This window comes from Seonamhaeicola aphaedonensis (assembly GCF_003386195.1).
GTDB classification, from domain to species: domain Bacteria; phylum Bacteroidota; class Bacteroidia; order Flavobacteriales; family Flavobacteriaceae; genus Seonamhaeicola; species Seonamhaeicola aphaedonensis.
The window spans coordinates 634,386-749,728 of record NZ_QRDX01000001.1 but is presented as its reverse complement, the minus strand read 5'-3'; the positions used below and the strand labels follow the sequence as shown (position 1 = coordinate 749,728).

General features: G+C 34.0%; 102 protein-coding genes and 3 tRNA genes (2 of these 105 cut by a window edge). 58 read left to right on the top strand and 47 right to left on the bottom strand.

What is annotated here, in order from left to right; genetic code table 11:
• From ahcY to DFQ02_RS03255, 3 genes are all read left to right on the top strand, one after another.
• Window positions 1–293 carry the final stretch of an adenosylhomocysteinase gene (ahcY, locus tag DFQ02_RS03265; RefSeq protein ID WP_116039536.1) on the top strand. 1,024 nt of this gene lie to the left of the window's left edge, so only the last 293 of its 1,317 coding nucleotides appear in the window; the start codon falls outside the window, past its left edge; the stop codon is at window positions 291–293.
• A 142-nt stretch (window positions 294–435) separates the two neighbouring features.
• Entirely contained in the window at window positions 436–1,581 is a 1,146-nt protein-coding gene (locus tag DFQ02_RS03260; protein WP_116039535.1) for a methionine aminotransferase, read from the top strand.
• Window positions 1,582–1,583: 2 nt separating this feature from the next.
• Window positions 1,584–2,369 carry an amidohydrolase gene (locus tag DFQ02_RS03255; protein ID WP_116039534.1) on the top strand — a complete coding sequence of 262 codons (786 nt, stop codon included), beginning with the start codon at window positions 1,584–1,586 and terminating at the stop codon, window positions 2,367–2,369.
• On the opposite strand, the gene DFQ02_RS03250 is transcribed toward DFQ02_RS03255, so the two are convergent.
• The gene (locus tag DFQ02_RS03250; protein WP_116039533.1) at window positions 2,350–3,969 is read right to left on the bottom strand and encodes an Ig-like domain-containing protein; all 1,620 of its coding nucleotides are present in this window, start codon (window positions 3,967–3,969) and stop codon (window positions 2,350–2,352) included. The genes DFQ02_RS03255 and DFQ02_RS03250 overlap by 20 nt on opposite strands.
• 54 nt (window positions 3,970–4,023) lie before the next feature.
• Window positions 4,024–4,704: a ComF family protein gene (locus DFQ02_RS03245; RefSeq protein WP_116039532.1), complete on the bottom strand. Its 681-nt coding sequence runs from the start codon at window positions 4,702–4,704 to the stop codon at window positions 4,024–4,026.
• A 106-nt stretch (window positions 4,705–4,810) separates the two neighbouring features.
• Between DFQ02_RS03245 and DFQ02_RS03240 the strand changes: the two genes are divergently transcribed.
• A complete protein-coding gene (locus DFQ02_RS03240) occupies window positions 4,811–6,352 on the top strand; it encodes a glycine--tRNA ligase (RefSeq protein WP_116039531.1) in 1,542 nt (513 codons plus the stop codon).
• A 90-nt stretch (window positions 6,353–6,442) separates the two neighbouring features.
• Here DFQ02_RS03240 and DFQ02_RS03235 read toward each other — a convergent pair.
• From DFQ02_RS03235 to DFQ02_RS03215, 5 genes are all read right to left on the bottom strand, one after another.
• Window positions 6,443–6,516, bottom strand: a tRNA-Ala gene (locus DFQ02_RS03235).
• A gap of 154 nt (window positions 6,517–6,670) precedes the next feature.
• A complete protein-coding gene (locus tag DFQ02_RS03230) occupies window positions 6,671–7,462 on the bottom strand; it encodes a head GIN domain-containing protein (protein ID WP_116039530.1) in 792 nt (263 codons plus the stop codon).
• Between the two features lie 19 nt (window positions 7,463–7,481).
• Window positions 7,482–9,827 (bottom strand): TonB-dependent receptor, encoded by a 2,346-nt coding sequence (locus tag DFQ02_RS03225; protein WP_116039529.1) that lies wholly within the window; start codon window positions 9,825–9,827, stop codon window positions 7,482–7,484.
• A 14-nt stretch (window positions 9,828–9,841) separates the two neighbouring features.
• On the bottom strand, window positions 9,842–10,654 hold the full coding sequence (locus DFQ02_RS03220) for a CPBP family intramembrane glutamic endopeptidase (protein ID WP_116039528.1): 813 nt from the start codon (window positions 10,652–10,654) through the stop codon (window positions 9,842–9,844).
• 166 nt (window positions 10,655–10,820) lie between these two features.
• Entirely contained in the window at window positions 10,821–11,945 is a 1,125-nt protein-coding gene (locus DFQ02_RS03215; protein WP_116039527.1) for a helix-turn-helix domain-containing protein, read from the bottom strand.
• A 413-nt stretch (window positions 11,946–12,358) separates the two neighbouring features.
• Here DFQ02_RS03215 and DFQ02_RS03210 point away from each other — a divergent pair, with 413 nt between their 5' ends.
• The 3 genes from DFQ02_RS03210 (at window position 12,359) to DFQ02_RS03200 (ending at window position 13,800) form a co-directional block, all read left to right on the top strand.
• Window positions 12,359–12,985, top strand: coding sequence for a Crp/Fnr family transcriptional regulator (locus tag DFQ02_RS03210; protein ID WP_116039526.1), 627 nt, complete (start codon window positions 12,359–12,361; stop codon window positions 12,983–12,985).
• Between the two features lie 79 nt (window positions 12,986–13,064).
• Entirely contained in the window at window positions 13,065–13,277 is a 213-nt protein-coding gene (locus DFQ02_RS03205; RefSeq protein WP_116039678.1) for a YgaP family membrane protein, read from the top strand.
• Between the two features lie 148 nt (window positions 13,278–13,425).
• The gene (locus tag DFQ02_RS03200; protein WP_116039525.1) at window positions 13,426–13,800 is read left to right on the top strand and encodes a hypothetical protein; all 375 of its coding nucleotides are present in this window, start codon (window positions 13,426–13,428) and stop codon (window positions 13,798–13,800) included.
• A 13-nt stretch (window positions 13,801–13,813) separates the two neighbouring features.
• Here DFQ02_RS03200 and DFQ02_RS03195 read toward each other — a convergent pair whose 3' ends face one another.
• Complete coding sequence (locus DFQ02_RS03195; RefSeq protein ID WP_116039524.1) at window positions 13,814–14,608, bottom strand: universal stress protein; 795 nt, start codon at window positions 14,606–14,608, stop codon at window positions 13,814–13,816.
• Between the two features lie 73 nt (window positions 14,609–14,681).
• Between DFQ02_RS03195 and DFQ02_RS03190 the strand changes: the two genes are divergently transcribed.
• From DFQ02_RS03190 to DFQ02_RS03180, 4 genes are all read left to right on the top strand, one after another.
• Complete coding sequence (locus tag DFQ02_RS03190) at window positions 14,682–16,016, top strand: MATE family efflux transporter (protein ID WP_116039677.1); 1,335 nt, start codon at window positions 14,682–14,684, stop codon at window positions 16,014–16,016.
• A 36-nt stretch (window positions 16,017–16,052) separates the two neighbouring features.
• Window positions 16,053–16,229, top strand: a complete 177-nt coding sequence (locus tag DFQ02_RS15105) for a hypothetical protein (protein WP_181896338.1) — start codon at window positions 16,053–16,055, stop codon at window positions 16,227–16,229.
• Window positions 16,230–16,336: 107 nt separating this feature from the next.
• Window positions 16,337–16,792: a 6-pyruvoyl trahydropterin synthase family protein gene (locus tag DFQ02_RS03185; protein WP_116039523.1), complete on the top strand. Its 456-nt coding sequence runs from the start codon at window positions 16,337–16,339 to the stop codon at window positions 16,790–16,792.
• 112 nt (window positions 16,793–16,904) lie between these two features.
• Entirely contained in the window at window positions 16,905–17,477 is a 573-nt protein-coding gene (locus DFQ02_RS03180) for a uracil-DNA glycosylase family protein (RefSeq protein WP_116039522.1), read from the top strand.
• A 46-nt stretch (window positions 17,478–17,523) separates the two neighbouring features.
• Here the strand turns inward: DFQ02_RS03180 and DFQ02_RS15035 are convergent, their stop codons facing one another.
• Both DFQ02_RS15035 and DFQ02_RS03175 read right to left on the bottom strand, forming a co-directional pair.
• Window positions 17,524–17,739, bottom strand: coding sequence for a hypothetical protein (locus tag DFQ02_RS15035; RefSeq protein ID WP_147297724.1), 216 nt, complete (start codon window positions 17,737–17,739; stop codon window positions 17,524–17,526).
• Window positions 17,740–17,757: 18 nt separating this feature from the next.
• Window positions 17,758–18,348, bottom strand: a complete 591-nt coding sequence (locus DFQ02_RS03175) for a carboxymuconolactone decarboxylase family protein (RefSeq protein ID WP_116039521.1) — start codon at window positions 18,346–18,348, stop codon at window positions 17,758–17,760.
• 56 nt (window positions 18,349–18,404) lie between these two features.
• On the opposite strand from DFQ02_RS03175, the gene DFQ02_RS03170 reads away from it, so the two are divergent.
• Together DFQ02_RS03170 and recJ are read left to right on the top strand one after the other, a co-directional pair.
• A complete protein-coding gene (locus tag DFQ02_RS03170; RefSeq protein ID WP_116039520.1) occupies window positions 18,405–18,833 on the top strand; it encodes an OsmC family protein in 429 nt (142 codons plus the stop codon).
• 55 nt (window positions 18,834–18,888) lie between these two features.
• On the top strand, window positions 18,889–20,580 hold the full coding sequence (gene recJ, locus DFQ02_RS03165; protein ID WP_116039519.1) for a single-stranded-DNA-specific exonuclease RecJ: 1,692 nt from the start codon (window positions 18,889–18,891) through the stop codon (window positions 20,578–20,580).
• Here the strand turns inward: recJ and DFQ02_RS03160 are convergent.
• From DFQ02_RS03160 to DFQ02_RS03110, 11 genes are all read right to left on the bottom strand, one after another.
• Complete coding sequence (locus tag DFQ02_RS03160) at window positions 20,577–21,329, bottom strand: sulfite exporter TauE/SafE family protein (RefSeq protein ID WP_116039518.1); 753 nt, start codon at window positions 21,327–21,329, stop codon at window positions 20,577–20,579. The genes recJ and DFQ02_RS03160 overlap by 4 nt on opposite strands.
• A gap of 19 nt (window positions 21,330–21,348) precedes the next feature.
• Window positions 21,349–22,104, bottom strand: coding sequence for a UDP-2,3-diacylglucosamine diphosphatase (locus tag DFQ02_RS03155; protein WP_116039517.1), 756 nt, complete (start codon window positions 22,102–22,104; stop codon window positions 21,349–21,351).
• Window positions 22,105–22,277: 173 nt separating this feature from the next.
• Window positions 22,278–23,657 (bottom strand): magnesium transporter, encoded by a 1,380-nt coding sequence (mgtE, locus tag DFQ02_RS03150; RefSeq protein ID WP_181896337.1) that lies wholly within the window; start codon window positions 23,655–23,657, stop codon window positions 22,278–22,280.
• Window positions 23,658–23,675: 18 nt separating this feature from the next.
• On the bottom strand, window positions 23,676–24,470 hold the full coding sequence (gene rsmA, locus DFQ02_RS03145; protein WP_116039516.1) for a 16S rRNA (adenine(1518)-N(6)/adenine(1519)-N(6))-dimethyltransferase RsmA: 795 nt from the start codon (window positions 24,468–24,470) through the stop codon (window positions 23,676–23,678).
• Window positions 24,471–24,486: 16 nt separating this feature from the next.
• The gene (locus DFQ02_RS03140; protein WP_116039515.1) at window positions 24,487–24,918 is read right to left on the bottom strand and encodes a GNAT family N-acetyltransferase; all 432 of its coding nucleotides are present in this window, start codon (window positions 24,916–24,918) and stop codon (window positions 24,487–24,489) included.
• Between the two features lie 2 nt (window positions 24,919–24,920).
• Complete coding sequence (locus tag DFQ02_RS03135; protein WP_116039514.1) at window positions 24,921–25,250, bottom strand: DUF4286 family protein; 330 nt, start codon at window positions 25,248–25,250, stop codon at window positions 24,921–24,923.
• A gap of 36 nt (window positions 25,251–25,286) precedes the next feature.
• The gene (locus DFQ02_RS03130) at window positions 25,287–27,062 is read right to left on the bottom strand and encodes a tetratricopeptide repeat protein (RefSeq protein WP_116039513.1); all 1,776 of its coding nucleotides are present in this window, start codon (window positions 27,060–27,062) and stop codon (window positions 25,287–25,289) included.
• Between the two features lie 209 nt (window positions 27,063–27,271).
• Window positions 27,272–27,394 (bottom strand): hypothetical protein, encoded by a 123-nt coding sequence (locus tag DFQ02_RS15375; RefSeq protein ID WP_262510816.1) that lies wholly within the window; start codon window positions 27,392–27,394, stop codon window positions 27,272–27,274.
• A gap of 173 nt (window positions 27,395–27,567) precedes the next feature.
• Window positions 27,568–28,839 carry a serine--tRNA ligase gene (gene serS, locus DFQ02_RS03120; protein WP_116039511.1) on the bottom strand — a complete coding sequence of 424 codons (1,272 nt, stop codon included), beginning with the start codon at window positions 28,837–28,839 and terminating at the stop codon, window positions 27,568–27,570.
• 43 nt (window positions 28,840–28,882) lie between these two features.
• Entirely contained in the window at window positions 28,883–30,199 is a 1,317-nt protein-coding gene (locus DFQ02_RS03115) for an HTTM domain-containing protein (RefSeq protein ID WP_116039510.1), read from the bottom strand.
• Entirely contained in the window at window positions 30,192–31,127 is a 936-nt protein-coding gene (locus tag DFQ02_RS03110; protein WP_116039509.1) for a bifunctional riboflavin kinase/FAD synthetase, read from the bottom strand. Before DFQ02_RS03110 ends, DFQ02_RS03115 begins: the two co-directional genes overlap by 8 nt.
• A gap of 78 nt (window positions 31,128–31,205) precedes the next feature.
• Between DFQ02_RS03110 and DFQ02_RS03105 the strand changes: the two genes are divergently transcribed.
• Entirely contained in the window at window positions 31,206–34,631 is a 3,426-nt protein-coding gene (locus tag DFQ02_RS03105; RefSeq protein WP_116039508.1) for a zinc-dependent metalloprotease, read from the top strand.
• Window positions 34,632–34,780: 149 nt separating this feature from the next.
• On the opposite strand, the gene DFQ02_RS03100 is transcribed toward DFQ02_RS03105, so the two are convergent.
• Window positions 34,781–35,353, bottom strand: coding sequence for a hypothetical protein (locus DFQ02_RS03100; RefSeq protein ID WP_147297723.1), 573 nt, complete (start codon window positions 35,351–35,353; stop codon window positions 34,781–34,783).
• Window positions 35,354–35,403: 50 nt separating this feature from the next.
• Here DFQ02_RS03100 and DFQ02_RS03095 point away from each other — a divergent pair, with 50 nt between their 5' ends.
• Window positions 35,404–38,172, top strand: coding sequence for a zinc-dependent metalloprotease (locus tag DFQ02_RS03095; protein ID WP_116039506.1), 2,769 nt, complete (start codon window positions 35,404–35,406; stop codon window positions 38,170–38,172).
• Window positions 38,173–38,253: 81 nt separating this feature from the next.
• On the opposite strand, the gene pth is transcribed toward DFQ02_RS03095, so the two are convergent.
• The 3 genes from pth to DFQ02_RS03080 all read right to left on the bottom strand — a co-directional run bounded on the left by pth (window position 38,254) and on the right by DFQ02_RS03080 (window position 40,752).
• Window positions 38,254–38,880, bottom strand: coding sequence for an aminoacyl-tRNA hydrolase (pth, locus tag DFQ02_RS03090; protein ID WP_116039505.1), 627 nt, complete (start codon window positions 38,878–38,880; stop codon window positions 38,254–38,256).
• Window positions 38,881–39,060: 180 nt separating this feature from the next.
• Window positions 39,061–39,684: a 50S ribosomal protein L25/general stress protein Ctc gene (locus DFQ02_RS03085; protein ID WP_116039504.1), complete on the bottom strand. Its 624-nt coding sequence runs from the start codon at window positions 39,682–39,684 to the stop codon at window positions 39,061–39,063.
• Between the two features lie 126 nt (window positions 39,685–39,810).
• Window positions 39,811–40,752 carry a ribose-phosphate pyrophosphokinase gene (locus DFQ02_RS03080; RefSeq protein WP_116039503.1) on the bottom strand — a complete coding sequence of 314 codons (942 nt, stop codon included), beginning with the start codon at window positions 40,750–40,752 and terminating at the stop codon, window positions 39,811–39,813.
• Between the two features lie 143 nt (window positions 40,753–40,895).
• Here DFQ02_RS03080 and DFQ02_RS03075 point away from each other — a divergent pair.
• From DFQ02_RS03075 to DFQ02_RS03000, 16 genes are all read left to right on the top strand, one after another.
• Window positions 40,896–40,977 (top strand) — tRNA-Leu (locus tag DFQ02_RS03075).
• A gap of 435 nt (window positions 40,978–41,412) precedes the next feature.
• Window positions 41,413–46,356, top strand: a complete 4,944-nt coding sequence (locus tag DFQ02_RS03070; RefSeq protein ID WP_116039502.1) for a 2-oxoacid:acceptor oxidoreductase family protein — start codon at window positions 41,413–41,415, stop codon at window positions 46,354–46,356.
• 15 nt (window positions 46,357–46,371) lie between these two features.
• Window positions 46,372–47,730: an electron transport complex subunit RsxC gene (rsxC, locus tag DFQ02_RS03065; RefSeq protein ID WP_116039501.1), complete on the top strand. Its 1,359-nt coding sequence runs from the start codon at window positions 46,372–46,374 to the stop codon at window positions 47,728–47,730.
• Window positions 47,723–48,742: an RnfABCDGE type electron transport complex subunit D gene (locus DFQ02_RS03060; protein ID WP_116039500.1), complete on the top strand. Its 1,020-nt coding sequence runs from the start codon at window positions 47,723–47,725 to the stop codon at window positions 48,740–48,742. Before rsxC ends, DFQ02_RS03060 begins: the two co-directional genes overlap by 8 nt.
• Window positions 48,739–49,419 carry an FMN-binding protein gene (locus DFQ02_RS03055; RefSeq protein ID WP_116039499.1) on the top strand — a complete coding sequence of 227 codons (681 nt, stop codon included), beginning with the start codon at window positions 48,739–48,741 and terminating at the stop codon, window positions 49,417–49,419. Before DFQ02_RS03060 ends, DFQ02_RS03055 begins: the two co-directional genes overlap by 4 nt.
• Window positions 49,420–49,427: 8 nt before the next feature.
• The gene (gene rsxE / locus DFQ02_RS03050) at window positions 49,428–50,060 is read left to right on the top strand and encodes an electron transport complex subunit RsxE (protein ID WP_116039498.1); all 633 of its coding nucleotides are present in this window, start codon (window positions 49,428–49,430) and stop codon (window positions 50,058–50,060) included.
• On the top strand, window positions 50,057–50,638 hold the full coding sequence (locus DFQ02_RS03045; RefSeq protein ID WP_116039497.1) for an electron transport complex protein RnfA: 582 nt from the start codon (window positions 50,057–50,059) through the stop codon (window positions 50,636–50,638). The genes rsxE and DFQ02_RS03045 overlap by 4 nt, the downstream gene beginning before the upstream one ends.
• Before the next feature lie 12 nt (window positions 50,639–50,650).
• A complete protein-coding gene (locus DFQ02_RS03040) occupies window positions 50,651–50,854 on the top strand; it encodes a hypothetical protein (protein WP_116039496.1) in 204 nt (67 codons plus the stop codon).
• Between the two features lie 28 nt (window positions 50,855–50,882).
• Window positions 50,883–51,740, top strand: coding sequence for a ferredoxin reductase domain-containing protein (locus DFQ02_RS03035; RefSeq protein WP_116039495.1), 858 nt, complete (start codon window positions 50,883–50,885; stop codon window positions 51,738–51,740).
• 48 nt (window positions 51,741–51,788) lie between these two features.
• On the top strand, window positions 51,789–52,655 hold the full coding sequence (locus DFQ02_RS03030; protein WP_116039494.1) for an RnfABCDGE type electron transport complex subunit B: 867 nt from the start codon (window positions 51,789–51,791) through the stop codon (window positions 52,653–52,655).
• A 265-nt stretch (window positions 52,656–52,920) separates the two neighbouring features.
• Window positions 52,921–53,160, top strand: coding sequence for a PqqD family protein (locus DFQ02_RS03025; RefSeq protein WP_116039493.1), 240 nt, complete (start codon window positions 52,921–52,923; stop codon window positions 53,158–53,160).
• Window positions 53,161–53,166: 6 nt separating this feature from the next.
• Window positions 53,167–54,210: an ATP-grasp domain-containing protein gene (locus DFQ02_RS03020; RefSeq protein WP_116039492.1), complete on the top strand. Its 1,044-nt coding sequence runs from the start codon at window positions 53,167–53,169 to the stop codon at window positions 54,208–54,210.
• An 11-nt stretch (window positions 54,211–54,221) separates the two neighbouring features.
• Window positions 54,222–55,571, top strand: a complete 1,350-nt coding sequence (locus DFQ02_RS03015; RefSeq protein ID WP_116039491.1) for a type III PLP-dependent enzyme domain-containing protein — start codon at window positions 54,222–54,224, stop codon at window positions 55,569–55,571.
• Complete coding sequence (locus DFQ02_RS03010) at window positions 55,571–57,781, top strand: urea transporter (protein WP_116039490.1); 2,211 nt, start codon at window positions 55,571–55,573, stop codon at window positions 57,779–57,781. Before DFQ02_RS03015 ends, DFQ02_RS03010 begins: the two co-directional genes overlap by 1 nt.
• The gene (locus DFQ02_RS03005) at window positions 57,757–59,037 is read left to right on the top strand and encodes a tetratricopeptide repeat protein (protein WP_147297722.1); all 1,281 of its coding nucleotides are present in this window, start codon (window positions 57,757–57,759) and stop codon (window positions 59,035–59,037) included. Before DFQ02_RS03010 ends, DFQ02_RS03005 begins: the two co-directional genes overlap by 25 nt.
• Window positions 59,025–59,654 carry a tetratricopeptide repeat protein gene (locus DFQ02_RS03000; protein WP_116039488.1) on the top strand — a complete coding sequence of 210 codons (630 nt, stop codon included), beginning with the start codon at window positions 59,025–59,027 and terminating at the stop codon, window positions 59,652–59,654. Before DFQ02_RS03005 ends, DFQ02_RS03000 begins: the two co-directional genes overlap by 13 nt.
• A gap of 683 nt (window positions 59,655–60,337) precedes the next feature.
• Here DFQ02_RS03000 and DFQ02_RS02995 read toward each other — a convergent pair.
• From DFQ02_RS02995 to DFQ02_RS02975, 5 genes are all read right to left on the bottom strand, one after another.
• Window positions 60,338–60,631, bottom strand: a complete 294-nt coding sequence (locus tag DFQ02_RS02995) for a hypothetical protein (protein WP_220340190.1) — start codon at window positions 60,629–60,631, stop codon at window positions 60,338–60,340.
• A 218-nt stretch (window positions 60,632–60,849) separates the two neighbouring features.
• Window positions 60,850–62,451 (bottom strand): hypothetical protein, encoded by a 1,602-nt coding sequence (locus tag DFQ02_RS02990; RefSeq protein WP_116039486.1) that lies wholly within the window; start codon window positions 62,449–62,451, stop codon window positions 60,850–60,852.
• 799 nt (window positions 62,452–63,250) lie between these two features.
• Window positions 63,251–64,639 carry a hypothetical protein gene (locus DFQ02_RS02985; RefSeq protein WP_116039485.1) on the bottom strand — a complete coding sequence of 463 codons (1,389 nt, stop codon included), beginning with the start codon at window positions 64,637–64,639 and terminating at the stop codon, window positions 63,251–63,253.
• A gap of 23 nt (window positions 64,640–64,662) precedes the next feature.
• On the bottom strand, window positions 64,663–65,286 hold the full coding sequence (locus DFQ02_RS02980) for an outer membrane beta-barrel protein (RefSeq protein ID WP_116039484.1): 624 nt from the start codon (window positions 65,284–65,286) through the stop codon (window positions 64,663–64,665).
• A gap of 8 nt (window positions 65,287–65,294) precedes the next feature.
• On the bottom strand, window positions 65,295–65,828 hold the full coding sequence (locus DFQ02_RS02975) for a T9SS type A sorting domain-containing protein (protein ID WP_116039483.1): 534 nt from the start codon (window positions 65,826–65,828) through the stop codon (window positions 65,295–65,297).
• 497 nt (window positions 65,829–66,325) lie between these two features.
• Between DFQ02_RS02975 and DFQ02_RS02970 the strand changes: the two genes are divergently transcribed.
• The 6 genes from DFQ02_RS02970 to xylE all read left to right on the top strand — a co-directional run bounded on the left by DFQ02_RS02970 (window position 66,326) and on the right by xylE (window position 74,787).
• Entirely contained in the window at window positions 66,326–67,987 is a 1,662-nt protein-coding gene (locus DFQ02_RS02970; protein WP_116039482.1) for a tetratricopeptide repeat-containing sensor histidine kinase, read from the top strand.
• A gap of 2 nt (window positions 67,988–67,989) precedes the next feature.
• Entirely contained in the window at window positions 67,990–68,655 is a 666-nt protein-coding gene (locus DFQ02_RS02965) for a response regulator (RefSeq protein ID WP_116039481.1), read from the top strand.
• 306 nt (window positions 68,656–68,961) lie between these two features.
• On the top strand, window positions 68,962–70,173 hold the full coding sequence (locus tag DFQ02_RS02960; protein ID WP_116039480.1) for a glycoside hydrolase family 88 protein: 1,212 nt from the start codon (window positions 68,962–68,964) through the stop codon (window positions 70,171–70,173).
• A gap of 386 nt (window positions 70,174–70,559) precedes the next feature.
• On the top strand, window positions 70,560–72,044 hold the full coding sequence (locus DFQ02_RS02955) for a xylulokinase (protein WP_116039479.1): 1,485 nt from the start codon (window positions 70,560–70,562) through the stop codon (window positions 72,042–72,044).
• Between the two features lie 10 nt (window positions 72,045–72,054).
• On the top strand, window positions 72,055–73,362 hold the full coding sequence (xylA, locus tag DFQ02_RS02950; protein ID WP_116039478.1) for a xylose isomerase: 1,308 nt from the start codon (window positions 72,055–72,057) through the stop codon (window positions 73,360–73,362).
• Between the two features lie 9 nt (window positions 73,363–73,371).
• Complete coding sequence (xylE, locus tag DFQ02_RS02945) at window positions 73,372–74,787, top strand: D-xylose transporter XylE (protein WP_116039477.1); 1,416 nt, start codon at window positions 73,372–73,374, stop codon at window positions 74,785–74,787.
• Between the two features lie 115 nt (window positions 74,788–74,902).
• Here the strand turns inward: xylE and DFQ02_RS02940 are convergent, their stop codons facing one another.
• Entirely contained in the window at window positions 74,903–76,732 is a 1,830-nt protein-coding gene (locus DFQ02_RS02940) for a DUF885 domain-containing protein (protein ID WP_116039476.1), read from the bottom strand.
• 123 nt (window positions 76,733–76,855) lie between these two features.
• Entirely contained in the window at window positions 76,856–77,875 is a 1,020-nt protein-coding gene (locus DFQ02_RS02935) for a LacI family DNA-binding transcriptional regulator (RefSeq protein ID WP_116039475.1), read from the bottom strand.
• 141 nt (window positions 77,876–78,016) lie between these two features.
• Between DFQ02_RS02935 and DFQ02_RS02930 the strand changes: the two genes are divergently transcribed.
• The 6 genes from DFQ02_RS02930 (at window position 78,017) to DFQ02_RS02905 (ending at window position 82,543) form a co-directional block, all read left to right on the top strand.
• Entirely contained in the window at window positions 78,017–78,874 is an 858-nt protein-coding gene (locus DFQ02_RS02930) for a YicC/YloC family endoribonuclease (RefSeq protein WP_116039474.1), read from the top strand.
• A 57-nt stretch (window positions 78,875–78,931) separates the two neighbouring features.
• On the top strand, window positions 78,932–79,519 hold the full coding sequence (gene gmk / locus DFQ02_RS02925; RefSeq protein ID WP_116039473.1) for a guanylate kinase: 588 nt from the start codon (window positions 78,932–78,934) through the stop codon (window positions 79,517–79,519).
• A 2-nt stretch (window positions 79,520–79,521) separates the two neighbouring features.
• Window positions 79,522–80,100 carry a nicotinate (nicotinamide) nucleotide adenylyltransferase gene (nadD, locus tag DFQ02_RS02920; protein ID WP_116039472.1) on the top strand — a complete coding sequence of 193 codons (579 nt, stop codon included), beginning with the start codon at window positions 79,522–79,524 and terminating at the stop codon, window positions 80,098–80,100.
• Window positions 80,101–80,155: 55 nt separating this feature from the next.
• Window positions 80,156–81,061 (top strand): sugar phosphate isomerase/epimerase family protein, encoded by a 906-nt coding sequence (locus DFQ02_RS02915; protein WP_116039471.1) that lies wholly within the window; start codon window positions 80,156–80,158, stop codon window positions 81,059–81,061.
• A gap of 13 nt (window positions 81,062–81,074) precedes the next feature.
• A complete protein-coding gene (locus tag DFQ02_RS02910) occupies window positions 81,075–81,437 on the top strand; it encodes a methylglyoxal synthase (protein WP_116039470.1) in 363 nt (120 codons plus the stop codon).
• Between the two features lie 134 nt (window positions 81,438–81,571).
• On the top strand, window positions 81,572–82,543 hold the full coding sequence (locus DFQ02_RS02905) for an alpha/beta hydrolase family protein (protein ID WP_116039469.1): 972 nt from the start codon (window positions 81,572–81,574) through the stop codon (window positions 82,541–82,543).
• Window positions 82,544–82,785: 242 nt separating this feature from the next.
• Here DFQ02_RS02905 and DFQ02_RS02900 read toward each other — a convergent pair whose 3' ends face one another.
• Window positions 82,786–83,727: a nicotinic acid mononucleotide adenyltransferase gene (locus DFQ02_RS02900; protein ID WP_116039468.1), complete on the bottom strand. Its 942-nt coding sequence runs from the start codon at window positions 83,725–83,727 to the stop codon at window positions 82,786–82,788.
• A 133-nt stretch (window positions 83,728–83,860) separates the two neighbouring features.
• On the opposite strand from DFQ02_RS02900, the gene DFQ02_RS02895 reads away from it, so the two are divergent.
• On the top strand, window positions 83,861–84,862 hold the full coding sequence (locus DFQ02_RS02895; protein WP_116039467.1) for an NAD(P)H-dependent glycerol-3-phosphate dehydrogenase: 1,002 nt from the start codon (window positions 83,861–83,863) through the stop codon (window positions 84,860–84,862).
• 137 nt (window positions 84,863–84,999) lie between these two features.
• On the opposite strand, the gene dxs is transcribed toward DFQ02_RS02895, so the two are convergent.
• Window positions 85,000–86,751, bottom strand: coding sequence for a 1-deoxy-D-xylulose-5-phosphate synthase (dxs, locus tag DFQ02_RS02890; RefSeq protein ID WP_116039466.1), 1,752 nt, complete (start codon window positions 86,749–86,751; stop codon window positions 85,000–85,002).
• 39 nt (window positions 86,752–86,790) lie between these two features.
• Here dxs and DFQ02_RS02885 point away from each other — a divergent pair, with 39 nt between their 5' ends.
• Window positions 86,791–87,240: a nucleoside deaminase gene (locus DFQ02_RS02885; protein WP_116039465.1), complete on the top strand. Its 450-nt coding sequence runs from the start codon at window positions 86,791–86,793 to the stop codon at window positions 87,238–87,240.
• Window positions 87,241–87,322: 82 nt separating this feature from the next.
• On the opposite strand, the gene DFQ02_RS02880 is transcribed toward DFQ02_RS02885, so the two are convergent.
• The 7 genes from DFQ02_RS02880 to DFQ02_RS02850 form a co-directional block, all read right to left on the bottom strand.
• On the bottom strand, window positions 87,323–87,559 hold the full coding sequence (locus DFQ02_RS02880; protein WP_116039464.1) for a hypothetical protein: 237 nt from the start codon (window positions 87,557–87,559) through the stop codon (window positions 87,323–87,325).
• Complete coding sequence (locus tag DFQ02_RS02875; RefSeq protein ID WP_116039463.1) at window positions 87,559–89,343, bottom strand: chloride channel protein; 1,785 nt, start codon at window positions 89,341–89,343, stop codon at window positions 87,559–87,561. The genes DFQ02_RS02880 and DFQ02_RS02875 overlap by 1 nt, the downstream gene beginning before the upstream one ends.
• 44 nt (window positions 89,344–89,387) lie before the next feature.
• A complete protein-coding gene (aspS, locus tag DFQ02_RS02870) occupies window positions 89,388–91,142 on the bottom strand; it encodes an aspartate--tRNA ligase (protein ID WP_116039462.1) in 1,755 nt (584 codons plus the stop codon).
• Between the two features lie 193 nt (window positions 91,143–91,335).
• A complete protein-coding gene (locus DFQ02_RS02865) occupies window positions 91,336–94,833 on the bottom strand; it encodes an efflux RND transporter permease subunit (protein ID WP_116039461.1) in 3,498 nt (1,165 codons plus the stop codon).
• 6 nt (window positions 94,834–94,839) lie between these two features.
• On the bottom strand, window positions 94,840–96,006 hold the full coding sequence (locus DFQ02_RS02860) for an efflux RND transporter periplasmic adaptor subunit (RefSeq protein WP_116039460.1): 1,167 nt from the start codon (window positions 96,004–96,006) through the stop codon (window positions 94,840–94,842).
• Between the two features lie 15 nt (window positions 96,007–96,021).
• Window positions 96,022–97,362: a TolC family protein gene (locus DFQ02_RS02855; RefSeq protein WP_116039459.1), complete on the bottom strand. Its 1,341-nt coding sequence runs from the start codon at window positions 97,360–97,362 to the stop codon at window positions 96,022–96,024.
• 20 nt (window positions 97,363–97,382) lie between these two features.
• Window positions 97,383–97,997, bottom strand: a complete 615-nt coding sequence (locus DFQ02_RS02850; RefSeq protein WP_116039458.1) for a TetR/AcrR family transcriptional regulator — start codon at window positions 97,995–97,997, stop codon at window positions 97,383–97,385.
• 125 nt (window positions 97,998–98,122) lie between these two features.
• On the opposite strand from DFQ02_RS02850, the gene DFQ02_RS02845 reads away from it, so the two are divergent.
• Window positions 98,123–99,097: a polyprenyl synthetase family protein gene (locus DFQ02_RS02845; protein ID WP_116039457.1), complete on the top strand. Its 975-nt coding sequence runs from the start codon at window positions 98,123–98,125 to the stop codon at window positions 99,095–99,097.
• Window positions 99,097–99,444 (top strand): hypothetical protein, encoded by a 348-nt coding sequence (locus DFQ02_RS02840; protein ID WP_116039456.1) that lies wholly within the window; start codon window positions 99,097–99,099, stop codon window positions 99,442–99,444. Before DFQ02_RS02845 ends, DFQ02_RS02840 begins: the two co-directional genes overlap by 1 nt.
• Before the next feature lie 36 nt (window positions 99,445–99,480).
• On the opposite strand, the gene DFQ02_RS02835 is transcribed toward DFQ02_RS02840, so the two are convergent.
• Window positions 99,481–99,978, bottom strand: a complete 498-nt coding sequence (locus DFQ02_RS02835; RefSeq protein WP_116039455.1) for a c-type cytochrome — start codon at window positions 99,976–99,978, stop codon at window positions 99,481–99,483.
• Between the two features lie 101 nt (window positions 99,979–100,079).
• On the opposite strand from DFQ02_RS02835, the gene DFQ02_RS02830 reads away from it, so the two are divergent.
• The 3 genes from DFQ02_RS02830 to odhB all read left to right on the top strand — a co-directional run bounded on the left by DFQ02_RS02830 (window position 100,080) and on the right by odhB (window position 104,766).
• Entirely contained in the window at window positions 100,080–100,511 is a 432-nt protein-coding gene (locus DFQ02_RS02830) for an RrF2 family transcriptional regulator (RefSeq protein ID WP_116039454.1), read from the top strand.
• A 254-nt stretch (window positions 100,512–100,765) separates the two neighbouring features.
• The gene (locus tag DFQ02_RS02825) at window positions 100,766–103,510 is read left to right on the top strand and encodes a 2-oxoglutarate dehydrogenase E1 component (protein ID WP_116039453.1); all 2,745 of its coding nucleotides are present in this window, start codon (window positions 100,766–100,768) and stop codon (window positions 103,508–103,510) included.
• 38 nt (window positions 103,511–103,548) lie between these two features.
• Window positions 103,549–104,766: a 2-oxoglutarate dehydrogenase complex dihydrolipoyllysine-residue succinyltransferase gene (gene odhB / locus DFQ02_RS02820; protein WP_116039452.1), complete on the top strand. Its 1,218-nt coding sequence runs from the start codon at window positions 103,549–103,551 to the stop codon at window positions 104,764–104,766.
• Window positions 104,767–105,236: 470 nt separating this feature from the next.
• Here the strand turns inward: odhB and DFQ02_RS02815 are convergent, their stop codons facing one another.
• On the bottom strand, window positions 105,237–105,677 hold the full coding sequence (locus tag DFQ02_RS02815) for a retropepsin-like aspartic protease family protein (protein WP_116039451.1): 441 nt from the start codon (window positions 105,675–105,677) through the stop codon (window positions 105,237–105,239).
• Between the two features lie 70 nt (window positions 105,678–105,747).
• Here DFQ02_RS02815 and DFQ02_RS02810 point away from each other — a divergent pair, with 70 nt between their 5' ends.
• The 8 genes from DFQ02_RS02810 to DFQ02_RS02775 all read left to right on the top strand — a co-directional run bounded on the left by DFQ02_RS02810 (window position 105,748) and on the right by DFQ02_RS02775 (window position 110,887).
• Window positions 105,748–106,515, top strand: a complete 768-nt coding sequence (locus tag DFQ02_RS02810; RefSeq protein ID WP_116039675.1) for a TatD family hydrolase — start codon at window positions 105,748–105,750, stop codon at window positions 106,513–106,515.
• A gap of 3 nt (window positions 106,516–106,518) precedes the next feature.
• Window positions 106,519–107,550 (top strand): asparaginase, encoded by a 1,032-nt coding sequence (locus DFQ02_RS02805; RefSeq protein ID WP_116039450.1) that lies wholly within the window; start codon window positions 106,519–106,521, stop codon window positions 107,548–107,550.
• Between the two features lie 80 nt (window positions 107,551–107,630).
• Window positions 107,631–107,718 (top strand) — tRNA-Ser (locus DFQ02_RS02800).
• Window positions 107,719–107,791: 73 nt separating this feature from the next.
• Window positions 107,792–108,556: a MotA/TolQ/ExbB proton channel family protein gene (locus DFQ02_RS02795; RefSeq protein WP_116039449.1), complete on the top strand. Its 765-nt coding sequence runs from the start codon at window positions 107,792–107,794 to the stop codon at window positions 108,554–108,556.
• Window positions 108,557–108,578: 22 nt separating this feature from the next.
• Window positions 108,579–109,010 carry a hypothetical protein gene (locus DFQ02_RS02790; RefSeq protein ID WP_116039448.1) on the top strand — a complete coding sequence of 144 codons (432 nt, stop codon included), beginning with the start codon at window positions 108,579–108,581 and terminating at the stop codon, window positions 109,008–109,010.
• 4 nt (window positions 109,011–109,014) lie between these two features.
• The gene (locus tag DFQ02_RS02785; protein WP_116039447.1) at window positions 109,015–109,602 is read left to right on the top strand and encodes an ExbD/TolR family protein; all 588 of its coding nucleotides are present in this window, start codon (window positions 109,015–109,017) and stop codon (window positions 109,600–109,602) included.
• 16 nt (window positions 109,603–109,618) lie between these two features.
• The gene (locus DFQ02_RS02780; RefSeq protein ID WP_116039446.1) at window positions 109,619–110,092 is read left to right on the top strand and encodes an ExbD/TolR family protein; all 474 of its coding nucleotides are present in this window, start codon (window positions 109,619–109,621) and stop codon (window positions 110,090–110,092) included.
• 108 nt (window positions 110,093–110,200) lie between these two features.
• The gene (locus DFQ02_RS02775) at window positions 110,201–110,887 is read left to right on the top strand and encodes a porin family protein (RefSeq protein ID WP_116039445.1); all 687 of its coding nucleotides are present in this window, start codon (window positions 110,201–110,203) and stop codon (window positions 110,885–110,887) included.
• Here DFQ02_RS02775 and DFQ02_RS02770 read toward each other — a convergent pair.
• The 4 genes from DFQ02_RS02770 to DFQ02_RS02755 form a co-directional block, all read right to left on the bottom strand.
• A complete protein-coding gene (locus DFQ02_RS02770; protein ID WP_116039444.1) occupies window positions 110,882–111,487 on the bottom strand; it encodes a hypothetical protein in 606 nt (201 codons plus the stop codon). The two genes, DFQ02_RS02775 and DFQ02_RS02770, sit on opposite strands and share 6 nt — an antisense overlap.
• Window positions 111,487–112,941 carry an RNA polymerase factor sigma-54 gene (gene rpoN, locus DFQ02_RS02765; RefSeq protein WP_116039443.1) on the bottom strand — a complete coding sequence of 485 codons (1,455 nt, stop codon included), beginning with the start codon at window positions 112,939–112,941 and terminating at the stop codon, window positions 111,487–111,489. Before rpoN ends, DFQ02_RS02770 begins: the two co-directional genes overlap by 1 nt.
• Before the next feature lie 74 nt (window positions 112,942–113,015).
• Entirely contained in the window at window positions 113,016–114,449 is a 1,434-nt protein-coding gene (asnS, locus tag DFQ02_RS02760) for an asparagine--tRNA ligase (RefSeq protein WP_116039442.1), read from the bottom strand.
• Window positions 114,450–114,563: 114 nt separating this feature from the next.
• Window positions 114,564–115,343, bottom strand: partial view of an efflux RND transporter permease subunit gene (locus tag DFQ02_RS02755; RefSeq protein WP_116039441.1) — the end only. It continues 1,608 nt past the right edge of the window; only the last 780 of its 2,388 coding nucleotides appear in the window; its start codon lies beyond the right edge, outside the window; it ends in the stop codon at window positions 114,564–114,566.

Sequence of the window (115,343 nt, the reverse complement as noted above, 5' to 3'; positions counted from 1 at the left end):
TTATCATTCTAGCCGAAGGACGTCTGGTAAACTTAGGTTGTGCTACAGGTCACCCTAGTTTTGTAATGAGTAACTCATTTACCAACCAAACGTTAGCGCAAATTGAACTTTGGAATAATTCTGAAGCATACGAAAATAAAGTGTACATGCTGCCAAAGCACTTAGATGAAAAAGTAGCTAAATTGCACTTAGAAAAAATTGGCGTTGAGTTAACAGAACTTAGAGAAGATCAAGCTGAGTATATAGGTGTTACGGTTAAAGGCCCCTTCAAACCAGAACATTACAGATATTAGTTAGACTGTTAGAGTCATAGACTTCTAGATATTTAAAAATCCCAAGTAATTATGCTTGGGTTTTTTTATGGAAGAACCTACCTATTACGAGCAAAATTTATTAAAGGTACTAAGTGTTTCAGATTAATATTATCTTTACTTAATGCAGTACATTTCTAAATTACCAAATGTCGGGACTACCATTTTTACGGTGATGAGTGCTTTAGCTAAAAAGCATAATGCCGTTAATTTATCTCAAGGGTTTCCTGATTTTGAAAGTGATAAAAAGTTAATATATCTTGTAACTAAGGCAATGAATACAGGTTACAATCACTATGCACCTATGCGAGGTCTTTTGGAACTAAAAGAAACGATTGCAAAAAAATTTGACACACTTTATGGAACCACATATCATCCTGAGAAAGAAATCACGATAACGGCAGGAGCTACTCAGGCTATATCCACAATAATTACAACGTTTATAAATAGGCACGATGAAGTTATTATTTTCCAGCCTGCTTATGATAGTTATCAACCCATGGTTGAGCTAAATGGCGGTACTGTAATTCCTGTTCAATTAAAAGTTACAAATAATTTTAAGGTGAATTGGAATGACGTTGGAACCAAGATTAATGATAAGACTAAAATGATTATTATTAATTCACCGCACAACCCTACAGGGTCAGTACTTTCTAAAGAAGATATGCAGAATTTAGAAGCGTTAACAAGAGAAACAAGTATCATTATATTAAGTGATGAGGTTTACGAACATATGATTTTTGATGAGTTGGAACACCAAAGCGCTTGTTTATTTCCAGATTTAAAATCGAGGACATTTGTGGTGGCTTCATTTTGTAAAACATTTCATAATACGGGATGGCGACTTGGCTATTGTTGTGCTCCAAAAGACCTGATGAATGAGTTTGTGAAGGTACATCAGTATAGTGTGTTTGGAATTCATCACCCTACCCAAAAGGGTATTGCAGATTATATGCAAAATCCAGAGCATTATTTAGGGTTATCTGATTTCTATCAGGAAAGGCGGGATTACTTTTTAGACTTAATTAAAGAATCTAGGTTTAAATTTACTCCTGCGAAGGGAACCTATTTTCAATTGCTAGATTATTCTGAAATCACGGATGAACACGACGTAGATTTAGCAAAAATATGGACCATGGAGAAGAAAATAGCTTCCATACCTCTTTCTGTTTTTAATGCTAATGGTTTGGATGACAAAGTTCTCCGTTTTTGCTTTGCTAAAAAAGATGACACCTTAAAACGAGCAGCAGATATTTTAAATGCTATTTAAAAATGCAACAACAGTTAAAAGTAACCTTAATACAATCTGATTTGATTTGGGAGAACCCTAAACAAAATAGAATCAATTTTGAGAAAAGAATTGCCTCAATCTCTGAAAACGTCGACTTGATTGTGCTTCCTGAAATGTTCACAACGGGTTTTACTATGAATGCCGAAAGTGTTGCTGAAACTATGCAAGGAGAGACTATAAAATGGATGAAGCAAATGGCCTTCAATTACGATACGGCTATTGTTGGAAGTATTGTGATTTCAGAAAACCAAAAGTTTTATAACAGACTATTGTTTACATATCCTTCAGGTGAGGTAAATTACTATGATAAAAGGCATACCTTCACTTTAGCTGGTGAAGATATGGTTTATGCTAGCGGAAATGAAAGGGTTATCATAGATTATAAAGGTTGGAAGATTTGCCCCTTGGTTTGTTATGATTTACGATTTCCTGTTTGGGCAAGAAATACCGACAATTATGATGTTTTGCTTTACGTTGCCAACTGGCCGAAACCAAGAGTTTTAGCTTGGGAGGCTCTTTTGAAAGCTCGCGCCATAGAAAACATGAGTTACTGTGTAGGTGTTAACAGAGTTGGTGTAGATGGTTTGAATATAGAATATTCAGGTCACTCAGCTGTTTATAACGTTTTAGGGCAAGAAATGTCTGCAATAAAACAGAACAAGGAGCAAGCTGAAACAGTGATATTACAAAAGCAACATATAAAAAAATACCGCAGTACGTTAAAGTTTTTAGACGACCGTGATGAGTTTACTCTGAAAGAAAGTTGAGCGTTTGAATATGTTCCCAGCTAGCACGTACTTGCTCGTCATTATCAAAAATGAAATGACTAACTTTTTCGGGCTGTACCTTCTTTAAATAACTTCCAGTGTCATACTTTTTATTACCATTAGCGTCATGAATTACTCTAATATCGTATTTGCCAGGGTTTATATCTAGAAAATCAATTTGTTCTGGTTTAGTAGCATATTTTTCATATTTAACATCACCTTTACTGTCTGTTAGCTGTATAATTACTGGATACTTAGCACCAACAAGGGTTAAACGTACAAAACCATAATCGGCTTCTTTTTTGGTTCTCACAGAATACTGAAGCGTGTCTATATTTTTATCTTCATAGAAGTCAGTAAAAGCTTCAGGTTCAATGTTGAAATCATACTTGTTTGCATAACTTTTTTTGAAGTCGAAAACGTAGGTATTATTTATAGTATCAAATTTTGTTTTAAATTCTACATTGACTGAATCTTTATCCATAAGGGAGACCTTTGAGGTGTCTAAAGAAATTATAGGTGTGGAAGCCCTAATTTTAAAAGACTCTTGAAGTCCTACATTTCCTGAATTAGCCGCACTAAAAGTCAATGAATCTCTTTCTTGAGGTCTCATACGAGGCGTATATTCTTTTTCGTAACCAATATTAGATATTTTAAAAACTAAGGAGTCAACCTCTAATTTAGGTTTGTACCAATAGTATAATGTATCCGTTGTTTCATCTTTAATAATTCTATGGGCAAAATCTTCTGGAACCTCAGATAGTACATCAATCTTCATGTTTTTATGGTCTCCTTCATAGCCAAACGTTATTTTTTCACCCGATTCCATTTTGGGTTTAACCGCCTTGAAATCTAATTCTTCACGAAACAATTTTAGGGTATATAGCGAATCTGTAGGAACGGTAATAAAGGTTTCATGAAAAGCTATTTGATCGGTTTTTTGTTGAAATTTATTATCTCCGTTGTTATCTTTCAAAGCCATAAGCATATACTTACCAGCTTTTATGTTTTCAATAGAAAAAGTTGTTAAACTGTCTAGTGTATTGGTGATATATTTTGGGACCTCTTTATAAATTATAGAATCTGTAAAGGTAGAATCTACTTCATATAAAGCCACATTCACAAAGGTTTCGGGTTTTTTGTTATAGGCGTCTATGATATTTCCATTTACAGTTAAAGAGTCTATATAACTTCCAGTAGAAAATACATATCTGTAATATGGATAAGGGTTTCCTTCATTGTTATCTGTAATACTATTCCCAAAATTAAAGGCGTATGTTGTATTTGGTTGCAACGTATCCATGATTTTAATGGTAATCTTCTTACTTGCTCCACTTAAAGGTTTTACCTCAGGTTTGTAATCCATGGGAGGAGAAATAATAAGCTGTTTTTGCAAGTCTTTTATTTTTACAAACTCGTTAAAAGTGATTTCAATTTCTTTAGCATTAAAATTGGTAGTATAATTTTGGGGAGATTCTTTAACAATTACTGGTGGGTCCTCATCTTTTGGACCACCCTCAGGAGTACCTTTGTTTGCGCAATTAACAAGTGCAAAACATAAAAAAAGTATTGAAATAAATTTTGAAAGCTTTTTAGCCATTGCCAATTTTAGTTTTGCACAAACCTACACAAATTTAGAAATATAACGAGCAATTTAAGGTACTATTGCCATGGTAGCAACACTAATCTTAATATTGTTTGCTTGGTTTAATACCAAAGCACATGCCTCTATGGTTGCACCTGTTGTAATAATATCATCAACCAATAAAATATGTTTGTTTTCAATTGAACTCATATTTTTTAGAGCAAAGAGTTCATTACTATCTTTCCAACGCGCCAATCTTGTTTTTTTTGTTTGAGATTTTGTGTTGGTAATTTTAACCAGAACGTTGTCTGTATAGACAGCATTTAAGGCCAACGCAATTTGTTTCCCAAATTTGGCCACTTGATTATACCCACGCTTGCGTAATTTATTTTTATGTAGTGGCACAGGAATAACCACATCTATATTTTGATAAGCTGCGATTTCTTTCAATTCACCTCCAAGCCAATTTCCAAGAGTAAAACCTACAGGCTCATAGCCCTTATATTTTAAACCATGGAGAAGTTTTTGAACAAGCCCTTGCTTTTCAAACCTAAAAAGCGCAGTGCCGTTTTCAATATTGGCACGTCCATAAAGTACTTTTTTAATGCTCTGGTCATTATCAAAATGAAAATTCGTAATAGGTAAATCATGTCTGCAACTAACACAAATAGTATCCTCATTGTCATTTAAAAAATTAAGACAAGCATAGCATACTTTTGGAAAAAATAGGTTTATTAAAGGTTGAAACATATTTGATAATATAGATTTGGTAAACTTAGATGAAAATATATGAATTTTGATTTAATTTTTATAACAGAAAGCTTTTAGTTTCAGGGGGTTTTATATTTTTGCACCTATGGCAAATCAAGACGATAAATTCAAGAAGGTTATTTCGCATGCAAAGGAGTACGGGTATGTGTTTCAAAGTAGTGAAATTTATGATGGTTTAAGTGCAGTTTATGACTATGCTCAGAATGGTGCAGAGTTAAAGAAAAACATACGTGACTATTGGTGGAAAGCTATGGTGCAAATGCATGAAAACATAGTGGGTATTGATGCTGCTATTTTTATGCATCCAACTACTTGGAAGGCGTCTGGACATGTTGATGCTTTTAACGACCCCTTAATAGATAATAAAGACTCCAAAAAACGTTACAGAGCCGATGTTTTAATTGAAGATTATTGTGCCAAAATTGAAGCTAAAATAGATAAAGAAGTAGCCAAGGCAGAGAAGCGTTTTGGTGAAGCTTTTAATAAAGAAGAATTCATTACAACAAACGGGCGCGTTTTAGGGTATCAAAAGAAAATTGACGAGACGTTATCACGTATGGCGAAGTCTTTAGAGAACGAAGATTTAGCCGATGTTAAAGCCCTTATTGAAGAATTAGAAATTGCAGACCCATTAACAGGTTCTAAAAACTGGACAGATGTTAAGCAGTTTAACTTAATGTTTGATACCAAGCTGGGTGCTTCGGCCGACAGTGCTATGGACTTATATTTACGTCCTGAAACGGCTCAAGGTATTTTTGTAAACTTTTTAAACGTTCAAAAAACGAGCCGATTAAAGATACCTTTTGGGATTGCTCAAACAGGTAAAGCGTTTAGAAATGAAATTGTAGCTAGACAATTTATCTTTAGAATGCGTGAGTTTGAACAAATGGAAATGCAGTTTTTTATTAAACCAGGCACTCAAAAAGAATGGTATGAACATTGGAAACAAACCCGGTTAAAATGGCATTTGTCATTAGGAATGGGTGAAGGTTTGTACCGCTTTCATGACCACGAAAAGTTAGCACACTATGCGGATGCAGCAGCCGATATTGAATTTAAATTCCCATTTGGATTTAAAGAATTAGAGGGGATTCACTCTAGGACTGATTTTGATTTAAGCCAGCATGAAAAATACTCAGGGAAGAAACTTCAATACTTCGACCCAGAAGAAAACAAAAGTTATGTGCCTTATGTGTTAGAAACATCCATTGGTTTAGATAGAATGTTTTTGGCAGTATTCTCCAATTCGTTACAAGAAGAAGATCTTGATAATGGTACTACCAGGACGGTATTAAAATTACCAAGTGTATTAGCTCCAGTAAAAGCTGCCGTATTACCTTTAGTGAAAAAAGATGGCTTACCAGAAATAGCCAGAAAGATTGTAGATGAATTGAAATGGGATTTTAATGTGATTTATGATGAAAAGGATGCCGTAGGGCGCCGCTACAGAAGGCAGGATGCGAATGGAACACCATTTTGTATAACGGTAGATCATGATACTTTAGAGAATAATACAGTTACTATTCGACACAGAGATAGTATGGAGCAAGAGCGCGTTAATATTGATGCCTTAAGAGAGATCATCAAAAAAGAAGTAGATGTGCGTTCTTGGTTAATGAAGATGTAAAAATCTAAAGCCTTCGTTTCTAATTTATAAACACAATCGCATAAAAAAAGCTTTCCTTAAACAGTTATTGTTTCGGAAAGCTTTTTTATGTGGAGAAGAGCGGACTCGAACCGCCGACCTCTTGACTGCCAGTCAAGCGCTCTAGCCAGCTGAGCTACATCCCCAATTTTTGGATTATGCAAATGTATATATTTCTATAAAAAAATAGCACTAAAATCTACCATACATTTATTTATTTTTTAAATCACATAGATACAGTAAAAAAAGCTCCAAGGAAATTCCTTGAAGACTTCTTTCTGTAAAGCTTTCTATTTAAATTTAATTTGCGCTGATAACGCTACCAGAACCAGTAATGTCTGTATTTATACTTGGTGTGCCCTTATAATAAACATTACCGCTACCTTCTATTTCGACATCTAGATTAGTTGAACATTTTACCTCTACATTGCCTGAGCCTTCAATATAAACGGTACAATGATTTGCTATAAAATTAAAGCCAAGTATATTTCCTGAGCCTTGATTTCTAATAGTTAAATCATTTGCAATACCATTAATTTCAATATTGCCTGTTCCTTCATTCTCTATAGAAAAAGTGCTATTATTATCAATGTTATTAAGAACCACATCGCCTATTCCAAAATTCTTTAGGCTATTTAGGTTGGCTACAGTAATATTAGCTTGAATACTAATTCCTCTGTAGTTATAATGTTCATCTAAATACAGATGTAATTCATTGTTGTAGACTACTGTTCTAACCTTATCAATAATATTATCATCTGAGGTTATTTCTAAGGACTGTATTGGTCCCTGGGTAACCGTTAAGTCAATAATACCTTCACTCTTAATTTTTGTAAAGGAATCAACGGCTCTAGTTTCTGTGGTTAAATTTCCTGAACCGAAGAGTGTGTCGTCATCAGAACATGAAGTAACACATACCAATAACATTAATATTGGTAGCATCATTAAGTTTTTCATTTTTGCTGTTTTTAAGTTTAATTCTTGATTTAATTTTACCCATGGTATCCGTTGAAAGTTTATAGGAGTCCATTCGTTTTCTGATTGATTATAATCATGACGATTATCAATTGTTTTTGTTTCTCTTGTTTTCATTTTATAGTGGTTTTAAATATTAAAATTCAATTTTATAGCTTAAGCTAGGTATCATGATAGCACTGTATTCCTGTTCTACAGCTTGCAATGAGGTATTAAAAAGATTCTTGTCAAATTCTTCCGTTAAAGAACTATTGAAGACTTGTAATGACCAAATTGAAGCATGTTTAGGCTTATTCTTTCGGTATGAAAGAGTGAATGATGTAATTGGTGTGTTTCGATGTCTTTTTGAAAAAGAAATCTCTCCATTAGTTTCCCCATAAACCACATCTTGATTATTAATAGAACTTTGTAGGTCAATTGCCTCAACTCTATTTCCGCCTAAATAGTTGAATCTTACATTCGCATTTAAGGTGTTATTCTTATGTTCCCCTACTTGCCACTCTTTCCCTATTAAGGCATTCATAACAAAGTTTTTGTTATACCTAGTACTTCGTTCAATGCCGTCATTAGCGGTATATTTTGAATCAAAAACAGATGCCGTAAACAGATAGTACAATCCTTTGCTTAAATATTGTTCCAGTGTAAAATCAATACCTACATTTCTCCCCGTTCCTTTGCTTATTAATACCTCATTGAAAAACAGATTGTCTTCAACATTTAAGGTCGACACATAAGAATCTGGTGAAACAGGAACGTTAGTGAGTTTTTGATAATACGGCTCAATTGCAAGACTTACATTTTTGAATGGGGTTGAATTGTAAGACAAAACAAAATGATTGGATTTCATCAACTTTAGGTCTTTGTTTGGTTGATTGCCAAATTCATCTTTAATAAAATAGGTTTCCAAAGATTCAATCCTACTATGTAATCCGTAGGCTAAAGCCAAGTCATTTTTATTGTTCAGTTTATAACTTATAGCTACTCTCGGTTCGACAGTGACCTCCTTATTCAATTGGAAATACTGTGCATGTAATCCCGTGTTTAATGTGAACTTTGGTGATATTTTAAATCGAGATTGGCTATATAACTGAAAATGTAAGGACTGCCCTTTTTCGCTTATTATGTTTTCGAGGGTTGTGGTTGGTGTTTCCGTGTGATTAACATTCAGATTATATCCTAGGCTGTTAATATAAACACCTGTTTGATTATAATGATTATCACTGAAATATGTACTTAAACTAGATTGTAATGTTAGCTTATAACTGTCTTTTCTGGCATTGGAGACTTCACTTTCATTAAGGTTATCATCTAAATATTGTTCATCAAAGGATAGCCCTCTGCCTGAGAGTGCCAATGTAGAATTGAGTGAGGATTTTGAACCTACGCCAATCTTATGGCTTAACCCTGATGCAAAGAGGTATTGGGACAATTGTGAACGCTCTCTATCTTCTTTAGATTCCCATTCCTCAATATCAAGAGCTTCCGTATCAACACTATCATAGGCACCTATCCCCCAAAATGAAAATGTTCCAAAATTTTCAGTTGGTATTTTTATTTTATATGATAAATCCTGATACTTTAATATCCCAGCGTCATCTGGCAACAAAGAACCAATTAAGGCTAGTGTTGAGTATCTATAATTAAATAGGTAGGTAGAGTTATTTCCTTTTTTAAAAGGCCCTTCGGATGCGAAATCCAGACCTAGTATTCCCGCCTGAAAAGCATGTTCTCTTTCGGTTGAATTCCCAGAACGCATATTGATATCGAAAACTCCAGAGGTTGCATTACCGTATTCCGCTGGAAAAGCACCTGTATAGAAATCACTATTGTTCATAACATGACTGCTCATTGCTGTTAAAGCTCCTGTTCCCACTATATTCAAATCTGCAAAGTGATTGGGACTTGGGATTTCGACACCTTCAATGCGCCATAATAATCCAGCTGGAGAATTTCCTCTTATGGAAACACCATTACTCTTGATGGAAGGACTCGCAACCCCAGCAAAGGACGATGCTAAACGAGCTGGGTCATCAAGACCACCTGCATAACGATTGGTTTCCTCTACCGTAAACTGACGGCTGCTTACGGTTGCCAAACTATTTATCGGTTTATCCTTTTGTCTTATTGGAATTAATACGATTTCAGAAAGTTGTGTCGCTTGTTCCTTCAGTTCAATGTTAAGCACAACTTGTTTTCCAGAGCTTACCAAAATATCATTGATAAGTACTGTTTCATATCCCAACATCGACACTTTGAAGCTCTGTCGACCAACGGGCACGCTTTCCATAATGAAATGGCCCTCAAAATCAACAATGGTTCCGATTTGTGGCTCAGAGTCGATGAGTACAATATTGGCTCCTATTGTTGGTCCTCCTGTGGTTAAATCCTTAACCGTTCCCCTTACTGTCTGCGTAATACTCTGTGAAAATGAAAGACCGCAAATACTTACTACGCAGACTAATGTTACTATTACTTGTTTCATGATTTGATAGTTTTTTAGTTGAAAAAGAAATTTTTGTCGTTATAAATGACATAGCCAGCAAAAGCAGTCAACAGACAAGTCTGAAACACCTTACTCATGGGGTGAGTTGCAAAAACCTCATTAAAGTAGCCCGCTGCTATGTGAAAAATTATAGGTAGAATGATGTTTCGGTTGGCCTTGTAGTAAATCCAATTCATTATGATTACGAAAGGGAAAAGACTCACTAAGAAATTCAGTGAATATATCCAGCCATCCTCCATCAGATTACTATGGTAGTAATCTTTAATACTTGCCAAAGGAAAATGCCATATACCCCAAAAAAGGGCAAACAACATGGAAGTTTTAAAAAGATTGAGCCTAGCTCGTAAACAGTCCGTTCCATAAGAATGCCATGCCAATTCTTCTATTAGCGGTGCAATGATGAGCATAAACCATACAGGAAACACGCCAGATGTAAAAGAGAATGATTGAGCCAGTTGAAATTGCTCTAAACTGTAGCCAAACAAAAGGGAAATGCCTTGTGCCAATAAAATGCTTATCGGCATTAACAAAAATGCGAGAACAATATAAGTGCTTCTGATTCCTTTGAAATTAAAGAATCGTTGCTTTAAATCTGAAAGCAAGGCTCTATTATTTCTTGAAATAAATAGTGCAATTCCAACGGGTGCCAAAAGACCTATAAATGCCAAAATACTTGCTGATTGCTGGGGTATTATATTACTTGAGTCTATATGACTAACATAACCAGCAATTAACCAAAACATCCAAGGAATGACCACAGATAAACCGTAAAATAATGTCGCTTGATGATACATTTTGAAGTCCATAACTTCTGCTTTTGAAATAATTCTGGTGCAAATATTTATCAAAAACAAAGGCGCATCGCCCCGACGTGAACGTCTGAACTTTTTTTAAAGTCTAATCCTATACGATTGGACTACTTAATAGTAAATTAATTAGCTTTAAATCTTCGAAAGAGCCTTTTTTGAGTCACTATTTTTTCAACTTGGAAATGTACTGGGAAGGTGTAAGAGACTTGAATTTCTTAAAAACGGTATTAAAAGTGGATTTGGAATTAAACCCTGAATCATAGGCGATACCCAACAAACTAAAACTAGTGTCCCTTTGGGCCTTTAGTATAAACTCTTCAACTCTATACTTATTTATAAAATCATGAAAATTAACCTCTTCATACTGATTTATAATCTGAGACAAATGATTCGTTGAAAGCGATAGTTCCTCAGCGAGCTCACTGATAGTGAGCTTATTGTTTAGATATGGTTTCTCTCTTTCCATGAAGTCCAATAATTCTTGATGCTTATTGTTGGCAACCTCAACTTTAAGGCTGGATTTTTTATACTCACTTTCTGTTTTAACAAGCTCCCTTTCCTTAATGTTCGTACTAGTAAATAAATCTTGCTGTCTTATTCCTGAATAACCGACAAAAACTATGAAACCAACTAAGACCGAATAGAATAAAATATCAGCATTAAAAGGAAATTGGAAACCAATAACTTCTCTTAAAACAGATACAATAGTTCCTACTATAAAAAATAAGCCTATGCCAATAATAGTATATCGTAACCATTTTAAATTGATTCGTGTCGTATCTGAAAAATTCTCTTTTACTACTTTTTCTCTTTTTACAAGATTTCTATATGCCAAAATTGTATAGGTTATTCCAGAGATTATGAACCCTACAAGCATAATGGTTGCCAATGTGCCATTATAGTCATCAATAGTCCCTTGATAAACTTGAACTTTTTCATTTGCCGAATAGAAAAAAAAGAAATGGGACATTAGTGAATAAGACATTAAAGTAGGTGCAAAATGTAGATAGTCAATTTTTCTTAATCTTGATTCACTTTTAATGGAGTATAAAACATACAAGTATAAAAATGGGCCGTACAAAAAAGGCAATGGAGCCGTTACACCTGTAAGGTTTGGATAGATTTCCCAATAGCCTTTATAGAACAAGAAATAACCTGTTAAATGGATTCCAATAACAAATAACCAAACGGCCAAAAGATTGTCCGTTAGGACTTTGTTTCTTTTAGAGAACAAAAGAATTCCTAAAAAAATGGATAAAACTATGCCTATGTTTAAAACGAAACTCAACTTTTACCGATAATGATATCTAAGGCTAAAGATAATAATAAAAGACTCATTTTGAGGTCGTCCATTTTTATAAAATTAAAAAATAAAAGGGTTAAAAAACCCACCACCATAGTCCATCACTACTATAAACCTGCTTTTTAAAAACCTTGAAAACCCTTGTTATTAAAGGGGTGCGGGAGATTGAAGATTTTGATTTTTCCCGTCTGCCAGTCAAGCGCTCTAGCCAGCTGAGCTACATCCCCAATTTTTGGATTATGCAAATGTATATATTTTCTGCATAACATATACAATCTTTTTTATTACCTGTACGCTATAATTAAACTAACTCTTACAAGGTTATTAATTAGTTTTAAATATCTCATTTGTAAACCTTAATTTTAAAAGTTATAAATTTCATTCTAAAAATTTATTAAATGGATTTCGACAAAAGTGTATTGTCTTTTTTAAAGGCAGATTTAATTGATAAAATTTTAAAAGAATCAACAATTAAGGAATTTAAAAAAGGAACTGAAATCTTAAGAGAAGCTCAATATGTAAAAGTTTTACCAATAGTTATTGAGGGTCTTTTAAAAGTATATTCAAGATTTGATGAAAAAGAATTATTGCTTTACTACATAGAACCTTCACAAAGCTGTGTTATGACATTCTATGCTGCATTAAAAAATACACCCAGCAAAGTATTTGCAACTACAGAAGAAGATTCTAAAATAATCTTAATTCCCGTGCATTTACTGCCTAATTGGCTAAGAGAATACCCTAAGTTTAATGAACTGTTCTATAATCAATTTAACCTAAGGTATTCAGAACTTCTAGATACAATTGGTCACTTATTATTAGACAAAATGGATAAACGGCTTTATGATCATTTGAAAAAAAAATTACAATTAATACAGGGAGATTCAATTAAAATGAGTCATAGTCAAATAGCTAACGAACTAGGTACTGCTAGAGAAGTCATTACAAGAGTATTGAAAAAACTTGAAACAGATGAAAAAGTTATTCAAAAAGCTGGTGAAATAAAAATTATTGGAGAGTGGTGACCAGAGTCACCGCTTAAAAGCTGATTAGTAATTACTTTTGTACTTGCAACGAAGTAATAACATTCAAAAATTAATAATTATGAAAAAAAATATGGGAGCAACTGATAAAGCGTTTAGAATTTTAGTTGCTATAATTGTTGGTATACTATATTTCAATGATATCATATCTGGAACTCTAGGAATTATTTTACTTATTGTATCAGGTATTTTTATTTTAACTAGTATAATAAGTTTTTGCCCACTTTATGCACCTTTCAAAATAAGCACTTGTAAAATAAAAGAAAACAAGTAGCATTAATTTTAACTTAACTAACGATTATTAGTATTTAAATGATGATTGGGATTTTATTTCTCAATCAAGCAATGAGATTGAGTTAGTTGATATTAGCGATGAAAACGGGTACATAGATTATTTAACCTTTAAGAAGAATCAAATTTTGATGGAATATTTTAGGGAGCTTAAAATAAATAAATCAGAACAAGATTTACATCAACAATTAACACTTGCGAATCTGGGTAAGTTCTGTACTGAAATTTTTAATCTGGAAGATCCTAGTAAAACTGAATCTCAAATTGGTGGTATCTGGGGGGAGTTTACATTGAGCCGTAGTCAAATAAAAGGAGGTGTTCGTTTTGCGCTTCTTGAATGCCCCAATGCCTTGTGTTGGACTATAACGACAGGACATCCACCAAACCCAGAATCTGTATTTATTCATCTAACCATAAATCGATTAGAAAAGGAAGAAGAATTTATTAAAGAAATAATAGATCTTTTGGATGATTTAGAACTTAATCTTAGGGGATTTTTACAGTAAGCTACAGGTTTATCTACTTCAGCTCACTCAAAACTAAAACAGGAATAGAACTATGAAAATCTTTTTTTAGAATGGTATTTTTTTCCCATTTTTTAGTAAAGAACCCACGTTTGCGCCTCACTACACATAACATATCTGGTTGGTGCGATTGAAAATGCTCCAAGACCCCTTGAAAAGTTGTAGCATTTTCAGTTTGTGTTGTATTCCTTACCATAGTTTTTAATTCCTCATTAATGTTAAAATTCCCCTCTTTGTAATAAGGTGTTTTAACTAACAATAAATCTATCACTGCATTAAATTTGTTTTTAATGTTTTGTAAAGGTTGTAATACATTGTTCTTTTTGATGATAGCCGATTTGATAGCCATTAAAATATGGGTAGGTTTAGAAAACTTAAAGCCTTCTGGCACTATTAATGCAGGAACTTCCATTTGCTTTATAATTTTACCAGATGTTTTACCCAAATACACTTCATCTTTAATGGAGTTTGTCCTTGGTTCTACCAATACTAAATCTACATCAGCCGCTTTACATGCTAATTCTAAGGTATCAATTAAATCTCCTTTCAAGGTTTTTACTATCACATCAACATTCCTGGTATCAATCTGTGATACCAATTCATTTAAAAACTCTAAACTTTCGCGTTCAATAATGTGATCAACATTCAACATAGTTCCTGCCTTTGTATAAACATTGTAAACTTGAACAATAAATAATTTAGCTCCAAAGGCTTCTGCAAAATCTATGGCATATTGTAAATGACTAAGAGCATTTTTTGAGGACCCTACAGGCACCAGAATATTCTTCATAAATGGAAAGTTTAGTAGTTAAATTTACAATAAATTTGCAGCAAAAATAAGTATAAAACCTAATTGATTGGTTTTGAAAAATACCATTAGTTTAAAATATATTAACAAACTTGCTATTCCTGCATTGATTTCAGGTATCACAGAGCCAATATTATCAATTACTGATACGGCCATTGTAGGAAATATACCTATAAATGCCGTAGAATCTTTAGCCGCTGTAGGTATTGTAGGTACGTTTATGTCTATGCTTATTTGGGTATTGGGTCAAACCCGAAGTGCCATCTCATCTATTGTTTCGCAATATGTAGGAGCTAATAATTTAGGAGCAGTACAAAACCTTCCGGCTCAAGCTATTTTTATTGTTACTTCAATAAGCATTCTAATCATTATAAGCACTTATCCGTTTGCTTCACAAATATTTAAGCTTTATAATGCCTCTAGTTTAATTTTAGATTATAGTGTTGCCTATTACCAAATTCGTGTTTTCGGGTTTCCGTTTACCTTATTTACTATGGCTGTTTTTGGAACCTTTCGTGGTTTACAGAATACCTATCACCCCATGATTATAGCTACTATAGGGGCATTATCTAATATTGTTTTAGATTTCATTCTAGTATATGGCATAACAGGTTTTATTGAACCTATGCATATCAAAGGAGCTGCCTACGCCAGTGTAATTGCTCAAGTTTTAATGGCTGCTTTTTCGGTATACTTTTTATTAAAAAAAACGCCCATTTCGCTAAAGCCAAATTTCCCTTTTAATAGCGAGATAAATCGTTTTATACTCAGGGTGCTCAACTTATTTATTAGAACATTGGCTTTGAATATTACCCTATATTTTGCCACCCGATTTGCTACCGGCTACGGGAAAACCTATATTGCAGCCTATACTATTGCTATTAACCTTTGGTTTTTAGGTGCTTTTATGATTGACGGATATTCCAGTGCTGGCAATATACTTTCAGGGAAACTCTATGGTGCGAAAGACTATAAATTGTTGGTAGAACTAAATAAAAAACTTATTAAAATAGGTGTTCTGGTTGGGGTTCTCTTAGCAATTATAGGGTTAATAATTTACAAACCCATTGGTTTATTGTTTACTAAAGAAATAGATGTTTTGAATCAATTTTATTCTGTTTTCTGGATTGTACTCATAATGCAACCCATTTGTGCTATCGCTTTTATTTTTGATGGTGTTTTTAAAGGTTTAGGTAAAATGAAATTACTTAGGAATGTTTTATTGTTATCAACATTTATCATATTTCTCCCTGTACTTTATGTGTTAGATTATTTCAATTTTAAACTGAATGGTATTTTTATTGCCCTCACTTTTTGGATGATTGCTAGAAGCCTTCCATTACTAATTAATTTTAGAAAACAATTTATACCGCTAGCTAAAAACTATTAACTTTGTAACTTGTGATACAGATTACACCTATCTAACATGGGCTTTTTAACCACTCTTTTTCAGCAGGTAGATATAGAAGAAAAAATTAAAAACGCTCCCGATAAAGGTTACGAAATAGGGGTGTTTATTGGCTCTATGATACCTTTTGTTATTTTGATAATACTTGCCTACGCCCTTTACAGATATAATAAAAAACGATTAGACAAAGAGTAACTCATGGATATATTAGGCTTTTTAACAGGCAACGGATTGTTTTTAATACTAGCCATAGTTTTAATAATAGTTTACATAGTAAATAGAAACCGAGGAAAACGTAGATAATGGGAAATAATATTAGAATTACCAAACAATTTTCTTTTGAAACGGGTCACGCCCTTTATGGTTATGACGGAAAATGTAAAAATGTTCACGGTCATAGTTACCGGTTGGATGTAACGGTTATTGGTAGACCAATATCTGATAAAAATAACGTGAAATACGGTATGGTCATTGATTTTGGTGACTTAAAAAAAATTGTTGAAGAAGAAATTGTTGATGTTTTTGACCATGCGACTGTATTCAATAAAAACACACCCCATATTGAACTTGCAAAAGAATTGGATGCACGCGGTCACAATATTCTTTTGGTAGATTATCAACCTACCAGCGAAATGATGGTTATTGATTTTGCTCAGAAAATTAAACCTCGTTTACCAGCAAACATCAAGCTTCATTCCCTTAAACTACAGGAAACTGCCACTAGTTTTGCTGAGTGGTTTGCTTATGATAATAATTAAGCTTCTGTTTATTGATAAATTATCTACTAGTTTAACAAACAACAGGGGATAGAGGGTTTGTTTGAGTTTATGATTAGATTAAATCTATTGAATGTAGGTCTTTAAGGTGTTTATGAAAAAGTTACTTAAAGACATAAAACAATGTGCCATATGTAATGCGCATTTGCCGTTGGGACCAAGACCTGTGGTCTCTGCACATACAGATTCTAAAATTGTTATTATCGGTCAAGCACCAGGAACTAAAGTACATATTTCTGGTATCCCTTGGGATGATGCTAGCGGTAAACAATTACGAAAGTGGTTAGCTGTTTCTGATGAAGATTTTTATGATGCAACCAAATTCGCCATCATCCCCATGGGGTTTTGTTATCCTGGAAAAGGAAAATCGGGCGATTTACCACCCAGACCAGAATGTGCTCCAAAATGGCACTCGCCACTGTTTAATGAGTTAAAAAATGTTGAGTTGATTATTTTAATTGGCATGTATGCTCAGAATTATTATTTGGGAAAAACAGCTAAAAAAAGCTTAACGGCTAGTGTTAAAAATTATACCGAATATTTACCAAAGTATTTCCCATTACCGCATCCATCCCCAAGAAATAGATTTTGGCTGACTAAAAACCCTTGGTTTGAAAATGATGTTTTACCTGAACTGAGATTAAGAATTAAAGGATTGCAAAATTAAAATCATCAATTTTATATGAGATTTTAATTTTTCAATTAGTGAAGGTTTAGTTATATGCTTGTAAATACTGAAAGTATTTCATAGCTTCTTGAGGGTTGGCTTTTACATCAATCCGTTTTAATTCGTCCTCATTTTCGTCAAGTTCAATTAAATAGTTGTTATCACCGTCTTCTAACATTCTCAAATAGAACTTTAAAGAACCATCTTCGTTATACAACTTCATAGCTTCAAAACTGTCGTAGTTAGAGGATATTTGTTCCATAAGAATTATATTGTAAGTTTATATATGCTTCCCCTTTTCCCAACCATGTTTACCTAAATACTTCTTACCACTTTCAACAGCACCATCTTCAATAGACGTTCCCATAGAATCATTCCAGCGGTTTAAATACCCGAATAAAGATATTACACCAAGCATTTCTACAATGTCACCTTCATCCCAATACTCATATAAACGGTTTTTAATGTTTTCATCTACAGCATTTGGTACTTGAGATGCTGCCAAACTAAAATCCAAAGCAACACGTTCAGCTTCGCTAAAAGCAGGATGTGTTTTGTATTCCCAAATATGATCTAATTGCTCTTGTTCAGCACCATAACGTTCTGCAGCACGTATGGCATGTGCTTGACAATATCTACAACCGGTTGCATTGCTACTCACCCAAGCTATCATACGTTTTAGGGCAGAAGTTACTCTGCCTTCATTGGCCATTACAGCTTTATTCAAATTAATAAAAGCCTTACTAATGGCAGGTCTTCGTTGCATTGTAAGGACTGAGTTTGGACAAAACCCAAGGGTTTCATTAAAGAATTCTGCTAATGCTTTGGTTTCTAAATCGTAGTCTGAAGATAAAGGTTCTACTAAAGCCATATATAATTTTTAAGTAGTATTTTTGGTATCTACAAGAAACAAAAATTTTCAAGAAAATGGGAGTAAAGGTTACTACAAAGTGGTTAGGTGATATAAAATTTGAAAGCACGAATCCTTCAGGGCATAATTTGTTTATTGATGCTGGTGAAGAAAGTGGCGGAAAAGGTGAAGGGTTTAGGCCTAAAGCGTTAATGCTTTCTGGTTTAGCAGGATGTTCTGGTATAGATGTAGCGGCTTTAATTAAAAAAATGAAGCTAAATGTTGACGATTTTACTATTGAAATTGATGCTAATTTAACTGAAGAGCACCCCAAATATTATGATAATGTATTAATGAGCTTTCATTTTTACGGTCCTGATTTAAATGAAAAGAAATTGCAGAGAGCTGTGGATTTATCTGTTGAAAAATACTGTGGTGTCATGGAAATGTTCCGTCAGTTTGCAGAGGTAATCGTTGAAACTCATTTTCATAATAAGAGAGCGTAAGAACCTACTTTATTTTAACTTCAAGTACTCATAAATATAGCTTAAAACTTATTAAATGCGTTGGACGTTAAAGCCAAAACCAGACTCGGCAAAAGTTAAACACTTACAAAAAGCATTGCAGGTAAGTCAACCCATAGCCATGTTATTGGTACAACGTGGTATTGAAACTTTTGAGGAAGCTAAAACCTTTTTTAGACCAAGTTTAGATGACTTACATGATCCTTTCCTCATGAAGAATATGGATAAAGCAGTAGCTAGAATTGAAAAAGCTATTGCCAATCAAGAAAACATTTTGGTTTATGGCGATTATGATGTTGATGGGACTACTTCGGTAGCCTTAATGGCAAGCTATTTAAAAACTAAAACAGACAACGTAGCTACTTACATTCCAGATCGATATAAAGAGGGGTATGGTGTTTCATATAAGGGTATTGATTTTTCACATGATAATGATTTTACACTTATAATAGTTTTAGATTGTGGAATAAAGGCTATTGAAAAAGTAGCCTATGCTAAAAAACTTGGAATAGATTTTATTATTTGTGATCATCATAGACCTGGGAAAAAAATTCCTGAGGCCGTCGCGGTTTTAGATCCAAAACAAGAGAGCTGTAATTATCCTTATAAAGAGTTGTGTGGTTGTGGAGTTGGTTTTAAATTGGTTCAAGCACTTGCTGAAAAAGACGGACAAACCGCTGAGGATTTATTACCTTATTTAGACTTGGTGGCTACTGCTATTGGAGCTGATATTGTACCTATTGATGGAGAAAACAGAGTGTTGGCATATTTTGGTTTACAAGTTATTAATTCGAATCCAAGACCAGGAATCAAAGCCATTCTTCAGCAAGTTGAAAAGAACCAATTAACCATAACCGATGTAGTTTTTATCGTAGCTCCAAGAATTAATGCTGCAGGACGAATGAAACACGGTAATTTTGCCGTGGCTTTATTGGTGGAGGAGGAATATACTCTTGCTAAAGAGCATGCAAAAGACATTGAAACGTATAATTATGATAGAAGAGAAACCGATAAACAAGTTACAGAAGAAGCTCTTAGGCAAATTGAAGACCAAAAGGAACAAAAGCGATTTACCACTGTTGTTTATGATGAAACTTGGCATAAAGGCGTTATTGGTATTGTGGCTTCTAGATTAACGGAAACCTATTATAGACCCACATTGGTTTTCACTAAAAGCGGTAATACATTGTCGGCTTCGGCGAGATCTGTAAGTGGTTTTGATATTTATAATGCTATTGAAGCTTGTAGTGAGCATATCGAGCAATTTGGAGGTCATAAATATGCTGCAGGTTTAACACTTAAAGAAGAAAATTACAAAGCCTTTAAAGATGCTTTTGAAAGTGCTGTGGCACAAACCATTGACAAGAACCTTTTAGTTCCTGAAGTGAAGGTTGATGTTCAAATTAACTTAAACGATATTACTCCCAAGTTCTACAGAATTTTAAAACAGTTTGTGCCATACGGCCCAAGCAATATGACGCCTGTTTTCATGACTGAAGGTTTAAAAGATACCGGTTATGGTAAATGCGTTGGCGACGATAAAACGCATTTAAGAATTACCGTTTCTCAATCTGATTCGAATAATTTTGTGGGGATAGGTTTTGGTATGGGCGATAAATTTGATATAATAAAAGACCAAAAACCTTTTAAAGCGGTCTATTCCATTGATGAAAATGAATGGCAGGGAAATATTTCGCTTCAGCTTAAATTAAGAGATATTAAAGCTTAGAAAAACCAAAGTTTCACAGACATAATTATTATCATGACCACTAAAAAAGATTTGATAAAATTATCTCCCTTTTTAACAGATAGTCTACTTCCAAACCAAGCGCCAATACCATTTCCAGCGGCTAAAATTAGGCCAACTTTCCAATCAACTTTGTCATTTATAATAAACACAATTAAGGCAGACAGTGTATAAATAAAAACTACAACTACTTTGGTAGCGTTTACCCTAACTAGATTCATTTTATGGAAAAAATGAAGAAATATGATGATGATAAATCCTATGCCAGCATTGACAAACCCACCATAAATACCAATAAAGAAAAATACGGTAATTCCAACCCAAAGATGCTTCCCTGTTAAACGCTCTTGGAGTTCAGATGTTTTAATTTTGGGTTTAAAAATGATGATGAGAACCACAATTACCATGATAATTGCGAGTATCTTATTGAATGTTTCTCCTTTAATATCAATGGCAATATTAGCACCCAAAATGGCTCCGAAAATGGCCGATATTCCTAAATATATATTAAATGGAAATGTTGAAACACCTTTGCTTTTAAAACCTACTGTTGCCATAGCAGTTTGAAGCAAAATACCAACTCTATTGGTGCCATTTGCAACGCTAGGAGGTAAACCACAAAAAATAAGAATAGGAAGTGTTAGTAAAGAACCACCACCAGCAATGGTGTTAATAACCCCAACAGCAACTCCTGCTGCAAGTACTAATAAATAAAGGGTTGTTTCTTCCATATAAAATAGTATAGCTCTACTATTTGTATGCCTTTAGCTCCATAGTCTCACCATCAAAAACAGCATACGTATAATAACTAATCCAATCGCCTAAATTGATGTATTGTGCTTTTTTATTGAGGTTTATATTTAATGGTAAATGCCTATGCCCAAACACAAAATAATCACGATGTTTTTGCTCAAGCTTACGCTTGCAGTACTGAACTAACCATTCCTTGTCTTCACCTAAAAATTTTGCATCTTCATCACCAGAGATAAGTTTGTTTTTTACAGATAAATATTGTGCCAACTTAACACCTATGTCTGGATGTAGCCAACGGAATAACCACTTGCAAAATTTATTGGTAAACACTTTTTTCATACGTTTGTATCCTTTGTCTCCAGGGCCCAAACCATCACCATGACCAATAAAAAAAGTTTTATTGTTAAAAGTAAATTCCTTAGGGTTGTAATACAAAGGAATATTAAGCTCTTCTTCAAAATACCCGTTCATCCAAAGGTCATGATTGCCAACAAAATAGTGAATGGGAATACCTGAATCACTTATTTCAGCCAATTTACCTAGGGTGCGGGTAAAGCCTTTAGGGACAACGCGTTTGTAGTCCATCCAAAAGTCGAACAAATCACCTAAAAGGAAAATAACGGCAGCATCTTTTTTTATGTCATCCAACCAAGCCACAAACTTTTTTTCACGTGGTAAAGACGCGTCTCTTGTTGGTGCTCCTAAATGATTATCTGAAGCGAAGTATATTTTTTTTCCTTTTGGAATTTGCATAGGTAAATATAGGTTTTTTTAGCTATAAGATGGAAGACTGAAGTTAGAAGTAACGTTGCTATAAATTAAAACTTTATCTGTTCATTAAATTGCGTTAGCGATTGAAGTGAAAATCCTTTTGTTTTACAAAAGATTGTAACGGAAAGCGCGACCTGAAAGGGAACGCCCAAAAATTAAATCCCAAGAATGAGTTTGGCAATCCAGAAATAAAGTAATATTCCTAGAATATCATTGCTTGTGGTTATAAATGGCCCTGTTGCAATAGCAGGATCAATACCTCTTTTATTCAAGAACAGTGGCACAAAAGTGCCTATTAGGCCAGCTACTATGATAACAGCAACAAGCGAAACAGAGATGGCTATTGCTAAATCTAGCCTACTTTCAAATAGATAAACAAATAAAAATAAGAAAATGGCAAGTACTAATCCGTTGAGTGCTGCTAAAAGCATTTCTTTAAAAAGACGACTATTGACGCTTCCTCTGACTTCATCATTAGCTAAACCTTGGACAATGATGGCGCTAGACTGTACCCCTACATTACCCGCCATGGCTGCTATTAAAGGTGTGAAAAAGAATAGTATGACGGCTTTTTCTACAAATAATCCCTTGAAACCTTCCATAATTAAAAAGGCGCCAACACCTCCAACTAAACCAAGAAATAACCAAGGTAAACGTGCTTTGGTGAGTTCAAAAATACTATCATCAGAATCTACATCACCAGTAATACCTGCCGCCATTTGATAATCTCTTTCGGCTTCTTCCTTCATAACATCAACAATATCATCAATGGTTATTCTACCTAGCAGCACTTTATTATCATCACTTTGAATTACTGGAATAGCCTCTAAATCGTATTTTGCCATTAGTCTTGCAACCTCTTCAATATCCTCATTAACGTTAACAAAATCTACATTGTCTTTTGCTATTTCTCCTATTTTTTGATCACTTTTGGCAACAATTAAATCTTTTAAAGACAACCTTCCCACAAGCTTTTCTTCCTTGGAAACAACATAGATAGAATGAACTCGAGTAACTTCTTTGGCTTGCCCTCTAATTCTACGAAGGCAACCAGCTACGGTCCAGGTTTCATAAACTTTTACTAGCTCCTTAGCCATTAACGCACCTGCAGTACCTTCTTCGTAAGCTAAAAGTTCTCTAATTTCAGCTTTGTGCTCTTCGTCTTCTATGTTTGAAATTACTTCCTGTTGGCGTTCCTCAGGAAGTTCACTAATCATATCTGCTGCATCATCAGTATCAAGTTCTTCAACCTCTTCTGCAATTTCTTTAGCCGATAAATTTCTTAAAACCTTTTCACGGTTGTCCTCATCGAGCTCCATCAGGATGTCTGATGTCGTTTCTGAGTCTAAAAGCTTTATAACATAAATAGCCTCTTCTAAATCAAGTTCATCTAGAATTTCGGCAATATCGGCATAGTGAAACTCCTTTAAGAGTTTTTGAAGTTCTTTGTCTTTTTGTTCTTCAACTAAAACCTCTACTTGCTCAATGAGTTCATTGGTAAGCTCAAATTGTATGTTCTCTTTTTCCTCAGACAAATTGAAAGCGTTAATTGGTTACGCATCATTTTCAATTAATGTGGTGAGTTCTATAAACTCTGAGACACTTAATTGTTCTGGACGCATGCCAAATATACTATTTGCTTTTAAATTATCTGACAAATTGAATGTTTTTAAACTGTTACGAAGTGTTTTCCGGCGTTGTTGAAACCCCTGTTTAACTACTTTAAAGAACAATTTTTCATCACAGGGTAATGTAAAATCTTCCTTTCTAGTCAATCTTAAAACACCAGAATCTACTTTTGGCGGTGGATTGAAAACCGATGGTGGTACTGTAAATAAATATTCAGCATGATAAAATGCCTGAGTTAAAACCGATAAAATACCATAAACTTTATTCCCTTCTTTTGAACAAATACGTTGCGCTACTTCTTTTTGAAACATACCCGTAAACTCAGGTATTTGTTTACGCATTTCTAAAGCCTTAAAAACTATTTGTGATGAAATATTGTAAGGGAAATTACCTGTTATAGCAAAAGGGTCATTACCAAAAACAGTTGTTACATCGAATTTTAAAAAATCTTGTTCTATTATTCTGGGAGCTAACTTGAGGTAATTGGCTTTTAGATACTCCACCGATTCGGTATCAATTTCAATGACGTAGGTTTCAATATCTTTTTCTAATAGATATTTGGTGAGAACCCCCATTCCTGGTCCAATTTCTAAAATTTTTTTATAGCCGATTAAGGTAAGCGTGTCTCCAATCTTTTGGGCAATGTTTTCGTCTTTTAAAAAATGTTGCCCTAAATGTTTTTTGGCTTTTACTTGATGTTGATTGGAATTATTACCCACGAATTATTGATTCAATTTATTTGTTGTTAAAATACCTATAAACGTTGGTTATTCTTTTTTGAAACCCTAATTTTTGATAGAGTTTGTTGGCAGCAACGCGCTCTGGACTTGATGTTAAATCTATTTTAGATATACCCTTCTCTAAAGCGTAATCTACTGCAAATTGCGTTAATAGTTTGCCAACACCTTTACCTCTTGCATTTTCACTTACAACAACATCTTCAATCCAAGCTTTCTCACCGGTGGGAATTTTGTTAAAAATCAAAGTTAAGGTTCCTAAAATAGTATCACCTTCTTTCACAACAAAAAGTTTTGTATTGCCAGAATTAATAATAGTCTCTAAATCTTTTTTGGAAGGTACCGGACTTGACGAAGATAACTGAGGGATTAAATTGTTAAAAGCATTCAAAACGTCATCATCGATACTTTCTAATGCTGTTATAGTCATCTTTAATTAGGATTAATATTCACAAAGTATTCATCAATCATTTCTAGTTCTGTTCTAAAAGCTAACATTTTATCTGCAAACCTTTTAAACCCATCCGCTCTGAGTCTTTCAGCATCTTCACGATAATAAGCATCTAAAGCTTCACGTGAATAGGCTCTGTACTGAATAGAGTAGGTAATACCCCCTGTTTCTTCCTCTACTAATACTCTAGTTAAGGTAGCTTTATCAAACTTTCCGGTTCCTAAAACTTGGGGGATATGTTCTTTAATCCACAAAAGCCATTCTTCATGAATGGATTGATCAATATTTGCCGTAACATTGTAAATTATCATTATAAATTCTGTTTCTGAATTATTTATTGAGATTCTTTAGTTTAAGGCATCCCCCCTTAAAGCTCTATATCTTTTCCTAGCTTCTACAAAGTAAATACTATCGGCGTGATTAAAAATAATCTGCTCGTATAATTCTTTTGCTTTTTCTGGTTCTTCCAAATATTTTTCAAACAAAAGACCCAAATTAAAATAAGCGTCATCTGCTAAAATACCATCTCTAAAATTGGCAATTATATTTTCATAATTGGTTTTGACCATAAGAAACTGAGACTTCTGTTGAAATAATTGCGCTTGTTTAAATAATGCCTGAGCCACAATGGGTTCTGTTTTATGTTCATTCAATATTATATCTAGCAATGAGATGGCTTCCTCTTTTTTATTTTGAAACGCCAATAAATCTGCTTTTGAATATAGTTTTAAGGCTGTTTGCAATGAGTCTTCATATTTATTATCTGATATCAACAATTTTAAATCCAGAGCGTCATTGGCAATTAATTGCGAAGTAGATGATTTTAATATTTTTAACTGTGATTCTGCCCATTTAAAATCGCCTTTGTAATAACTGGCTTTTGCAACTCTAAATCTAGCTTCTTGAGAGATGGTACTATTTTTTAAATTTCTTTGAATTTGTGTGTAGTAGATTAATGCTTGATTGAATTTTTCTTGCAAAACCAGAATATCGCCTAATTCTAACTTTACTTGAGCCTTTAGCAGTTCTGATAGGGGTAATTCTAAGGTTTTTTCTAGAAACTTAGTGGCCTCATTTGTTTTACCCATATAAAATGCCAAAAAATGCCCGTAGGCTATTTGTAGTTTTAGTGTTTGTGAAAAGGTTCCAAATTCTTCAAATAGTTTTTTGTATTTCTCATTTATAAGGATATAATCCTTTTCAGAGCTTTCATAAGTTTCAATTTGAATTAAATTATAATGGGCATTAAGCTTAGTTTCTAAATCTTGTGCTTTATTAACTATATAATTGAAAATTTCTTTAGCAACATCGTTTTTATTTTCATCTGTTGCAATTAGTGCTAATTCTTGTATTCTATCTAAACTTATGGGTTGCCTATTAAAAATAGCTTTTTCTTGAATGAATGCTTTGGTAAAATCCTTTTGTTGGATAAACAACCAACTCAACATTTGATTCCAAAGTAAGTTGGGTTGCTGCTGCATTTTTTTGAGCAACAACTTTCTTAACATTGCATTGTTTTCATCATCGCTACTATCAGATAAAAATCCATTTATTCTTCTTTTTATATCTGACAATGCCACTGGATTATATTCTGCAAAGTTTAAATAACTATTAAACATTTTTTCAATATGGCCTTGTTCACCATAAAGTTGTGCCAGTTGTATATTAAAATTATAGTCTGGATTTAATCCCATACCTTTTTCATATGCTACTATGGCTTCATTTAAAAGCGAGTGGTTTTGAAAACTCCTAGCAATACTAAACACATTACTTGGCCGTTCATTGATACTTTCTAATGCTTTTTCATAATAAATATGAGCGTTTTGCAAATCGTTTTTAAGCTGGTAATTAAACCCAAGTTCTACGAAAAAGGCTGGATAATTTATTTTAGAAATAATCTTATTGATAAATGTTTCAGCTTCATCATATTGTTCTAGTTGCTGTTGTGAAGCAATAATTTGATTGATGTATGTGATATTTGAAGGACTTTGAGCATACAATTTTTTATATTCATATACTGCCTTTTCATAATCGCCCTTTTTAAAATAATCCATGGCCAAATTTGCGTCTTGTGCAAACAGGTTAACCGACAAACATAAGTATAGAACTAAAAAGGCTCTCATTTTGTAAATATAACAAATGTGCTTGCTTGCTTTAGTAAATATTATCATAAAAAATGCCCAGACAAATCTGGGCATTTCAACCAACCAAAAATAAATGTTCCATTAACTACCGTTAAATTAAAAACGATTGTATTGTTTAGATTGGGGACAGTTTTAATGTTAAAACCTTAAATTTTTAAAAGTGATTTCTTTAAAAAGAAAGTAGTTTCCTATTTGTTTACACTTACAGCATTAGTGTTTTTAGAATTAACTATTTGAAAGTCAGAAAACAACACTTTTCCTGCGAAAAAAACCAATGCAACTAAAATTACAATGCGCTTTAAATTTTTCATGGCTAGTAGGTTTAATAGATTTGGTAGTGCTAACTTCCTAAATAAATCTCGTAGCGCAAAGAAAAACAAACAAAAATCGTTAAACAACCTTTTAAAATTGCTTTTTATCGATTTAATTCATAACATCAAAACAAAAAAGAAAGTATATTCTTTCATTTTTGTATTACAAAAGTTTAGTTAATAATCTTAAAACCAGTATAAGGCTGCAAAACTTCGGGCACTAAAATACCATCCTTGGTTTGATAATTTTCTAAAATACCAGCCAAAACACGTGGTAGAGCCAAAGAGCTACCATTTAAAGTATGAGCTAGTTCATTTTTACCTTCACTATTTTTAAAACGAAGTTTCAATCGGTTAGCTTGAAAGGTTTCAAAGTTAGATACTGATGAAATTTCTAACCATCTATCTTGAGCGGTTGAAAACACTTCAAAATCATAGGTTAATGCTGAGGTAAATCCTAAATCTCCACCACAAAGCCTTAAAATTCGGTATGGTAATTTAAGTTCTTGCAAAATGGTCTTTACATGTGCTACCATGCCATTTAACGCCTCATAAGACTTTGTAGGATGTTCTACTCTAATAATTTCAACTTTATCGAATTGGTGTAATCTATTTAAACCCCTTACGTGTGCTCCGTAGCTACCTGCTTCTCTTCTAAAACAAGGCGTGTAACCAGTAATAGCAATTGGTAAATCTATTTCGTTTACAACAACATCTCTAAAAATATTTGTACCCGGAACTTCTGCCGTTGGTATTAAATATAAATTATCTGCTGCTACATGGTACATTTGCCCTTCTTTATCAGGCAGTTGTCCTGTACCTAAGCCAGAAGCTTCATTTACTAAATGGGGTAGCTGAAATTCTGTGTAACCTGCCTCTGTGTTTTTGTCTAAAAAATAAGTGATTAATGCACGTTGTAGTTTGGCACCTTTACCTTTATAAACAGGGAAGCCAGCACCAGTGATTTTGTTTCCCAATTCAAAATCTATAATGTCATACTTCTTAGCCAACTCCCAGTGAGGCAAAGCATCATCATCTAAAATAGGAATATCACCTTCTTTAAAAACGACTTCATTATCATCTTCAGTATTTCCTGAAGGAACGAGTTTATTAGGAACATTTGGTAATTTATACAAAAGTTCATTGAGTGCACTGGTAGTATTGTTTAACGCTTCTGTTAGTTCTTTAGAATCTACTTTTAACTGACTCGTTTTTTCTTTTAAAACATTAGCCTTATCAATATCTCCAGATTTAAATAATCCTCCTATTTCTTTAGACAGTTTATTCCCTTCGGCTAAAGCATTATCTAATTTAGTTTGAAGTCCTCTTCGTGCTTCATCTAAAGCAACAACTTGGTTAATATCTTCTGCAGCGTCAATGTTTCGTTTAGCTAAACGTTCAATTACCAAATCTTTGTTATCTCTAATAAAAGGTACTTGTAACATGTATTAAAATTTAAGCGACAAATTTAGGGAATTACTAAGAGTTTTAATCTTGTTTTGAAGGCAAAATCCAATCATGGTGTTTAAAAGTTTCCCATGCTGTATTTGCTAAATCTACATTTGGGTCTGTAAGTTGTTTAAAAGGTTTCCCATTTACACTAAGATGGCAGTCAACAAAGACTGAAACTTCTTGATTATTTTCTTTGAACTTCTTTTTGAGAAATTGAGAAAACTGCCAAATAAAATCGGGTTTTGTACTTACACTTTGTTGTTGTTTTTTGGTTAAATAGTCGTTAAGATTCACAAGCATTTTACTACCCGTTTCATTGTCAATAATGGTATATTTAGCACTTCCGCTTTTTACTCTAAGCATCATACGCCAAGACAAGCGATGCCCTTCTTCTGTCCATAACACGTCATCTTTAATTATATGATGACGCAACGGCAAAATTAATTGAAGTACAAAATACAAACTAAAAACAGCCAACCACGGTGTCTTGTTATTAGGAATTAGAATGTCTTTAGAACTATAAAAAGGTTTCTTTTTCAGAAATATTTTTTGAATGGTTTTAGGCTCAAAAAAGAACAATGAAAATGCTAACGATAAATAAGGAAAGATTCCTATATGAAACACAAACGAATTAAACAGGTGGAAAAAGATAGATACCATAAAAATATACTTCCTTGTTGGCTTTAAAAGCAATAGCGGAATTATTAATCCGTCAAAAGCAATACCTCCATAAGCCAGACAATAATGCACCCATTTTTGCTGAAGTAAATCGCCCACCAAAAAATAATGAGCTTTTGGTTTCATGAGTAATTCAATAACCGTAGTATCTAACCAATCAGGGTATAATTTAGCCACCGATGCATAAGTATAAACAATAAAAAGCTGTACCACAAACACCCATTTACACCACAAAGGCATTGATAAACTTTTTAAAGTAGGACTTTGCTTTACATCAATTGAGGCATACTTATTTGCTGGCATTAAAATCATAATAAAGCTCAGTAGCATCAACAAATAATAGTGATTGTTATATGAAGATTTTTGCATTAAATAAGTGGCAGACCACATAAGAGCAAAAGCCAGCACACTGATGCGATATTTATACCCTAGCATAATAAATAACCCAAACAATCCCATGATGGCATAATAAATATACATACCATAACCAGGTAGTGGTTGTAACCACTCAAACCCCATGAAGGTAAATGTAAACTGAGGCTCCACTAGGGTGGTTCGAACCCAACCTGTTATAATAGCACCTACCGATTCTAAAAAGCATAAAAAGCCAAAGAAAATTCTGAAAACAACTAGTGCAGAATTATCAATATGTTGGAATAACCATTTATTAATCATGGTGGTTTGCAATGAAGACAAGCGCAGTTTCCTTGTCCTTTTTAAGTTGATTTTTTAAGGCTTCAACCGATTGGAATTTTTCTTCATCACGCAGGCGTTTTAAAAGTTCAATTTGAATGGTTTGGTTGTAAATATTCTCTCTAAAATTGAAAAAATGTACCTCAATGGTTTCTCGTTTTCCATTAACAGTAGGATTCATACCAATATTCATCATTCCATAAACATCAGAATCTTCGATTTTAGCTTTTACAATATAGGCTCCTTGTTTTGGTATGAGTTTATAGTCTTCTTCTATATGAATATTTGCTGTTGGATAATCCATCTGCCTCCCTAAACCTTTACCTTTTATAACCGTTCCAGTAAGCATAAAATTATAACCTAAATACGCATTGGCCTTAATAACATCACCTTCAAAAAGAGCATCCCTAATTTTTGTTGAACTCACAGCCACATCATCGATGTCTTGAGCCGATATTTCTTCAACTTCAAAACCATAGAGTTTGCCAAATTTTTTCAAATCTTCTATATCGGCATTTCTATTTCTGCCAAATCTATGATCATAGCCAATAATTACTTTTTTAGTTTTAAGTTTATCTACCAAAAGTTGTTTTACAAATTCTTCGGCAGTAAGTCTAGAAAACTCATGGGTAAATTTCTTAATCAATAAAAAATCTAACTCCAGTGACTCCAGAATGTTTCGTCTTTCATCAATAGTATTTATCAATTTAATGTTCGAATCCTTTTGTAAAACCATTCTAGGGTGCGGAAAAAAAGTAAGAATAACAGATTTTAATCCTTCCTTCTTTCCCGTATTAACGAGACGCTCTATTATTTTTTTATGCCCAATATGCACCCCATCAAAAGTGCCGATAGTTACAACAGTAGGATTTTCAGATTTATATGCCGTAATGTTTTTTACACTACCCATTTAATGAGTCCAATTGTTAAATTAATTTAAAAAAGCTAGATTTGTTAATTGACAAAAAAAGAATTGCCCAAAATCTTTATGAAAGCAAAACTACATTATGTTTTTTCAATAGCAATGTTTTTAATGGCATTTTCAGCTACTGCCCAAAATACTACATGGGAAAAACTAAAAGCTATTGAAAATAACAAAAGTCTTTTAAAGTTTGAAATAGATAAAAGTAGCGCCAATTTTTTCAAGTTTAATTCAGATCTATTTAAAAAGCAAACATTAAAAGTTCCTCTCAGGTCATCTAAACTGAACGAAGAGAATACTATTATTTCAATACCTGGGATTGAGGGCGTATTAGAGCGTTTTAAAATTTACGAAGCACCCATTTTTGCAAAAGAGCTCTCAGAAAAATTTCCTGAAATTAAGTCTTTTATTGGTTTTAGTTTAGATCATCCTGGTGCAAGGTTAAGGATGAGTTCCTCCCCTCAAGGAATTCAAACCATGATTACCTATATAGATAGACCTAATGTATTCATGCAACCTCTTGAAAACGGTTCTGACATTTATATTTTATACAACAAAAGTTCACGAAAACATAGTAAAAAACTAGAGTGTAAAACGATTGATAACTTAAGTAAAAGTTTACAAAACAATAATTTTAACTTAAAAGCTGATGAAGGTGGAGCTAATGACCAAACCCTGCAAAAATTTAGAATTGCAATTTCAACCACTGGTGAATACACCAACTTTCATGGCGGTACCGTAGCGGCTGCTTTAGCTGCCATAAATGCTACTTTAACAAGAGTGAACGAAATTTTTGAAACTGATATGGCCGTTACTTTTGAGTTAATTGCTAACAACAACCTTGTTATTTATACCAATGCGGGTACGGACCCTTATTCCGATGCTAATATTGGAGTTAACGGTGCTTGGTCTGGTGAAGTACAATCAACCCTAACAAGTGAAATAGGTGAGGCTAATTATGACGTCGGTCACCTTTTTGGAGCCTCTGGTGGTGGTGGTAATGCAGGTTGTATAGGTTGTGTGTGCAATAATAACTCTAAAGGTAGTGCTTTTACATCTCCCTCAAATGGTGTGCCTCAAGGTGATTTATTCGACCTTGATTTTGTAGCTCATGAAATAGGACATCAAATGGGAGCTAATCATACCTGGGCTTTTGAAAATGAAGGAACAAGTGTTCAATCAGAACCAGGAAGTGGTTCTACCATCATGGCTTATGCAGGTTTAGAGGGTTCTAACAATGTTGAGTTGAATGGTGATGACTATTTTCATTATCATAGTATCAAACAAATTCTAAATAATTTAGCAGGTAAAAATTGTCAAACCACTGAAACTATTTCTAATAATCCTCCAAGTGCTGATGCTGGAAGTGATTACAACATCCCTAAAGGAACACCCTACGTTTTAAGAGGCACTGCAACAGACCCTGATGGTACTGATAATTTAACTTATTGTTGGGAACAAATTGATAGTGGTATTACTAATTTTTTAAATTTTGGACCTGCATTAACCACAGGACCAATGAATAGGTCTTTACCCCCAACAAGTTCACCCAATAGATACATCCCAAGATTTAATAGTGTTTTAAATGGAAATGTTGAACAAACAAACCCTACTTTGGGGAGCGATTGGGAGACTGTAGCCTCTGTGGCTAGAGTTCTAAACTGGGCGCTCACTGTAAGAGATAGAACACCAAGCACATCAACAGGAGGACAATCTAGTTTTGATACTATGCAAATTGTAGTTGAAGATGTTACACCTTTTTCAGTTGAAAATCCTGTATCATGGGCTCAGGGTAGTAATCAAACTATTACTTGGTTAGTTGGCGAAACTACAAATGCCACAATTAATTGTCAGAATGTCAATATCCTTTTATCAACAGACGGTGGGGTTACATTTCCTACGGTTATTGCAAGTGGCACTCCTAATGATGGGACTTTTGACTATACTGTTCCTGCAATAGCAGACACTAATCAGGCTAGAATATTAGTTGAGGCCGCAGATAATATTTTTTATGATGTCTCTGATTTTAACTTTTCTATTTCTCAAAACCCAGACTTTTTTGTGGTTAATGAAACCCTGTCGCCCCTAGCATGCGGAGACTCTGTAGCCACTTTTAATTTTGATTATGTAGCTGCCAATGGTTTTTCCGAAACGGTAACGTTTAGTGCCTCTGGAAATCCTTCTGGATCTGCAGTATCATTTTCACCAACAAGCTTGAACACTTCAGGAACTGTCACCATGACGGTTTCTAACTTGAATAGCGTTCCACAAAATGATTATATCATTACGGTTACTGGAACCTCAACTTCCATTACAAAAAATAAAGACTTTAATTTTCCTTTTTACAATGGTGTTTGTACCTCTATAGCTAATACCGAATACAATACGAGTACAACTTTGGTTCAGTTTAATACTATTAACCAATCTTCTGGAAAACCTTCTGGATATAGTAATTATACTGCAACAACAACCAATGTAAATAGAAATGTATCTTATGATTTAAGGATTAATGTGAATACTGATGGTAACTTTACTACCAATACTAAAGTTTGGATTGACTGGAATCAAAATTGTAGTTTTGATGATGCTGGAGAAGAATATAATTTAGGTGATGCTACTAATGTATCTAATGGACCAACAGTTAATACACCACTTTCTATTACAGTTCCTGCAACAGCAGCCACAGGAAACACTACCATGAGAGTATCAACAAAATATAAAGATGATGGCGTTGTAACGTCTTGTGAAAATGGGTTTGATGGTGAAGTAGAAGATTATACTATTAACGTATTGCCAAATACAGCTTTTGAAACCTCAATAAATTTAGTGCAATTAAACACCATAAACAATCCATCTACCAAGGTTGAAGACTATTCAGATTACACAACTATTTCAACAGAACTGAGTAGAGAGAGTGCCTACAACTTAACAGTTAATGTAAGTACCGAAGGTAATTTTACTACCGATACCAAAGTGTGGATTGATTGGAATCAAAATGGCAGTTTTGTTGACGCAGGTGAAGAATATGATTTAGGCACTGCTACCAATGTTAGCAATTCGGCTACAGGTAATTCTCCTTTATCTATAGCTGTTCCTCTAGATGCGGTTTTAGGAAGTACTGTTATGAGAGTTGTTACAGGATATGATGGCACTCCATTAGTGCCTACTGCCAATGGTGGTGATGGTGAAGTAGAGGATTATATGCTTGTTGTTCTTCCAACAGAAAATATTGAACAATTTGGTTTTGAGAATTTTGTTGTTTACCCAAATCCTAATAGTGGAATGTTTACTATTAAACTAAATGGTTCGTTAAACAGAAATATAACTATTGAAATGTTTGATGCCAGAGGAAGGTTTCTTTTTAATAAAACTTTTCAAGTAACTGGTGACTTTCATGAACATATAAACATCCCATTTGTTCAATCTGGCATGTATATTTTGAATGTAAGTGATGGTGTAAAAAAATCCCTTAAAAAGATTGTTGTTAAATAAAATAGTATTTCTGAAAATGCTTTAGACGAATAAAAATATGTTTAATAAATTCTACAGATTTTTGTCAGAGAAGGAGTTTAGTTTTAACATAAATGATTTCAAGGGTTTTTAAATATTAAGTTTGAAAGGTATTAACATATATTTTACTATCACACTGATAAATTAAAAACATGGTTGATATTTGAGATTATTTGAGGCACTTCATCTACTTTAAAATTTAATTTAAGATGGTAAAAATTATTTTTTAGTTTCTTTATTGAGAGCTTACCTTTTCTAACTCCAAAATTTCCAGCTTGCCCTTTACAAAAACACCAGCGTCCAAAGATTATTGGAGTACGTTTAAAATTATTAGTTTCAAGTTCTACCTCGTTTGGATCTAGAATAACAAACACTTCTTCTCTATAGTTAGAGTCTGAAAGATCTAGATTTTCCGTTCTCTTATATTTGAACTTTAGAATAATTTTATTACCCTCACTTATCTCAACATAAGACATTCCAAATTTGTCCTTCTTTAGTTGCAAATGTTTATCAATCAATATTTCTAGTTCACAAAAATCACTCTCAGGGCACCATAATTTACTAATTGTATCCGAAGAGGTACTAGGTAAATTATTTTTTGATTTACAGCTTAAAAAGGATATGATAACAGAAAAAAACACTAAAAAGCAAGGGGTTAAATGTCTGCTATTTCTTAATTTACAGCGACTATTTTTGTTATTCATAATATTTGAAGCTATTTTTAGAGTCTATCATTTTGTCTAAATCGTGCAATATGAAACAAACTTACTGCAAATATATTGGTTTATACCTGCTGCTTTTCTTATTCTCGATTAATTTTTATGCCCAAGAAAATTCATCTATTTGGGTAAAGACTTCAAGAGAGAATGCTTTAAAGGAATCAAAACTTTCACAAAAAGAAGAAATAAAAAAAGCTAAATATTATCAGTTGGATTTAGTAAGGCTATCAACACTTTTGAAAAATATACCCAGTAGAAAAAATTCTAAAAAGACATCTGGAATAATACTAAGTTTTCCAGATAAGAATGGACAATTACAACCATACAGAATTAAAGAAGCTCCTTTATTTGAAGAGAATTTTCAAGAAAAACATCCTAATATGAGGTGTTATATAGGGGAACATGTTAATAATTCGGGTGCAATGATTCGTTTTAGTATCACTCCAAAAGGATTTCATGGAATGACATTGTCTCCTACCAAACCTGTTGAGTTTATTGACCCTGTTAGCTACGGAACTAAAAATTATATGATTTATGCTAAGGCTGATTTAGAACCGAATAAAAATTCCTTTGAATGCAAATTTATTGATGACCTTAATCAAGCTAAGTTGAGTTCAAATATAAAAGCACTTGAATCTCTTAATGCAAATGATGGCACCCTAAGAACCTATGAGTTAGCTTTGGCCTGTACTGCCGAATATGCCGAATACCATTGGGGTTCAAACGGCGCTAATTTGCCTCCAGGAGCTTCTGATACGAATAAGAAAAATGCAGTAATAGCAGCGATGATGGTGACCATGAATCGTGTGAATGGAATTTTTGAACGCGATTTATCTTTGACTATGACAATGGTAGATAATACAAGCATTATTTTTTTAGACCCTGATACTGATCCTTATGAGAATACCGTTAATCAAACCATGTTAAATGCTAATCAGACTGCAATTGACAATGCTCTCGGTTCAAATGGTTATGATATAGGTCATGTGTTTTGTACAGATAATGGAGGGCTAGCAACATTGAATGGGCCTTGTAATAGTGTTACTAAAGCGAAAGGAGCTACTGGACTACCTAATCCAACAGGAGACGTTTTTGATGTAGAATATGTGGCTCATGAAATGGGGCATCAATTTGGAGCAAGACATACTTGGAGTAGTGAGAATGGTGCGTGTGTAGTTGCAGATCCACCCAATCAACAATGGTCTCCATCAAGTTCTTATGAGCCTGGTAGTGGCTCTACTATCATGGCATATGCGGGTTTATGTGCCCCTGATAATGTGCAATCAAACGGCGATGATTATTTTCATCAAATAAGCATACAGGAAATATGGGCTAATATTTCTTCAAATAGCTGTGATGAAGAGTCCTCGGCAGGAAACAATGCTCCTATTGCCAATGCAGGTAATGACTATAGCATCCCTATTTCAACACCTTATAAATTAACAGGTTCTTCTAGTGATGATGATGGTACTGGTACACATACTTTCACATGGGAACAATACGATTTAGCAGCTAGTCAAGGTAGTATTACTGAAAGTAGTACGACGGGGCCGTTGGTGAGGTCTCTATATCCAACCACAAATCCGGTAAGGTATATTCCAAGTTTTGAAGATTTAAGAATTTCTAATGGTTCTACTACCTGGGAAAAACTAGCATCTGTGCCTAGAACTTTAAACTTTCAATTAACCGTTAGAGATAACGGTTCTGGTGTAAGTGCTTATGGCCAAACAGCAACTGATGGTATGCAAGTTAATGTTGTGAATAATGGAGGTGCTTTTAAGGTAACCTCACAAAATACTTTAGGAATAAGTTATACTGTTGGAAGTACGCAAACTGTAGAATGGGATGTAGCTGGTACAGACTCGAACCCAATAAATACAACTAATGTAAATATAAAGCTGTCTATTGATGGGGGTCTTACTTATCCTTATCTATTACTAGATTCGACTTCTAATGACGGAAGTGCAGAAGTCACTTTACCAGCAGGCGTAGCAGCACCTTTTTGTAGAATTATGGTTGAAGCTGACCCTGCTGAAAATATATTTTTCAATATCAATGAAGTAGATTTTGCTATTGGCTACACAGTTACAGAAACTTGTAATATTTATTCTGGGGGGACGGATCTTCCTTTAACAATAATAGATGGAGGCTCCTCATTTCAGAGAAGTAAAATTACAGTTAGCGAATCAACTTCTATAACAGATATTAATATTGGGGTTGATATTACTCATACTTATAAAGGAGATCTACAAATTGCTCTTTTAAGTCCGCAATCTACAGCAATAAACTTAATAACTCCAGGGTCGTGTTCATCGGGTAGTTTAATTATTACGTTTGATGATTATGCTAGTACAATTGATTGTGCTAATACAGAGGGTAATGAAGTTTACAAACCCGAGAATCCACTAAGCACATTTAATGGTGAAAACCCATCAGGAGATTGGGATTTAGGGGTGATTGATCTTGCAACTGATGATACAGGAACTCTTAACTCTTGGTTTATTGAATTATGTACTACAACAGTGACATTAAGCAACCCAGACTTTTATGATTTTGTCAATAACTTAACAGTTTTTCCAAATCCTAATAGGGGAGACTTTACTGTTAAATTTAGCAATGCTTCGGCAAGTACAATTGATTTAGAAATTTATGATTTGAGAGGTCGAACTATCTACTCAAAAGAATATCTCAATGTTACTAGCTTTAATGAATCTATAAATATGAGTCATGCACAATCAGGCATGTATATATTGAATGTAAGTGATGGTATTAGGAAAACTACTAAAAAGATTATTATTAGATAAAGAGGCTGTCTAAAAAACTACACATTTGTCGATCTGAACTAGTTTCAAATTCTGAAAATAAATTCAGAATGACATACTACTTTATTTCCCATTAAACATATTCATGGTTGCATTTACACCAGCCAAAACAAAAGATTTAATTAAATCTACAGATTTGTCTAACCTCTCAGGGAGTTTGTCATTTTCTTCTTCATTCCATTGTCCTAATACATAATTTACTTGTTTGCCTTTACTAAAAGTATCACTTATACCAAACCTAAAACGGTTATATTTTGTGGTATTTAATTTATCCTGAATATCCTTTAGGCCATTGTGCCCTCCATCACTTCCTTTTGTTTTTAGTCTGATACTTCCAAAAGGAAGATTCAAATCATCTGTAACAACAAGCAAGTTTTCTAAAGGAATTTTCTCCTTAGTTAACCAGTATAATACAGCTTTCCCGCTTAAATTCATGTAAGTGCTTGGTTTTAAAAAAATAAAAGTTCTCCCCTTCAATTTATAGGTAGTTAAATCCCCTAGTTTTTGAGGCTCGAATGATAAATCTTCTTTTTTTGCAAAATGATCTAAAACTTTAAACCCAATATTGTGGCGAGTATTTTCATATTTTTCTCCAATATTACCTAAACCAACTATTAAAAATTTTTTCATGAGGTCTTCTTGTGTTTCTCTAGGGTTCTTTCTAAATAATCTTTTAAAAAATTGGCACATAGTTTAATACTTAGAACAATGCTACAGTAATGAGACTAAATTGGTTTGCGTTAGGGATTGCAACAAGTTACCATGTAACGTGGAAAGCCCGACCCGATAGGGAACGCCCAAATATTTGTTTGGTAAAAATAAAAAAGCATCCTGAAAACAGGATGCTTTTTTATAATTAAAAGGGTTACTCTATTCTTGAGTAGCTTCTGCTGCTGCTTCTGCTCCTTCTTCAGTAGTTTCTTCATCATCGTCTTCATCAGCAACAGCTGTTCTAGAAGTTCTTACTTGACATACTACTGTGTTGTCTGGGTGCAAGAATTTGTAATCATCACTTGGTAAATCACCAACGTAAACTTTACCTCCAATTTTAAGTGGTGTAATATCTACCTCTATAAAGTCTGGTAAGTTTGCTGGAAGTGCTTTAACACGTAATTTACGGTTGTTTCTTCTTAATACACCTCCATTTTTAACACCTCTTGAGTTACCAACAAGGTTTACAGGAATGTCAAGAGCGATTTCTTTATTCTCAAATAACTGATAGAAATCTATGTGTAGAATAGCATCGGTTACAGGGTGAAATTGAATATCCTGTAATACTGCGTTAAAAGTTTCACCATTATCTAAGCTAATTACAACTGTATGCGCATTAGGCGTATAAACCAGTTTAGAGAAAGCTAATTCAGGTGCAGAGAAATGCACTGGATTATCCCCTCCGTATAATACGCAAGGAACCTGTCCAGCATTACGTAAGGCCTTTGTTGCTTTTTTGCCCACGCTTTCTCTTTGAGATCCGTTGATTGTAATTGATTTCATAATTGTTGTTTATTTATTATTAAAAAAGGTATTATGTAAACTTTTTGAAATAAAATCTTATTAATGGATTTTAACATAATTTATATTTCAAGTCGTTTTCATTTCTATTTAAGTTTAATTATTAATTTACATTACGAATTTTGAACTTATACTCTGGTTGTTGTGCACTTTTTCCATAACTTCAGCAAACAAATCTGCACAACTTAATACTCTAATTTTATCACTTTGTTGTGTTAAAGGTATAGAGTCTGTAACTATAAGTTCTTCTAATTTTGAGTTTTCTAAGTTTTTGTAAGCTTTTCCAGATAAAACTGGGTGTGTACAAATAGCTCTAACACTTAATGCGCCGCGTTCCATCATTAAGTCTGCAGCTTTGGTAAGTGTTCCAGCGGTATCTACCATGTCATCAACAAGGACTACATTTTTACCGGTAACATCTCCAATGAGCTCCATGTGAGAAATCACGTTGGCTTTGGCACGTTGCTTATAACAGATAACAACATCACTCTCTAAAGCTTTAGAATAGGCATAAGCTCTTTTTGAACCTCCCATATCTGGAGAAGCAATAGTAAGATTATCTAGATTTAAACTTCTTAAATAAGGCAGGAAAATGGTAGATGCAAACAAGTGATCAACAGGCTTCTCAAAGAACCCTTGAATTTGGTCAGCATGTAAGTCCATGGTGATAATTCGTGTAGCACCAGCTGTTTCTAGCATTTTAGCTATCATTTTTGCAGCAATTGGCACACGTGGTTTATCCTTCCTATCTTGTCTTGCCCATCCAAAATAGGGCATTACGGCTGTAATATGTCTAGCAGAAGCACGTTTTGCAGCATCAATCATTAACAACATTTCCATTAAATTTCTTGGACTTGGGTGTGTAGACCCAATAATGAAAATCCTAGTACCACGTATGGATTCCTCATATGATGGTTGGAATTCACCATCACTGTAAGTAGAAGTAATTACATTACCCAATTCAGCCCCAAAAGCTTTAGCTATTTTTTCCCCTAGCTCAATACTTTGGGTGCAAGCAAAAATTTTAGCTTCAGTAATTACAATAGGCATGGTTAACGTGTTGTTTTTTAGTGTTTAAGCACTGCTTTTTCAAGCGAGGTGCAAATTTATACATTTATTTTAACCTAAAAAGTATATTGACTGGTATTTTTGGCTTTATTCTTAGAAAAATATTTATTTTTGCTATCCGAAATGCTCAAGTGGCGGAATTGGTAGACGCGCTGGATTCAAAATCCAGTTTCTTCGGAAGTGTGGGTTCGATTCCCACCTTGAGTACAAAGCCTTCATCTTTTTTAGATAAAGGCTTTTTTTATTCCCTTTCAATCAATTTTATCAGAATAAGTTTCTTTTCAAAACTTCTTGTAATCATACAATTCTGGCTGTTCCTGACAAATGTCATAAAATGAGAACTTATATTTAAATAATTTTAAATCCCGCTTTGACATATATACTACAGTATAGCTGATTAAATACCACTAACTATTAATGAAGATGACACTGTAGATTTTTGTTGAAAAACTGTCAACCCATCAACAGAAAGCTCAATCTTTTTGATTTGAGTACTATATAATATATGAGGATGTGAATATAGTACTGAATTTAATCAGGTGGAAACTGTATTTATTTACCAACTGTACAGAAAATAGTTGATTCATTATATAATAGTTATTGGCAACAAACCACTAAATAATACATTAAAATTCTCATCTTATGGGCACGTCGATTTTAAAAAAGAAATTAGCAAAGAAGAACAAGTTAACAGAGTTTAAGTATCCTGGCATACCTATTGCTACTGATGGAAACACAGCAGCAATCATGTGTGAACGTGAGTCTACCGATGCTGCGGGTGCATATCCTATCACACCTTCAACTCAAATGGGTGAATATTGGGCAGATGCAGCTGCAAAAGGGCACTTGAACATTTCTGATAAACCTTTAATATTTGTTGAACCTGAAGGCGAGCATGCTGCTGCTGCAGTAACCGCAGGTTTATCAATGACGGGGTTGCGTGCAGCTAACTTTTCTTCTGGTCAGGGGATTGCTTATATGCACGAATCACTATATGCTGCCGTTGGTAAACGCCTTACCTATGTGCTAAATATAGGTGCTCGTGCCATGACTAAATCTACATTAAATGTTCACGCAGGGCATGATGACTATCACGCTGTTGATGACACTGGATTCTTTCAAATGTTTGCTAAAAAAGCGCAACATGTTGCTGATTTGAACATCATTGCTCACCGCATTGCAGAATTAGCACTTACCCCTGGTATTATTGCTCAAGATGGGTTTTTGACTACTCATTTAATAGAGTCGTTTCTACTACCAGAACGCGAACTGATAAAAGAATACCTAGGGCGGCCTGATGATATCATTGACACTCCAACGCCTGCCCAACGTATTATTTATGGCGAAACACGTAGACGTATTCCTGAAATTTGGGATGTAGACAATCCATTAATGGCTGGTATTGTACAAAATCAGGATTCTTATATGCAAAGTGTTGCTGCCCAACGCCCGTTCTTTTTTGATCACATTCAAGCATTAACAGATCAAGCTTTTGAGGAGTACTACAAACTTACTGGTAGACGCTATAAACGTGTTATGACTTATAAAGTAGAGGATGCCGATTATCTCATTTTAGGTCAAGGAAGTCTAATTCCAAGCGCCGAAGTAGTTGTAGATTATTTACGTGAAACTCGCGGAATTAAAGTTGGAGTAGTCGACCTTGTAATGTTCAGACCATTCCCATCAGATATGCTCGGAGACATACTAAAAGGTAAGAAAGCCGTAACTATCTTAGAACGACTAGATCAACCATTAGCAGTTGATTCTCCAATCACTCGCGAAGTACGTTCTGTGTTAAACAAGTGTATTGAAAACGGAATCAACAAAAAACAGAAACCTTATCCTGAACTAACTTCATATTCTTTATCAGATATACCCGCTATATACTCAGGAGCTTTTGGTTTAGGTAGCCGAGACTTACAACCTGAGGGTATCATTGGAGCTATTGAAAATATGTTACCAAATGGTAAACAAAAAAAACAATTCTACTTATCCATTGATTTTATTAAGAAAGTACCTGCTTCACCAAAGCAAAAAGCATATCAAGAAACTATAGAAGAATCTTACCCACGTGTTAAGGAATTGGCTGTCAGGGGATCTGAAAACCCTAACCTCATGCCAAAAGATGCTATTACCGTACGTTTCCACTCCATAGGTGGTTGGGGTGCTATTACAACTGGTAAAAATCTAGCAATGACTCTATATGAGTTACTAGGTTATAATATTAAGGCAAATCCAAAATATGGTTCAGAGAAAAAAGGACAACCCACTACCTATTACCTAGCCGCTGCTGCCGAACCTATAAGAATAAATTGTGAATATTACTTTGTAGACGTGGTTCTATCACCAGACCCTAATGTCTTTAAACACACCAACGCATTAGCTGGGCTTAAAAAAGGAGGTAGTTTTATTATCCAAAGTGATAAAAATACTCCAGGTGAAGTTTGGGCAGAAATTCCAGAACACTACCAAAAAGTTATTATAGATAATGATATTCATGTCTTTTATATTGACGGGTTTAAAATTGCTCGTGAGGAAGCCACCGACCCTGAATTACAATTACGTATGCAAGGAATTGCTTTCCAAGGCGCATTTTTCGCTGCTTCACCATTGATGAAGAAATCTGGACTTTCTGAAGAAAAACTATTGAAAGCCATTGAAGATCAATTACAGCATAAATTCGGTTCAAAAGGTCAACGTGTGGTTGACGATAATATGCGCGTAGTAAAACGTGGCTTCGATGAAGTTCATGAAATTACCAACAAAGAATTGAGCACCAAAAACAAGAAAAACGGAAGTGTTATTGAAGGTGTACCAATACCAAAAATGATAAAAGAAATTCCACAAAGCGAGTCTAAACTTAGTGATATTCATCGTTTCTGGGAACAAACAGGAAACTTCTATTTAAAAGGAATGGGTAACGATAACCTTACCGACCCATTCATTGGATTAAGTGTTATGCCTGCGGTTTCATCGGTATTTAGAGATATGACTGGTATTCGTTTTGAACATCCAGAATGGATTCCTAACAACTGTACTGCCTGCGGTGACTGTTACACCGTTTGTCCGGACACAGCTATACCAGGACTTGTAAGTGAAGTGTCTGATGTTTTCGACACTATTGTAAAACGTGTGAAAAAGAGTCACGGAAAAGTAGAACACCTCCCTAAAGCTGTTAGAAAACTGGAAGGTCATGTTCGGAAATTATTTTCTACCTCAAAAAGTGGAGAAACCGTTAATGATTTCATTCAACATGGAATTGATATGACGCTAGATGAGTTTAAAAACAGTTCAGAATTAATCAAAGAATTCGATTGGTTTAAAGATGAATTGGGTGAGTTTAAATTTGCTTTAACCAGACCTTATTACGATTTACACGAGAAAAAAGAAGAAAACAGTGGTGGGTTATTCAGTATAACCATTAACCCTACTACGTGTAAAGGATGTATGGAATGTGTAAAAGTCTGTAATGATGGAGCTCTTATTACAATACCTCAAACCGAAGGCTCCGTTGTAAGGTTGAACAAGGAATGGGATTTTTGGTTAGACTTACCTAATACGCCTCAAAAATTCAATCGTATTGATGATCTTGAGGAAAAAATAGGTCCACTAGAAACCATCCTTTTAAATAAAGATGCTTACTTGAATTTTGCTAGTGGAGATGGTGCTTGTTTAGGTTGTTCTGAAAAATCTGTAGTACATATTTTCACGGCAACAGTTGAATCTCTTATGCAGCCGCGTATTGAAAAACATATGGCGTATTTGGAAGAATTAACAGATAAGCTAGAAAAACATATTCAGATAAAGTTGATGAATCCAGTGAAATTAACCGATTCTGAAACTATGGCTAAAATTGTAACTGAAATGCAAAATTCAGATTTAACTATGGCTGAAATAACCCGTAGATTAGAATCTGAACAGGGTGGTGAACCTATTGATCAAGAATGGCTACGTGATGTCACTCAACTACTGGCTCAATTGAAAAAACTTAGATGGAGATATACCAATGGAACTACTGGTAAAGGTAGATCAAACATGGGTATGCTCAACTCTACTGGTTGTACATCGGTTTGGGGTAGTACGTGGCCATTTAACCCGTATCCATTCCCTTGGGCAAATCATTTATTCCAAGATTCTCCTTCTATGGCTATGGGAATCTTTGAAGGTCATATGGCGAAAATGGCTGATGGCTTTAGAACAATTCGTAAGGCTGAACTAGAACTTGAAGGAAAATACAATCCGGACGAGCATGATGACTTTTTTACTTACTTCAATTGGAAACAGTTTACTGATGAAGAATGGTTGCTTTGTCCGCCAGTGGTTGCATTAGGAGGTGATGGTGCCATGTATGATATTGGTTTCCAAAACTTATCTCGTCTTATGGCTTCAGGAAAACCAATAAAAGTAATTGTTGTTGATACGCAAGTATATTCTAATACAGGTGGTCAAGCCTGTACTTCCGGATTTATTGGCCAGGTTTCAGACATGGCTCAATATGGCAAAGTATGGAAAGGAAAAAGTGAGCCCAGAAAAGAGATTGGTCTTATTGCTATGGCTCATAGAAATACTTATGTACTGCAAGCCACATTAGCCAATACAAGTCAAATGATTGAAGGCTTTATTGATGGTTTAATGACCAAACGCCCTGCACTTTTCAATCTATATACAACTTGTCAACCTGAACATGGGGTTGCCGACGATTTAGGTGCACATCAAGCAAAACTTGCAGTAGAATCAAGAGCGTATCCAATTTTCAAATATAATCCAGATCATGGAATAAAAGCTAAAGAAGCTTTTGATTTATCAGGAAATCCAGCCATGGATAAAATTTGGCCAACGTACAACCTAAAATATCTAGAATATGGTCAGGAACAACGTATGGAATTGCCAATGACCTTTGCAGACTTTGCTTTGACCGAGGCCCGATTTAGAAAACATTTCAGAAAAGTACCAAGAAGTGCTTGGAATGATAATATGATGATGTTAGCAGACTTTTTAGAATTAGATGACAACAAGCGTGAAGACAAGTTCCCATATATCTGGGCAGTAGATAGAAATCAAAAACTCAATCGGGTACTGGTAGCGAAACCTATTGTTGACTCTTGCGAAGAACGACGCGATTTCTGGTTGATGCTACGTGATATTGCTGGTGTAGAAATAGAAAAACCAGAAGAAGAAGATCTTGAAGAAAAGATAAGAAACGAAGTGGTTGGAAATATTGCCCAAGGCCTTATGCAACTTGCGGGCGGTGGAAATGGTAATGATTTTCTTAAAATGACACTGGGGAAACCATCAGAAAACAATAATGGGTCCGTTCAGGAATCATCTAACGGTGAATATATGGCGCCATGGCTAGAAACAGACGAATGTACTTCATGTGATGAATGTATAAAAATCAACTCTAAGATTTTTGAATACAATGCAGATAATAAAGCGTTTATTAAGAATCCGAAAGCCGGACCTTACCAGGATCTTGTTAAAGCAGCAGAAAAGTGTACAGCTGGTGTCATTCATCCAGGGCTACCTGCTGATAAATTGGCAAAGGATATGGAAAAATGGATTAGCAGAGGAGAGAAGTATAATTAATATACAAATGGTATAATGGCCTTTTTCAATTTTCATAAAAATACGTTTAAGCACGGTATCCATCCTCCGGAAAGCAAGGACGAAACCAATAAATTGCCTATAAAGCAATTTCCCTTTCCTCCGGTCATTATTTTACCAATGGCGCAACATATTGGTGCGCCTTCGCAAATAGTTGTTCGTGAGGGACAGGAAGTGCATCGCGGACAATTGTTAGCCAAGGCAGGGGGATATGTTTCTGTGCCTTTGCATGCTCCAGTTTCAGGTACTATTCGGAAAATTGCAAATGTTCCTACCATTTCAGGAAAAATGTCCCAAGGCATTTTTCTTGAAGCCTTTCCATCTTCAACCCAAGAAGTGCTTGAGGGAGAGCCAATTGATCCAGAAACTGCTACTCCTGAAGAAATTCTTCAGGGAATTCAAGATGCTGGAATTGTGGGGTTGGGTGGTGCCGCTTTTCCAACACATGTGAAGTTAAAAGTTCCTGATGGTAAAAAATGTGAAACATTAATTATTAATGGTGTTGAATGCGAACCCTATCTAACCACAGACCATAGGGTCATGTTAGAACAGGAGAATGATATTTTCACAGGCATTAAATATTTGTTGAAATCAACAGGAGCAAAAAAAGCCATAATTGGTATTGAATCCAACAAACAAGATGCTGCAGATTATTTAGAAAAATATATTCCAGAAGGATTACCTGTTTCTATAAAAGTACTTCCTGTAAAATATCCTCAAGGAGCTGAGAAAATGTTAGTCACTGCAATTTTAGGTGAAGAAATTCCATCTGGAAAGCTTCCTATAGAAGTTGGTGTAGTTGTGGTCAATGTAGCTACAACAGCAGAGATTGGTAGATTACTGCCCCATGGACAAGGTATCCAGGAGCGTGTTATTACCATTACAGGTCCCGGGGTTAAAAAGAAAGGAAATTATACTATTCCTATTGGAACTCCTTTGCGTTTTGTTCTTGAACAGGTAGGGGTTGATGAAGAAATAAGTGAAGTTTACATGGGTGGCCCCATGATGGGTGTAGCCGTTTCAAACCTTAATATCTCTATTGTAAAAGGAACTTCAGGTATTCTGGTTTTCACTAAAAAAGATGTTAAAAGGTCTCCAAAAACATATCCTTGTATTAAATGTGGAGCCTGTGTAGATGCCTGTCCTATTTTACTAAATCCATCAAAGTTGGGCATACTGGCAAAATTTGAGGCATATGATGAAATGGCTTCAAATTATAATCTAATGGACTGCTTTGAATGCGGGTCATGTTCATATGTATGTCCGTCACATATTCCATTGGTACAGTATTTCAGATTGTCAAAACAAATTGTAAGAAAGCGTGAAGCTATAAAAAAAGAAAAAGTAGATGCTTAAAAAGACTTTAGACATAAGCTCGTCTCCCCATATTGTTAAAGGACGAAGTACAGAAGACATCATGAGAAATGTGGTGTGGGCTTTATTGCCTGTTGTATTTTTCTCTGTCTATGCTTTTGGCTTAAATGCATTATTAGTCATTTTTACTGCTACACTCGCCAGTGTTTTAACCGAACATCTTTTATGTAAACTTTCTAAAAAAGAAACTACGGTTAATGATTATTCGGCAATAATCACTGGGATACTTTTAGGACTTTCATTACCTCCAAGTTTTCCTCTATGGATGGCTTTTGTAGGCGGTGTTATTGGAATTGCTTTAGGTAAATATATTTTTGGTGGATTGGGCTATAATGTATTTAATCCTGCATTAGTTGCAAGAGCTGTTTTACAGGCAGCTTTCCCAGTAGCTATTACTACTTGGTATCCAGCATTTCTCGTTGACCGATTCACAACTATCTCCAAATCAGTACTTACGTTTCCATTTATGGAACCTCAATATGATGCTATTTCAGGGGCTACACCTCTTGCTGCCTTCAAGTTTGATGGGGTTTCAACCTCAACCATGGAGTTAGCTTTTGGTCAGGTAAGTGGTTCTGCTGGAGAAACCTGTGCTATTATCATTGCTTTGGGAGGCATCTATTTAATTGCGCGAAATATGATGTCTTGGAGAATTCCCGCTGCTGTTTTATTGAGTGCTTTTATATTAAGTGGTATACTTTATCTATTCAATAGTGAGTTATATCCTTCACCTTCATTTATGATACTTTCAGGAGGCTTAATGCTTGGCGCTGTTTTTATGGCTACAGATATGGTTTCATCTCCAATTACACCACTCGGATTATGGGTGTATGGAGCTATAATAGGTATTCTAACAATTGTAATACGAATTTGGGGTGGTTTATCAGAAGGGGTTATGTATTCTATACTGCTGGCCAATGCCATTTCTCCTCATATAGATTCCGTTATTAAAAATAGGGTATATGGAACCAAACGAAAAATAAAAGCGGCATGAGTGAAGTTGCTAACATAAAAACACAAAACCCAGCAAGTAGTAGTAAAATGTTACTGGCTATGGTAGGTATTGGTATTATGAGTGCATTACTTATTGTGTCCACTTTTGAATTAACACTTCCGCGTGTTCAACGTTTAAAGGCTGAAGCTCTTGAAAGAGCAATTTTTGAAGTGTTACCAGGAACAGCCAGTATGCAAGCATTTGGTGTAAATGAAAAATCGGAATTATTCGATCTTAAGGAAGGGGAAAAAGCAGAAACAACTGTATATGCTGGATACGATGACCAAAAGAGCATTGTAGGATACGCCATTGAAGCTTCTGGTCAAGGTTATGCCGACATTATTAGAATACTTTATGGGTACAAACCTGATGAGGAAATAATTATAGGATTTCAAGTTTTAGAAAGTAAAGAAACACCAGGGCTTGGAGATAAAATTGAAAAGGACGAACGATTTCTAAACAACTTTAAAGCATTGGATGTTAGCTTAACAGATAGTAAAGAAATAAACAACACAGTTATTACTGTAAAACAGGGTGAGAAACAAAATCCTTGGGAAATTGATGGTATCACTGGAGCCACAATTTCTTCAAGAGCTATTGGAGACATTATTGGGGCAAGTTCAACAACATTAGTTCCAATTCTAAGTAATCATTATAAAAAGAATAATAAAAAATAAACGAAATAATGAGCAATGATAGTGCTTCATCAAAGCAAAAGGTAACCTCAACCGATGAATTTATTAAAGGGTTGTGGCGTGACAATCCGGTATTTGTTCAGGTACTGGGAATGTGTCCAGTATTAGCTGTTTCCAACACAGCAATAAATGCGCTTGCTATGGGACTAGCAACAGCTTTTGTTTTATTGATGTCGAATATTTTAGTCTCCTTACTTCGAAATTTTGTTCCTAAACAGGTGCGTATAGCTTCCTATATTCTCATCATCGCCACTTTTGTGACGGTAACAGATTACGCTATTCAAGCCATCAGTGTTGAGTTACATAAAAGTTTGGGTGCGTTCATTTCACTTATTGTAGTAAACTGTTTGATTTTAAGTAGAGCTGAAGCCTTTGCATCTAAAAACACGGTCTCAAAATCCATTTTTGATGCTTTGGGAATGGGTGTTGGGTTTACGTTCGCTCTCTTTTGCTTAGGCGCTGTTAGAGAAATACTTGGTAATGGGTCTTTATTCGATATCGCTCTGTTTCCTAACGGATTTCAAAGTTGGATTGTAATGATACTACCTGCAGGTGGATTTTTTACACTGGCCATCTGGTTGCTAATAATTAATAAGATACAAACAAGAAAAACAAAATCATGAATACGGAATCTTTAGGTGCAATTTTTTTAAATGCCTGTTTGGTCAACAACTTTGTTTTGGCCTATTTCCTAGGTATCTGCCCATTTTTAGGAGTGTCCGGAAAAATGGAAACGGCTACAAAAATGGGAGCAGCCGTAATGTTTGTGATGCTAATTAGCTCCATGTGTGCTTATGGAATTCATGCATTTTTAGTTGCAATTGATGCACCATTTTTACAACTAATTAGTTACATAGTTGTAATAGCTTCCACGGTTCAGCTAGTAGAAATGTTTATCAAAAAAATCAGTCCCGCACTATTTAAATCACTTGGGATTTTCCTTCCATTGATTACAACCAATTGTGCTATACTAGGTGTGGCATTATTTCAAACAAATAAAGAATACGGTTTTTTAGAAAGTATAGTCTATGCGCTTGGTGCCGGTGCTGGTTTTACGTTAGCGTTGGTATTAATTGCTGGATTAAGAGAACAGTTAAACTTTGCTGACGTTCCAAAGATTTCAAAAGGAACGGCGTTAACCCTGTTCATAGCAGGTATTTTATCACTTTGCTTTATGGGATTTGCAGGTCTCGGCGCTTAAAAAGAAGAACAAATGTTTAAATCACTTACAATAGGAATTGGTTTTATAGTAGCAATAGCAATACTTTGGATGCTTGTACAAACATTATGGAAAAAGGTGTTTAAAGACGAATATCACGAAGACGATGTTTTAGCAGGAAGAAGAAGTTGCTCAAACTGTGGTTGTACCACGGTTTGTGAACGAAAAGAGAAAGGAAATATAAACCTTATTGAATAACAAAATAACAACAAAATAAAAAATAAACATGGCACATTTATTAGATTTTGATACCGAAAAAAGGTATAAAGCAGTTGTAAAAAAAACCTCTCGATTAACACCTCAAGACACTGAGGAAGTACGTGAGATTGTATTGGAAGTGAAAGATCCAGAATTTAAATGCGAAGTAGACCAAAGCTTTGGTGTATTGGTAAAAGTAACTAGTGATTTTGGAAACACGCATCACCACAGACTGTATAGTGTAGCTGATTTGCCTGCACGAGTAAATGGTAATCCTAAAATTACCATGTTAGTAAAACGTTGCTCTTATATTGATGATTTCAATGGTGAAGAATATAAGGGTGTTGCTTCACATTATTTATGCAATCGTAAAAAAGGTGATGAAATTACACTTACCGGTCCGTTTCAATTACCATTTAAAATTCCGGAAGATAAAGCGGCTAATATGATACTCATTGGTATGGGTACCGGTATTGCTCCTTTCCGTGCTTTTATCAAACATATCTATAAAAATGTGAAAGATTGGGAAGGTAAAATAAGATTGTTTTACGGCGCTCGAAGTGGCTTAGAGCTACTATATTTAAATGATAAGGATGGTGATCTTACTAATTATTATGACAAAGATACATTTGAGGCTTTTCATGCATTAAGCCCGAGACCACATTGGGCAGATTCAATCGATTTAGAAAAAGCAATTGAAGGGCAAACAGATGAAATTAAAGAATTGCTTTCTAAGTCCAATACCTATGTTTACGTTGCAGGATATGCAAATATTCTTGATAAACTCAATAAATCATTTTCTAAGATTTTAGGTTCAGAAGAAAAATGGCGATTACGTAAAGCTGAATTAATTGCCGGTAGAAAATGGGCTGAAATTATTTTTTAAACTGGTCTGAAAAAAGAGAATCATGTTTCATTAAATTAATGAGTTAATATGTCCATTGTTATTGCCATTGCCGCACTAGGAGGCCTAACCTTACTTCTTGCAATAATGCTAATTGTTGCAAACAAAAAGCTATTTGTCTATGAAGATCCAAGAATAGACAAAGTGGAAGACATGTTGCCTCATGCTAATTGTGGTGCTTGTGGGTACCCGGGGTGTAGGCCGTTCGCGGAGGCATTGGTTCTTAAAAAATCTTTACCTGGAAAATGTACCGTGAGTTCAGATGAAGGTAGGCAGTCTATAGCAGAATTTCTTGGTGTTGCTTTAGGAGCTGAAGAAAAACAAGTTGCGCGTCTCGCTTGTGCCGGTGGGACGAATGTTGCTATTAATAGAGCTCAGTATGTTGGTGTTCAAAGTTGTCAAGCCGCTAATCTGGTTTCTGGAGGAGGTAAAGGCTGTTTTTGGGGTTGCCTTGGCCATGGTGATTGTGAATCTGTTTGCGATTTTGATGCCATTACCATGAACGAGTATGGTCTCCCTATAATTGATATCGAGAAATGTACAGCCTGTGGTGACTGTGTAGAGGTTTGCCCTAAAGACTTATTTTCCCTTCAACCTATAAGTCATAAACTTTGGGTAGCATGTAAAAATCTTGAACAAGGCGAAGCCATTCTTGAAGATTGTCAGGTGGGTTGTACCGCCTGTGGTAAATGTGCCATGGATGCCCCTGGTGAGTTAATTACTATGAAAAATAATTTACCCGTAATTAATTATTCTGAAAATCATAACACACAAAAACCTATTCAGAGATGTCCTACTGGTGCCATAGTATGGTTAGAGGATAGCGGTTTAATAGTCAAAGGTAAAGAGAGTAGAAAAATTATTCGTAAAGGATCTAGAATAATGGGCAACTCTTAATCAATTCTTAACGTTCAACGCATTAGATATTTATTTTGCTTTCGGCTTAAGATATCAAAAAAGAAAGCCTAAACCCTCAACGTTTAAAACTTTCTATACTCTAGCTTCTTAAATCCAGATTCTGATTTAAAAAATCAACCCTTCCTAATTAATGTGACAGAACAAGTGTAACATTTGTAGCACAAAAAATGAGCTTTATTAACTAACTTTAATACTTCATTCAGTGCTCTGTAAAACAAGAACTTACAATCAAAAAAATTAAAAAATGAGCAAATTAAATTCACTAGCAATAAGCGATAATGGATTTATTTTCAAACCTTCTACTGGTGAGTCATTTACCACAAATGAAATAGGTTTAATGATTATAAATCTTTTAAAAGAAGGAAAATCTGCTGATGAAATAATTTCTGTAATTACAGAAGAATTTGATATCGATGCTATTTCTGCAGGACGCGATTTATATGAGTATTTAGACTTTTTGAAACGTGAAAAAATGCTAGACTAAAACATCATGGAGCAAAAAAAACTAACCATAGGAGTAACTGGTCTTAACAATATTGATAGTCCAGGACCAGGAGTTTCTGTAATTCGTGGAATAAAGGAGTCAGAAATAGATGCTAGAATTATAGGTTTGGCTTACGAGAATTTAGAACCTGGTATTTATATGCCTGGATTAGTAGATAAAACCTATTTAATACCATTTCCCTCAACTGGTAGCGAGGCATTTCTTGAGCGTTTAGAATACATACACAGCAAAGAAAAGTTAGATATTATTATTCCAAATTTCGATTCTGAATTGTATTTATTTATAAAATTCAGTGATAAATTATTAGAAATGGGCATTCATACGTTTTTACCAACAATGGAACAGTTTGAAGAACGCCATAAAGATAATTTGCCCGAATATGCTAAAAAGTATGGAATTAAAGTGCCAGAAAGTAGGCCAATAGTAAATAGTAAAGAACTTTCTAATTTACCTAAACCACTGTCTTACCCTTACTTTATAAAAGGTAAATTTTATGAAGCATTTAAAGTGGTAAATAACAATCAAGGAATATATTATTTTAATAAACTTTCTGCAAAATGGGGACTTCCAGTAGTTGTTCAACAAGCTATCAATGGTACCGAAGTCAATGTGATTGCTTTGGGTGATGGAGAAGGAAATACGGTCTCGGCAGTTGCTATGCGTAAACAATATATCACTGACAAAGGAAAAGCTTGGGGAGGCATAACATTAAATGATGAGCGCTTGCTTGAAATTACTCATCATATTATTAAAGAAACAAAATGGAGAGGAGCTATGGAGCTCGAAATGATAAAAACCGATGAAGGAGAGTATTATTTAATAGAAATTAATCCGCGTATACCAGCTTGGGTATTTTTAGCTGTAGGAGCAGGACAAAACATCCCAGAAATGGTATGTCGTTTAGCTATGGGAGAAAAAGTAGAACCAATAACAACCTATAAATACGGTAAAATGTTTATTCGGTATTCGTGGGATTTAATAGGAGATATAGCTGATTTTGAGAAAATAGTAATTTTTGGAGAACTATAAAACTAAATAAGATGAACAAAAGAATATATGAGCGTCCATTATTACGAAAAGTAGTAGAAGGTATTCCCAATAAATTTGGAAGTTTAAAGAGGTTACGACCAATTAGCACCATTGATAATGTAGAGATTGATAGTCTTATTGAAGAATATGGTTCGCCTGTGTTTGTTCTTTCAGAAAAAACGATTAGAGATACCTACAAAAATGCATATCGAGCGTTTTCCACGCGATACCCAAAAGTACAATTTGCATGGTCTTATAAAACAAATTATTTAGATGCAGTATGCCGAATTTTTCATCAAGAAGGAGCTTGGGCAGAAGTTGTTTCAGGATTTGAATATGAAAAAGCGATTGACAACAATATACCTGGAAATAAAATAATTTTTAACGGTCCTGATAAGAGTGAGGAAGATTTAGTAAAAGCAATTAACAACAAATCTCTTATTCATATTGATCATTTTGATGAATTATACATGATTTTAAGTTTAATGGATCAACTTAAAGAACGACCCCAAGTAGCAATTCGTGTGAACATGGATACTGGTATTATTCCACAATGGGATCGTTTCGGATTTAATTATGAAAATGGTGAAGCTTGGAATGCTATCAACCGTATTTTGTCTAGCAAAAAGATGGATTTTATAGGTTTACACGTTCATATTGGCACCTATATTACTATTTCTAAACCTTATGCAGTTGCCATTGAAAAATTAGCAGCTTTAGCTAATAAAACCTATAATCGTTTTCAAAAAAGCATAGGTTACATAGATGTTGGTGGAGGGTTCGCATCTCAAAATACCTTACAAGGAGCTTATATGCCAGCCACTGATACTACACCTAGTTTTGATGATTATGCTCATGCCATTACAACCGCTATGACAGCTGCCGATTTTCCAAATAATGAAACACCAATGCTTATTTTAGAAACTGGCCGTGCGTTAATTGATGACGCTGGTTGGTTGGCAGGAACCATAATGGCAAATAAACGTTTAGCCGACGGGCGAAGATCTATGGTTATTGACGCTGGTGTTAATTTAATGTTTACTTCGTTTTGGTATGATTATGAAATTTATCCGGTTCACGAATCTAGTTATCAATCTGAACCAACGACCATTTATGGACCTCTATGTATGAATATCGATATCGTTAGAAAAAATATTGATTTTCCGATGCTAAACAAAGGAGACCACTTTGTGATTAAAAGAGTGGGAGCCTATACAATGACACAGTGGATGCAGTTTATAACCTATAGACCAAATATTGTTCTAATTGATCAAAATGAAAAAGTGCATTTAATTAGAAAGCAAGAAAACAAAGAAGTATTCAGAAGACAAGAATTAGTACCAGATTACCTTCAAAACTAATGACAGACAAGCTATTAAAAAAAAGTAAGTTTCTTTTAGAAGCAACACTAACGAGCTATTCTCAAATTTTTTTCACAGAAAATAAAATTTTAGCTTCAATTTTAATAGTAGTTAGTTTTATGGAATGGTGGACAGGTTTAAGCGGTTTAATTGCTGTTTTAACAGCCATTGCTTTAGCTCAACTATTTGATTATTCAGAAATCACAACAGAAAAAGGACTGTACAGTTTTAATGCCTTATTGGTGGGATTAGGTATTGGTACTTATTTTGCACCAGGACTAGAAGTCCTTTTGCTTATTGTTGCAGGAGCAGCAATTGCCTTTTTTAGTACTGTATTTTTTATGGGAATTTTTGCTAAATACGGTATACCCTTTTTAAGTATTCCGTTTTTAGTAGGCATGTGGTTATTGCTTTTGGCATTTCCATCGTTTACTAATGTGGCATTAAATATGGAAACATTATACCCATCTAATATGTATTTTAAAATGGGTGGAGATGTTCTCGTTTCTGTGATGGAAGATCTAAGTTTCCTTTTTGAAGACACAGGTTTTGATACCTATTTTTTGTCTCTTGGCGCTATTTTCTTTCAGTTTAATATACTATCCGGAGTAATGATATCATTAGGCTTGTTAATTCATTCTAGAGTGAATTTTCTGTTATCACTAGTTGGCTTTTTTGTGGCTTATGGAATGTATTCCTATTTAGGAATGTATACAGGTTCTTTAAATTACACCTATTATGGGTTTAATTTTATTCTTTCGGCAATTGCGATTGGTGGTTATTTTTTAATTCCATCAAGACAATCTTTTTTGTTGAGCTTGTTATTAATCCCAGTATTGGTTGTAACTACAATAGGTTCAGATCGTCTTTTTATGTATTTTGAATTATCGGCATACTCTTTACCTTTTAATGTGATAATGATAGGTGTGTTGTACGCCTTAAAAATTCGTTATGATCAAACAAAGGGACCAATTTTAACGCTGGTTCATCTAAAAAACCCCGAAACTAATGCTTATTTATTCGACAGTCAGCCGGCTAAAAAATATGCAGCATTTACAGTACCAATTCGATTACCTTTTATGGGAAAATGGACGGTTAATCAAGCACATAATGGGAAATATACCCATAAAGACTTTTTCCGTTTTGCCTGGGACTTTATTATTAAGGACGAGGCTTCAAGTAAAGAGTTTAGTGGAGAGGGTTTGTTGGTAACTGATTATTACTGTTATGATAAGCCTGTTGTGGCACCAGCATTAGGGACTGTTGTTAATGTACTTAACACGGTTGAAGATAATGAAATAGGAGCAACAAACACATTGCAAAATTGGGGGAATACGGTTGTGCTGCAACACGAAAATTATTTATTTTCAAAACTAAGTCATTTAAAAAAGGGCTCTATAGAAGTTAATATTGGAGATGTTGTGGTTGAAGGACAGTATATTGGTAGATGTGGTAATTCTGGGCGTTCCCCATATCCGCATTTGCATTTTCAATTACAAAGTACTTCAAAAATTGGGGCAACAACATTATTTTGGCCTTTATCAGAGTATCTAGTAGACAATGCGTCTAAGTTACATTTTGTTCCAAAAGGGATTCCAAAAGAACAGGATAAACTGTTAAATATTTCAATCTCGCCAATTTTACAATCAGCTTTTAAATGGAGTCCGGGAGATGAGTTTCAATTAAGTATGGCTAATGCATTTAACAAGCCAGTACTATTTACAATAAGAAATGAAATTGATATATATAACCAATCCTTTTTAAATTGTTTAAACACCAATGCAAAATTATATTATGAAAATAATGGTAAAACATTTTCGGCATTAAATTATATAGGTTCTAAAAAAAGTGCCTTGTTTTATTTCTATAGTAGTTTGTATAAAGTGGTTTTAAGTGAACACTCTGAACTTTCGGTGGCGACCAGATTTCCAGTACATCATTTATATCGCTTTCCAGTGATAACCATTCAAGACTTTTTAGTGCCTTTCGGTATTTTTTTAAAAGGAAATTATAAACTTTCATATATAGAATCTGAACAAACTTTTAATCCTGAAAAAATTGGATTTAAGTCTAAAATAGTAGGACATCATGAGGTATCACTTTTTTCGGCAGAAATAGTAGTACATAAAAACAGAGAAATTAATATACAATGTGATACTTCCAAAAAATCCAAAATAATATTAAAATGGAAAAACACTTTGTGTGCATAGTACTTTTGTGGTTTGTAACAGCGGTTAGTGCACAAAAAAAGCCATTATCGATTAAGGATGTAGATAGTACGACCTATGCCTTATTTTTAAAACAAGATTGGAAACCAATTATAACATTGGGAAAACAATCTATAGCAGAGGGAGTTGATTTCTACTACTTAAAAGTAAGAATAGGAATAGCGTATTTTAAAGAAAATAAAATGTTTAGTGCCATTCAGTTTTTAGAAGAAGCCTATGCTTTAGATTCAAAAAACGTTGTGGTACAAGACTATTTGTATTGGGCCTATCGTTATAGCGGATTAGAAATGGAAAGTCGTTTATTTTACTCTAAAATGTCAAAAGCATTAAAAGATAAAATAAAGCTCGATTTGCCGGTTGTAAGTAGCATTAGCTTTAATGTTTTGGCAGCTAACAATTTAGATTACGATACGCAGCTAAAATCGAATGCTAATGGACAGACAGATCATTTTCGTATTATTCCTGAAAATTACCAAATGTATTCTTTAGCTATGAGTCATCCCATATCAAAAGGACTAAATCTATTTCATCAGTTTACTTTGGTGCCTGCTAATTCTGTACAGCAAACAAACGCAGGAAGTGTTTTACAAAATGAAACCTATAAAGTAATGGAATATCGCTATTATGGTAACGTAACGATTGCACTTGGCAATAGATGGTATTTAGATACCTATTTAAATGCCATTTTTGGAGATTACGATAATCTGAATACAGTAACATCAGATTCAAAAATTAAGTATAACAATATGGTTTTTGGTGGTGCGATAACTAAGGCGTCCTATTTAATTAAAAGCAGTATCAATATGTCGGTTTCAAATTTAAATGGTTTTAATCAATTTCAAATGGGTTATGCGATGTCGTTATATCCTTTAGGAAGCACAGAATTGGTACCTTTTGGGTCGCTACAATACAAAAGTCAAGATTCAAAATCCAACATGGTTTTTACAGCAGGTCTGGCAGTAACACTAAATAAAATTGCACTAACTGGTTTTGGAACTGTAGGCAATATGAATAACTTTATTGCCAATAAAGGGGCTATAGTTTACAATCAGCCCGCAACTGCATTAAACGAATTTGGTGGTTCATTTAAATATTTCGGGAAATATTTAGTATTAAAATTAGGCTATTCATTTATGAACATGGAAGCCAATTATTATAAAGCTAATTTTGAAATAACATCAAAAACCTTCGATTTTAATCAACAAAATATAACAGCAGCAATCACATGGGTACTTTAGGAAAAACAATAGTCATTGGTATATTTACCTTTTTTGGAACGTCTTATATATTTGCTCAGCAGAATTTTACAGAACTACATGACGCCTTTAGAAAGAGTTATACCTTAGAAGGCAATGGTGACTTTCAATTAGCCATCAACGAACTAAAAACGGTATACCAAGAAGATACTTATGAAATTAATTTACGCTTAGGTTGGCTAAATTATATGGCAGGCAGTTTTAACGAATCTATAGCATTTTATCAAAAATCTATGGAACTGATGCCTTATGCAGATGAGCCTAAATTTGGCTATATTTTCCCTTTAACTGCTTTAGGACGTTGGGATGAGGTTATAGCGGTATACAACCAAATTTTAGAAAACTCACCTCATAATACAAAAGCCATGTATTATTTGGGTACCATTTATTATAACCGCTTGCAATATGACAAGGCAATAACCTACTTTAAACAAATTGTAGATTTGTACCCATTTGATTACGATGGCTTGTTAATCTATGCATGGACAAAGCTTAAGCTTGGAAATAAAAAGGAAGCAAAAGATTTGTTTCAAAAAGTATTACTCAACAAACCAAAAGATGCATCAGCTACTGATGGTCTTGCTTTGGCGAGTAGTTAATTATGTGTGAAAAATGGAGATGTTTATCATTCAATGAATTTTAAGTTCTATCTGTTAGATAGTCCATCAAATTAGAGTATATATTTCTACAATAGAAATCCTAATCTGTAAATTAATGGTAAATAGTTTTGGTAATTCGTAGAAATACATTTTCTAAAAGAATCCAGTGTTTAGCAAAATGAGTTTTATAAAACAAGGGCTTATAAGCCCAGTAAATGAGGTTAAAAAAATAAGGACGCAGAGCTCATAACCCGAAGGTCACTGGTTCGATTTCCACCTTGAGTACAGATAAAATCCGTAATTAGCTAAACATATAGCTTTTGCGGATTTTTGCATTTGTAAAATGTACAATTTGTGTATGATTGGAAGATTTTTCCTTTTTTTCCTCAAAATAAAAACATTAAAAATAGAAGATTAATTCATTGAGGCTTTTTGTTTTATACCTAGTTCATATTTCGTCCAAAATGTTTAAAGGTTAAGATTAAATATCCTTAGATTTTTAGTTCCTCGTATTTATTTGTATTTGATACTTAAAGAAGATAGACAGAATTAAAAGCTTTCTATAGGCCATATTTAATCCATCAGATTTCGAAAAGAAAGAGGACTAGGTTTTCTTAACATACATTGGCCATCCGTCAACAAGGATAAATATTTTTAACTTATTAATTGGTATACTTGTTTGTTTATTGAATAAGGGTTTCATCTATAGCTTTAGGAATACCCTGGGGGAATCTTGCATACTTATGAAGTTGATCCCATTTGATGTGTTCGGGGTATTTCATCCAGTACACATTTTTTGAATTGATCCCTGCTGAGACCCCAATATTGACCGGAAGGGTAATTACCCCCCAGAACCCATGCCCAATTGAAGTTGCATTTAGCAAACTGGCCCAAGTATCGATTTTCTTTGGATTGTCTACAGATAGTGATATCATAATTTCAGCCTCTTCAATAGCATTTCTATCTATGCTAATCATTTTTGCCCCTTTTTCTACAGGCAATAGTTTGATACGGCTATCACTAACTTCAATGATTTCGCCGATAATTTTTGCGTAGTTTTTTTCATAATGGCATTTAAAATAAAGCCCCTTGACATTATTTTGGAAATCCTTTGGCGTGGACAAATATTTAGGAGAACTGCATCCCTGGATGAAGCATATCAATACGACGAGTATGTTAAAGGTGCTTTTCATAATTATTGAATATCACCGTATTTTGAGTTCCAGAACACGCGTTCCATTTGGTGTTCTACCACTTTATATTCTTTTGCCAGTAACTTCCAGGTACCGGGATCATTGGAAAGCATCTTCTCCAATTTAGAGGTATTCTTATCCATAAGCCAGTTCGCCCTGATCCATTCTAAATAATACCCTTTACTGGACAGGAACAGTTCATAGGCATCTTGATGCCTTAGTTCAGGCAATTCAAATCTGAACACAAATTCATTACCTGGAAAAGAGACCAGATAGTTCTCATCATCACTGAGGACACGCTGTAACCCGCCGGATACTCCTTGAATCTCCATAACTTCAGATGGTCGTATTTTTGTTACATCTGACACTTCTCTAATGGCAGAGAGACCCAAATAATCTAGACGCCATAAGCCTTTGGTAAGTTCTATTTTTATTTTTACTTCTTGGTTATGTGCTAATGTTTTTGGTATGGGTGCAATGATCAGGTTTTTTGAAATGGGTCCGGTTTCATAGATTGCATCGAAGAATACCCATTTATCTTTATTATGATCCCATACAAACAATTGTATGTTGCCCAATAATTTAAAAGGATTGCTCAATCGATTTTTCACTGTTGTATTAGTTTCAATTTTAGTGAAATAATCTCCTACCTCATCGCCCATGTATGATAATCCATTATAGAGTAAAAAAGTAGTTAATAAGCTTTGCCTGAAATTAATAACTAAGCCTTGTTGTTGATCCTGAATACCTACGAAATTCAAATAGATAGTTTCTTTTTTTGTGAGATCATCTTTATCTGTATAGGAGAAAAATTCACGGTCATCCATTCTGGAAATGTCACACAATATATCTGTCCCATCAACTGTGGCGCTGCTGGGGGTTATGGTATAATCGGATTTGTAAAATTTATACCTTCGATCATGAAAAACAAATTCATGGCTTTTCTTAGGTATAGCCGTTAGCACCAATTCATTTAACATATGGGTTTCGAAGGCTTCATTTTTCATAGTTAGGAAAAATTCACCTCCACCAGTTTGTGTATTAAGGGCGTCCATGTCCATTTTTTCCAATGCGGGCGATATGGCACTGGAAAAGCTCTCTGCCTTTGCATCATGAACAGAATTGCTATTTGCTGTATAAAACGTCGGACAGGAACCAAAACAAGCCTTTGGATTGGCAATGCAAGCGACATCAAGTATTAGGTTTACTCCCGTAAGCACAGCAAGTGTTGAAATTTTATCTTTGTCCGTAGATTTTATGGCTTCTAGCTGATTGGTTTCAATAATGGCTATATCGTCAATATTATGGACCAGAGGGCCCTCTTTGAGTTCATTCCTGTTAAAATCAAACAACTTTCCATTCCCTAATATCGAATCTCTCTCAGCATTTAGGCTCCAGTCACTCAACAGACTCACATCACCATTTTTAAGATGTACTTTAAAAAAGGCCTCTTTATATAAATTTTTATGAATGGAATCGTTAAACCCTCTATAGATCTGTCTGAAATCCTGTTTGATATACAATTTTGCACATGAGAAAATTACAAACCCAATGCACAACAGCAGTGTAACCGCTGAAATGAGATGTTTAGTCACCTTTGTCATTTAAATATATGGTGTTTAAAATGTAAATTATAATTTCCATTACAGTATTGTTTTAGAATTTTTCTAAAATTATTATATACCAACAGGATTGATGTCCAAAATAATTGGTGAAGCATAAATCCGGACCTGTATAGAACTCTGCAAGCAAGGTTCTAATCTATACTAATGTAGTGCTATCAGGTTAAAAAGAAAATGATGGATATCAGTTTATCTTACTAAATTAAACCGTTGGGAACCCTCTTAACATCAGCCAGCTTCTTAAGGCCTTCCTAAAGCCGACATACAAGCCCTCCCAATTCTTCGAATTGAAGGAACTTTATTCTTATGTATTGGTATTAGAGGGGATTATTTGTTTTAGCAAACAACATCTATAATACCAATACATAAGAATAAAATTATGGCCATTACAAGTACAAATTAAATTTATTGATATCTCAAATTTTAGTTCTGATTTGTATTTTTTTAATCTACTAACAATTTCAAAATCTATTTGATCAATTTGAGTTACTCCAACCTATAATTATTCAAAAATAATCAACTCACCTGTCTTTTAAATTATAAAAAGATTTAATTCAATCCCATAAATAAATTCAGATTTTGGTTCATCTGTAGCTATAAAATTAACACACTTTATGTTTAAAGATTAACTACTTTATGTAATTAATTTTGAAGTTTTATATACAATTTAATATTAAAATGTACGCTCAACAATTTTCATAACCCAAGACCCTACTAAAAAAAAGAGACTATTTACCCTATGAAATAGCCTCTAATTTTAGGTTATAATTAAATAAATTTTTTACTTCACAAGTAAGAATTTAAATGTTACAGGTGTTTGTAAGGTTACTGGAATGTTTCTCGGGTTAAATAAAATTACCTGAACATTCGCTTGTCCGTTACCATCAATACTTTGTAGATAAACCGATAATATACATCCCTGTAGATCAACATCGGCAGAGGCCAGGAAAATATCTCCCATTTCAAAGGGTTTATCAACCGGAGGATCGACCTTTAAACTATTTGGTGAATACCAGGCAGAATTAGGTGCAATAGTACCATTACTTCCAACGGGAATATTAAAAGAGCCATCTGCGCTCGTTGAAACTGGAGGTGAGATTATGGTGATATTACCTGGGGTATTTTCAATAACAATACCTGTCCCGGCAGTAAGGGTTGTTAAATTGAATTCATTAGTGGTGCTATCTCCAATTAAAATTTCACCATCAGCAACTGCTGATGCATCGAGACCTGTACCTCCATTTTCCAATGGCAAAATATCTGTAACCTTGGTTGTTAGGTTTATTGTATTATTTGCAATATCTTCATTCAGAATGGTTTCGTTTAAAATCTCAGACGTTGTAACGGCTCCTTCAGCGATATCTTCGGCTAAAATGGTTTCATTTAAAATTTCGGATGTTGTAACAGCACCCTCGGCGATATCTTCGGCTAAAATAGTTTCATTCAGAATCTCAGATGTTTCAATGGCTCCTTCAGCGATATCTTCGGCTAAAATGGTTTCATTTAAAATCTCGGAGGTTTCAACGGCGCCCTCAGCGATATCTTCGGCTAAAATGGTTTCATTCAAAATTTCAGAGGTTTCTACAGCTCCTTCAGCGATATCTTCGGCTAAAATGGTTTCATTTAAAATCTCGGAGGTCTCAACGGCACCCTCTGCAATATCTTCTGCAAGAATCTCTTCATTGAGTATTTTTTCTGTGGTAATAGCATCATCAGCAATATCATCTGTATAAAAAGCATAAGGCACTGCCATAAACTTTTGATTGCTCACAGTTTTGTAGCTACCATCATTTTTGGTTGATATTTCAACCTTCAAGAACTGGTCTGCTTCAATCCATGGCATATCCAGTAACCTTGAATAGGTTGTGCTTGACACCGTGCCTTTCCCAATCACCAAGCTAAACAGACCGTAGGCATCTGTTGTTGTTACATGGGTTTCTTCCCATTGAACCTCACCATCAAGTCCTTTTGTAATTGTAAATCTGACCCCAATTTCCCTATTATACAATGGCTTTGCCTCTATGTCAAGGCCAACAATTTCCTGAGTTTCATCATTAAGTGCAACCGCTTGATAATTAATGCCGTCTAGGTTTCCGATGCGCTGTGCTGAAACCACGTTAACAGCAATACTAAAAACTACAGTAAATAATATATATTTAAATTTTTTCATGACAATCAAATTAATGGTTAGTACTATTCTTTTAAATTAAAAGCAAGACCCAATGTAATCCCGAGGCTTCTATTAGCAGTCGTCTGACCAGAATCTTTTTCAATGTTACTCAGCCCAAAGAGATAAAGCCCCTCTGCGTAGGCCGATATGAAACTAGAAATTTTAAAGTTGACTCCAATATTTCCAATCAAACCAAAATCTGATTTCTCAAGTATACTAGACTCTGTAATATTAAACTCCTCGTTGTTTAAAACCTGAGTGCCACGCAATAAATGACCATAATAGGCATTAATAACGGCATAAGGGCTGAACACGCGTCGTTCTAATCTATAACCTCCTCCAACTTTTAGCTCTGCATATTCTAAACGCCATGAGTAATTGGTATTATCATAGACATAGTTAGCACCACTATTGCGCTTACCCAAACCTGCTTTCAACATGATGTTATTGTCAAATATATTGCGGTACCCAATACCATAAGCTCCTGTAAATATCGATTGATAATCTGAATTTAGTTTGTTGTTATCGCTATCAACAAATTTAAAGGTACTTGTTAATTGAGACGCCTCTATGGTAAAACTTGATTCTTGTGCAATACTTGAAAGCGATATACAAGTTACTGTTAGGGCAAGTATAATTCTTTTCATATTGTTGCTTATTTAGAAATTATTAATTTACTGACCAATTGTTTATTGTTATCATCTTGAACTTTCAAAAGATATATTCCTGTGGACCATGAACTACAGTTAATGTTATGAACTTCCAGGCTTTGAATTCTTTGATTGTAAATTATATGTCCATGAACATCAGAAACAAGAATAATAGCATCTTTTATTGCATCTGAACTTTTGAGGGTCACACTATACTGTGAAGGATTTGGAAATATTTTAAGCTCCAACTCTTCTACGTTACTTTGAGTCACTTTTTCAATTTTTAAACTTACTGGTTGCAAAAAACCTTGCATCACTTTAGTGTTTTTGGAGCTTTGGGTATTGTAGCTTTGCCCTATGGTTTGAGCGTAATAATGGGCATCTCCGGTGGAGGTCGTCCCATAACTTGATATACTTTGTCTTATGATTGTTTGTGAGTAACTGTATGATGACAACAGCAAAATAATGACTAATACATTGAAAAGCCTTGTCATAAATTTATGTCTCTCTAATAATAATTGAACACCTAGTCTTATCATAGTTTTGAATTTTGAAAGCAAATAAAGATAAGTGATAATTCTTTTTAGAATTGAATATTATCCTGATTATTAGATAACATGACCTATCTTTCAGATGTTATACATGCTTTGTATCTTTTTTATTCATCTTTTGTATGGTTCTATTCTCATCTAAAGGAAAAGCCTTATTTGTATCCTTTATCTTGACAGCTTATACTTTTTAAAGTTTTACCTTTTTTATGGATAATAAATATGCGTTTGGAATTGACAATTTTAGTTACAGATTTTATTCCTTATAGAAATTATTTGAGTTTATCTGTTCCATAGATTTGTTAGTCTTAGTTATAGTTAATTTGGTATAACGTCTATTTAATTTCCTCCTGATTTTTAATTTGCTTTCAAATCTTACGGGAAAAGTATTATTCTAAAAATTTAGGGTTGTTTTTAAAATTGCCTACATTTCATTTAGTCTAGGAAAATTTATAAACTAATCTAAATTTTAGTTTTACATTAGAAGAATGAAAACATTAAGAATTTCATTACCTTTTTTATGCCTATTGTTGATGAATGGGTTACTAAATAGGCTTGCTGCATTAACAGCTCAAAACATCCAAGATAGCACTTCAACATATTATCAATCCATTATCGAAATAAAGGATGTTGCTAAAACAGCTCGCGCATTTGATTTTTTTGAAAGGGCGTCAAAGAAGGCTTTAGAGAATAATGATTATATCAATGCTGCTTATAACTTGGAGTTGATCTCTTTAGGGCAGTTTAAAATGGGGCTTTATTATGAAAGTGAAGCTACTACAATAGAAGCTTTAAATCTTTTAAATCAGCTTGACAATGCAAATGTCAAGGAACCCAAAAAGCGATTAAACAATCAATTAGGCATGCTCTACCGAAAGATAAAGGATTATAACAATGCCATGTTTTTTTATAAAAAAGCATTAGAGTTAGATACTAGTTTAATAGATAAAATAGCCATTATTACTAATATAGCCAATCTTGAGGCGGATCAGGATCATTTTCAAAATGCTGTTAACCAGCTTTTGCCATTCTATTCCCAAGCGATGACTGTTAAAGATTCTAATATAAAGGCTAATTATTTTGATAACCTAGGGTATTATCAGACAATGATAGGTGACCCAAATGGTTTACTAAACATGAAAATGGCTTTGAAAATAAGAGAAAGGCTAAAAGATTTAATAGGGTTATTTTCAAGTTATAGACATCTAGCTCTCTATTACGATAGTCTAGGTAATAAAAGTAAGGTTCAGGATTATGTTGGTAGAGTGAAATATATAGCAGATACTATTAATAGTCCGTTGTATAAATTGGAAGCTATGAAATTGGGATTGGAACAGTATGATAACCTTGAATTTAAAGAGTATATTGATCTTAGTAATGCCATTGAGTCGCAAAGAATTACTAGAGAAAATAATTATGCAGCGATTAAATACAATATTAATGAAACTGAAAAAAAGTTTAAAGAAAGTCAGCTTGAAATTGAAGAACAAAAGAGGCTTTCTCTTATGTATTTTTTTAGCGGACTTACTTTGTTGCTACTGTTGGTGTTTTTGTATTTCTATTTAAAAACCAAACATAAAAAGGATCGGCTTCTTCAAGTTTATAACACAGAAAAGAGAATCTCAAAAAAAATACATGATGAAGTGGCTAATGATGTTTATCAAGTCATGTCTAAACTTCAAAGTGATGTTAATAATGAAGAAGATTTTCTTGATGATTTAGAGCATATCTACAATAAAACAAGAGATATATCAAAAGAAAATGAATCCATTAATCTAGATGAAGATTTTGGAATGGTGCTTGAAAATTTATTTCAGGACTACAATAATGATAGAGTGCAAGTACTTACTAAAAATTTGAAAACCATAAACTGGTCATCAACATCTAATTTAAAAAAAACAGCTTTGTATAGAGTGCTTCAAGAATTAATGACTAATATGAAGAAGCATAGTAAGGCATCTTTTGTTGTTATTTCATTTGAAAAAATACAAGGAGGTTTAATGGTTACATATACCGATAATGGAATAGGATGTGATTTTAAAAAGCAAAGCGGTCTTAAGAATACGGAAAACCGTATTCAAGACGTAAATGGAACTATTACTTTTGAGTCTGAACCTGAAAACGGGTTTAAAGCAAAAATAACATTGTAGTTATGTTCAAAAAAGTATTAGTTGCAGATGATCTTGGAAGCATAAATCTAGGTGTATTAACAATAGCAAAGAATCTAGGGTTGAATAATGTTGAACGTGTTGAGTATTGTGATGATGCCTATCTAAGAATTAAAAAAGGACTTTTAGATAATGACCCGTATGATCTATTAATTACAGACCTTTCTTTTAAAGAAGATCACAGAACTCAAAAGTACCCTTCGGGAGAAGATTTAATTAAAGTTTTAAGAAAAGAAACTCCTAACCTTAAAATAGTTGTGTATTCCATTGAAGACCGACTTCAAAAAGTAAGACGGCTAATAAGTCAGTATAATATCAATGCCTATGTATGTAAGGGTAGGAAGGGGCTTGAAGAATTGTCAAAAGCGGTAGAAGAAGTTTATGAAGATAGGTTTTTTATTTCTGAACAAGTTTCACATGCTCTTAGCAATAAAACAACTTTAGATATTGATGATTTTGATGTTTTATTACTTCGTAATCTGGCTTCAGGAAAATCGCAAGAAGAAATTAGTCTAGATTTTAAACAAAAAAATATTACTCCCAGCAGCTTGAGTTCAATAGAAAAACGGCTTAATAAACTAAAAATACAATTCTCTGCAAGTAATACCATACATTTGGTTGCTATTGGAAAGGATATAGGGCTGATATAATTTTTAAGCGATTCCGGGAAACCGTAATGAAGTTAAATGCATTTGACTTAATATTGTCATGCTATTAATTAATTCTTTTGGGAGAGAATTATCCTAACCTTCATGATTCAATATAATTGTGAAGGTTTTTTTTATCCTTTTTACAAAAATGTTTTTTCTGAGAATTCTTTACCTTAGTCAGAAGATATAATAGTTAAAGTTCTATTAATTTTATAGACTTATCTTTTTTAGTCAACATCAAGAAACAAAGTCCACAACAATTCTACTATTTTATTATTTTTAGGACGAATTAATAAAAAAGCAAAAATGAAAAACGTATTCCAATGGGCCATTGCTGCCTCATTGATATTAATGTTAGGGTGTTGTACTAACCCTAAAAAAAAGCAAACATTTTCAGTAGAACAAGCTAAACAAGCGTTAGATACGGCTATGGTCCAATACGAATTCATGTATAATTCTATTTCAGATAGAGGTAAATATCCAACCAGCACACACGAAGATGGACGCACACGATGGACACCTCCTACTGGATGGACTAGTGGATTCTTTCCTGGGTCGCTTTGGTATTTATATGACTATTCTGGTCAAGAGAAATTCAAGGAAATGGCAGAAATCACCAATGCAGCTCTAGATACCATAAAAACCTACACGGGCACACACGATATTGGTTTTATGTTATACTGCAGCTTTGGAAATGGACTTCGTCTTACTGGAAATGAAGCATATAAGGAAATTCTAAAAACAGGAGCTAAAACCCTGGCTAACAGATATAGCCCTGTAACCAAAACCACACTATCTTGGAGCTGGGGAGCACGTATGGGTTGGCAGTTCCCTGTAATTATTGATAATATGATGAATCTTGAGTTGTTGTTTTGGGCAGCTAAAGAAACAGGTAATAAAGAACTTTATGATATTGCAACCACACATGCAAACACAACTATTAAAAATCATTATCGGGATGATTTCAGCTGCTATCATGTTGTAGATTATGATACCATAAATGGCAGTATTCGTTGGCGGGGGACCTTTCAAGGCGCCAGTGATTCATCGGCTTGGGCTAGAGGACAAAGCTGGGGGCTGTATGGATATACTTTGGTTTACAGGGAAACAAAAGACCCGAAATATTTAGAACAAGCTGAAAATATTGCAGGATTTATTCTAAACCATCCTAACCTACCTAAAGATATGATTCCTTACTGGGATTTTAATGCTCCTAGCATTCCAGATGCAGAACGAGATGCATCTGCTGCTGCATTAATGGCTTCTTGCTTTCTTGAGTTGAGCCAATACGTTGAAGAACCCAATAAAACAGCTTACTACTCTGCTGCCGAAAAAATTCTAGCTACACTTTCAAGCGAAGAATATTTAGCTAAAACGGGAGACAATAATTATTTCATTCTAAAACATAGCGTTGGATTCCATCCGCGTGGTCTTGAAATAGATTCACCAATTAATTATACAGATTATTATTATATCGAGGCACTATTAAGATATATTGCACTTAATAAAGAATTATGATTTTCTTGACCTAAGAACTCAGTAAATCTACCACACGGTTTTATTAAAAAAGTAATGTAATGAATTAAAACCTTTAATCTTTTGATTGAAGGTTTTTTGCCTTTTTACCAAAGCCATTAAATTTACTTAAAGGTTTAAGTAATTTAATGGCTTAACTCTTTTAAAATGGTCAATACATTCCAATGTGTTGATAATATTGATATTTAGCATATTTATTGTCTATATTCTTAATTTAAATATTCATCCTAATAGAGTTCTATCTTAGCATTTAGTTTAAAGTTTATAAGCAAATATTGGATATAAATAAATACTTTTAAAGCTGGAATAAAATTAATTTTGAACACTTCCCCATTCAGGTTCAAAATTCTCGAAATAAAATTTAAGATTTGTATTATATAGGATTAGACATTGGTAGCTCCTCAGTAAAAGTAGCACTTGTAAATGCAGCTTCTGGCAAAAATATTTTAAGTTTAAACGAACCAACCACCGAAATGGAAATTCTAGCCCTTCAAAATGATTGGGCGGAACAAGACCCTGACCTATGGTGGAACTACGTCTGTAAAGCCATTAAACGCGTTTTAGTTGAAACTAACGCTGATGCTTCAAAAATATTAGGTATTGGTATTTCATATCAAATGCATGGTTTGGTAATTGTTGATAAAGATGGGAAACCACTAAGAAATTCAATCATATGGTGTGATAGTAGAGCGGTTGATATAGGTGAAGATGCTCATAAGGGTTTAGGTGAAGATTTTTGCGCCGAGCATTTGTTGAATTCTCCAGGAAATTTCACGGCTTCCAAGTTAAAATGGGTTAAGGATAATGAACCCGATATTTACAATCAGGTTTACAAGTATATGTTGCCTGGAGATTATATCGCCTACAAATTAACCGGTGAAATGAATACCACAAAGAATGGGCTTTCCGAAGGGATTCTTTGGGATTATAAAAATGATATTTTAGCTGAATCTTTATTAAAATATTATGGTATCGATAAAGATTTAACTCCTGATATTGTGGACAATTTTACCAATCAAGGTTTTACTAATGAGAAGGCTTTTAAAGAAACTGGCATACCTGCTGGCGTACCAGTTACATATCGAGCTGGAGATCAACCTAACAATGCTTTATCATTAAATATTTTTAATCACGGCGAGGTGGCAGCAACTGGTGGTACATCAGGTGTGGTTTATGCGGTTACTAATACTTTAAAGTCTAAAGAGTCTTCAAGAATCAATCATTTTATACATGTAAACTACACACCAGAAAACACCACCGTAGGTAAATTACTTTGTATTAATAGTTGTGGAATCATGTACAGATGGTTAAAGGATAATATAGGAATTCACTCTTACGAAGCTATGAACAATAAGGCAGCTGAGGTTCCTATTGGATCTGATGGTGTGGTTATTATACCATTCGGAAATGGAGCCGAACGCATGCTTAACAGTAAAAATATTGGAGCCCATTTTTTAAATTTCAATTTGAATCTTCATAGTAATGCTCATTTGTGTAGAGCGGCACTTGAAGGTATTGCTTTCGCCTTTGTTTACGGTATGGAAATTTTAACGAATGATAACGCCGAAATTAGGGTGATTAGAGCTGGGAATGACAACTTGTTCCGAGCTGAAATATTTTCAAATACGGTAGCAACGTTAATAGGTCACGAAATTGAAATTTACAATACAACAGGTGCTGTAGGTGCGGCTAGAGCTGCTGGGTTGACCGATGGTGATTTTAAGAAATTTGGTGATAGCATCACAAAAAATGACCATGTGATGACCTTTATGCCGCTTCAAAATAAAGAGCCGTATCAAGAAGCATATTTAAACTGGAAAAAAGAATTAGAAATTATACTAAACAATAAATAAAACTAAAATCATGGAATATTTTAAAGGCATAGACGCCATTAAATTTGAAGGTAAGGAATCTGATAACCCCTTAGCATTTAAATATTACAACCCAGACCAAGTGGTGGCTGGAAAAACCATGCGTGAGCATTTTAAATTTGCAATTGCTTACTGGCATACGTTCTGTGGACAAGGTTCAGATCCATTCGGACCAGGAACTCAAAATTTTGCTTGGGACCAGGCAGCCGACCCTATTCAAGCAGCTAAAGATAAAGCTGATGCAGCTTTCGAATTCATTTCTAAAATGGGATTTGATTACTACTGTTTCCATGATTATGATTTAGTTCAAGAAGCACCAACTTTTGCAGAATCTGAAAAAAGATTGGCCACCATTGTTGATTATCTAAAAGGAAAACAAGCCGAAACTGGTAAAAAACTGCTTTGGGGAACGGCTAACTGTTTTTCAAATCCAAGATACATGAATGGAGCCGCTACAAATCCAGATTTTAATGTAGTTGCAAGAGCAGGTGCTCAAATAAAATTAGCCTTAGATGCTACCATTGCTTTAGGAGGCGAAAATTATGTGTTCTGGGGTGGACGTGAAGGTTACATGTCGTTATTAAATACCGATATGAAGCGTGAGTTAGACCACATGGCGCAGCTTTTAACCATGGCAAGGGATTATGCTAGAGGCCAAGGTTTTAATGGCACGTTCTTTATTGAACCGAAACCAATGGAACCCATGAAACATCAGTACGATTTTGATGCGGCTACAGCCATTGGATTTTTAAAGGAATATGGTTTAGATAAAGATTTCAAAATGAATATTGAAGTAAACCATGCTACTTTGGCGCAACACACGTTTCAACATGAATTAGAGGTATCTGCAAGTGCTGGTATGTTAGGTAGTATTGATGCCAATCGTGGTGATTACCAAAATGGTTGGGATACAGATCAATTTCCTAATAACATACAAGAAACGACAGAGGCTATGTTGGTATTCCTAAAAGCTGGTGGACTACAAGGTGGTGGTGTGAATTTCGATGCTAAAATTAGAAGGAATTCTACCGATATGGAAGATGTATTCCACGCGCATATTGGTGGTGCCGATACTTTTGCACGTGCATTAATAACTGCAGATAAAATCATATCTTCGTCACCATATGAAAACTTAAGAACTAAAAGATATAGCTCTTTTGATTCAGGAAAAGGTAAAGATTTTGAAGATGGGAAATTAGATATGAAGGCACTTTACGATATTGCCAATGAAAATGGCGAATTACCATTAACCAGTGGTAAACAAGAATTGTTCGAAAACATTATCAACCAATACATTTAAGACCACATTATGGAAACAACTAATTCTAAGTATTTAATTAAACTAACCCTAGTAGCCACCTTGGGCGGATTACTTTTTGGTTATGACACAGCTGTTATTTCTGGAACCGTAAGTTCATTAGAACATTTCTTCGTACTTCCGTTTGGATTGGAAGAAACCGCTGCAAATTCTCGTTTGGGATTAGTTGTTTCCAGTGCTTTAATAGGCTGTATTATTGGTGGCCTTTCGGGTGGTATCATAAGCAAAAAATTTGGTCGTAAAAAAGGATTAATTTTAGCAGCCATTTTATTTCTACTTTCTGCTTTAGGGTCTGCCATGCCTGAAATGCTCGTTAAACCTATAGGAGAGGCCGATCATACCTTTATTTATGTATTTATAGTGTACAGAATTATTGGGGGTATAGGTGTAGGGTTGGCATCCATGCTATCTCCACTCTATATAGCTGAAATTGCACCTGCTAAAATTAGGGGAAAATTGGTGTCGATGAATCAGTTTGCCATCATTTTTGGTATGCTGGTAGTGTATTTTGTGAATTACTTTATTGCAAAACAAGGAGATGATTCTTGGCTTAACACTGTTGGATGGCGTTGGATGTTTGCCTCAGAAACTATTCCTGCTGCATTGTTCCTATTAATGTTATTTATGGTTCCTGATACACCAAGATCTTTAGTGTTAAAGTCTCAACCAGAAAAAGCACTGGATGTGTTAGTAAAAGTAAATGGTATTGAGGAGGCCAAAAAGATTTTAGGTGATATTCAAAATACGGTGGTTAGCCATTCTGGAAAATTATTTTCATATGGTATTACAGTGATAGTAATAGGTGTTTTATTATCGGTTTTTCAACAATTTGTTGGTATTAATGTGGTGCTTTATTATGCTCCTGAAATATTTAAGAGTATGGGTTCTGGAACAGATGCTGCTTTATTACAAACAATTATTGTTGGTGCGGTTAATTTACTATTCACTGTTCTTGCAATTATGACTGTAGATAAATACGGCAGAAAACCACTAATGATTATTGGTGCTGTAGGTATGGCATTTGCCATGTTCTCTTTAGGGACTTCTTTTTATATGGAATCGGTAGGTATAGGAGCACTTATATTTATGTTAATTTATGTGGCAGGTTTTGCTATGAGTTGGGGACCAGTTTGTTGGGTATTACTATCTGAAATTTTCCCAAATAAAATTAGAGGTAGAGCGCTTGCCGTAGCCGTAGCTGCTCAATGGATTTCGAATTATCTAGTTTCCTGGACATTCCCTATGATGGACAAAAACACCTATTTATTAGAAACATTTAATCATGGATTTGCTTATTGGATTTATGGTATCATGGGAGTACTTGCAGCCTTACTAGTTTGGAAATTCGTACCAGAAACTAAGGGTAAAACCCTTGAAGAAATGGAAAACATTTGGAAGAAAAAATAATAACTTATTAAATATTAAAAAGACCCAATAGATTTTTCTATTGAGTCTTTTTAATTTACAAAATGCTAGTTCGCTTAAAGGAATTTCTTATAAGCTAGTCCTAATTTTAAGAAACTTAACTTTTAGAAGCAATGTATTCGTCTACAAAATCTTCTAAAACGTTTAAAGGAATTGCACCATGAGAGATCACTACCTCATGGAATTCACGAATATCAAATTTTTCTTCTAATGCTTCTTTTGCTTTTTTACGTAATTCTATAATCTTCAACATACCAATCTTATAAGCAGTTGCTTGACTTGGCATTACAATGTGCCGTTCTACCATTTTAATGGCGTCTGTTTCAGCATTTGGTGTATTATCGATATAATACTTAATACCTTCCTCTCGTGTCCATTTTTTAGCATGTATTCCTGTATCTACAACCAATCTACAAGCTCTCCACAACTCCATTGCCAAACGCCCAAAATCTGAATAAGGGTCTGCATAGAATCCCATTTCTTTTGGAATAAATTCAGAATATAAACCCCAGCCTTCAATAAAGGCTGTATAACCCTGAAATTTTCTAAACATTGGCACATCTTCTAATTCTTGCTGAATTGCCAATTGCATATGATGCCCAGGAATACCTTCGTGATATGCCAACGCTTCCATTTGATATGTTGGCATTGATTTCATGTCATATAAATTGGCATAATAAATCCCTGGTCTGGAACCATCTGCAGCAGGACGGAGATAAAATGCCTTTCCAGCCGATTTTTCTCTAAATGGCTCAACGGCTTTTACTATAATGTCTGCTTTAGGTTTGGTGATAAATAATTCGTCTAACCTTGTTTTCATGCTATCAATTATCTGGATAGCTTTGGCTAAATATACATCTTTCCCTTTTTGATCTTGAGTAAAATAAAACTGTTCGTCTGTTTTTATAAATTGAAAAAACTCTTGCAAACTGCCTTCAAAGCCAACTTTTTCACGAATAGCATCCATTTCATTATGAATTCTAGTAACTTCGGACAATCCTACTTCATGAATTTTATCTGCAGTTAAATCAGTAGTGGTTGTTCTTTTTAATGCATTGTTATAGAATGCCTCACCATTAGGAAATTTCCACACACCATGATCGGTATTTGCCCTTTCCTTTTGTGCTTTCATAAAAGAAATAAGCCCTTTGTAAGCAGGTTTTATTGATGCCAATAAAGCTTCATTTGCTTGGTTTTCTAAAGCGGATTTAGTGGTATCATCTATTTCCAATTCATTTACTTTACTCATGAAATCTTCTAATAAAGTACTTTGATAATCAGAATTATCGAATGGTTGACCAACTAATATATTTTCTGAATCTTGAATAACTTTATCGTAAACAAATTTTGGAGGAACAATACCATTAGCTTCACGAGTTTTTATGTTTTCTAACAATTGAGAAAAGTATTTATTGAACCCATTTAATCTAGATATATAAGCTTCAGCATCATAAACACTATCAATTCGGTGCATATTTATTAAGAATGCAGGTTTCTGTGACTGCGCACCAAACATTTGATTCACTGGGTAGTTATACAGTCTATATTTATAATCATTAATATAGTTTTCCAGATTTTGCTTAAAGAGTTTATAGCTTAATAAAGCATCTTTTGAAAGAGCATCTACATTTACAGAATCAGTTAACCAGACAAGTTCATTCTTTTTTATTTCCAAATTTCTTTCATCCATTTCAGGAGAAATGTCATTTAATTTACCATAATCCTTTTTAATTCCAAGCCTAGTTTGAAATTCAGGGTATAAAGCCACGATATTATCAAATGATTTTTGAAGAAAATCGTTCAGTCTTTTTGATTCAGTTTCAATCTCAGCATTTGAATATACCTTTGCTCTTTTTTCATTTTTACAAGAAATAAATAAAGTAACTATACAAAGCAACTGTACTGGTTTTAAAACTAATTGTTTCATTGATTCTTTATTTTAGGGGTCTTGATTTTTTCAAATGTGTGGTAACTTAATGATATGCATCTTTTTTAATGATTATCAAGTTAGGTGAAAATTTTGACAAAACCAAATAATTAAAGGGAATTACTAGATACGCTTTGTGCTCTCGCGCTCTATCAAACTAGTTTTGATTACTTTGGTTTGAAACGGCGCGTCTATTTCACCTTCCAGTCGGTCTATAAGTATTTTGGCTGCCATTTCACCAATATACTTGCCATGTTGACTAATGGTGGTAATTCTGGGTGTTACATATTGCGGTAACTTCCCATTGGTGAAACAAATAATTGACATCTCATTAGGCATATGATACCCCATACGCTTTACAATTTCTAAAGATTGCACCGCAGAACTTTCTTCTAAACACAACAAACCATCTATAGATTTATCTGCCAAAACAATTTTCATAGCTGTTTCAAAATCTTCACGTTTACCAATTTTAACAATAAGTTTGGGGTCAATAGTTATATTGTTATCTGTAAGTGCTTTTTCGTAACCCTTTGCCCTTAGTTTACCAACACTTAAATTATCAATTACTGAAATCAATGCAATTCGCTTACACCCTGTTTTTATGAGATGATTGGTGGCATTACGAGCTCCTTCAAAATCATCAACAATTACTTTATCGCAAGCAATTTCATCAGTTACACGGTCAAACAAAACCATAGGCACTCCTTCATTAATAGTGTTCTTTAAATGTTGGTATTGTTCCTTTTCTTGGGTTTCTTCCGCAAGTGATAAAATAAAACCATCTAAAGTACCATTTTTCAAAAGTTCCATGGTTTTAACTTCCTTTTCGTATGATTCGTTTGAAATACAAGAAATTAAACTATAACCTTTTTCGGTAGCTTTTTCTTCAATACCAACAAACACCTTTGCAAAAAAGTTGTTCATGATATTAGGAATGATGACACCTATAGTTTTGGTTTTTTTGTTGAGCAAACTTAAAGCAACACTATTAGGTTTATAATGATGCTCTTTAGCGTACTGCTGAATTTTCTCTTTGGTTTTCGCGCTAATTTCATAACTATCGCTCAAGGCCTTAGATACCGTAGCAATAGATACATCAAATTGGTTAGCTATATGTTTCAGCGTGATTCTTTTTTTCACACGTTTAAATTTTAAGTGCGTCTTCTTCTAAACTAAAAGAAGTAAGCTAATTTAGATAATTAAAGTAATTATTTTTTAGTTACCGCTTGCATTTTATTCCATTCTGGTTTTAATTACCTTTGTAATCTTAAATACACGTTTATGATTTATTCAATGACAGGTTACGGAAAATCTGTATTGCAACTACCCACCAAAAAAATTACCATAGAGTTAAAATCTCTAAACAGTAAAAATCTTGACTTAAATGCTAGAATGCCTACTATTTATAGAGAGAAAGAATTAGCTATTAGAAAACAATTAGCAAATGCTTTGGAGCGTGGAAAAGTTGATTTTTCAATTTATGTGGAAGTGACAGGAGAGGATACTTCATCACAGATAAACAAACCCGTGGTGCAACAATACATAAACCAATTAAAAGAAGTGGTTGATGGCGATGACACCGAACTACTTAAAATGGCGGTTAGATTTCCAGATGCGTTAAATACGGTTAGAGAAGAAATCGATGAAGACGAATGGAAAAAAATTCAAACCGAAATCAATAGTGCCGTTGATGCTTTAAACAATTACAGAAAAGACGAAGGCAAAGTACTTGAAACCGATTTTATAAAACGCATTGAAAACATTGGTATTCTACTAGAGAGAGTTATAGAGATGGACCCAGAACGTATTGAGGCTGTTAGAGAGCGTTTGTTAAAAGGTGTTGAAGAGCTCAAAGAAAAGTATGATGAAAACCGCTTTGAGCAAGAGTTGGTTTACTACATTGAAAAATTTGATATCACCGAAGAAAAGGTGCGATTAAAAAATCATTTAAACTATTTTATTGAAACCTTAAAATCTAAAGATTCTAACGGAAAAAAACTCGGATTTATTGGGCAGGAAATAGGTCGTGAAATAAATACCATTGGTTCCAAAAGCAACTATGCGTCTATGCAACAGCTCGTTGTACAGATGAAGGATGAACTCGAAAAAATTAAGGAGCAGTTATTGAATGTGCTTTAATTCATTGAAACGTCAGCAGTATGCTGTGGCAGTACAATCTATAAAAATTTTAAACTTTTGACAAAGAACGAAAATAAACAAGGTAAACTCATCGTGTTTTCAGCACCTTCAGGTTCTGGAAAAACAACTATAGTTAAACATTTGTTAGGTATTGAAGAATTAAATTTAGAGTTTTCAATATCGGCTACTTCACGCGAAAAACGAGGAACTGAAGTAGATGGAAAAGACTACTATTTTCTGTCTGCTAAAGATTTTAAAAACAAAATCAAAAACCAAGAATTTCTAGAATGGGAAGAGGTTTATAGAGACAATTTTTATGGGACTTTAAAAAGTGAAGTAGAACGTATCTGGGATTTAGGAAAGCATGTTATTTTTGATATTGATGTTTCTGGCGGACTTAGAATTAAACGCAAATTCCCAGAACAAACATTGGCCATTTTTGTAAAACCACCAAGTATAGACGAGCTAAAAATTAGGTTAAAAAAACGCAAAACTGAAAGCGCAGAAAAAATAAGTATGCGGGTTGCAAAAGCTTCGGCAGAATTAGCTACAGCACCTTTATTTGATGAAATTGTAGTTAATGACAATTTAGAAAATGCTTTTAAGGACGCTGAAGTATTGGTGAAAAACTTTATAAATTCTTAAGTATGAAGATAGGGTTGTATTTTGGATCTTTTAACCCTATTCATGTTGGGCATTTGGTTATAGCCAATCATTTTGCAGAATACAGTGACCTTGATCAAGTTTGGTTTGTAGTTACGCCTCACAATCCGTTTAAAAATAAAAGTTCTTTACTTGATAACTACCAGCGTTTAGAGATGGTTTACAGAGCTACAAAAGATTATACTAAATTACAGCCAAGTGATATTGAGTTTAAATTACCACAACCTAACTACACTATTAATACACTGGTTCATTTAGAGGAGAAATATCCCAATTATGAGTTCTGTTTAATAATGGGAGAAGATAATTTAAAGCATTTCCATAAATGGAAAAACGCCGAGGTTATTCTGCAAAATCATCATATCTATGTCTACCCCAGAGTTCCTAAAATAAGGGTTGAAACAAAGTTTGATGACCACGAGAAAGTACATTTTATAGATGCCCCTGTTATGGAAATTTCTTCTACATTTATTAGAAATGCCATAAAAGAAGGTAAAAATGTACAGCCTATGCTACCACAGCATGTTTGGGAATATTTAGATGAAATGAATTTTTACAGGTAACTAAAAATTCTTATTTTAATTACAGAAATTTTGGTCGTTTTAAATCTTATTCATCATGGATAAAACTCGAAGAAACGTTTTACAAAGCTTAATGCTAGCACCTTTAGTTTTAGGGGCTAACAGACTCATGGCTTACACCAATCTTGTTAAAAACAACAAGACAACTAGACTGCAGTACAGCATTAATGCCTATTCCTTTAATTCTGAGTTAAGAAGTGGCGAAATGACTTTTTATGACATGATGGAATTTGCTGCAGATATTGGTTTAGATGCTGTAGATTTAACAGGTTATTATTTCAATTCTTATCCAGATTCACCAACCAACAAAGCACTTTTTGACTTAAAAAGAAAAGCTCTTGAGTTAGGACTTGATATTGCTTGGACCGGTGTTAGAAATGACTTTGCCACTCCAGATGCTGTTAAAAGAAATAATGATATTGAACTTATCAAAAACTGGCTAGAGGTTTCCTCTAAATTGGGATCACCCATTATGAGAATTTTTACTGGAAGACATAAAAGTGATACATATTCCAAAGAGCAAGTAAAGGAATGGATGGTGAATGACTTTAAAACGTGTGCTAAATATGGGGAACTTCATGGCGTTATGGTTGGTTTGCAAAATCATGACGAATTTTTATTTACCAGTGAGGAAGTCATTGATATTTTAAAAAGAGTAGACTCAGATTGGTTTGGGTTAATTTTAGACTGCGGAAGTTTACCTTCCAACAACCCGTATCAAGAAATTGAAAACCTTGCGCCTTATACCAACTACTATTTTGTAAAAGAGCATGTAAAACAAAAAGATAGTACTAAAGTTCAAGCCGATTTAAAACGTATTGCAAAGATTATACAATCTAGTAATTATCGTGGTTATGTGTCATTTGAAAGCCTTAAAGAAGGAGACACCAAAGCCATAATAAAAAATATGGTTAGCGAGTTTAAATCGGGGCTTCATAACTAAAAATTAACATGAAATGGAAATAGCAATTATTGCACATGATGGAAAAAAAGCTGAAATGGTTCAGTTTATAAATCAACACAAAGCAAAACTTCAAGAAAAGAAAATAGACATCATCTCTACGGGTACCACAGGAGGTAAGGTTGAAAATGCAGGGATAAAAGTTACTAAATTGCTATCGGGTCCTCTAGGTGGTGATGCCCAAATAGCAGCCAGAGTTGCTGAGGGAAAATGCAACATGGTGATATTTTTTAGAGATCCTCTTGAAAAGCACCCACACGAACCTGATGTTATTATGCTTATGCGCTTGTGCGATGTGCACGACGTACCGCTAGCTACTAATCCTGCGACTGCAGAATTATTGGTGAGGGCTCTTTGATGGCTTTATTTTGTTAAAATTTACAACTATACTGATTACTATATTTTGAAATATCTTTAAAAGCAGAAACTCAATCCTTACTGTTTCTTTAACTACAGTGATTTTTCCTATATCCAAACAAAACATTTATAAACATGACTAACTGGTTTAAAAACAAGTATTTATTAAAACTAATATTATTATACACATTATTTCTGAACTTTTTGGGACTTGTATATGGACAAGATTTGGACTATCTAAATCCCAAAGATTTTTCTAGTCATTTTGATTTATCATACGGAGAATACGAGCGAAATAAGTTTGATATTCTACTCCCAAAAAATGATGCGAAGCATGGTCTTATTATTTATATACATGGAGGTGGATTTCAACATGGAGACAAAAAAAATATATATAGGAGAAAACAAGATATTAAGTATTTTCTTGACAATAATATTGCAGTAGTATCTATTAATTATCGCTTCTATACACCAAACGATTCTCTGGGAGTAAGAATATGTCTTGAAGATATTCAAACAGCTATTCAATATTTACGATTTCATGCTGATGAGTTTAATATTGATAAAGAAAGAGTAGGTTGTTATGGTAATTCTGCTGGTGCAGGTTCAAGTTTATATTTTGCCTTTCATGATAATCTAGCAATAAAGGGAGATACTTCTTTAAAAGGAGAATCTACACGATTAAAATGCGCAGGAGCTATAGCCACGCAAGCTACATACAATGTTTTTAAATGGAAAAAAATAATACCTTATATGCGTTTAGTTCTTCCCTTAAAGCGCAAACAAATTTATAATGCTGCTGCTAACTTTTATGGCTATTCAGATTATAAATCATTTAAGAATGAAATTCGTATCGCTTCAAAACAACTAGACATGTTATCTATGATTGATGCAAAAGACCCTCCAATTTATCTTATGAACTTAATGAAAGAACATTTCCCAAAAAATGATAATGTGATTCAGCATCACAGAAATCATGCTATTGTAGTGTCAAAAAAACTTAATAAACATAATGTTAAAAACCATCTATACACAAGTAAAATAGTTGATAATGAAAAAGATATTGATTTTAAAATCAGAGAATTTATAGTAGAAAACCTGAAATAGAATACTGAAACTACTCTTCCTATTAATATAAAAATGCTGATAAAAATAGTTTAACAACTTGATTTAGTAATAATATTAATCACCTTCATTTTTTGCCTTTAGATCTACAGTAATTATTAGGCATACCTCATTATAATGATATGTATCTAAATAGTAGATATACGAACAAAAAAGAAACCGCCTAAATAACTTTGCTTTAAACGGTTTCTAAACTAAATAACCAACCAAATTTTTGTGAAACTCTATTTTGTTCTTGTATTTTCTCTAGGGTTGTCTACCCTTTTATTTTTAAACTTACGTTTTTTATCTACCTCAACATTTTTTCCTTTTGAATCTGTAATCTTCAAATATTGAATATATCCTCTACCTTTAAATTCATATACGGTCTCAGAGGTTGGATGAAACAGTTCAATAGTTCTATCATCTATAACGGTCAATTCAAAAAATTCATTGTCGAAGAAATCATAATCTAATGTTAAAGTTTTAAGGTATAAATTATTTGAAACATTCCCCACTCCATAAACCCCGGTATAATCCCAAATTAGACTATTAACATTTGTTCCAACCATATCTTGTGAACTTTGGAATGTAGAATCATTACCTCCAGCTAAAAACTGTACAAAGTTTTCATTATCAAATTCATTAATTGCTCCAAACTCACTCGTGTAGGTTTTCTCCCAGGCTTCATACTCTTGTAAGAAATAATGAATGTTATCATAGAACACAAAATCGTAATCAAAATTACTACGTTGATAACCATCTAAAAAGTAGGAAGTATCATTATTCGGATTATAAAGTTCTATGGTATTAGCATCAATTTGAAATACATCAAAGGTTGTAAAGCCATCAATATCATGATATACATCTAAAATCATATTATAAGCTTCATACTCACCCACATCAATACCAAATCCGTTACCATTATTTCCTATTCCCACAATATTATTATTGGCAAACACCACACCTCCCCTAAAAGAAATTGTAAAGGCTTTTTGTAAAAATGGTGTTTCTCCATAACCCGATGTAGCGTTAATGTCTACATACCATAATTCATAAGAATTTAGTAACTGATTAATAGAAATTGTGGGTTCGTCAACAAATTCATCCACATGAACTTCGGTATAACATGATGTGAAAAGTGTTGCTGATAAAGCGAATGTAAAAAGTAGTTTTATCGTCTTCATATTATCTTCATTTTAGGTTTTCTAGTTAGTTGTTTTCAAAACACGTGCCAAAATATTTTTCTTAAAGAATTGATAGGTGCCATAGCTTTAATATATTTACGTACTTTTAAACTGGAATTGATAGAATGTTTTTATGGAAAAACCTTTAAAATATGCGGTTTTTGGCGGTGGAAGTTGGGCAACAGCTATTGTAAAAATGCTTTGTGAAAATCTTGATGAAGTGGGATGGTATATGCGCAGTGTTTATACTAAAGAACATATTTTAAGAGAACAACACAACCCCAATTATTTAAGTTCGGTAGAGTTTCATCTAGAACAATTAAAGCTTAGTAATGACATTAACGAGATTGCTGCATGGGCAGATGTATTGTTTTTTGTAATTCCCTCGGCTTTTATTCATAATGAATTGAATAAGCTTTCCGTTGATATTTCAACTAAAACAATTGTATCAGCAGTTAAAGGTATTATGCCAGAATCTGGTTTATTAGTAGGTGAACACTTCCATGAGTTCTATAATTTACCCTATGAAAACATTGCGATAATTGCGGGTCCATGTCATGCTGAAGAGGTTGCTTTAGAGCGCTTATCATACCTTACTATTTCATGTTCTAATATCAATAAGGCTAAAGAAATTGCGAGAGCTTTATCTTCAGAATACATCAACACCAAAGTTAGTGATGACGTTATTGGTATTGAATACGCTGTTATGCTGAAAAATATTTATGCCATAGCGGCTGGCATAGCGCATGGCTTGGGTTATGGTGATAATTTCCAGAGCGTACTTATGAGTAATTCCATTCGTGAGATGAATCGTTTTATTAAAAAACGCCATAAAATGAAACGAAACATCAATAACTCAGCTTATTTAGGTGATTTATTGGTTACGGGGTATTCCACATTTTCTAGAAACCGCATGTTTGGTAATATGATTGGAAAGGGTTATACTGTAAAATCTGCTCAAATGGAAATGAGTATGGTAGCCGAAGGTTATTATGCTACCAAGAGTGCTCACCAACTTTATGAAAGGAACAATAAAAGAACTCGAATACCAATAATTAGTGCAGTTTACGAAATACTTTATGAGGGTAAAAATCCAAAAAAGGTATTTAATAAATTGACTGAAAAGTTGAATTAAAGACTTGTTCAACCTGAACTCTTCAAAATACTTTTAAATATTCATCAAGTCTTAACTTTTTAAAAATACACCTCTAATAGTCAACATTGTGAACTCATTTTTTTTGAATTTGAAGTCAATGAATATTTAATTCTTAATTACAGATTAGAGAGGATGAACTTTCTGATACTTTCAGGGTCTAATCCAACCAATTTTTGAAGTTCTTCAATATTTCCATGTTCTACAAAACTATCGGGAATACCTAGTGTTTTAATACTGTTTTTGTAATTGTATTCCGATGCAAATTCTAGAATTGCACTTCCCAAACCACCTTTTATGGTGCCATCTTCAATGGTTATTATAACCTCATGGTTTTTAAAAACACTATGAAGCATTTTTTCATCCAAAGGTTTCAAAAAGCGCACATCAAAATGGGAGACATCCAAGTCTTCAATAGCAACCTTTACATTTTTGTCCATGGTTCCAATACTTAAAATGGCAAGTTGATTACCTTGTTTTAATTGTTCTCCTTTGCCAATTTCTATGTTAGTAAATGGTTGCTTCCAATTAACAGTTACACCACTTCCTCTAGGGTAACGAATAGCAATAGGGTTTTCTAATCCCAATTGAGCCGTATACATGATATTGCGCAACTCAACTTCATTCCTAGGAGCAAAAATGATGAGGTTGGGAATACATCTTAAATAAGCCAAATCCAAAACGCCATGATGTGTGGCACCATCTTCTCCCACCAAACCAGCTCTATCCAGACAAAAAACAACAGGTAGTTTTTGTAGTGCTACATCATGAATAACCTGATCATACGCCCGTTGTAAAAATGTAGAGTAAATATTACAAAAAGGAATGAGCCCTTGGGTTGACATACCAGCTGCCAAAGTCACCGCATGTTGTTCTGCAATACCAACATCAAAGGCTCTATCTGGAATCGTGTCCATCATATATTTTAGAGAACTACCAGTAGGCATAGCAGGGGTTATACCAACTATATTTTTATTAGCCTTAGCAAGTTCAACAATAGTTTCACCAAATACATCTTGATATTTCGTAAATGTTGTGGCTGTTTTGGGTGCAATCTCACCTGTTACAGAGTCGAACTTTCCTGGGGCGTGGTATGTGACTTGGTCTTTTTCGGCCTGTTTTAATCCTTTACCTTTTGTAGTTATTATGTGCAATAATTTAGGGCCTTTAACAGATTTTAGCCGCTCTAATTCCGATATAATTTTATCAATATCATGACCGTCAATGGGTCCAGAATAGTCAAAGTTTAAAGCCTTTATGATATTGTTGCGCTTTTGAGTACCCTTTTTTACATTAGTTAAATACTGCTTTAAAGCACCCACGCTTGGGTCAATACCTATAGCATTATCGTTTAACACCACCAATACGTTAGCATCGGTTACTCCTGCATGGTTTAATCCTTCAAAAGCCATACCACTGGCAATAGAAGCATCACCTATAACGGCAATATGATGCTTGTTCTCTCCTTTGAGTTTAGAAGCAATAGCCATACCTAAAGTAGCAGAAATAGAGGTAGAGGAATGTCCAACACCAAAACTATCGTACACACTCTCTTCGCGTTTGGGAAACCCACTAATACCACCCAACTGTCTGTTAGTGTCAAAGATGTTCTTTCGGCCTGTTAAAATTTTATGTCCGTAGGCCTGATGCCCTACATCCCAAACCAATAAATCTTCTGGAGTGTTGAATACGTAATGCAAGGCAATGGTTAATTCAACCACACCTAAACTAGCGCCTAAATGCCCTTCTTTAGTGGCTACAATATTGATAATAAATTCACGCAATTCTTTAGCAAGCCTAGGTAATTCATCTTGGTTTAAGGCACGCAAATCTTTTGGTGAATCTATATGTTTTAACAATTGCTCGTTCACCAAGCAAAAGTACAAGAATGAAATCGTATTTTTATGACCATGGAACACATTTTTGATGACGTTTATTTTATGCGGAAAGCTTTACAAGAAGCTGAAATTGCTTTTGAAAAGGGTGAAATTCCTGTGGGTGCTGTTATAGTTATTGATAATAAAATCATAGCTCGCGGATACAACCTTACCGAAACTTTAAACGATGTTACCGCACATGCCGAAATGCAAGCCATTACAGCAGCTGCTAATTTTTTGGGCGGCAAGTATCTTAAAAATTGTACGCTCTATGTAACTTTAGAACCTTGTCAAATGTGCGCTGGGGCATTGTACTGGAGTCAAATTTCAAAAATAGTTTATGGTGCCAGAGACCCAGAACGCGGTTGTATTAACCTCAAAACAAAACTTCATCCTAAAACTAAAATTAAAGGTGGTGTTTTGGCAGAAGAAACTAGTGATTTGTTAAAACGTTTTTTTATTATGAAGCGAAATTTGAATTGATATTTTTCATCCTGATAGAGGTATGACCGAAGAATCTGCACTAGAGATGAGATGCTGAAACAAGTTCAGAATGACAAAAAGATTAATACTTTTTCTTTTTCTGTGATTCACGCATTCTATCCAAATTTTCTTTAGTAAGCATATAGTCTTTTAAATTTTTGTCTTTCCAGCGGTAATAAGAGAATAGAGGAAATACAACAATAAATAAACCAACAGTTCCAAAACCTACGAGTTTTTGAGAGTATTCCAAATCAACAAAAAATCCCGTAAGAATTAATCCTACTGTGGCTATAAATAGTATGAGAATGATGTATTTCATTAATGCGTAACATTTATTAGTTGTCGTCTGTAGGCGGTTAATAATTTAGATTTAGAGATATAGCCATAATATTTGCCATGTTTTATAACAGGTAAATTCCAAGCACCGCTGGTTTTAAATTTTTGCATGATGGTGTTCATGGTATCTTCTTCATAATTGATGATTCCAGCATCGGCATGCATTAAACTTTCTGCATTAACTTTATCGTATAAATCTGTATTAAACATCATGTGTCTGATATCATCTAAACGGATAACTCCTAAAAATTCCTGAGACTCATTAACCACTGGGAAATGATTTCTAGACGATTTCGCCACGGCGTTTTTTAAAATATTTCCCAATGTCATATCTGGTGTTAAAATAACAAAGTTGGTTTCAATTACTTTGTCAATCTCCAGCATCATCAATACATTTTGGTCTTTATCATGAGTAATGAGTTCGCCACGTTCAGCTAATTTTAAAGTATAAACAGAATGTGATATATAATATTTGGTAATAGCAAAAGAGATTGCAGATACAAGCATAAGAGGCACAAAAAGTTCATAACCACCGGTGATTTCGGCAATAAGAAAAATAGCAGTTAAAGGGGCATGCAAAACACCTGCCATTAAGCCAGTCATTCCTATTAAAGTGAAGTTAGATTCAGATACATCGAAACCAAAGCCAATATTGTTTATTACCTTGGCAAAGGCATTGCCCAAGGCGCTTCCCATAACTAACGTTGGGATAAAAACACCACCTACACCTCCAGCACCAAATGTAGTGGTCATAGCTATGGCTTTAAATAAGGTTATGCCAAAAAGAAGACCAATAACTATCCAGATATTATCTAAATCTAAATTAAAAGGTGTTCTTCCTATGGCTGCGATGTGATCTCCTTTAAGCAAATTGTTCATAATGCCGTAACCCTCACCATAAAGTGGAGGTATTAGAAACAACATAGTTCCTATGGCTAACCCTCCAATTAGCAAGCGTTTTGCTCTACTTTCAAATTGCTTAAAAAAGTTGGTTATGGTGAAAAAGACTTTTGAAAAGTACACAGACATATGTCCTGTAACTAAACCAAGTACCACATAAAAAGCGATATCATTGATTTCAAATTTGTCAATTAATTCAAACCTGAGTAATACATCGGTTCCTAAGAAAAAATAGGAAGTTACCACAGCAGAAACCGAGGCTAGAAGTAATGGTACTAATGAGGCAAAAGCAATATCTAGACTGAATATTTCAATGGCAAATACTATGGCTGCAATAGGAGCTTTAAACATAGAGGCCATAGCGCCTGCTGCTGCACATGAAATTAATAATAATCTCGTTTTCGTATTCATGTGAAACAAACGAGCAGCATTAGACCCCAAAGCTGCACCAACACTTACCGCAGGTCCTTGAAGCCCTACAGAGCCACCAAATCCAACCGTTAATGGAGCGGTTATTAAACCTGCATAAATATTATATCTAGGAATAATACCATTTAGTTTGGAAATAGCATGCAATGTTGTAGAAATACCATGCCCAATATGTTTTTTCAACCAGGTTTGCTTTATTATGTAAACCAATAAAAGTCCAATAATTGGTAAAACAAAATATAGAGTGCTTTGGTAATCTTTAAAAATATATAAATTGAAAAAATGACGAATATAGTGTGTGAGGTTTTTAAGTACTACCGTACCCATACCTGCTAGAAACCCAACTAGAATACTAAGGATATAAACAAATTGACGTTCTGAAATATGTTTGTATTTCCAGATTAGAAATTTCCTTAAAAGACTTCTAGCGTTAGGCATTTTTAAAAGTAACAAAAAATCCCGCAATGTGCAGGATTTTTGAATTATGATTTAAGGTTCAGTTTTAAACTTAATTCTTCCAATTGTTCTTCGTTAATAGGTGCAGGAGCATCTATCATTACATCACGACCAGAGTTGTTTTTTGGGAAGGCAATAAAGTCACGAATGGTTTCTTGTCCTCCTAAAATAGCTACCAATCTGTCTAACCCAAATGCTAAACCACCATGTGGTGGTGCGCCATATTGAAAGGCATCCATTAAAAATCCAAATTGGGCTTTGGCTTCTTCTTCTGTAAATCCTAAATAATCAAACATCAACGATTGGGTTGCTTTATCATGTATCCTTATAGAACCTCCTCCAATTTCGTTCCCATTTAATACTAAATCGTAGGCATTAGCTTTAACCGCACCAGGATCTGTTTTTAATAATTCAATCTGCCCTGGTTTTGGAGATGTAAATGGGTGGTGCATAGCGTGGTAACGTTTTGTTTCCTCATCCCATTCCAATAATGGAAAATCCATGACCCAAAGTGGAGCAAATTCATTAGGCTTTCGCAAGCCTAAGCGTTCTGCCAATTCCATTCTTAGGGCACTTAACTGAGTTCTTACCTTATTGGTATCTCCAGAAAGCACGCAAATTAAGTCACCTGGTTTTGCACCAGTAACTTCTGACCATTTTGCTAAATCATCTTGGTCATAGAATTTATCTACAGAAGATTTAAATGAACCATCTTCATTACAACGACAATACACCATGCCTAAAGCGCCAATCTGTGGACGTTTTACCCAGTCGATTAATTTGTCAATTTCCTTTCTAGTATAACTGTTTCCTCCTGGAACTGCAATGCCAACAACCAATTCAGCATTGTTGAAAACACTGAAATCTTTATGTTGTGCCACTTCATTTAACTCACCAAACTCCATCCCAAAACGAATGTCTGGTTTATCATTTCCGTATAAACGCATGGCGTCATCGTACTGAATTCTGGGGAATTTATCAATTTCAACGCCATTAATTTCTTTTAATAAATGGCGTGTTAATCCTTCAAAAGCATTTAAAATATCTTCTTGCTCTATAAATGCCATTTCGCAGTCTATTTGCGTAAACTCGGGTTGTCGGTCAGCACGTAAATCTTCGTCTCTAAAACATTTTACAATCTGAAAATATTTATCCATACCACCAACCATTAAAAGTTGTTTAAAGGTTTGAGGTGATTGTGGTAATGCGTAAAATTCGCCTTCGTTCATTCTTGAAGGCACCACGAAATCGCGAGCACCTTCAGGTGTTGACTTGATTAAATAAGGTGTTTCAACTTCAATAAATCCTTCTCTAGACAAATAATTTCTTACTTCTTGAGTGACTTTATGTCTAAAAATTAGGCTATTTTTGACGGGATTACGACGAATATCTAAATAACGATACTTCATACGTAATTCCTCGCCACCATCAGTTTCATCTTCAATAGTAAATGGAGGTAGAATGGCTTTGTTAAGAATATTTAATTCTGAAACTAAAATCTCTATGTCTCCAGTTGCCATATTTGGGTTTTTAGAGGCACGTTCAATAACAGTTCCTTTTACTTGAATTACAAATTCTCGACCCAAAGTTTGGGCTTGTTTCATCATGTCTTTTGAGGTACGCTCTTCATCAAAAACCAATTGAGTGATACCGTAACGGTCACGTAAATCTACCCAAACAATAAAACCTTTATCACGAGATTTCTGTACCCAACCGGCTAGGGTAACTTCTTCATTTATGTCTGTAGCTCTTAATTCACCACAATGATGACTTCTATACATGGTTGTAAAATTGAAGTGCAAATTTACATAAGTTATGTGATTAAATATGTATTTGTACATTGAATTTGTCTGTCTCTTAATAAGACTTTAAAAACAAGCTGCCAACTACAACAGAAGCGTTTAAAAAACCAAAAGAGCCTTATATTTTATGGCTCTTTTGATTTATCAAGTGAATAATAAATAATGACGAACTTTATCTAAGCTTCCTTAAAAATATTTTTCGCTTTAACTTGTTCACTAAATAGAATAATACGGGAACTATAATGAGTGTTAAGAATGTGGCGAATATTAAGCCAAAAATAACAGTCCATGACAATGGACCCCAAAAAATCTTATTATCCCCTCCCATATAAATATTTGGGTCAAATTTGTTAAAAAGCGAAAAGAAATCAATGTTAAATCCTACAGCCAGTGGAATTAATCCAAAAACCGTAGTGATAGCGGTTAATAACACGGGTCTTAAACGCGCTTTACCACCTTTTACAATAGCTTCCTTGATATCTTCCATAGGCAAGCGCTCTGTTACATCAATACCATCCATGGTGGAACGTTTTCTGTCTATTAATAATTGAGTATAATCTAGCAGAACAACACCATTATTTACAACAATACCTGCGAGGGAAATAATACCCATCATGGTCATCATAATCACAAAAGACCACCCCGTAAATACTAAACCTAAAAATACACCGGCGAAACTTAAAAATATAGCCCCCATGATAATTGTAGGTTTAGAAACTGAACCAAACTGGAATATTAGAATTAACATGATTAAACCTAATCCTGCTAGAAGTGCTTTGTTTAAGAAAGCCTGCTCTTTGGCTTGTTCTTCTAACTGACCAGTATAATCAATTTTAATATCACTTGGAAGCGTTCCATAAGTGTCACTATACGATTCCATTTCTGTTTTAATTTGGCTTACAACAATATTGGCATCTATAAATCCTGGGGCTAAAGCTGAGTATACCGTTACCACACGTTTGTAATCACGATGTTTAATAGAACTAAATGATGAGGTGTTGGCTTGTTTAGCTACAGCCGAAATTGGTACTTCTTTTAGTTGCCCTGTAGCTTGGTCTCTAAAGATGATGTTTTGATTAAATAATGCACTGGTGTTATATCTTAAATCTTCATTAAAGCGCACATTGATATCATAATCTTCACCATCTTTTTTGTAAACACCCGCTTTAGCTCCAAAGAGTGAATTACGTAATTGTTGCCCTACCTGACCTGCAGAGACCCCTAATTCTCCAGCTTTTTCACGGTCAACATCAACTCTGGCAACAGGTTTTCCGCGGTTTACATCAATTTTTAATTGGTCTATACCAGGTACATTTTTACTATCAATAAACTTCTTAATATTTTCTGCTACAGTAATGAGTTGGTCATAATCTTTACCTTCAATTTCAATATTGATTGGGTATCCAGTAGGTGGGCCAACAGGGTCTTTTTCAACAGAAATAGAAACTCCTGGATAAACACCTTTCAGAGCGTTTTGAATGTCTTTACGTAACTCCTCACTGTCTATAATGTTGTTGTTAGCATCTCTTCTAAATTTAAATTCGCGCATGGTAGCCGTAATTTTACCCTTATTAGGCATTTCTGCTGCCGAACCACCATCGGTAAATGGGTTACCTGCTCCTTCACCAACTTGAGATACTACAGATTCTACCAAGAAGTTTTTACTATCATCCGTTGAGTTTGTGTATTTCTCACTTCTAATAACCTCGTAAACACGGTTTTCAATACTTTTTGTTATCTCATTGGTTTTTTCAATGGCTGTTCCTTCTGGATATTCAATATACACCATGATTTGCTTAGGCGTATTATCTGGGAAAAACTCTATGTTAGTTCTTTGTGTACCAACCGAGATTCCAAATGCCATGAAGGAAATAATTAGGATAAGCACTGTGCCACCAACATATACATAAGGCATTCTTCCTTGTAAAGCAGTTCTTAGTTGTTTTTCATAAAGATTTTCTAAACGAGGTAAGAACTGATCTTTAAAGGTATGTGTAGCACCTTTAATAATGTATTTATAGCCCCAAAGTAATGTGGCACTAAAAATAAGCAAGGTACCTAACCCACGGATGGCACCACCAACAAAATATATAAATAAGCCTAATAGCACCAATATTATGGTAATTCGTATTAAGCGTTTCATAGGTATGGTGTCCTCTTCAATTTTCATGAATTGTGATACCATAACCGAATTGATAAAAACTGCTACAAATAAGGAAGAACCTAAAACTATAGACAATGTAATAGGGAAATAAATCATGAATTCTCCCATCATTCCTGGCCACATTCCTAAAGGAATAAATGCTGCTACTGTAGTTAAGGTTGAAATAATGATTGGCATGGCAATTTCACCAATACCCTTTTTGGCGGCTTCAATACGGCTCATACCTTCTTCATCCATTAAACGGTAAACATTTTCTACCAGAACAATGCCATTATCTACCAACATTCCCAGACCCATAATGAGTCCGAAAAGAATCATGGTATTCATGGTGTAACCTAATATTTGTACAATCATGAAGGCCATTACCATAGACATTGGGATAGCAAACCCCACGAACAGTGCATTTCTAAAACCAAGGAAAAACATCAACACTGTTGTAACCAGAATAATACCAAAAATGATATTGTTTACTAAATCATCAACTTGATTTAAAGTAATTTGAGACTGATCATTAGCCGTAGTAATTTTTACATCTTTAGGAATAATGTTAGTTTCCTGCGAAGTTTTAATGATTTCATAAATGGCGTCTGCCGCAGCTACCATGTTTTTACCAGATCGTTTTTTAACATCTAACATGACTACATTTTTACCAAAGTCTCTGGCAAATGTGGTATGGTCTTCATCAATAAAAGAAACGGTTGCCACATCACGCAGATACACAGCACCATTATCAGATTTAACAACAAAATTTTCTAACTGTTTAGGGTCACTAATTTCTCCAATAACTCTAACAGTTCTTCGCTGTCCGCTAGCAATGAGATTACCGGCACTCATAGTCATGTTACCGTTTTGAATGGTACCAATAACATCATTGAAGCTTACCTTTGCAGCCATCATTTTGTAGATATCTACGGCTACTTCAACTTCTTTTTCTTGAGCACCACGAATATCTGCGGCTTTAATTTCTTCTAAATCTTCAATGTCGTCCTGAAGTATCTCTGCAAATTCTTTAAGTTTATCAACAGGATAATCGCCTGTTAGATTGATGTTTAGAATTGGCATTTCTTCAGAAAAATTTAAATCGAAAACATCTGGTTCTACCTTAGCACCATTAAATGTTGGCCAATCTTCGGATGCTTTTTCACTATCAACCTCATCTTTTACTTTTTGTCTTGCAGCTTCTACGGTGATATTTTCATCAAATTCAATGATAATCATACCGTAGTCTTCTTGTGAAGTTGAAAGTACTTCGGTGACATTGCTAATATTTTTAACCCGGTCTTCTAAAGGGTCTACAATAAGTTTTTCAATGTCTTCAGCGGTGTTACCTGGGTAAGGTGTACTTATGTATATTTTGGTTTCCTTTACCTCTGGAAAACTTTCACGAGGTAAACTAAAGTAGGCTGAAATTCCCATAAAAAGGAAAATAGCAACTATGACATAAACAACTGTTTTGTTGTTTATGGCCCATGATGAGGGTTGGAATTCTTTATGTAGTTTGCTCATTCGTTTTTAATTTGAAATTTCTACTTCTTGGCCATCCTGAACACTTCGGGCACCTTCTTTAATAACTTGATATCCAGATTCTAATCCGGTTAGTACTTCAATAAAGTCGCCTTGTGTTTTACCGGTAGTGATGATGACTTTTTTGGCTTTGCCAATTTTGTTTTCGTTTACATCTATTACCACAAAAACATATTGTTCTCCGGCACTGTTTTCTGAAATAATACTCTGTGGAATGAGTATAGCTTCAGGGTTTGTGTAGTCGTTTATTTTTAGTTTTCCCGTTAGGTTTGGCTTAATATCACCTTCTTTATTTGGTAAACCTACTTCAATTTTAAATGCTCTATTATTAGGGTTGATGAAATTTCCAACTTGACGAATAGAACTTTCTACAGTTTTGCCCAAAGCAGGAAAGTTAACTTCGGTCATTTTACCTTTAGTTACATTGGGTATGTGGCTTTCTGGAACTTCTGCCTCAATGTACATATTATTCAAATTTACTATCCTTAAAAGCGGTGTTTGTCCAGGAGCCACCACACTACCTTGGTCTGTAATTACATCGTCAATAATTCCTGAAAAAGGTGCTCTAACATTTGTTTTATCTAATTGAGATTGTAGTTGTTTTACCGCATTTTGAGTAGCGTTAAATGTGGTTTCGGCTTGTAAAAATTGAATTTCAGAACCAATTTTTTGCTCCCAAAGTCTTTTTTGGCGCTCATACGTGGTTTTAGCTAAGGCTGCTTGCGTTTTAGCTTGAGATAGTTGTTCACTTAAACCGCCATCATCAATTTTAGCTAAAGTTTGCCCTTTACTAACTTGTTGACCCTCCTTTACATAAACATGTTTTAGAACACCTGAAAACTCTGGATACAATACAATATTCTGTTTAGTTTTTACATTGCCTTGAATCTCTAAAAAGTGATTAAAGGCAACTGCTTTGATAGGTATTGTGGTAATTAATGGAAGCACTTTTTTACCACTTAATTTATCTAGGGCGGTATCAATTTTTTGTAAACTGGCAGCTATTTCTTGCTGTTGCTTTTTTAATTCACTTCGTTTTGCCTCAATGCTTGCTAAATCTTTAGAAGCGATTATATCTTCTACCGATTGATTTTTGTCTCCACCACACGAAGTTAATAGCAGTAGCCCGATGATTGTTGTTGTTATATATTTCATGATATGATTGATTTTTTAGTTGTTTATTTTATTAGAAACTGTTTCCAGTTCAACTTTTCTGTTGATAACATCTAACATAGCTTGTAAAAATTCTTGTTGTGCACTGTATAACTGTATTTGGGCTTGCCTTAAATCAAAACTGGTAGCAATACCTTCAAAAAATTTGGTTTGATTTTTATTTTCAATGCGTTCGGCAAGATTTAAATTCTCTTTTTTGTTGTTATAATCTTCTAATGCAAATTGATAGTCACTTTTTGCAGATTCTATTTGCAGTTTTAAACGTTGTTCCGTTTCGGTTAACTCGTCTTTTGATTTTTCTAAATTAATTTTAGCACGTTGTGTTCTAGCACTTTTTTGTCCTGAGCCAAAAATGGGGATTTGCATACTGACTCCCAAAAGACCATAGCCAAAGTACTCCTGCTCGCTGTTTAAAAAGCTAAAATCATTACTAAACGAAAGGTACCCGCCTGTTAAAAAAGTACTTAGTGTTGGCAGGGCTCTGCTTTGTTCTAATTTCACTAATAACTCTTTAGATACTTTGTCATTTTCAGCTATTTGATAATCAATGGTGTTCTCAACAGTTAATGGCTCACTGAGTAACTCCAAATCGATATGTTTTGCAGTTAGTGTTTCTAAATTATCTGTAAGTGTTGTGTTTGCATAAATATCAATACCTAAAGTTATATTAAGCATTTGGTAAGCTACTTTTTTTAACCTGATAGTATTGTTGAGATTGCTTTCAATTCCAGATAGAGTGATTTTTAATTGTTCTACACTTTCCTCTTCTTCAAGTCCGTTTTCATAAATCTTAATAATATCATCCAGATTTTTTTGAAGAGTCGCTTTGTTTTTCTCTAATATTTTTACACTTTCTTCGGCTAATAAAACGTTGCCGTAGGCGTTGATGACCATTTTTCTAATTTCCAAATCAGTCTTTGTTTTAGCATTTTCAGAAATCTCTAAAAACACTTTAGCAGACTGGAGCCCTACAATGTAAGAACCATCAAAAATTAGTTGTGTTAGCGTTGCAGAGGCATTAATGTTTTGAGTAGTCCCAAAAATTACAGGAACAAGTTCAGAATTAGGATCACCAAAGTCACTTGGTATTACTGTAACTTGTTGCTTGAAAAAGTTTTGATAATCGATACTTCCGTTAATTTGAGGAAGCCCAGTAGCAATGGTTTCCCATTTTTGTTTTTTTGCGGCTTCAATGTCACGTTGTGCATTTTTGGCTGTTCTGTTGTTTTCCAAAGCGTAATCTATAGCTTCTTGTAAAGAAAAACTATGAGTCATTTCCTGTGAAAAAAGCGTAAGGCTGCTTAGTAAACTAAAAAATATAATTAGTTTGTTTTTCATGTGTTAACAGTTATTATTTTTTATGTGTTTAATGATTGATTTGATTTTATAAACTTATTTAAAATTTGAAGTCCTTTGTCTGTAACTATTGCTCGTAAATGGTATTCTAAATAGCTTTCAATTAAATATTCCATGTCATAATTGTTTAGAGGAAAAATAGTTTGATCTTTTATACCTGTCATTCCGGTAAAGTACATTTTAGATATAAAATCTACATCAATAGAGTCTCTAAACAAACCATTAGCAATGCCATTTTGCAAACTTTCTTTTACAGAATCGTACATTTTTTCAAATTGCTTTAACTTAAGCTGATTATAAATTTTCGGATAGTATTTTTTTAACTGGAATTGTGGTGAGGTTTTTTCATTTTTTAAGTAATGTAATACAAACATTTTTATGTCGTATAACTCTTTTATCGGGTTGTCAGAGCTGTTGCAAATGCCGTCAATACCCTCGCAAACATTTTCAAAAATTGTAAAAGTTACAGCTTCTATCAATTTGGTTTTATTGGCAAAGTGTACGTATATGGTTTTTTTAGAAATAGCCATTTCATTCGCAATATCATCCATAGTAACGCTTTTAAATCCAAAATTTAAAAACAACTCTGCCGCTTTATTAATTATCTTTTCTCTCATAATTTATGAGCGCAAATATACTTTGGAAACTATAAAAACAAAAAAAGTTTCCAAAGTTTTACTTTTTTTTAACACTAAGTTCATATTGTCCTTTTTTATAAATTGAATTACTTTATTTTTGTTTTATGCTATCCATAGAAAAATATCAAGAGGAGTTTTTATCTTTTCTAGAAGATTACAATACTGTTAAAGAACCGCATGGGTTGTACAAACCAATAGAATACATATTAGGTTTAGGAGGAAAACGATTACGGCCTGTATTAACTTTAATGACTACTGATATTTTTGGAGGCAGTTATAAAGACGCTTTTCATGCGGCATTGGGGGTTGAGGTTTTTCATAACTTTACTTTAGTTCATGATGACATTATGGATGATGCGCCACTAAGAAGAGGAAAAGCAACGGTTCATGAAAAATGGGATATTAATACGGGTATTTTATCTGGTGATGCCATGTTAATTATGGCCTATCAATTATTTGAGCATTATCCACCGGAAATTTTTAAAGCTTTAACAAAACTGTTCAGCAGAACAGCTATCGAGGTTTGTGAAGGGCAGCAATATGATGTTGATTTTGAAACTAGAAATGACGTAACCATACCAGAGTATTTAAAAATGATTGAATACAAAACGTCGGTTTTGGTAGCAGCAGCAATGAAAATGGGGGCTATAATTGCTGGAGCTTCTATAGAAGATCAGAATAATATTTATGAATTTGGTAGAAACCTAGGTGTTGCGTTTCAGTTACAAGACGATTACTTAGATGCTTTTGGAAATCCAGAAACTTTTGGTAAGCAAGTAGGGGGTGATATTATTGAAAACAAAAAAACCTATTTGTATTTAAAAGCATTGCAGTTTGCATCGGAAAATGAAAAGGAAAGATTGATTCACTTATTCAATACCGTAACAGATAAAACTGATGAAAAAGTATTTGTGGTTAAGGAGTTATTTAAAGCTACGGGAGCATCAGAATCAACCAAACAAGCGGTTCAAGATTACACCAATAAAGCCTTTTCTGTTTTAGAAACCCTAAATATCTCTGATGACAGAAAACAGCTCTTAAAAGTATTTGGAAATAGTTTAATGAATAGAAATGTGTAATGCAATTCCCCACTACTTTTGATGACTTAATAGTTAAGGCTAATGATTTAGATTTATATAAAAAGTTAGTTCTTCAGCTTAATAAAGACTTTCTATTAGCTAATATTGATTTAGATTTTCACGAAGATATCTTGCCTTCAAGTTTAAAGCTACTACTTCATGAAACTGTTTATAAGTTAATACAGGAAAGATTTGCAGATTACTTAAACCTACTTTATATCATTGATGTTTCTGAAAAAGCGATTAAGTCTTTGAGTGGAGAGGATACTTTAAAACTAGCAGAAGAAGTGTCGTTTTTGATATTAAGGCGCGAATGGCAGAAAGTCTGGTTTCGCAATTATTATTAAATCTTTTGGCTTGTAGTATTCTGTTCTTAAGTGAATTTACAAGGTTCTAAAGTACTCTAAAAGCGCTCTGGCATCAGCTTCATTTACGTTTTGTAAAGGCATTATGGCTCCGTTAAATTCTTTTTGGAGTGCCTTTGTTAGGTCGTCTTTTTGAATCATTTCAAGAGGATTAAGCATAATATTCATAATCCATTCAGGGGATCTTCGTTCTAAAATATCTTTTGGAGCTGGACCAATAAACTTTTTGTCTGGTTTATGACAGGCCGTACATAATTTTTTAAATATTTCTGCACCCTTGGCAGCCATGTTTCTGTCTATATTTTTATCCAAATTAACAGATGTAATAGGTCCAATGCCTTTGTTTTCGAGATGTATTTGCTTTGAAGGAGGTGTTGCCTCGCTTTTTTTTGTAGTTTTTTCGGTAGAACGTTTTTCTTCATAAGAAAAACTAGTTTTCTCTTTTTCTTCTTTACCACCACACCCTATTAATACCAGTAAGAAAACATAAATATTATACCTAATAAATCCTTTCATTTCATCAATTAATTACTAAAATCAAAACTATTTACAAAAATCATTTCAATATATGATATAAATCATCTTAAAAACAAGGATACCCTTTATATATTTGTATAATGCTATCTAATTCTTCAAAATATGCCATTAAAGCAGTGCTGTTTTTAGCTATACACTCTAACCGCAGCAAAAAGGTGATGGCTAAAGATATATCAGAACCTATCAATGTACCACAAGCATATTTAGCAAAATTACTTCAACCTTTAGTAAAAGAAAATATAGTATCTTCTGTAAGGGGCCCGAAAGGAGGCTTTTATATGGATGATGAGAATTTAGAAAAAACGGTAATTGATATTATTTTTGTAATTGATAGTGAGGAAAAATTTAGTTCCTGTATGTTGAGTTTAGACAAGTGTAATGAAGAAAATCCTTGTCCGTTACACAATATATTAGTTGCTTCAAGAAATGATATTTTTCAACAATTAAAAGAAAAAACCATCAGAGAGTTAGCGCATGAAGTTGCCTTAGGTAATGCATTTTTGCCACTTTAAGAATTCCTTTATTTTTTATTTTATGTCATCTTAGTTAAAAATTAATTAAACCAATACTAAAAGTACACTTATATTTAACGATTTTAAAAAAACTAAATAAAAATTTGGTAATCATCAAAAAATTAACATTTAAACAAAAGTATTTGCTAAAAGTGTTGATCACATACATAATTCTTAAGCATAGAGAACCTAATGTTTATAAAAGTTGTATTTTTGGAGAATGTTTTTTTAAGAAGAGTTAGGATAAGAAAATAATGGATAAATTTTCCTTTTTAAATGCAGCACACACGGCATATTTTGCTGATTTATACGAGCAATATTTACAAAACCCAGATAGTGTAGAACCAAGTTGGAGAGCTTTTTTTCAAGGATATGATTTTGGTAGTGAAAACTATGGTTTAAACGGTGAAATTGTAGAAGGTGTTTCAACACAAATTCCTGAACATCTGCACAAAGAGTTTCAGGTTGTAAAACTTATTGACGGGTATAGGATGCGAGGTCATTTGTTTACCAAAACAAATCCGGTTAGGGCAAGAAGAAGCTATTTTCCAACTTTGGAATTAGAGAATTTTGAACTTTCGGAGGCTGATTTAGACACCGTTTTCAATGCAGGTGAAATATTAGGTTTAAAAGCGCAGACTTTACGTGAAATTATAAAGCACTTAGAACAGATTTACTGTGATTCTATTGGTGTTGAGTATATGTATTTGAGAAACCCTGACGTTATAAAATGGTGGCAGGAAAAATTAAATGTAAATGATAATCACCCAGCGTTTTCTACCGAAACTAAAAAATATATTCTATCAAAATTAAATCAAGCAGTTACTTTTGAGAACTTTCTTCAGACCAAATATGTTGGTCAAAAGCGTTTTTCTTTAGAAGGAGGTGAGTCATTAATACCAGCCATTAGTAATACATTATACAATGCTGTTGAGAAATTTGGAGTGAAGGAATGTGTTTTAGGTATGGCACACCGCGGACGCTTAAGCACGCTTGTTAATATCTTTAGAAAACCCTTACATGAACTATTTAGTGAGTTTGAAGGTAAGGATTTTGAAGATGAAAATATTGATGGCGATGTGAAATATCATTTAGGTTTAACGCTAGACAAAACCTATCAAAATGGTAAATCTATAAAAATGAATTTGGTGCCTAACCCATCGCACTTAGAAACTGTTGGGCCTGTTGTAGAAGGAATTACAAGAGCTAAAATTGATGATGATTATAATGGTGATGATTCTAAAATCTTACCTATTATTGTGCATGGTGATGCTGCAATTGCGGGTCAGGGTATAGCTTATGAGGTAGCTCAAATGAGTCAACTAAATGGTTACAAAACAGGTGGAACCATTCATATTGTTGTTAATAATCAAATAGGATTTACTACAAACTATTTAGATGCACGTTCAAGTACCTACTGTACAGATGTTGCTAAGGTTACCTTATCTCCTGTAATGCATGTTAATGCCGATGACGCCGAAGCTGTTGTTCATGCCATAGAAATGGCTTTAGATTACAGAATGCGTTTCAAAAAAGACGTTTACATTGATTTGTTAGGATATAGAAAGTACGGGCATAATGAAGGTGATGAACCAAGATTTACGCAACCTAAGCTTTATAAATACATCGCAAAACATCCAAATCCCTATAAGATTTATTCTGATAAATTGATAGCTGAAGGTGCCATTGATAAGTCATACTCCAATGCTATAGTTGAGGAGTTTAAGAATACTCTTGAAAGTGAGTATGCAAAGGCAAAAGAATCAGATTCTTCAAAAGTTAGAGAGTTCATGCAAGAGCGTTGGACCAATTTTGAGCGAAGAGGATTAGATGCTATGCTTGAAACTGTTGATACAAAATATTCTGAAGATAACCTAAAAAGTATTTCTAAAGTGGTATCAACGGTGCCAGATGGCGTTAAGTTTTTACGCAAAGCAGAACGCATATTACAAGGGCGTGAAAAAATGGTTTTTGAAACTGACACCCTTGATTGGGGAATGGCAGAAACCCTAGCATATGGAAGTTTATTAGAAGAGGGTTATAATGTTAGAATTTCAGGTCAGGATGTAGAACGCGGTACGTTTAGTCACAGACATGCTATTTTACGAGATGAGATTTCAGAAGAAAGAATCAATTTATTAAACACAAACCCAAATAATAAAGGCGAAATGTACATTTACAATTCGTTTTTATCAGAATATGGTGTCTTGGGATTTGATTATGGCTACGCAATGGCAAACCCAAATACATTAACTATTTGGGAAGCACAGTTTGGAGATTTTAGTAACGGAGCTCAAATTATATTTGACCAATATCTCTCAGCTGCCGAAGATAAATGGAAATCGCAAAACGGTCTTGTAGTATTATTACCTCATGGGTATGAAGGTCAGGGGTCTGAGCATTCTTCTGCCAGAATGGAACGCTACTTACAGCTTTGTGCTAATGATAACATGATTGTAGCAGATTGTACCACACCAGCAAATCTTTTCCATTTGTTGCGTCGCCAAATGAAACGCGATTTTAGAAAACCTCTTGTTGTTTTCACACCTAAAAGTTTATTGAGACATCCTAAAGCGGTGTCTTCCATAAAAGAATTAGCCAATGGTGCATTTCAAGAAATAATTGATGATACTATTAATCCTGATAAGGTTAAGAAATTGGTGTTCTGTACAGGTAAGTTTTACTATGAGTTGTTAGAAGAACGAGAATCACTTAACAGAGAGGATGTAGCCATTGTAAGAATTGAACAGTTATTTCCTCTGCACTATGATAAAATTCAAGAAGTGATTAAGAAATATCCAAATGTAGAAAAGTACATTTGGGCTCAAGAAGAACCAAAAAACATGGGGGCTTGGGGCTTCATGGCTCAACGATTAAATATTGTGAAATTAGAGGTTTGCTCTAGACCTTATAACTCTGTACCAGCACCAGGATCCAGTACTAGAGATAGAGCAAGACAACGTCGTGTAATAGAAGACGTTTTCGACATAAAAAAGTAAATAAGAACAATTTAAAATATAATTAAAATTATTTAGAGATGATTTTAGAAATGAAGGTACCATCGCCAGGAGAGTCTATTACCGAGGTAGAAATAGCTACATGGCTAGTTGAAGATGGCGATTATGTGGAAAAAGACCAAGCTATAGCAGAGGTGGATAGTGATAAGGCTACCTTAGAGTTGCCTGCTGAAGCGAGTGGTACTATTACTTTAAAAGCAGAAGAAGGTGATGCAGTTGCTGTTGGAGCTGTAGTTTGCCATATAGATACGGCTGCTGAAAAGCCTGAAGGAGGAGAAGCTTCAGCCAAGGAAGTTGTTAAAGAAGAAGCTCCTTTGGCCGAGGCCGTAGCAAATGCACCGACACAACAATCGTCAACTTATGCAACTGGAACAGCAAGTCCTGCTGCTAAAAAGATTTTAGCTGAAAAAGGAATTGAGGCAGCTTCTGTAAATGGAACTGGTAAAGACGGACGGGTTACTAAAGAAGATGCTATTAAAGCAGTGCCTTCTATGGGAACACCTACAGGCGGTAATCGTAGCACTTCTAGAAGTAAAATGTCTATGCTACGTCGAAAAGTAGCAGAGCGTTTGGTTGAGGCTAAAAATACAACAGCGATGTTAACTACTTTTAATGAAGTTGATATGTCTCCAATTTTTGCCTTAAGAAACGAATACAAAGAAACTTTTAAAGCAAAGCATGGTGTTAGTTTAGGGTTTATGAGTTTCTTCACTTTAGCTGTGGTTAGGGCTTTAAAAATGTATCCAGCAGTAAACTCTATGATAGATGGCAAGGAAATGTTAACTTATGATTTTTGTGATATTAGTATTGCAGTTTCAGGACCAAAAGGATTAATGGTGCCAGTCATTAGAAATGCTGAAAATTTAAGTTTTAGAGGGGTAGAATCAGAGGTGAAACGTTTAGCGCTTCGTGCAAGAGATGGACAAATTACCGTAGATGAAATGACTGGTGGTACATTTACTATTACCAATGGAGGTGTATTTGGTAGCATGTTGTCTACACCCATTATCAATCCGCCTCAAAGTGGTATTTTAGGAATGCACAACATTGTTGAACGTCCTGTAGCTGTTGATGGTAAAGTTGAGATTAGACCAATAATGTATGTAGCATTATCATATGATCATAGAATTATTGATGGTAAAGAAAGTGTTGGGTTTTTGGTGGCTGTTAAAGAAGCATTAGAAAATCCCGTTGAGATTTTAATGGATAATGATGTTAAAAAGGCATTAGAATTATAAAAAAATCTCTATCTTATAAATAAGAAAAAAGGATGTTCGATTAGAACATCTTTTTTTTTACTTGATAGTATGTATAAAAAGTGAAAGCTCTAGACCAAAATGATACTAGAGCTTTCTTAATTCTCCCAAAGAACTAATTAATAGCAAGGTAAAGATAATCTAAAGAACTTGTTTAGGAAATACGCACTTCTACGTATTTTTTAAGTGAACCTTATTTAGATTTTCACAAATAGTAAGGTGAAGATGTTTTATTGTCTAACTCTCATTTATCAAAAATATTGCTAGATGTTTGTAAACTGTCCTGAGAGCAATTGATAGTTCTTGAGCTGTTTTGTTTTCAGAAAAAAATATAAAGACTAAACGACTAAAGATTTCTAGTTAAATAGTATTTTTAAATGAAGGTAATCATCAATAAATTTAGTGAAATAGATTTTTCAAGGGTTTCAGGAAAATAAAATAATTGGACTAAATTATATTTTTAAATACAAGTATTTCTTGTCATAATCGATAACTGCTTTACCCTTTTTTAGAATATCGGCACCTATAATCCCATCAACTGGCTTAGAATTATGATTAACCAATGCCGTATTTACATGTGTTAAGTTAAACAGTACTAAAACTACTTTGTCATGACGCCATTTACCTATTTTGATTTTATTTTTATTTGACATTTTGGTTTCCATATCAGTGGCGCCAGCACCCGCAGCTTTAATAAGAGAATCTTTTGCCTTCAATTTGAAGGTTTCAACAGCCTCAAAATCAACACAGGAATTAGAGGCTCCAGTATCAAGAATAAATACCCCTTTTTGACCATTTATTGAAGCCTTAATCTCAAAGTGGTTGGTCTTGGTAAGGTGTAATTTTATTTTGGTATACCCTTTTTCTAGCAAATATTCTTGAAGTGTTTTCATCAAATTATTTTTTAGACAAATATAATCATGTAAAAAAATTATTTTTACAAAAATATTAATGGAAAATCTTTTGATTATAACAGATACCCACACGCATTTATATAGCGAAGCTTTTGATGAAGATAGGCATGAGATGATTCAGCGAGCTATAGACCAGAATATATCACGATTTTTTATTCCAGCCATCGATTCAACTTATACGACGTCTATGTTGCAATTGGAAGAAGACTTTCCTAATAATGTGTTTTTAATGATGGGATTGCACCCAACGCATGTTAATGAGAATTTCAGAGAAGAGTTACAACATGTAGAAGAGATGTTGACTAAAAGATCTTTTTATGCTCTTGGAGAAATTGGGATAGATTTGTATTGGGACAAAACTACACTTGCTATTCAGCAAGAAGCTTTTAAGTATCAGATTGAATTGGCTAAACATTATAATTTACCAATTGTAATTCATTGTAGAGAGGCTTTTAATGAAATATTTGAAGTTTTAGACGAGGTCAAACATGATAAACTTTTTGGAATTTTTCATTGCTTTACTGGTACACTAGAGCAGGCGCATAAAGTAATTTCCTTTAACATGAAACTAGGTATAGGTGGTGTGGCTACTTTTAAAAACGGTAAGATTGATACCTTTTTAAATGAAATAGATTTAAAGCATATTGTTTTGGAAACAGATGCACCTTATCTGGCGCCTGTACCATACAGAGGAAAACGAAATGAAAGTGTATATATATTAAAGGTGTTGGATAAGCTTTCAGAAATTTATAATTTACCAGTAGAAGTAATTGCAGCCATAACAACTCAAAATTCTAAACATGTATTTGGTGTTTAATTTATGAATCAGTCGAAACCCAAAATATTGTTGATTTATACCGGTGGAACCATTGGTATGATTAGGGATTTTAAATCCGGCGTTTTAAAGGCATTCGATTTTAAAACACTTTTAGATAAAATACCAGAGTTACAACTTTTAGATTGTAATATTGAAACGGTGTCTTTTAAAGAACCTATCGATTCTAGTAATATGAATCCTAGATATTGGGTTCAGATAGCAGAAGTAATTAAAAAGAGTTATGATGCTTTTGATGGTTTTGTAGTGTTACATGGTAGTGACACCATGAGCTACACGGCCTCAGCCCTAAGTTTTATGTTAGAGAATTTAGCAAAACCCGTTGTGTTTACAGGGTCACAATTACCTATTGGAGATTTAAGAACCGATGCTAAAGAGAATTTAATCACTTCCGTCCAAGTAGCATCTTTACAAAAAGATAACAAACCAATAATCAAAGAAGTTTGTTTGTATTTTGAATACAAATTATACAGAGGTAATAGAACCACAAAAATGAATGCCGAACATTTTGAAGCTTTTGCATCTCCTAATTACAATGAATTGGCTATATCTGGTGTACATTTAAAAGTGAATAAAAAATATTTATTCAATCCAGATATAGAGAAACCATTGCAGGTTCATAAAAACCTTGATAACAATATAGCACTTATCAAGTTGTTTCCTGGCATTACTAAATCGGTTATTCAGAGTGTTTTTGAGACGTCAGATTTAAAAGCTGTGATTTTGGAAACTTACGGAGCGGGAAATTGTACTACAGAACCTTGGTTTATTAATTTGTTAGAAGAAAGAATTTCTGGAGGGGTGCATATTATTAATATAACCCAGTGTCTAGGTGGAAGTGTTATGATGGGACACTATGAAACCAGTATTGGGCTCAAAAAAATCGGGGTTATATCTGGTAAAGATATTACTACAGAAGCAGCAATTACTAAGGCAATGTACCTGTTAGGACAGAATATTTCTAAAGAAAATTTCAAATCAACTTACGAAATGTCTTTAAGAGGAGAAATGACCTAAAATTAACATTATAAAATTTTAAGATTTAAAGAATTTTTTGTTATTTCATCCCCCGTAATTAATACGATTGAAATATTTATAGAGAGGTGGCCGAGTGGTCGAAGGCGCACGCCTGGAAAGTGTGTATACCTCAAAAGGGTATCGAGGGTTCGAATCCCTTCCTCTCTGCTGTTATTTTTACTGTTTAATTGCTTTTTTTTTTTATCTTTAACACTTTAACTAATAAAATTAAGATCGAGACATGAAAAGATTATTTTCTATCCTAGCCATTACAGGAATGATGGTATTTGGAACTGCTAATGCAACTACAATTGCAACCACAACAACTACTGTAACAATTCAAGAAGATACTGATGCTGCAGCACCAGCTGAATCACTTGGATTTCATCAAGAATTAAAAAAGCGTTTCATTGAAGGTGGGCCAGAGTTTATGGGAATCGTTTTGTTATGTTTAATTCTTGGTTTAGCAATTGCTATTGAGAGAATTATCTTTTTAAACCTTTCTACTACGAATACTAAAAAATTAACTCAAGAAGTAGAAGATGCCTTATCTTCTGGAGGTGTTGAAGCTGCAAAAGAAGTTTGTAGAAATACTAAAGGACCTATTGCTTCTATTTTCTATCAAGGATTAGATAGAACTGATGAAGGACTTGATGCTGCCGAAAAAGCTGTTGTAGCTTACGGAGGTGTTCAAATGGGACAATTAGAGAAAAATGTATCTTGGATTTCATTATTTATTGCACTGGCACCAATGTTAGGTTTTATGGGAACGGTAATAGGTATGATTCAAGCATTTGATAAAATTGAAGCTGCAGGAGACATGCAACCTTCATTAGTAGCTGGAGGTATTAAAGTGGCACTTTTAACAACTGTTTTTGGTCTGGTAGTGGCAATTATACTTCAAATTTTTTACAATTACATCATTGCTAAAATTGATAGCATCGTTAATGATATGGAGGATGCCTCTATAACGTTAATGGATCTGTTAATTAGAAACAAGAAGTAATAATTTAAATACCAAAAAAATTATGGGTTTACATAAAGTATTAAAAATAGTAGCTTTCGCACTTGCTATTATTGGAGCAATATTTGCTTTAATGATTATGGCTGGCGATGAAGAGGCTGCACAAAGCATGGGAGGTAACATGTTGTATGTTTCTTATGTAGTGCTTTTTATAATTGTTGCACTAGTATTAATATTTGTTATAAAAGGTTTGTTTGCAGGTAATGTAAAAAAGACGTTAATGTCGGTAGGTGCTTTTTTAGCAATAATAGTATTGTCATATGCCATGTCATCTGGAACAGATTTAGATTTACAACCGTTTGTAGATAAAGGTGCAGATGTTACAGAAGCAACCTCAAAACGAGTAGGAGCTGGATTATATGCATTTTATGTATTAGCTATATTAGCGATTGCATCTATGGCTTATTCGGGAGTAAAAAAAATATTTAATAAATAACACTATGGCAAAAAGAGCAGCACCAGAAGTAAATGCAGGCTCCATGGCCGACATTGCGTTCTTATTACTGATATTTTTCTTGGTAACAACTACCATTGAGGTAGACTCTGGGATTAACCGTAAGTTACCCCCAATGGAAGAGTCTGATGAGGATGTGGTTATCAAGCAAAAGAACATTTTTACGGTTTTACTGAATGGCAAAGATCAATTACTTGTAGAAGACGAGTTAATGGAGCTGAAAGATTTAAGAAAAGCAGCCGTTGAGTTTTTAGATAATGGTGGTGATGGATCATGTAACTATTGTAATGGAAAAAAAGATCCTAAATCATCAGATAATCCTGATAAGGCAATAATTTCTTTAAAGAACGAGAGAGAAACCACTTATAAGACTTACATAGCTGTTCAAAATGAATTAGTAGCGGCTTATAATGAATTAAGAAATATAAGAGCTCAAAATGTACATGGTAAGTCCTTCACAGAGATGGAAGCCAACTACAAAGACGTTAATTGGCCAGGGAATAAAGAAAGACTAAAAGAAAAGATAGACCAAATTAAGTTGGAATATCCACAAAAGCTTTCAGAAGTACAATAATTTAACATTTACTAATATGTCTAAATTTAAAAAGAAAAAGAGCGGTGCCTTACCAGCTATATCTACAGCATCTCTACCAGATATTGTATTTATGTTATTATTCTTTTTCATGGTGGCCACTGTTATGAGGGAAAACACCTTGATGATTGAGAATAATTTACCGTTTGCAGATCAGGTTGAAAAGCTTGATAAAAAAGATTTGGTTATGTATATATACGCAGGTAAACCAAGCGAAAATTTTAAGCAATACGGTACAGAAGCAAGAATTCAATTAAATGATAAACTTGCTGATGTTAAAGATATTGCAGCTTTTATTGCTGCAGAAAGGGCTGCCAAAAGAGAAGAGTTGATTCCTTTTTTAACTACAGCATTGAAGGTTGATAGTGATGCAAACATGGGATTAATTGGCGATATTAAGCAAGAATTACGAAAAGTTAATGCGCTTAAAATCAACTATACTACCAAAAAAGGTAGCGTGTTTGGAAGATAGTTTATAATCTTGATTTTATTATAAGTAGTGAGGCGTTTTGAATTTTCAAAACGCCTTTTTTTCATTGGAGCAATTTTTATTTTGTTGAATTTTGTCTAATATGTTAACATGAAATATTTTGTACTTATTATGCTTTGTTTTTTAAGCATAGAACAAATAGTTGCTCAACAATATGTTGAAGTAGAAGCAGATTCGCTTTATAAGGAAGATCAATTCTATGCTGGAGTTACATATAATTTATTGGGTGAAAAACTAGATGGGTTAAAGCAAAGTGGATTTTCATTAGGTTTTCAGTTAGGTTTCATAAAAGATATGCCCATAAATAAAAGGAGGAATGTAGCGTTTGGATTAGGACTCGGGTATTCAGCTAATTCATTTAATCAAAACTTGCTCATTAATAGAGGATCTAATGGTTTAGTATATAGTATTTTAGATAATGAAACTTTTTCAAAAAATAAGTTTTCAAACCATTTAATAGAAGTTCCTTTTGAATTTAGGTGGCGCTCATCGACTCCTTTAAACTACAGCTTTTGGAGAATTTATACTGGCTTTAAGGTCAGCTATGTTGTTGCACATACTACAATATACAAAGGAGATTTGGGGACTATTAAACTTAGGGATATTGAAGACTTTAATAAATTTCAATATGGGTTGACCCTCAGCTTAGGGTATGATACTTGGAATATCTATATGTACTATGCTTTAAATTCTATCTTTTCAGATAACGTTACAATCAACGGTGAACAATTAAACATGAATACCATAAAAATTGGCCTTATGTTTTACATTTTATAGCCAATAAGGCACTAAGATTAGTTGCGGAATTACACCAACAAAAATACCCATTAATAACTCTTTATATGTATGCGCATTAACATGAAGTCTTGAGGTTGCAACTGCTCCACTTATAATAGCCATTAAGGCTAACGTACCATTAATATTAATGCTAAAATGAATACTCAAGGCTATGAAATACATAAATACTCCTGAAACGGCTATCATGTGTATACTGGCTTTAAATTTTAAAAATGCGAGAATTAAACAAGCCATGGATGAGATTAAAATACCAACAAAGAAAAAATACAACTCAATTATTTGTGTCGGTGTTAGAATACGTTGAATAACAATAATTACAACAATACAATTGAGAACTAATGGTAAAATACGTTCAGATGTTGTTTCAAGGTGGATTGATTTAACCTTTCCTAATGTTTTTAATAAGAAATACAAAAGGATGGGTAGCACTACGGAGAGAATGAATAGTGATATTAATTTAGCTCCAATAACCTCCTTTGGAATGAATCTGGGTGATTTGGAAAAGTAGAATATAACACCCAGTAAAGGCATCAATAATGGATGAAAAATAAACGAGATACTCTTTAAAATATGGTCCATTATATTTTTTTACGTAATCTGGCAACAGGAATATCAAGCTGCTCTCTGTATTTAGCAACAGTCCTACGAGCTATAGGATAACCTTTTTCTTTTAAAATACCCGCTAAAATTTCATCGGTTAATGGTTTTTTCTTGTCTTCTTCTTCAATAACGGTTTCTAATATTTTCTTAATTTCTTTGGTAGAGACATCTTCACCTTGATCATTTTTCATGGATTCTGAAAAGAATTCCTTAATTAATTTTGTGCCGTAAGGCGTATCAACATATTTGCTATTAGCAACTCTAGAAACTGTAGAAACATCCATATTAATTTCATCTGCAATATCTTTAAGAATCATAGGCTTTAGATTACGCTCGTCACCAGTCAAAAAATATTCTTTTTGATAATGCATAATGGCACTCATAGTCACAAAAAGTGTCTGCTGTCTCTGCTTAATGGCTTCAATAAACCATTTAGCCGCATCTAATTTTTGCTTTATGAAAACTACAGCATCTTTCTGGGATTTGGATTTATCTTTTGCTTCCTTATACCCCTTTAGCATATTGTTGTATTCTCTTGAAACATGAAGTTCTGGTGCATTCCTACCATTAAGAGTTAATTCTAGTTCACCATCAACTATTTTAATGGCAAAATCCGGTACAATATGCTCAACAATGCGGTTATTACCAGAATAAGAACCTCCCGGTTTGGGGTTTAGGTGTTCAATTTCTGAAATCGCATCTTTTAATTGCGTTTCAGAAATATCAAATTTTTGAATTAACTTTTGATAGTGTTTCTTGGTAAATTGTTCAAATGCTTTGTCTATAATATCTATAGCTAATTCTGTATCTGGTGTTTTTTCTTTTCTATGAAGTTGAATACTCAGGCACTCTTGTAAATTTCTCGCACCAACTCCAGCAGGGTCTAACTGATGTACAATTTTAAGAACATCTTTAATTTTAGATTCTTCAGTATAAACATTTTGTGTAAATGCCAAATCATCCATAATGTCTGTTAAAGACCTTCTTATATAGCCACTCTCATCAACACTTCCGACTAAAAACTCTGCTATATCTCTTTCTTCATCTGTTAGTCTATAAGTATTTAGTTGATTTATTAAATGTTGTGTAAATGAGGTTCCAGCAGCATAAGGCATTGTTTTTTCTTCATCGTCACTACTATAATTATTGGTTTGTGTACGATAATCTGGAATTTCATCATCACTTAAATATTCATCAACATTGATGTCTTCTGCATTAATGGTTTCGTTGTCATTATAATCGTCATTATTATCGAATTCAGAATCATACTCCTCAGTTTTATCTTTACCGCCTTCTAAGGCAGGATTTTCTTCTAATTCTTGTTTGAGCCTTTGCTCAAAAGCTTGTGTTGGCAACTGAATCAATTTCATTAATTGAATCTGCTGAGGCGATAGTTTTTGCGATAACTTAAACTGTAAATGTTGTTTGAGCATATTTTGATTTGGTTTGAGTTAAAAGTATAAAATTTCTTTTAACTACAATACTTGTACCACAACCAAAATTGAGGCTAAAATTCTGCGTTTTGTGGAGTTCTTGGGAAAGGAATAACGTCTCTAATATTACACATGCCAGTTACAAACATTACTAAACGCTCAAACCCCAGTCCAAAACCAGAATGAATGGCAGTACCGTATTTTCTTAGATCTAAATACCACCAGAGTTCGTCTTCGGGTATATTTAAAGCCGCCATTTTTTGTTTTAAGACTTCTAAACGCTCTTCACGTTGTGCGCCTCCAACAATTTCACCGATGCCCGGAAATAAAATATCCATAGCACGAACTGTTTTGCCGTCATCATTTAAACGCATGTAAAATGCTTTGATATTTGCCGGATAGTCGAATATAATTACTGGACATTTAAAGTGCTTTTCTACCAAAAATCGTTCATGCTCACTTTGTAAATCACAGCCCCAATCATTGACAATATATTTGAATTTCTTTTTCTTATTTGGTTTACTATTTCTGAGAATATCAATAGCTTCGGTGTAGCTTACGCGCTTAAAGTGATTATCTGTAATAAATTTTAGTTTTTCAATAAGCGTCATGTCACTTCTTTCGGCTTGAGGTTTTTTCTTATCTTCATCCTGTTGGCGTTTATCCAGAAATTCTAGGTCATCACGGTTATTATCAAGCACATATTTAATAACAAATTTTAAGAAGTCTTCGGCTAAATCCATATTACCAGCTAAGTCCATAAATGCTACTTCGGGTTCAATCATCCAAAACTCAGCTAAATGGCGTGAAGTATTAGAGTTTTCGGCTCTAAAAGTAGGGCCAAACGTATATACCTTTCCAAGTGACATGGCATATGTCTCAGCTTCTAACTGACCAGAAACCGTTAAATTGGTTTCCTTTCCAAAGAAATCCTTGGAATAATCTACTTTGTCACTCCCGTTTTTTGGTAAATTATTTACGTCTAAACTCGTTACTTTAAACATTTCACCTGCTCCTTCAGCATCACTACCAGTTATTATTGGGGCGTGCATATAATAAAAACCATGCTCATTAAAGTATTTATGAACGGCATATGAAAGTGCCGACCTTAAACGCATTACAGCACTGAAGGTATTAGTTCTAGTGCGTAAGTGCGCATTTTCTCTTAAAAATTCAAACGAATGCTTTTTGGGTTGAATAGGGTATTCTTCAGGGTCAGAATCACCTAAAACTTCTAATGTTTTTACTTGAATCTCAACTTTTTGTCCTTTACCCTGGCTTTCTACAAGTTCGCCAGTAATGTGAATTGCGGCTCCCGTGGTAACTCGCTTTAATAAAGCTTCATCAAAATTTTCAAAATCTACTACGCATTGAATGTTGTTTAATGTTGACCCATCGTTTAACGCAATAAAGCGGTTTGCTCTAAAAGTTCTAACCCAACCTTTTACTTCTACTTCTGGAAAGGCAATATCTTTTGATAATAATTCTGAAACGCTATAATGACGCATTAAATCTTAATTTTGAATGTAAATATAAAAAAAGCCTTTCGGCTTCCAAGTTTAATTTAACTAAAAAATATAATTCTATAAGTAAAAACCTGAGAAATATTATTTATTGAAAGGTTATTCAAACTCATCCTCTTCTGGAATAATATTTATAGCGGGTTCTCTTAAAATTGCTTTATTAGCAATGCTACGTTCTAACGAGAGTAATAAAGAAGGAAGTAACAACAGATTAGATAACATGGCAAACAATAAAGTGGCCGAAACTAAAGCACCTAAGGCCACGGTGCCACCAAAGCTTGAGATGGTAAACACTGAAAAACCAAAAAAGAGCACAATAGATGTGTAAAACATACTAACCCCAGTTTCGCGTAAAGCACCATAAACAGAAACTTTAATTTTCCAGCTATTTGCCTGTAATTCTTGTCTGTATTTAGCTAAAAAGTGAATAGTGTCATCTACCGAAATCCCAAAAGCGATACTAAATACCAAAATAGTAGAAGGTTTAATAGGAACCCCTAGATAGCCCATCAATCCAGCAGTTACCAATAACGGTAGTAGGTTGGGGATTAATGAAATAACAATCATTCTTGCAGAACGAAACATATAGGCCATAAATATTGAAATTAAGAATATAGCTAATGATAGTGATATAGCTAAATTTTTAACTAGATATTTGGTACCTTTCTGAAATACGAGCGCTTTACCAGTCATGGTGACATTATATCGTTCCTTTGGAAAAACCTTATCTATTTTGTTTTGTAAATTTTCTTCAATACGCTCCATTTTATCGGTACCAATATCTTTCATAAAGGTGGTTATTCTGGCATATTGCCCTGTACTATCTACAAAGTTATTGAGCAAATCTAGATCAGAAGACGAATTTCTAGCATATGATAA

Coding starts and splice junctions, on each gene's coding strand:
- DFQ02_RS03260 (WP_116039535.1), top strand. CDS start 436: ATGCAGTACATTTCTAAATTACCAAATGTCGGGACTACCATTTTTACG.
- DFQ02_RS03255 (WP_116039534.1), top strand. CDS start 1,584: ATGCAACAACAGTTAAAAGTAACCTTAATACAATCTGATTTGATTTGG.
- DFQ02_RS03250 (WP_116039533.1), bottom strand. CDS start 3,969: ATGGCTAAAAAGCTTTCAAAATTTATTTCAATACTTTTTTTATGTTTT.
- DFQ02_RS03245 (WP_116039532.1), bottom strand. CDS start 4,704: ATGTTTCAACCTTTAATAAACCTATTTTTTCCAAAAGTATGCTATGCT.
- DFQ02_RS03240 (WP_116039531.1), top strand. CDS start 4,811: ATGGCAAATCAAGACGATAAATTCAAGAAGGTTATTTCGCATGCAAAG.
- DFQ02_RS03230 (WP_116039530.1), bottom strand. CDS start 7,462: ATGAAAACAAGAGAAACAAAAACAATTGATAATCGTCATGATTATAAT.
- DFQ02_RS03225 (WP_116039529.1), bottom strand. CDS start 9,827: ATGAAACAAGTAATAGTAACATTAGTCTGCGTAGTAAGTATTTGCGGT.
- DFQ02_RS03220 (WP_116039528.1), bottom strand. CDS start 10,654: ATGGACTTCAAAATGTATCATCAAGCGACATTATTTTACGGTTTATCT.
- DFQ02_RS03210 (WP_116039526.1), top strand. CDS start 12,359: ATGGATTTCGACAAAAGTGTATTGTCTTTTTTAAAGGCAGATTTAATT.
- DFQ02_RS03205 (WP_116039678.1), top strand. CDS start 13,065: ATGAAAAAAAATATGGGAGCAACTGATAAAGCGTTTAGAATTTTAGTT.
- DFQ02_RS03200 (WP_116039525.1), top strand. CDS start 13,426: ATGGAATATTTTAGGGAGCTTAAAATAAATAAATCAGAACAAGATTTA.
- DFQ02_RS03195 (WP_116039524.1), bottom strand. CDS start 14,608: ATGAAGAATATTCTGGTGCCTGTAGGGTCCTCAAAAAATGCTCTTAGT.
- DFQ02_RS15105 (WP_181896338.1), top strand. CDS start 16,053: ATGGGCTTTTTAACCACTCTTTTTCAGCAGGTAGATATAGAAGAAAAA.
- DFQ02_RS03185 (WP_116039523.1), top strand. CDS start 16,337: ATGGGAAATAATATTAGAATTACCAAACAATTTTCTTTTGAAACGGGT.
- DFQ02_RS03180 (WP_116039522.1), top strand. CDS start 16,905: ATGAAAAAGTTACTTAAAGACATAAAACAATGTGCCATATGTAATGCG.
- DFQ02_RS15035 (WP_147297724.1), bottom strand. CDS start 17,739: ATGGAACAAATATCCTCTAACTACGACAGTTTTGAAGCTATGAAGTTG.
- DFQ02_RS03175 (WP_116039521.1), bottom strand. CDS start 18,348: ATGGCTTTAGTAGAACCTTTATCTTCAGACTACGATTTAGAAACCAAA.
- DFQ02_RS03170 (WP_116039520.1), top strand. CDS start 18,405: ATGGGAGTAAAGGTTACTACAAAGTGGTTAGGTGATATAAAATTTGAA.
- recJ (WP_116039519.1), top strand. CDS start 18,889: ATGCGTTGGACGTTAAAGCCAAAACCAGACTCGGCAAAAGTTAAACAC.
- DFQ02_RS03160 (WP_116039518.1), bottom strand. CDS start 21,329: ATGGAAGAAACAACCCTTTATTTATTAGTACTTGCAGCAGGAGTTGCT.
- DFQ02_RS03155 (WP_116039517.1), bottom strand. CDS start 22,104: ATGCAAATTCCAAAAGGAAAAAAAATATACTTCGCTTCAGATAATCAT.
- DFQ02_RS03140 (WP_116039515.1), bottom strand. CDS start 24,918: ATGACTATAACAGCATTAGAAAGTATCGATGATGACGTTTTGAATGCT.
- DFQ02_RS03135 (WP_116039514.1), bottom strand. CDS start 25,250: ATGATAATTTACAATGTTACGGCAAATATTGATCAATCCATTCATGAA.
- DFQ02_RS03130 (WP_116039513.1), bottom strand. CDS start 27,062: ATGAGAGCCTTTTTAGTTCTATACTTATGTTTGTCGGTTAACCTGTTT.
- DFQ02_RS15375 (WP_262510816.1), bottom strand. CDS start 27,394: ATGAAAAATTTAAAGCGCATTGTAATTTTAGTTGCATTGGTTTTTTTC.
- serS (WP_116039511.1), bottom strand. CDS start 28,839: ATGTTACAAGTACCTTTTATTAGAGATAACAAAGATTTGGTAATTGAA.
- DFQ02_RS03115 (WP_116039510.1), bottom strand. CDS start 30,199: ATGATTAATAAATGGTTATTCCAACATATTGATAATTCTGCACTAGTT.
- DFQ02_RS03110 (WP_116039509.1), bottom strand. CDS start 31,127: ATGGGTAGTGTAAAAAACATTACGGCATATAAATCTGAAAATCCTACT.
- DFQ02_RS03105 (WP_116039508.1), top strand. CDS start 31,206: ATGAAAGCAAAACTACATTATGTTTTTTCAATAGCAATGTTTTTAATG.
- DFQ02_RS03100 (WP_147297723.1), bottom strand. CDS start 35,353: ATGAATAACAAAAATAGTCGCTGTAAATTAAGAAATAGCAGACATTTA.
- DFQ02_RS03095 (WP_116039506.1), top strand. CDS start 35,404: ATGAAACAAACTTACTGCAAATATATTGGTTTATACCTGCTGCTTTTC.
- pth (WP_116039505.1), bottom strand. CDS start 38,880: ATGTGCCAATTTTTTAAAAGATTATTTAGAAAGAACCCTAGAGAAACA.
- DFQ02_RS03085 (WP_116039504.1), bottom strand. CDS start 39,684: ATGAAATCAATTACAATCAACGGATCTCAAAGAGAAAGCGTGGGCAAA.
- DFQ02_RS03080 (WP_116039503.1), bottom strand. CDS start 40,752: ATGCCTATTGTAATTACTGAAGCTAAAATTTTTGCTTGCACCCAAAGT.
- DFQ02_RS03070 (WP_116039502.1), top strand. CDS start 41,413: ATGGGCACGTCGATTTTAAAAAAGAAATTAGCAAAGAAGAACAAGTTA.
- rsxC (WP_116039501.1), top strand. CDS start 46,372: ATGGCCTTTTTCAATTTTCATAAAAATACGTTTAAGCACGGTATCCAT.
- DFQ02_RS03060 (WP_116039500.1), top strand. CDS start 47,723: ATGCTTAAAAAGACTTTAGACATAAGCTCGTCTCCCCATATTGTTAAA.
- DFQ02_RS03055 (WP_116039499.1), top strand. CDS start 48,739: ATGAGTGAAGTTGCTAACATAAAAACACAAAACCCAGCAAGTAGTAGT.
- rsxE (WP_116039498.1), top strand. CDS start 49,428: ATGAGCAATGATAGTGCTTCATCAAAGCAAAAGGTAACCTCAACCGAT.
- DFQ02_RS03045 (WP_116039497.1), top strand. CDS start 50,057: ATGAATACGGAATCTTTAGGTGCAATTTTTTTAAATGCCTGTTTGGTC.
- DFQ02_RS03040 (WP_116039496.1), top strand. CDS start 50,651: ATGTTTAAATCACTTACAATAGGAATTGGTTTTATAGTAGCAATAGCA.
- DFQ02_RS03035 (WP_116039495.1), top strand. CDS start 50,883: ATGGCACATTTATTAGATTTTGATACCGAAAAAAGGTATAAAGCAGTT.
- DFQ02_RS03030 (WP_116039494.1), top strand. CDS start 51,789: ATGTCCATTGTTATTGCCATTGCCGCACTAGGAGGCCTAACCTTACTT.
- DFQ02_RS03025 (WP_116039493.1), top strand. CDS start 52,921: ATGAGCAAATTAAATTCACTAGCAATAAGCGATAATGGATTTATTTTC.
- DFQ02_RS03020 (WP_116039492.1), top strand. CDS start 53,167: ATGGAGCAAAAAAAACTAACCATAGGAGTAACTGGTCTTAACAATATT.
- DFQ02_RS03015 (WP_116039491.1), top strand. CDS start 54,222: ATGAACAAAAGAATATATGAGCGTCCATTATTACGAAAAGTAGTAGAA.
- DFQ02_RS03010 (WP_116039490.1), top strand. CDS start 55,571: ATGACAGACAAGCTATTAAAAAAAAGTAAGTTTCTTTTAGAAGCAACA.
- DFQ02_RS03005 (WP_147297722.1), top strand. CDS start 57,757: ATGGAAAAACACTTTGTGTGCATAGTACTTTTGTGGTTTGTAACAGCG.
- DFQ02_RS03000 (WP_116039488.1), top strand. CDS start 59,025: ATGGGTACTTTAGGAAAAACAATAGTCATTGGTATATTTACCTTTTTT.
- DFQ02_RS02995 (WP_220340190.1), bottom strand. CDS start 60,631: ATGATTAGCATAGATAGAAATGCTATTGAAGAGGCTGAAATTATGATA.
- DFQ02_RS02990 (WP_116039486.1), bottom strand. CDS start 62,451: ATGACAAAGGTGACTAAACATCTCATTTCAGCGGTTACACTGCTGTTG.
- DFQ02_RS02985 (WP_116039485.1), bottom strand. CDS start 64,639: ATGAAAAAATTTAAATATATATTATTTACTGTAGTTTTTAGTATTGCT.
- DFQ02_RS02980 (WP_116039484.1), bottom strand. CDS start 65,286: ATGAAAAGAATTATACTTGCCCTAACAGTAACTTGTATATCGCTTTCA.
- DFQ02_RS02975 (WP_116039483.1), bottom strand. CDS start 65,828: ATGATAAGACTAGGTGTTCAATTATTATTAGAGAGACATAAATTTATG.
- DFQ02_RS02970 (WP_116039482.1), top strand. CDS start 66,326: ATGAAAACATTAAGAATTTCATTACCTTTTTTATGCCTATTGTTGATG.
- DFQ02_RS02965 (WP_116039481.1), top strand. CDS start 67,990: ATGTTCAAAAAAGTATTAGTTGCAGATGATCTTGGAAGCATAAATCTA.
- DFQ02_RS02960 (WP_116039480.1), top strand. CDS start 68,962: ATGAAAAACGTATTCCAATGGGCCATTGCTGCCTCATTGATATTAATG.
- xylA (WP_116039478.1), top strand. CDS start 72,055: ATGGAATATTTTAAAGGCATAGACGCCATTAAATTTGAAGGTAAGGAA.
- xylE (WP_116039477.1), top strand. CDS start 73,372: ATGGAAACAACTAATTCTAAGTATTTAATTAAACTAACCCTAGTAGCC.
- DFQ02_RS02940 (WP_116039476.1), bottom strand. CDS start 76,732: ATGAAACAATTAGTTTTAAAACCAGTACAGTTGCTTTGTATAGTTACT.
- DFQ02_RS02930 (WP_116039474.1), top strand. CDS start 78,017: ATGATTTATTCAATGACAGGTTACGGAAAATCTGTATTGCAACTACCC.
- nadD (WP_116039472.1), top strand. CDS start 79,522: ATGAAGATAGGGTTGTATTTTGGATCTTTTAACCCTATTCATGTTGGG.
- DFQ02_RS02915 (WP_116039471.1), top strand. CDS start 80,156: ATGGATAAAACTCGAAGAAACGTTTTACAAAGCTTAATGCTAGCACCT.
- DFQ02_RS02910 (WP_116039470.1), top strand. CDS start 81,075: ATGGAAATAGCAATTATTGCACATGATGGAAAAAAAGCTGAAATGGTT.
- DFQ02_RS02905 (WP_116039469.1), top strand. CDS start 81,572: ATGACTAACTGGTTTAAAAACAAGTATTTATTAAAACTAATATTATTA.
- DFQ02_RS02900 (WP_116039468.1), bottom strand. CDS start 83,727: ATGAAGACGATAAAACTACTTTTTACATTCGCTTTATCAGCAACACTT.
- DFQ02_RS02895 (WP_116039467.1), top strand. CDS start 83,861: ATGGAAAAACCTTTAAAATATGCGGTTTTTGGCGGTGGAAGTTGGGCA.
- DFQ02_RS02885 (WP_116039465.1), top strand. CDS start 86,791: ATGGAACACATTTTTGATGACGTTTATTTTATGCGGAAAGCTTTACAA.
- DFQ02_RS02880 (WP_116039464.1), bottom strand. CDS start 87,559: ATGAAATACATCATTCTCATACTATTTATAGCCACAGTAGGATTAATT.
- DFQ02_RS02875 (WP_116039463.1), bottom strand. CDS start 89,343: ATGCCTAACGCTAGAAGTCTTTTAAGGAAATTTCTAATCTGGAAATAC.
- aspS (WP_116039462.1), bottom strand. CDS start 91,142: ATGTATAGAAGTCATCATTGTGGTGAATTAAGAGCTACAGACATAAAT.
- DFQ02_RS02865 (WP_116039461.1), bottom strand. CDS start 94,833: ATGAGCAAACTACATAAAGAATTCCAACCCTCATCATGGGCCATAAAC.
- DFQ02_RS02860 (WP_116039460.1), bottom strand. CDS start 96,006: ATGAAATATATAACAACAACAATCATCGGGCTACTGCTATTAACTTCG.
- DFQ02_RS02855 (WP_116039459.1), bottom strand. CDS start 97,362: ATGAAAAACAAACTAATTATATTTTTTAGTTTACTAAGCAGCCTTACG.
- DFQ02_RS02850 (WP_116039458.1), bottom strand. CDS start 97,997: ATGAGAGAAAAGATAATTAATAAAGCGGCAGAGTTGTTTTTAAATTTT.
- DFQ02_RS02845 (WP_116039457.1), top strand. CDS start 98,123: ATGCTATCCATAGAAAAATATCAAGAGGAGTTTTTATCTTTTCTAGAA.
- DFQ02_RS02840 (WP_116039456.1), top strand. CDS start 99,097: ATGCAATTCCCCACTACTTTTGATGACTTAATAGTTAAGGCTAATGAT.
- DFQ02_RS02835 (WP_116039455.1), bottom strand. CDS start 99,978: ATGAAAGGATTTATTAGGTATAATATTTATGTTTTCTTACTGGTATTA.
- DFQ02_RS02830 (WP_116039454.1), top strand. CDS start 100,080: ATGCTATCTAATTCTTCAAAATATGCCATTAAAGCAGTGCTGTTTTTA.
- DFQ02_RS02825 (WP_116039453.1), top strand. CDS start 100,766: ATGGATAAATTTTCCTTTTTAAATGCAGCACACACGGCATATTTTGCT.
- odhB (WP_116039452.1), top strand. CDS start 103,549: ATGATTTTAGAAATGAAGGTACCATCGCCAGGAGAGTCTATTACCGAG.
- DFQ02_RS02815 (WP_116039451.1), bottom strand. CDS start 105,677: ATGAAAACACTTCAAGAATATTTGCTAGAAAAAGGGTATACCAAAATA.
- DFQ02_RS02805 (WP_116039450.1), top strand. CDS start 106,519: ATGAATCAGTCGAAACCCAAAATATTGTTGATTTATACCGGTGGAACC.
- DFQ02_RS02795 (WP_116039449.1), top strand. CDS start 107,792: ATGAAAAGATTATTTTCTATCCTAGCCATTACAGGAATGATGGTATTT.
- DFQ02_RS02790 (WP_116039448.1), top strand. CDS start 108,579: ATGGGTTTACATAAAGTATTAAAAATAGTAGCTTTCGCACTTGCTATT.
- DFQ02_RS02785 (WP_116039447.1), top strand. CDS start 109,015: ATGGCAAAAAGAGCAGCACCAGAAGTAAATGCAGGCTCCATGGCCGAC.
- DFQ02_RS02780 (WP_116039446.1), top strand. CDS start 109,619: ATGTCTAAATTTAAAAAGAAAAAGAGCGGTGCCTTACCAGCTATATCT.
- DFQ02_RS02775 (WP_116039445.1), top strand. CDS start 110,201: ATGAAATATTTTGTACTTATTATGCTTTGTTTTTTAAGCATAGAACAA.
- DFQ02_RS02770 (WP_116039444.1), bottom strand. CDS start 111,487: ATGGACCATATTTTAAAGAGTATCTCGTTTATTTTTCATCCATTATTG.
- rpoN (WP_116039443.1), bottom strand. CDS start 112,941: ATGCTCAAACAACATTTACAGTTTAAGTTATCGCAAAAACTATCGCCT.
- asnS (WP_116039442.1), bottom strand. CDS start 114,449: ATGCGTCATTATAGCGTTTCAGAATTATTATCAAAAGATATTGCCTTT.